The organism is Dysgonomonas mossii, assembly GCF_004569505.1.
Classification (GTDB): domain Bacteria; phylum Bacteroidota; class Bacteroidia; order Bacteroidales; family Dysgonomonadaceae; genus Dysgonomonas.
The window spans coordinates 57672-173014 of the sequence record NZ_SPPK01000003.1; the positions used below are offsets into that span (position 1 = coordinate 57672).

The following is a 115343-nucleotide window of genomic DNA, read 5'->3' on the forward strand; positions in this document are numbered from 1 at the left end:
GGTTCTTATCGGGTTGTTTTATATTGTTCTCACATCCACTTTAACACCCTGGACACGCTTCCCTTTGTCTTATCTGAGTCTTATACAGTTCCCGTGGAGGCTATACGAGTTTGTTGTTTTCTTTTTTTCTGTGGCAGGAGCTTATTACATATACTTGCTGTGTAAAAAAAAAAATATTCAGCTTGTGGCGTTTTCATTATTGGTCGTTTTAACTTCGGTTGTTATTGTAATTGATGCTTCAACGTATAAAGAAATAAAGATAGAGGCTCGTTTATCCAATAAAAATTATTTGAACGAAACCACTCATTATACAATGGCGGGAATGGAATATTATCCTTCAAGAATGCCCTATCCTGATCTATTTATCCTACAACGTGGAGATAGCGTGACGTCTCAGCTAAAGGAAATAGAAGTATATAACTTTGAACGGTTTGACTATATTACCCGGTTTGATATAAAAACCAATGTGAAAGACAGTATCGAATTACCTCTCATTTATTATAAAGGATATGCTGCGTATCTCGACGGAGTAAGTATTCCTGTTACAGAAAGTAGTCAAGGTCTTGTGCAGATCCCTATTGATAGTTCGGGTAGAGTAGAGGCTTATTATAAAGGAACTTTGCTACAAAAACTAAGTTTTTATATTACTATTCTAAGTATATTTGTGCTGTGTTCATATATTTTTCTTCAAAGAAGAAAGGACAAACATCTTAAATAATAACGAATATGCGTAATTTTATTTATCTAGATCTCTTATATCCTGTCTTTATGTTTATTTTCGGTATTATAATGATATCGAGTCCACGCTCTTTGATGCGTAAAGCAAAATACGACGAAGAAAGCCTCAAAACCGAGTCGTGGGTAAAGAAACTCGGGATAGGACTGTGTGTATTTGCTGTTGGTTTTGGAATATACATATTCTATAAGTTGAAATATGCTTGACGGATTTGTAGAGTATGGCTACATAGGTCTGTTTTTAGCATCCTTTCTTGCGGCTACTATATTACCTTTCGGTTCCGAAGTCGTTTTTGTCGGTCTTATTGCAGCCGGTCTTAACGGTTGGTCGTGCGTTCTTATCGCCTCTGTGGGAAATTGGTTAGGGGGAATGACTAATTACTATTTAGGACATCTCGGAAAGGTAGAATGGATAGAGAAATACCTCAAAGTAAAGAAAGATAAAATAGATAAAATGCAGCGATGGTTGGAAGGGAAAGGTGCAGCAATGGCATTTTTTAGTTTTCTGCCCGTTGTAGGTGATATTATAGCCCTTGCCTTAGGCTTTATGCGTGCCAATGTTTATATCGTAAATGCAACCATGTTTGCCGGTAAGTTTGTGCGCTATGTACTGATAATGTATGGCGTAAATTGGATTATCTAATTCTGTAGATTCCTATTTTTTCATGTTGAATAAAATGCCCCGTTAAGTAAAACAGAATTCCTCTCTATTTCTGTTTATTCTCAAAAATTATCTATTTATATCTATTCTCTTATCATGCTGAGGAAGAAAAGATCAATTATTATAAATTATATGAAGGAGAATATAAAGTGACAGAATAAAGTAGCCAAATAAGTGTCACTTTTGTCACCTTTTTATATTTAATATTCATTAAATCAGTATATTATGTATATTTCTGATTGTCACCTTTTGAAGTAAAATATTATTGTGCTTCGTTTCATGTGGAACAAAAAATGGAATTTGTTAATTTTTAGGTCTTTATTCTCGCTGTATATCTTATTTCTGTTAAAACTCCAAGATTGTAGAACTGAAAAATCAATATGTTTATATTGCAGAGAGTGATAAAGCAGTAACTTTGTATATTATTAAAAATTAGAGCTTAGAAATAAAATAATATGTCAACTATATTGTTTCATGAAATAGTGTTTGGTCCTATACACAGTCGTCGTTTAGGGTCATCTTTGGGTATGAATTTGCTTCCTTACGATGGCAAGTTGTGCTCGTTCGATTGTATCTATTGTGAATGTGGGTATAATGAAAATTTCAGGACAAAGACTAAATTGCCTAGTCGTGAAAATGTTAAAGCTGCTCTGGAAGACAAGCTGATGCATTTGCAAAAAGAAGGAACAGCATTGGACGTAATTACTTTTGCCGGAAATGGAGAACCGACGATACATCCTCAATTTGCTGAAATTATTGATGATACAATCGAACTTCGGGATAAGTATTACCCTCAAACTAAAATCAGTGTGCTTTCGAATGCTATGCATGCCGGAAAGGAGAAAGTGTTTAATGCACTGAAAAAGGTAGATAATAACATACTTAAGCTTGACTCGGCCTGTATTGATACTGTGCGGTTGATAGATCGTCCTAATTCGCCTGAGTATAGTATAGAAAAGCAGATAGAACTTTTTAAACGCTTCGAAGGCAATTTTATTATGCAAACAATGTTTGTAAGAGGTAGTCATAAGGGTAGGGTAGTGGATAATACAACAGAGGGTGAAGTTTCGGCTTGGTTAGAGGCTGTTAGAGCGACAAAACCCCGCGAGGTTATGATTTACACTATCGACAGAGAAACCCCTGAAAAAAACCTTGAAAAAGTGCCTGTGGAAGATTTAAGAAAGATAGGAGACCGTGTTGAAGGGCTTGGTCTTGGTATTGAAGTTTTGGTTACAGCATAAGTTTGAATTATATAAATAAAAAGATATGGTAACAATCGTTTTTGCTCATCCTTGGCATGGTAGTTTTAATAAAGCAATATTGGATGCAATTATTGACGAATATGATAATAATAATGTGGCTTATGAGGTATTAGATCTCCATAAAGATAACTTTAATCCGGTGTTTACAGAAGATGAATTGTCTGTATATAACAAAGGAAAAGTACTTGATCCATTAATTCTTAGATATCAGCAAGTGATAAAAAAATCTGACAAAATGATATTTATTTTCCCTAATTGGTGGAATACTATGCCTGCTATTTTGAAAGGTTTTTTTGACAAAGTGCTGTTGAAAGATTTTGCTTTTAATTACGAAGGAGGCTTCAATGCTCTTTTAGACATAGAGCAATCCCTTATTATTACTACGTCTGAGCATCCGAGCCCTAACTTTAAAAATACGATCGAAAATGGCCTTATTGGAGATATGCTCAACCCGGTTGGTATCCGTAACAGTGTTTGGTTGAGCTGTGAAGGAACATCAAAAGGAACTGACGAGATGCGAAAATCCTTTATTGATCGTGTAAGACAAGCGATTAGGTAATGCTTTGTCGGACTTTTATAGGCTACTATTTTTACTTTTGATAGTTGATTCTGACATTTTGATCTAATTATATGTTAAATTAAGTTTTTTTCAGATTTTTTGATTGATACAGTATCTATTTTTATTTTGTAAACAGTGCATTTGTATACCTTTTAAACGAAGAAAATATTCTTTAGTAATACTTACACAAAGTGGCTTTTTTTTTAACGCGGTTTAACCTGTGTTAATTCAAAAACCAGCATACATTTGTTGCGTATTTAAACAGTATAGTTTAACACTTTTAATTAAGTATTATTTATGAAAAAGATTATTCTTTCAGGTATCATGGCTATCGCATTAATCGCCTCTACCAGTGTAATGGCTCAAGATGTAAAAACAGCTAATCAAGCAAAAAAAGCCCCTAAAACAGAAGTTAAGGAAGCCAAACAAGCAGCTAAAACTGAAGTGAAAGAAGCTAAAGAAACTGCAAAAACAGAAAAGAAAGCAGCTAAGACAGAAGTGAAAGCAAAAAAGGAAGAAGCTAAAGGTAACGTGAAAGCAGCAAAAGCTGAACTGAAAAAGTAAATAGCTCACTGTGAACCTTTTCACAGTTATCAGAATCTTATTCTGAAAATAAAAGATCGGTACGATTTTCGTGCCGATCTTTTTTATGTGTCTGGCGATAGGTATGCCCTACTTAATACTTTCCAATAGGTTGTTAGCTAATCTGCTTGCTCCTATACGGAAATATTCTTTATTCAGATATTCATCGCCCAGGACTTCTTTTACTATCGTATAGTACTTTACGGCATCTTCTGTTGTAGAAATACCTCCTGAAGCTTTAAATCCGGCTTTATTCCCTGTTTTCTGGTTATACTCTTTAATTGCAGTACACATAACGTATGCTGCCTCGAGAGTAGCACCTTCATATACTTTTCCTGTTGAAGTTTTTATAAAATCAGCTCCTGAGTATAATGCAAGAATAGAGGCTTTCATAATATTCTTAGCGCTTTTTAGTGCTCCTGTTTCAAGTATTACCTTTAGTTTTGCTTCACGGCATGCGTTCTTTATTTCGTCTATTTCTTCACAAACGTCTTCGTAATTTTCTTCCAGGAAGTATCCTAGATTGAGTACAATATCTATTTCATCGGCTCCAGTTGCAACAGCAAGTCCTGTTTCTGCTATTTTAACTTCGGTAAATGTTTGAGATGAGGGGAATCCACCTGCTACTGAGGCTATATTTACATTTGCCGTTAAAGCTTCTTTTACTGTTTCTACAAAGTTGGGGAAAACGCATATCGCTGCTACATTGTCTACATCGCTTGATCCTTCGAAGTCGTTTACTGTTTCTGTAAAATTCCAGATTTCTTCGCGCGTATCTGTTGCATTCAATGATGTGAGATCTATGCAGGAATATATCCTCTTATATACCTCTTTGGTATTATTCTGATCGAATTTCTTACTGATTATCTCATTTACTTTCTGAGTGATATCAGCATCCTTGATGTCTGTTTTATATTTTTTTAGAGTATCTCTGTATTTATCTACTTCTGCCATTCTATTTCAATTTTTCGTTGTTTATATGCCTGTCTTTATCTCTGTTAGTCTTTTTTTCAATATTCTTTTTTAGGGCGTCTGTAAGATCTATCCCTGTTTGATTTGCGAGGCAGATAAGTACCCACAATACATCGGCCATTTCGTCACCAAGATCTTTGTTCAGATCAGACTTCTTGAAAGATTGATCTCCGTATGTACGCGCCATAATGCGGGCTAATTCGCCCACTTCTTCGGTGAGGATAGCCATGTTGGTTAGTTCGCTGAAATAGCGTACGCCCACGGTTTTTATCCATTGGTCTACTTCCTGTTGTGCTTCTTTTATTGTCATGTTATTCTTTTACTTTCGAGTCGATCCATATAGTTACAGGACCGTCATTTATGAGTTCTACCTTCATGTCTGCTCCAAATTCGCCTGTTTGTACCGATTTACCTAGCTTGTTCCCTAAAACGGCACAAAATTCTTCGTACAAAGGTACTGCAATTTCGGGTTTGGCTGCATATATATAAGATGGACGATTTCCTTTTTTAGTGGAAGCATGTAAGGTAAATTGCGATACTACAAGTATTTCGCCATTGATATCTTTTATTGATAAATTCATTACACCTTCCTTATCATCAAATATACGAAGATTTACAGCCTTGTTGCAGAGCCACTCTATGTCGTCTTTACTATCTGAATTTTCTATACCTACAAGGATAAGAAGCCCTTGATTTATTGCTGATTTTATACTGCCGTTGATTGTAACTGATGCTTTACTTACTCTTTGTATTAATATCCTCATGTTTGATAAAATAGAGTCGCATAATTAGATATGGACTTTAAAATTAGAGATTAATTTGCAAATATACCTAAGTTGCTTCATTTATTACTAACACAAGTTGAGGTTAATAATTATTTGTATAATCCACTGTATTACTATTGATATACTTTAGCAGCTTCCCACCCGATCATAGACGTCTTGCGGATATGTCCCCAATGATAGTCTCCCAGAGCCCCTGTAGACTGTATTATTCGATGGCAAGGAATGAGATATGCTACGGGGTTTTGCCCCACAGCATTTCCCACTGCCCGACTAGCTTTAGGGCTCTTTATGAGATTAGCAATATTCTGGTATGACGATAATTGCCCCATCGGGATATTTAGTAAGGCTTGCCACACTTTAATCTGAAAATCAGAACCTTTGATGTGTAATTTTATTTTATCAAGACTCTCCCAATCCAAATTGAATATCCGTATTGCATTCTTTTGAATTTCGTCTGCTGAATTTTGATAATTTGCTTTAGGAAAAATACTTGTGAGGTTCTTTATTGCTTCTTCATGGTCTTCTGCAAATGACATGTGGCAAATTCCTTTTGGGGTTGAAGCCACAATTATTTCTCCAAATGGACTGAGAGCAAAGCTATAGTTTATAGTAAGATAGCTTCCCTCATTTTTATATTCGGCAGGGGTCATTCCTTCTATATTTATGAATAGATCATGCAACCTGCTCGTGCCTGATAAGCCAACTTCGTATGCGGTATCGAATAGTGTTGCTTGTGTTTCTCTTAAGATCTGTTTTGCATGTTGTATGCTTATATATTGTAGGAAGCGTTTAGGGCTAACACCTGCCCATTCTTTGAATAATCGCTGAAAATGGAAGGGACTAAGATGGATATGTTCTGAAATCTTATCCAAACTAGGCTGATATTTGTAGTTTTCACTAATATATTCTATTGCCTTTTTGATGCGATTGAAATCTAATGATTCTTGATTAAGCATAGTTTTGGTTTTTTATTCTACAAAGCTACATAGTAGTTTACAATTATAGAATCCATTTCTTGCTGAATTTGTTCGCTTTTAGTCTAATTACTTTTCCTCTATAATAGCAAGAAATGGATTTTAGGTGACTCTATGACAGAATATATTTGTACTGTTTAATTAAATAGAACAAATATGAAAAAGTTAGAAGGAAAGGTAGCCCTTATAACAGGAGCTACAAGCGGTATAGGTAAGGCGACAGCTATCGATTTTATTGAGAACGGAGCAAAAGTCATTTTTACAGGACGCTATCAAGAGACAGTAGATAAAACAGTGGCTGAATTAGGAAATCAAGCTGTAGGTTTCGTTTCGGATAGTGGGAATATGTCTGATTTATTGGCTATTAATGAAAAGATCAAGTCGATTTCACCTCGGATAGATATCCTGTATGTAAATGCAGGTTTTGGGAAATATGCGCCTATTGAGGCAGTCACAGAAGAGCATTTCGATGAGATGTTTAATGTGTTGGTAAAAGGGACTTTGTTTACGGTACAACAAGTATTACCATTGATGGAAGAGGGGAGTTCCATAATATTGAATTCTTCGAACGTGACAAAGATGGGAATGCAGAATTCTGCTGTTTATTCTGCTGCCAAATCGGCGATTTTATCCTTTGTGAAGACATTTGCGGCAGAATTATCTTCGAGGAATATTCGTGTAAATGCAGTAAGTCCCGGGCCGGTAAGTACAAATTATTTCGATCGATCTAATCTTTCTAAAAATCAGATAGATAGCATTGTAGAATATGTGTTACCTCAAGTTGCACTAAAGAGGTTTGCGCAGCCTTCTGAAATTGCTAAAGTGGTAACATTCCTTGCCTCTGATGATGCTTCTTTCATACAGGGAGCAGAAATATCTGTCGATGGTGGTTTTCCGGAGGTTAGGATATAATCTATATATGATTAGAGGTGTCTTAAAAGTAGACACCTCTCAATCTTTTGTTCCAAAAAATTAAATGCTATCCCATTCTACTTACTCGTTATGTGTTTCTTTTTCAATATTTTCCATTTCCTTGTGAAGAGATTTTAATCTCATCCCAAGGTATATTCTGAAGAAACCATAAGAGATGAACGAAATACTAATGAGCGCTACTATAAATCCTGATGTTAGAACAGGACTCATTATGAAAATAAATGACAAAATCACACCCAAAACAGCTAATGTTAGCAACCATCCCCAGCCTTTAGCTCCATTTCTTTGTAATTCTACGGCTCCTCCTATTCCCCAGATAGACTGGAACATTACCCAGAACCCAACGAAATATGAGAGTACGATTGCGATTACTGCAGGAGACATTGATATAAGAATGATACCAAATAATAAGTCTATAATACCACTTACTAAAGTCCACCCCCAGCCCTTGAGTGTATTTCTATTTGACACAGCAAATATTATTTCGAAAACACCACTAACAAAGAAAGTTACAGAAAATACAATTGATAATGCTGTAATTGTAGTCCACGGAGATGTTAAGCACCAAATTCCCAGCATTATAGCTAGTAGTCCGATTAACAATGAAACCCACCAGTATTTGACGGCTTGTTTTACAGAATAAAATAAATCATTTCTCATGTGTACGTTATTTTTAATTAGTTTATGTGTTATAATATTATAACGTCTACCGACTTATTTAGTTTCGAGAAAGTTAAATGTTTAAATGTGATGAATGATTATACGCTATTTTAGAGCGAATCTTTTTAGGTATAATTTCTTACAAGTGTAAAGTTTTATAGTACAGATATTTAATTTTATAACTCTTTTTTTTCGGTAAAATATTTCCCAATTAATGTAGCTTTGTGTTTACCTACTACTTTTTCGATTTCCTCGTTAGACGCTGATTTTATTCTTTTTACACTTTTGAATTCTTTCAGTAGAAGTCGTTTAGTCTCTTCACCAATGCCTTTGATATTATCTAATTCAGATTTCACTTGTCCCTTACTTCTTTGGTTTCGGTGAAATGTAATTCCAAATCTATGTGCTTCATCTCTAAGGTGTTGTATAATCTTTAAAGATTCACTGTTTTTGTCCAAATAGAGTGGGATAGAGTCTTCCGGGTAGTAGATCTCTTCAAGCCTTTTCGCTATCCCGACAATGGCTACTTTGCCATAAATACCAAGTTCTTTTAACGATTCACAAGCTGCACTTAGCTGACCTTTGCCTCCGTCGATAACAATAAGCTGGGGTAGAGGACTTCCTTCTTCTATAAGTCTGTGGTATCTGCGATATACAACTTCTCGCATTGTTGAAAAATCGTCAGGCCCAACTACTGTTTTAACATTGAAGTGGCGATAGTCTTTTTTTGAAGGTTTTCCCATTTTGAAGACTACACATGCCGACACGGGGTTGGTTCCCTGTATGTTAGAGTTGTCGAAACATTCAATGTGTGATGGCAAGTCTTTGAGGCTCAGGTCTTTTTGCATTTCTTTCAGAATGCGAGTACCTCTTTGTTCCGGATTTAAGCTTTCTGCTCTTTTTAATTTGTCTAGTTTGTATTGTCTTACATTCTGAGTTGAAAGAAGCAATAGTTTTTTCTTATCGCCTCGTTGAGGAATATTAATTTCTACACCATCTAATTTCAGGTCGGGAAGAAATGGAACAACAATTTCTTTCGCTGTAGAGCCAAATCTTTTTCTTACCTCAATAATTCCCAAAGCAAGCAATTCTTCTTTTTCTTCTTCTATCCGTTTTCTATATTCGAATGTATATGCCTGTATAACAGCACCATTATACACATTCAAATAATTGATATATCCTGCATCTGCATCTTCGTCATAACTGAATACATCAATGTTATATTTGATTGAACTTACTACGGTTGATTTATTTTTGAAATTCTCAATTAATATAAATTTTTCTTTCAGTTTATTTGCCTCTTCAAATTCTTGCTTCTCGGCTAGCGCCTGCATTTCTGAATAGATAGATTCGCTTACAAGATTGGTATTCCCTTTTAAGATTTCCTGAATAGCATTTACATTTTTAATATATTCTTCAGAATTCTGTAAACCAACGCAAGGACCTTTACATCTTTTTATATGATACTCTAGACAGACTTTATATTTTCCTTCTGCAATTTTCTCCGGCGTAAGATTTAATGAGCATGTACGAATAGGATACAATTTGTGGATCAACTCCAGGAGAGTCTTTACACTCAGCACATTAGAGTATGGACCAAAATATTTAGAGCCATCTTTTAATATTTTTCTCGTTATTTCTATTCTAGGAAAATATTCATTCCTAATAACGATAGACGGATATGATTTGTCATCTTTCAGCATTACGTTGTATCGTGGCTGAAATTCTTTGATCAGGCTATTTTCAAGTAGGAGAGTGTCTTCTTCTGATTCAACAATGATATATTTGATATCTTTTATCTTGCTGACCAGTATTCTCGTCTTTGGACTATCCTCATGGTTTTTTGTAAAATATGAAGAAACCCGTTTTTTTAGATTTTTTGCTTTCCCTACATATATGATTACTCCCTTGTCGTCATAATATTGATAACAACCAGGCTTCTGGGGGATATTTCTAATGATATTTTTCAAATAATCATTAATCATCGTACTCTTTTCTTTACTTATTGTATTTTACGTGAAATTATTAATTTGTTTTCTATACTACAAATGAATATCTATTTATAATCAAAAAGAAAGGGAAGAATTCTTTTTTCTCCCCTCCTCCTAAATTTTTTATAGAATTTAAATCTCGTAATGAATCAAAGAATTAATATCAATCTCTGCAGGGAATAGCTTTCTACCTTCTAGTGCATCCAGCTCAATGATAAAGTTGACATATATTTTTTTCACTCCCATGTCCTTTACTAATTTGTATGCAGCATACATTGTACCTCCTGTAGCTAATAGGTCATCATGGATCAACACCACGTCGTCTTTTGATAGAGAGTCTTTATGTATTTGAATTTTATCTACTCCATATTCTTTTTCATATTCCTGTTCGAATACTTCTGCAGGTAATTTTCCGGGTTTTCGAATTGGGACGAAACCGGCTCCAAGTTCTAAGGCCATAATTGGCCCCATGATAAAACCTCTCGATTCTATACCAACAACTTTTGTTATTCCTTTATTCTTGTATTCGTCTAAAAGAACTTCTGTAAGATTTGATAGAGATTCTTTTGTTTTAAATAATGGAGTGACGTCCTTGAATTGAATTCCGGGTATCGGGAAGTCGGGTATGTTTCTTACCGTTTCTCGGAGAGTTAAAAGCTTTTCTTCCTTTTCTTTTTTGTCCATTTTTTTGTTTAGTATTAGTCGTGTTTCACGTGGAACAATTTTTATTTTAGCATACGTTCCACGTGAAACATCTTCATTTATCTGCCTAGTAGCACAAGAAGAATAGATATGTCGTTGGGTGAAACGCCGGGGATTCTGCTTGCTTGAGCAATTGTTTCTGGGTTTATTTTTGATAATTTTTGTCGTGCTTCTGTTGATAGGGAAGAGATATTTTCGTAGTCAAATTTGTCTTTGATTCGAATGTTTTCCAGTCGTGTTATCTTTTCGGCTATCGTTTGTTCACGTTTTATATAGCCGTCATATTTGATTATGATCTCCGCTGCTTCGATTATTTCTTCCTTTCTGTTCGGGATTTTATCAAGTTCTGCTTTGAAGGCAGGGATGTATTCTGCGATGCTTTTTATTGTGATTTGTGGACGTGTGATTACATCTTTTAGCTTCATGCCTTGCTTAAGAGGGTTGGTTCCCAGGTTGGATAATCCTTCGTTGATGTATTCCGGTTTCAGGGAGTAATTAGCCACGAAGTTTATTATCTTTTGAACCTCTTCTTTTTTCTCATTTAATAGAGCAATTCTTTCTTGTTTTGCCAAACCTATGTTGTATCCTTTTTCTGTTAGACGTACATCAGCATCGTCTTGACGAAGAAGAATTCTATACTCTGCCCTTGATGTAAACATCCTATAAGGTTCGTCTACGCCTTTTGTTACAAGATCATCTATCAGTACACCTATATATGCTTCATCTCTTTTTAAGACAAATTCGTTGCCTCCATGCGTATTGATATGCGCATTTATTCCGGCTATTAATCCTTGTCCTCCCGCTTCTTCGTAACCTGTAGTTCCGTTGATTTGACCGGCAAAAAACAAGTTCTTAACGAGCTTCGTTTCCAACGTATGTTTTAGTTGAGTAGGGTCGAAGAAATCGTATTCTATAGCATATCCGGGTCTATATATATGTATATTTCTGAATGCCGGTATTTTCTGTAAAGCCTCAATTTGAGTATGGAGTGGGAGAGAAGATGAGAACCCATTTAAATAGTATTCTTGTGTGCTTTCTCCTTCCGGTTCGAGAAATAGTTGGTGAGATGTTTTCTCTTCGAAAGTAACTATCTTTGTTTCTATACTTGGACAGTATCGTGGCCCAATACTTTTTATCTGCCCGTTGTATAGTGGAGAATCATCCAATCCATCGCGTAATGTGGAATGAGTATCATCGTTTGTATATGTTATCCAGCAGCTAAGTTGTTTCAGTGTGCGTGGCGCATAGTCAAGGTATGAGAACTTGTGGAAGTCATCATCTCCTTTTTGCTCGTCCATCAGGCTGAAATCAACGCTTCTTCCGTCTATACGGGCAGGGGTTCCTGTTTTCATCCTGTCGGTAGTGAACCCAAAATCCCTCAATTGTTCGGTGATTCCGAATGAAGCGGGTTCAGAAACACGCCCTCCGCCGAGTTGTGTTTTACCAATATGCATCAATCCATTCAAGAACGTTCCGTTGGTAAGAACTACCGCTTTGGCCGAGAATTCCACACCCATCGCCGTTTTTACTCCTGTTATTGTTTTGTCTTGAATAATGAGTGAAGTGACAGTGTCTTGCCAAATAAAAAGATTATCGGTGTTTTCAATAATCTCTCTCCACTTCATAATAAATCTTGCTCTGTCACTCTGAGCTCTCGGGCTCCACATTGCCGGCCCTTTTGATTTATTAAGCATGCGAAACTGTATTGCTGTCTTGTCTGTAACGATACCCATTTGCCCTCCAAGCGCATCGATCTCTCGAACGATTTGTCCTTTTGCTATTCCCCCTACTGCGGGGTTACAGCTCATTTGGGCAATCTTATTCATGTCCATTGTTATGAGCAAAGTCTTCGAGCCCATATTGGCTGCCGCTGCGGCTGCTTCGCAGCCTGCATGACCTGCCCCAACGACAATTATATCATATTTGAAATTCATCTTATTTAAAAGGGGATAATAATTATTTGCACTGCAAAGTTAGCACTTTTTGTTTTCTTTTTTATGTGCTAGTTTACAGTACAATATAAATTAACAATATTCTTTATGCTTTGTTGGCATTTTCTATTGCTAATTTTATTTTTTCGGCATCTGATAGTAATATCGAATACTCTTCGTTGAAGTTGTCGAAGATGGGGGATTGGTATTGCATTTCTCCTTTGTACCGACTCCTGAAAGAACCGTGAAACTCTTTCAATCCTGTTGCCTTTGCAAGATCTGCAATGTTATTTTCTGTAATTCCTCCACCCGGCATAATGATGATGCGGTTGTTTGCTTTTTCTATTAATTGCTTTAAAATCTCTTTTCCTTCAGGGGCTGTTTTCTTTCCGCCGGAGGTAAGTATTCTATCGCATCCCAGTCCGATAATATCTTCGAGAGATTTACTCAAATCAGAGCATCTGTCGAATGCTCGATGGAAAGTAGTGCTCATGCCATATTGGTGAGCAATCTCAACCAGTTCTTTATTTCTTACTTTGTCTATTGTTCCATCAGCATTCAAGATGCCAAAAACAACTCCGTCACATTTCGCTAGACCGCAATGATGGATGTCTCTTTTCATCATTTCAAACTCGAGATCATTATATAAAAAATCACCTCCGCGTGGACGTATAATTACATTCACCTGTATAATCAAATTTTTCCGTGTGAATTCTATTTGCGAAAGGGCAGGGGTTGTCCCTCCTTCTTCGAGATTATCACATAATTCTACCCGAACAGCTCCTCCTTTTTGAGCTTCGATTGCTGATTGTGCTGAATTTGCACAAACTTCGGCTACTATATTCATCGTAACTTTCTTATTATTAATTGATTATTATGTTTTTTATTTTTGAAGTTCCAAATATAAAGAATAATTTATTATTTAAACAAATATTCAGATGCTTTGGTTATGTGATGCTTAATTGTCTTAGTTATTATAATTTTTTGATTTTATAATTGTAATTATAATATAATCAGAATGTTAGTTTTGTTTCTTGCGTGGCGATATCGAAAATATGATAACAATGAAAATGAAATATTAACTTTGCTGACTTTCGCACTGAAAATATAATGAGTAAATCAAAAGGAATTGCATTAGCGTTGATATCATCCGGAACCTTCGGGTTGATAGCATTTTTCTCTATTCCCTTGTTAAAATCAGGGATGCATATTCCTTCTATATTGTTTTATCGGAGTTTGTTGGCGGCAGCTTTTCTGGGCATTGTATGTCTTATTCGGAAAAGAAACTTTAGAATCTCTCCTAAATTGGCTACTCAGCTGTTATTCTTGGGGTTGCTTTATACGATGACATCGATGGGTTTAATTTACTCTTATAATTTTATCTCCAGCGGAGTTGCTACTACTATCCATTTCCTTTATCCTGTGGTAGTTGCGTGCATGATGATCATGTTTTATAAAGAGAAATTATCTCGTAACTTATTGCTTGCAGCCGTCTTGGCTTTAGTTGGAGTTGCTTTGTTGTGTTGGAGCGATACAGGATTTATTAATACCAGGGGGCTTTTGTCTGTATTAATGACTGTTTTTACATATTCAGCTTATATTGTTAGCTTAAACAGAAATAGTATTAAAATCATTGATCCTGAGGTGTTTACATTTTATGTAATGCTTTTCGGAGCATTTATTTTCTCTGTGTTTTCATATTCTACCACAGGTATAGAAATAGTTCCGAATGCCATGTCGTGGTTTAATCTGATAGGATTGGCCTTATTTGCGACCGTTCTTTCGGGATTGGCTTTGGTTTCGGCAGTTAAGTATGCCGGATCTACCATTACCTCCATACTCGGATCGATGGAGCCTGTAGTGGCTACTTTAGTTGGCATATTACATTTTGGAGAACCATTCGGGTGGAATAGTTTCTTCGGGCTCGCTCTTGTAATAGGTGCTGTTACATTGGTAATAGTTACAAGCAAGGAAAAATCCTTAGAAGATTGATAATAAAAGGGCGTCTATTGCTTTTACTATCTCGCTGCGTGATCCCGTAAATTTATTTACCATAATTGTAAATGCATACTTTTCGTATCCGTTTATGTAATAACCTGCAAAGCATTGCACTCCTCCGATACTCCCGCTTTTCATCGATATTTTCCCTTCTAATGAGGTGCCTTTCAATCGATTTCTTACTGTTCCGTCTTTTCCTGCTTTTGGCAGAGATTCTAAGAAGGCATCAGCATATTTGCTTTTTGTCTGCATATAAACGAGAAGGTCACACATAAAGCTGGGGCTTACAGCATTAGCCGGAGATAATCCGCTTCCATCGTACATTATTAGTGCCTCTGTATCTAATCCTTTGCTTTTCCACAGATCGTTTACTCCTTCTATCCCTGCATCGAGAGCCGAATAATAAATATCTTTGTTTTTATCTCGTCCTATTGTGCGTATCAGGTGTTCGGCATAATGGTTATTACTTCTTACATTGGTATCCTTTATAATGTCTTTCATAGGAAATGAGAGGTGTGTATAGAATACCTTTTCATCGAAATATTTCTTTTCTTTCTGATACTTCTTACTAAAATATTTTTCATAGGTAGTATTCACCGTACCCACTTCATATTTGTTTTCCTGCAATAGTTTGCTTATTGCCTGACCTAAATAGAGCCCCGGATTCGGGATATCTCCCTTTATGCTGAATGATTCCTTTCCTGCGGGGATATCTCCTGTTAGAAGCCTTTTATTTGACATGGGAGACCCATGTATGTATCCGTTATCTGCATCATTATTATTCAGCTTGAGTCTATTTTGGAAATCGATGTTTATTTCCGGTTCAGTTTTTACAATCAGGGGACAAGTATCCGCATTTAGCGTATTGAAGTAAAGCTTATAGGTATTGTCAAAGATACTTATTCCGTATGACCCTGAAGCATAATAATTTCCGATATCCTGATATGTCCATTGCTCCGAAATACCGTCATATCCAAAATAATTATCTATAATGGTGATATCGATTTTGTCGTTGGAATGAAAGTTTTCTTTTATTTTGTGTATCCACTGAGAAAGAAATAAGGAAGGAGTATTATCCAGAAATTCTGTTCCTAGCGTGGGATCTCCATATCCATGAATGAGCAAACCATTTTTATTGTTTTTATCCTTTGCCAATGTTGTTTTATATCTATAGTCAGGTCCGAATACTTCGAGTGCGCTCGCTGTAGTTACTACTTTGAGTATCGATGCCGGAGTATAAGCTTTATCCGGATCGTTTGATATTATTTCTTTTCCCGAGAAATCTTTTACGCAAATTCCAACAGAGGCGTGTTTTAAACCTTTGTTATTTAAAAATTGTTGTAGGCTTTGTTCTCTTGTTTGGGCTGACAAAGTGTAATGCGCTAGAACAAAGAATATTAATAAATACCGGATTTTCAAATTCTTCATGAGCAAAATGCTGAAATTAAATTAGAAAAATAAATATCTTTGTAAAGATATATAAATAAAATAATTAAGAAGCTAAACAGATTATGAACCAGCCTTTTGAAAAACCTTTTACATTCGACAGGACTATCCGTATGCTCATTAGTGTTATTGCAATAGGGGGAGCTTTATATTTTCTGTATATTTTGAAGGATGTTTTGCTACCCTTTCTTATTGCATGGCTATTGGCGTATATGCTAAATCCTTTGGTTCGATTCTATCAAAAGAGATTGAGATTGGCTCACTCTCTGGCTGTTGTTCTAACGCTTCTCTCTGTGGCCGGTTTTATTACTCTATTAGGTTTTATATTAGTTCCGCTTATAGAGAATGAAATATGGCAAATAAATGGTCTGATCGCTACTTATGATTTGTCTTCTATCAGCCACGATGGCATTCCTATGAGTATTGCAGATATATTTTCGCGTTATGTAGATTTTAAAGAAATACAAGATAGTTTATCCAGAGACAACTTGATCGAAATTGTTCAATATCTGAGTCCTGCTGTTGAAGCGATATTCTCCAATACTATTTCTTTCTTAGTTGGTCTTACTGTCGTTTTTATCGTCCTTTTGTATTTAATATTTATTCTTCTCGATTATGATAAAATAAACGAATTGTGGAGATACCTCATTCCTCCCAAATATCGTCCTGTCGTAAATCGTATTACTTTGGATGTGGAGACCAGCATGAATAAATACTTCAGACATCAGGCTTTTATCTGTGTGATTCTTGCTATTCTGTATGCTACGGGATTTCAGCTTATCGGATTACCGTTGGCTATTATGTTCGGTATTATTGTAGGACTTGTGCACATGATTCCATATTTGCAGGTTATCACCTTCCCTCCCGCAATATTGCTTTGCTGGTTGCGAGCTTCACAGACAAACGATAGCTTTTGGATGATGCTCGGACTAGTCGCACTTATATATATTATTGTTCAGTGTATCATGGATTTATTTCTTGTGCCTCGTATAATGGGTAAGGCGATGGGGCTGAATCCTGCCATCATTCTCCTTTCACTTTCTGTGTGGGGATCATTGCTCGGCATCGTGGGAATGATTATCGCAATACCTCTTACAACTTTACTTTTGTCATACTATAAAGAATTTATAGCTTCCGCAGAAAGGATACAGGCAGAAGAAAATGCAAAGCACAATATCCCTACCAATGAAACTTGATAGGTGCGGATTTTTTTGTACTTTTATGCTCCAATTTGAAAAATATAAAAGAAACTAACTATAATGCAATTAACAGCGAAATTGATTCAAGTGATGCCTGTACAAACGGGTATGGGTAAGAACGGAGAGTGGAGAAAACAGAGTATAATACTGGAAACAGACGGAATGTACCCTAAAAAAGTATGTGTTACATTGTGGGGTGATAAAATTAACGAGTCTGTTTTGCAGGTTGGCAATATTCTCGATGTATCGTTCGATATAGAAAGCCGCGAATATAATGGTAACTGGTATACAGACCTGCGTGCATGGAAGGTTGATCCGGCAGGAGCAGGTGCTCCCGAAGCTCCCCAAGCGGGATACGGTGCTGCACCCCAACAATCGGCTCCTTCTACACCTGTAGATTTTAGTAGCGGTGGCGATGGTGACGATCTGCCATTCTAAGTAGAAATATAGAATATATATAATTTAAGTGTGTAAAAGCTTGTTATCCATTTTGGATAAGGCTTTTACACATTTTTTTGTGTATAAAAGTCATATTTTATTCTAATTTTAAAAGCTTAACTAATATACAATTAGATAAATACGGAATAGATAGGTAATATAAAGTCATATGTAGAATATTTAATTCACTTCTTTTCATTCTTATTTGTATTTTTGTCCGACAGCGTATATTATTGATATATAACAAACAAAGTTTATTCTTACTATGATATGAAGAAAATACTGATAGCTCTTTTATTGGTCTTTTTTAATCCCATTTACGGACAAGAGAAAATAAGCTTTACTCCTCCGGCAGAAATAGATTTCTTAAAGGAAGACCCTAATATGGTTCTTTTTATCGGGTTGATACAAAATGTGCAAACAGACTGGGGGAAACTTGGTGTGCGGGGAAAAGTAAAAAGATTGGTAGAAGAACAATATGCGAAGGATAATAAGACAAGGTTGTCTAAAATAATATATGATTTTGATGAAGAAGGGAAAGTAATGACTCTTAAAGTAGACTCTTTCTTTTCTAGGATTTACATATATTCTAACAAAGGGAAATTGGAACAAGAAATAACTTATCAAAAACCTGCAAGAGAATTAACTCATAAGTATGATTATAAAAACGGAAAATTAAAGAATGCTTTATATGAAAATAATATTGTTACTGCTTATGGAAATGATAAGGTGAATTTGTTTTATAACTCACAAGGTCAAGTCATAAAATCTGAAAATTTGCAGGATAGTGTATCTACAATTTATGGTTATAATGGTCAAGGACGACTTGTAGAAAAAAAAGTCAGGAGGAACAATCAATCGACTTCGGAGGTATATGCAAGTACACAGATAGATTATAATGATAAAAGTGATATTGAGAGAAAATTCACCCAATACCTTTCATCTAATCAAGGAGACACCTCTTTTATAATTGATCTGTATAAATATAAATACGACGACAATGATAATTGGATTGATTGTAAGCGTTTAGGTGGAGGTGATGTCCTATTTACCCATCGACGTATATATTATCATGATGGAACTTATTCGGGGGATACATTGAATTCCGAAGACCGTAAACGTATTTATTCTATGGAGGAAGTTGATATTCCGGCATGGCATTCTGATGGGAAATTACCTATTCTGGATTTTTTAACAAAAAATATAAGACTATCCAGAGCTGTTCGATCCGTGGGTAGAGGTAAGGTAAAAATAAGCATGATTGTATCGGACAAAGGAATTATATCTGATATTAAGATAGATGGTCTTACTGCGGATCATTTAACTGATATTTTACCTGTAATTCCTAAGAAATGTATACCCGCTAAGAAAAATGGTATAGACGTTACTACCTATTTAGAAATAAATATAACTTTTGAATTGGTAACATTACAATAAATCAAATGTTTTGATCTTAAAAAGGTTTGCTAATTCTTTGTCTGTCAAAAAATAAATCATATCTTTGCACCTCGTTTATAAACAATTAAATAATTACTATGTATTTAGATTCAGCTAAAAAGCAAGAACTCTTCGCAAAGTACGGAAAGTCTAACACTGATACTGGCTCACCAGAGGCTCAGATAGCATTGTTTTCATACCGTATTTCGCATTTGACTGAACACTTGAAGTCAAATAAGAAGGACTATAACACAGAAAGATCACTTAAACGCCTTGTAGGTAAACGTCGTCGTTTACTTGATTATCTTACTGCAAATGATATCGAAAGATATCGTGCGATAATCAAAGAACTAGGTATCAGAAAGTAATTCTTTCCAGCGAAATTTTAAAGAGATTGTTTCATCCGATTCAATCTCTTTTTATTTTTGTGTGCTCTGAGACGAATTTTCTCTATTATTTTGATGAAAAAATATCTAATATTGTAATACGTTCTGTAATCGGTATAAAAAGTAACACCTAAAATAAGGGACAAAAAGTGTCACTTTTGTCACCTTTTGGGAATAAAGGTTGAACAGCATAAATTATTTAATTGAAATGGATAAGCTTACGATTATAAAAGTTGGAGGTAAGATTGTAGAAGAAGAACAATCTTTACGTCAGTTATTGAAAGATTTTTCTCTGATAGAAGGTTACAAAGTACTTGTGCATGGGGGAGGGCGTTCTGCTACCAAACTGGCGGAGAAACTAGGTATAGAGAGCCGAATGGTAAATGGAAGGCGTGTAACTGATCGAGATACATTAGAGATTGTAACAATGGTATACGGAGGCCTTGTAAATAAAAATATTGTTGCCGGGTTGCAAGCTCTAGGAGTAAATGCCTTAGGCCTTACCGGTGCTGATATGAACATCATACGATCGGAAAAACGGCCGGTGAAAGAGGTTGACTATGGCTTTGTTGGTGATGTTAAAGAGGTAAATGCTGAAACATTGTCTTCGCTTATCCAACAAGGAATAGTGCCTATTCTTGCCCCGCTGACTCACGATAAAGAAGGAAATATACTAAATACCAATGCTGATACTATAGCCGGAGAAACAGCGAAGGCTTTGGCTCTTAAGTTTGATGTAACCCTTATTTATTGCTTCGAAAAGAAGGGTGTACTCATGAATGAAAATGATGATGAGAGTGTGATTCCTGATATAAATAAAGCTACGTTTGAGCAATTGGTTAAAGATGGAATTGTACAAGGAGGAATGATCCCCAAATTAGAAAATGCCTTTCAGGCGATAGAAAAAGGAGTGAAAGAAGTGATTATTACAAGTGCATCCGAATTTGGAGAAAATACGGGTACACGAATTTGCTAATACTCAGTAAAGCAGATATTTTTTATAGAATATCATTTTTTTTAAGAAAAATTAATTATATTTACATCTGTAATACTATATTAAACTAAAATAGAGTTAAATTATTTAGTCATTCTTAAACTTTCATTACTATGAAAAAATTATTACTAGTCGCCGTTTTGGCAGTATTCAGTGTGAGTATTAGTGCGCAAGGGCTTAAAGGGACTTGGTTTGCGGGTGGAGAAATCTCTTATTCAGATGTTAATGATGTTAAATCAACAATGATTCTACCTGTTATTGGAACCTTTGTTTCTCCTAGTGTAGCTGTTGGTATAGGAGCCGGCTACCTAAGTGTAAAAGAAGATGGAGAAACAAGTGATGCTTTTGTTGCAAAGCCATTGGTTCGTAAATATTGGAATATAACAGGTCCCGTTTATCTGTTTGGACAAGTTGCCGCCCCATTGATGTTTTCTGATGGTGTAAATAGTTATGGTTTGCAAGTTTCTCCAGGTATCGATATTGTAGTGACATCTTGGTTGACATTTGAAACATCATTTTCAATTTTTGGTCTTAATGTTATTGATTCTGATGGATCTACAGATTGGAATATAGGTGCAAATCCATTCAATTCTTTGACAGACAGGAAAGTCGGTGATTTACAGGTTGGTGTTAAATTCCTATTCTAAGGATTGGATAATCAAAAATAATTATACAATAAAAGTCTCACATAAAATGTGAGACTTTTATTTTTGTTACAATAGCAGGGTATATTAAAAAAGAGTATATTTGTTTTGATCTTATTTAATTTACAAACTTAACTTAATTAACTTATGAAAATGATCGCAAGAACGACCTTGATTGTGGCTGCAATTTTGCTTACTATCGGAGTAAGTGCTCAAGACAAACCCTTGACTTTTGGTGTAAAGGGCGGAATGAATATTTCTAACTTCAGCGGAGACTTTGAAGATACAAAAGCAAAGATTGGATTTAATGCCGGGGTAACACTGGACTTCCCTTTAACTAACGATCTTTATTTACTTACCGGCTTGGAGTTTACATCAAAGGGTGCGAAAGTAAATGAGGATACTAATCTAAAAATGAACTTGTCTTATCTACAATTGCCTGTTCATGCGGGATATAAACTAACTGTAGCAAACGGCACGCGTATTGTTTTTCATGCAGGACCATATATAGCTTATGCTGCAGATGGTAAATGGAAAGTGAAAGGAGTAGAAGATAGTGTAGGGGTTTTTGGTGATGAAGCAGAAGCGGCAGGTCTAAAAATGAAAAGATTTGATTTCGGATTAGGTTTTGGCGTTGGTGCTGAGTTTGGTAAGTTTAATGCGGGAGTTAATTGTGATTTCGGCTTAGTAAATATTGCTGATTTTGGAATGATTGATCTTGAAGATTTGGGTAAATTGGATGCTAGCAGTGTATCAGTAAAAAATATGAATGTAGGTATTTCTCTTGGATACAAGTTCTAATAAACTATACCCATTATATACACAAATAAGCCCGATAAAATCGGGCTTATTCTTTTTATTTCAATAGATATTCTTTAAATTCTTCAAATGTTTTTCCCATACTGATACTTTTCTTTTCACCTTTCATAAAGGCTTGCAATTTTTCCGGTATGGCAACCGATTTCTCGATAATGGCTTCTACCGTTTCCAGAAATTTTGCAGGATGAGCCGTTTCTAAAAAAACGCCCGTTTCGTCTGCTGCAAGTGAGTCTTCTAGTGCTGAATATCCACATGCCCCGTGGGGATCGAGGAGATAGCCTGTTTTTTCGTATGTATCTTTCACCACTTTCCTGATTGTATCATCATCATACCATTCTCCGGTAATTTCTTTTTTTATCATGTCCCAAGAGTGTTCGTAAAGATCGAGTACACGTACAAAATTACTGGGATCGCCTACATCCATTGCATTTGCGATAGTCTGTACAGATGGGCGAGGATTGTACTTTCCTGTTTGTAGATATTCATAGAAAATATCATTGCTGTTATTTGCTGCAATAAATCGCCTTACAGGCAATCCCATGCGTTTGGCTATAAGTCCTGCCGTAATATTGCCGAAATTGCCGCTAGGGACGCAAAAAACGACATTTTCAGCCTTTCCTTGCTTCTTCAGTTGAGCGTAAGCATTGAAGTAATAAAACGCTTGTGGAAGGAAGCGAGCAACATTGATCGAATTAGCAGACGTGAGATTTAGCTTTTTATTTAACTCATCGTCTAAAAAAGCTGTTTTAACCAGAGCCTGGCAGTCATCGAAAGTGCCATCTATCTCAATGGCTGTTATGTTTTGTCCCAGTGTGGTAAACTGACATTCTTGTATTGCACTTACTTTTCCTTTTGGGTAAAGTACATATACATGTATTCCGTCAACGCTTAAGAATCCGTTTGCAACCGCACTGCCCGTATCTCCCGATGTGGCAACAAGGACTTTTACATCCTTTTGTCCTTGTTTTTTGATAAAATATCCTAGCAGGCGAGCCATAAATCGACCTCCTACATCTTTGAAAGCGAGGGTAGGGCCATGAAATAGCTCGAGGCTGTATATATTATCATTTACATGTACAACTGGCGTATCGAAGCTTAGCGTGTCATATACTATTTCTTTCAACGTTTCGGACTCTATATCTTCGCCAAAAAACGCATCGGCTACGGTATACGCTATTTCCTGAAAGCTCATATTGCCAATATTATCGTAAAAAGATTGTGGCAATATTTTTATTTTTTCAGGCATATAGAGCCCTTTATCGGGGGCCAAACCTTTTACTACCGCTTCCTGTAAACTGACATCAGGAGCAAGTTTATTTGTACTATAATATTTCATATTCATCAGGTTAATGAAAGGCGAAAGTAATAAAATGAAAGGAAAGAATCAATTAAAAGATTTTTTTATTTGTAAAAGGACTATAAATAGGTTAATTTGTATTCATAAAAAAAGCAGTGACTAATCACTGCTTCTTCTTATTCTTTCTTTATCTATTTTCTTAAAAGGGTTAGTATAGAATAGCTCGAACCTGTCTTATAACGCACGTCCCTTAAATACATTCGAATCTTCTTCCTGATAAAGGCTTCCGCGGAAACTTATTCTATTACTGTTGAAATTAGGGGTTACTACCGCATCACATTTATTGTCTCCTTTATATATTCTGATGAAGACATTCGCTGACACTCCTATGCCCTGCACCATCATGCTGAATGTAACAACTCCTTTCTTATCGGTCTCCATCTTTACGCTCGAAACCCTTCCATCTACAGTAATTCCACCTATTCCATTTGGACCTGCATACGGTGAGTTGAATGCCATTTGGATAGTTGCTTTGTCTCCATTCATGGATATGAAATTGGTATTAGGTGTTACATAGGCAAAATTTCCATGTTTAAAATCAATTCTGTCTGCCTCTAATACAAATTTCCTCTCATTTAAAGCCTGGATTGCTTTTTCTCCCCAATAAGCTCTTTCACTGTCTGCTGCTGCCTTTTGTGCAGGATCCTGCTGTGTTTTACACCCTGTGAAAAACAACATGCTTGTAACTAAGATAAATACAATTTTTCTCATAGCATTTCTTTATAATAATTATATAACGCTATAGAATAAAATTAAGTTTTGTCTTTTTGAAATAATTACTCCCAATCTATATGAATTTAGGATTATTGCCTAAGTTATTAATATAGAATGATCTGTTTATTTCTGTCGATTTTTATTTGCAGTCTTCTCTCGACTTCTGACCTAAATACCCGCCATGATGACGTTTTGCATAGTCAACCTTCGTAAACCCTATTCTTTTCATGGTTCCCACTACAAGGATATCTCCTATAACGGTCATTACTGTCGTAGAGGTAGTTGGCGTTAAACCTAGGGTGCATACCTCCTCAGGGCGTCCTGTGTGAATAAATACGTCTGCCTTCTGAGCAAGCAGGCTTTCCGAATCACTGGTTATGACAATAAATTTTATGCCCGGAATCAGATCTTTTGCCAATGTAATAAGCTCAATTATTTCTCTTGTCTTCCCCGAGTTGGAGATAGCTAATACAATATCATTTTCTTGTAGGATACCTAAATCTCCATGTTGAGCCTCGCTTGGATGTAGAAATACAGCCGGTGTTCCGGTCGAACTGAATGTCGTGGCAATATTCTGCGCTATCTGTCCGGCTTTGCCCATGCCGCTTGTTACAAGCTTGCCTTTTTTCTGATTAACTTGTTCTACAATAAGGTCTATGGCTCTACTATATGCATCGCTGATAGGAATATTCAATATGGCAGAAGACTCATGTTCTAAAATAGAGCGTATTTCGTTTGTATCCATTTAAATTTTTTTTGCCAAAGATACAATATTTATCTAGATTTATACAATAAGGAGGGATAGTGGTTATGAGGCTGGTGAGACATCTGAAATGTTAAGGGAGATGTGATAAAAAGGGGAATTATTTGTAATTGATAGCTAATAAGTATTTTTTTTCTATTTTTGCATTGCTTTATACAATTACAAACTATTAAACAAAATTATGATGGGAAATTTAACAAAATCCTTAACCTTATTTCTATTTGTATTCCTTATGTTTTCATGTAGCAGCGACGATGATGAAAGAGTATCCCCTACAATGGCAGAAAAAGTAACAGAAGATGTTAAATGGATTGATAACAATGCTAATAGCAAATTTGCTTCATTTGAATTTAACAAAAGTGGGAATTATATTATTGTAGAAAATGTAATTAACAGATCCATTTCGAAACAAAAAACTTATTTTGGTACATACAAGATAACCGGGGATTCAACAATCGTTTTGTCTGATCTGGGCACTATCAAGGTGTTGAATGCAACAGAAGGTACTGTTGCTCTGGAGATAACTCTTACAGGTATATCAACATCTCTAGCCTTCAATGGCTCGAAGAAAGAAAATATGAAAGTAACAACAAAAACGGAGCTGTTTTGCCGGACATGGAAATTTGTAAAAAAGAATGGAGAAACAGTGAAAGGTACGGAATATGAAGATGGTATAGTGTTGTTTTCAAAAGCAGGTACATATTTTACTGAATTTCCTTATGGAGAAAGAGATGATATTGAGGGAATCTCTGCTTTCTGGAAATGGAAACCCGGAACGAATGAATCCCAGTTTTTTTATTCATGGGATGGTTCTTTTGAGGACAACGACGATTTTGTAACAATAGATGTATTGACCAATACCTCTTTAAAAATTACGGATGTGTTTGAAGATGATGGTAAAACATATACCGATGTGTGGGAACTTATTCCGGCAACCAATACAAAATCATCAATTAGCCAAGGGGTAAAAAAAGAAAATGGAGGTAAAGGTTTTCTAGGAAATCGGTAAGCGAATATTTATTATAAAAAATAAAACCATGTAGGATTCTACATGGTTTTATTGTAAAATTCTGAACTATAATAACTTTATAGTATCAGTTTGTCTTGAATTTAAACTGAATTTTTGACAAGTCTTCGTTTGCCTTTTCAATTTTTCCTTTCAGATTTTCTTTGTAAGCAACCAGCTTATTGTACAAGGCTTCGTCGCCTGTGGCAATCATCTGCAATGCAAGAATTCCCGCATTTAATGAGCCATTTATACCTACAGTAGCAACCGGTATTCCCGGAGGCATTTGTACGATAGCCAGCAACGCATCCATACCATCTAGCGAAGCATCGATGGGAACTCCGATTACGGGAATCGGTGTCATAGATGCAATCACCCCGGGTAAATGGGCAGCCATACCGGCAGCAGCGATAATTACTTTTATACCTCTCTCTTTTGCTCCCTTAGCGAAAGCTTCTACACGTTCGGGAGTACGGTGTGCAGACAAAGCGTTGATTTCGAATGGAACTTCCATCTCGTCAAAAAACTTTGCTGCTTTTTCCATTACGGGAAGGTCTGATGTACTTCCCATAATTATACTTATAACAGGTTTCATTTTTTATTATTTACCAATTAAGTTTTTGTAATCAGAAGCAGAAAGCAATGTATCTAATTCAGAAGCATCGCTTACCGCTATTTTAATAATCCATCCTTTTCCGTATGGATCTTCATTTATTAGTTCGGGTTTTTCTTCCAATTCAGCATTTACCTCCAAAACTTCTCCGGATACAGGCATCAAAAGGTCTGATACTGTTTTCACAGCTTCTACACTTCCGAATACACCGTTTTGTTCTATAGTTTCACCTTCGCTGGTTACATCAACATATACGATTTCGCCCAACTCACTCTGAGCAAATTCGGTGATACCTACAAGGGCAGTGTCGCCTTCTACTTTTATCCATTCGTGGTCTTTGGAATACTTCAAATTCTCAGGAAAGTTCATAATTCTTTTATTTTTAGTTTATATATTATAAGTTTCTCAGAAACAAAATCAAACTCCAGTATGTACCGATATATACCCAAAGATAGGAAACAACCGATCCGACCAGAAAACCCACATATACCTGTGCCGGAGTACTTCTGTTGAGCATCAGACGCGATACCCCTAAACACCCTGCTAAGATAAACAAAATCATGAATAAAACAGGTAGGTTGAGTCCTTTTATATTGTAGCAAACTGACAAGATGCAACCAATCATTCCTCCTATAGCCATCATATACGCGCTTATCTTCCAAAATCGTGAAATAATAGCATATATAACCAGCAATATTAAAGGAGTAAGGATAACGGCAAGGAACCAGATATACAATTTGGCAGAAAAGAAATAATAGAACAAAAGGGTATAAGAGAGGAAGAATACACTGAGAGGCAAAATCCACTCGCTCCTGTTGTCCAGATGATAATCCTTGATAACATGTGTCAATCGCAGGAAGTAAATACCCGAAACCGGAATAATGCACGAGAAAAAGATTACAGGAGTCATGAATCTTATAAACTGATTGGCAAAAAGGAATGTAAAATCAGTAGATAAAAAGATAATAGCCACACTGTATATAACCATGAAAACAGGATTTAGCACAAACGAAATTATTTGTGGTAGAATAGGCTCTTTCTCTTGTGGTGGATTGTATATAATAGATGCTCTCTGCTCTATATGGTTATTTTCTTCAACTAACGTGTACTCCTTTTCTTCTTTCATATTTCTTTTCTTAGTCGGGCGACAGGCAGATTCATCTGTTCCCTATATTTTGCTACAGTACGGCGTGCTATGATGTATCCTCGCTCGTTTAATATTTCTGATAGCTTATCGTCTGTCAAAGGTTTCTTCTTATCCTCATTTTCGATGCATTCCTTTAGAATTGCTTTTACCTCACGGGAAGAGATTTCCTCTCCTGTGTCGGTTTGCATAGACTCCGAAAAGAAATACTTCAGCGGGTATATTCCAAAGCTTGTTTGCACGTACTTGCTGTTACTAACCCGAGAGATTGTAGATATGTCATAGCCGGTTCGCTGCGCAACATCTTTTAGTATCATCGGTTTTAGCTGCGATTCATCTCCCGTAAGGAAGAAGTCATATTGCATATCCATGATTGCTTGCATAGTCCGTTGTAGAGTATCTTGCCGTTGTTTGATGGCATCGATGAACCAACGGGCTGAGTCTAGCTTTTGCTTTACAAACAATACCGTATTCTTACTGTCGAGAGACATACTCTCTTTGTTGTCCGAAAAACCTTTGAAAAGTTCAGAGTATTCGCGGCTGACTCTCAGATCGGGTATATTTCGGTTATTCAAACTCAGAAATAGTTCACCTCCATACGAGTCTATCGTAAAATCGGGTACAATCGTGCTGAGAGTAATAGATAACGAATCGCCCCAATTATTTCCCGGCTTGGGGTTCAGAGTTGTGATTTCCTGAATCACTTCTTTGAGTATCTCTTCGTCTATATTCAGTTGTCTGATTATCTTATCATAATGCCTTTTGGTAAATTCATCGAAAAGGTTGGTTATGATATTTATTGCATAATCTACAATCTCTGATTTTTCTTTTCTTCCCAGCTGTAGCAGTAAGCACTCTTGCAGATTGCGTGCAGCAATTCCGGCAGGTTCAAAGTCTTGAATCACTTTAAGTATCTCTTCCAGCCTTGAAACGGGGATATCTATATTTTGCTGAAAAATAAGGTCATCCGAAATTGCCGATAAAGAGCGGTCGAGATAGCCGCTTTCGTCAATGTTGCCGATAATATATTCTGCTACCTTTTGGTTTTCATCGTTCAATTCACATTCTCCGAGCTGTTCGATAAGATATTCATGTAGAGATGCTGCTACTGAAAACGGAATTTCCTCTTGTTTTCCTACTCCTTGCCTGTTGTTGTCGCGGAGTTGGTAATCAGGGATTTCGTCTTCATTCATGTAGTCGCCTAGCGTGAGGTCTTCCTGCGAGATATTTGTATCATCCTCCGAACCATATTCATCGTCATATTCGGAGTTATCGTTGGGTTCGAGCCCTTCCTCCAACGCCGGATTTTCTTCGAGCTCCTGTTTTATTCGTTCTTCCAATTCAAGTACAGGCAATTCGGTTAGTTTTATAACCTGCATCTGCATAGGCGAAAGCTTCTGCTGTTGTTTGAGCTGTAATTGTTGTTTTAGAGCCATAAATACTACTGAATTCTATTAAAACAAAGATAATAATAAAAACAATATTACATTATCGATAGTTTTCTATATAGTAAGAATTCACAATCTCTGCCAATATTTTCCATTCTTCTATTTTCTGGTCCAAAGTCATTCTTGCATTCGCCGAACTCGGAGAGGGCAGGGTGATAAATTTCTTTTTTGTATCGAAACCTACATATTTTTTATAAAATTCTTCTGCTTTTTTACTGGTGAAAAATATGTATTCGATCTGAGGATATTCTTTGAAAAACTTCTTGAAATTGTTAGGCTTTTCATTTTTGATGCTGCTGTCTAAGCTTCCCTTTCCTTCACACGATTCGAGGACATCCCATATTGCTATATTATTCTTTATCAGGAAATCGCTTTTTTCTTTGTAGCTATCCGGTAACTCTTCCCCGAAGAGGGTGAAAATTATTCTCCAAAACTGATTGCTCTTGTGCCCGTATCTTTCTTGTTTGCGTAAAGATTCCTCGCTCGGCATTGTTCCAAGAATCAATACCTTGCAATCTTTATTTACAATAGGGTCAAATGCAATTTTTCTCATATCTCACTATTTTATGCCATGCATCATTTTCAGCAATCTTCTGGAGAGGAAGAAAAGAATGACCGAAGCTGCTCCTGCCATGAATACGAATAACATAAAAAAATCGTAAAGATTTGATATCTGATAACCTATAAATGTTTTTGGATTTTCCAGTTGTTGCTTTTCCAAACTCTGTTGTACTTCAGTCTTCAGATTCTGATTTTCTATTTTAGAAAATGTTATTCGATCGAATGGAATAACCGCTGTCCCGTCTTTTTGAGTTACCAACTCCTTAAAATCTTCAGGTAATAAAGTTAATGAATTTTCTTTTTCTACCGATTGTACCAACGAAAGCTCGATAATTGGCTCAGGATAATAACTGCTTAATGTCCCTGCAAACTTATTCGCTGCAGCCGTACTCAAATACCAAACAGCCATAAGCAGCGATGCAAATCGGAGTGGAGCCAGCTTGTTTACCATTGATAATCCTATTGGCGATAAGCATAACTCTCCGAAGGTATGTATAACATAGAGGCTGATAAGCCATAGCATACTTACTTTTACTCCCGGAGCGAGCCCTTTTACTCCAAATGCGATAATCAAATATCCTAATGCTAATAAAAATAAGCCGATAGCTTGCTTAATAGGTGATGCCGGCTCTTTTCCTCGTTTGCCCAGCTTTGTCCATAAAAACACAAACACAGGAGCAAAAACAATGATGGAAAGAGCATTTATTGCCTGAAAGTAGGATGTAGGAACAGTCCAGTTGAATAGTTGAATATGTCTTTCGGTCTGTTCTTCGGCAAAATAGGTAAGAGATGCTCCTGCCTGTTCGAAGGCAGCCCAGAAGAAAATTACGAAAAAAGCGATGATATATATTACCCAGATACGTGACTGTTCTATTTTTGTAAGTGAAGAGTCTGAAATAATATATCCGGGTGCTGCGACAGCTATAGAGAAAATGATAGCTCCGATAATATCTGTTTCGAGAACAGAATAGAGCAGGAAGAATAATAAAATCCACACCATCCCCCAGATTATTATCTGTCTTGCATTCCCTTTTTTGTTTTTTGTTTCAGAGAAGTCAGATTCTTTTACCTTTGTCTTCAGTAGGTCTTTGTTGTTTGGAATCACCCCGATGGCTTGTCCTGATGGAGTTACCAGATATTTATTCTTGAAAAAGATGAAAACTACGATACCTAAAAGCATGCCTATACATCCTGCAAGAAAGCCCCATTTGAAGTCGGACGGATGTCCGGTATCACCGAAGAAACCGCAAACTAATGGTGCAAAGAACGAGCCTACATTTACTCCCATATAGAATATCGTATATGCCGAATCTTTGCGACTATCTCCCGGCTCGTATAGTTGGCCAACCATCGAAGACATATTTGGTTTAAAAAAGCCGTTGCCTAAGATGAGGAATCCCAATCCCGAGAACATTAACATGGTGGCTATGTCTATACTTTCGAGGAAGCTGCCCGATAGAAACAATAGAAATTGTCCGATAGCCATAAGCGAAGCCCCTACGATTATAGAGCGTCTGTTGCCCCAATAACGGTCGGCGATATAGCCTCCAATGAGGGGTGTGAGATAAACAAGCCCTGTATAACTTCCGTATATCTGCCCGCTATATGCTTTGTCAAACAATAATGCTTTGAGCATATATAGAGAAAACAATGCCCGCATGCCGTAATAGCTGAAGCGCTCCCACATTTCGGTGGCAAATATGAGATAGATACCTTTAGGATGCCCTTTGGCTGAAGCGGCTAATTCTGTCTCAGAATTCATGGATAGTCTAAAATTAAAAATGATTATTATTAAAATGAATAGACCCGGATTTTTGTTTATCCGGGTCTAATTCTTTATTTCTTTATGTTTGGTAATTCAAGCCCGTAGCCCTTTGCCTTATCCTCTCGTTTGAGTAATATGGCGACTATAAGTGCCAATATCCCAAAGGAGGTGAATATTATCATGGGTAGGGTATAGTCGTAGAGAGGGCTTACTATGCCTTCATTTGAAGTCTTCTCTCCAATGATACAATATTTGTTCAGTACCCAACCTATCAATAAGGGAACCCCACTAAGGCCTATATTCTGTACCCAGAAAATAAGTCCATAGGCTGTGCCTAGTTTGTTTTGTGGTATGATCTTCGGAACGGATGGCCACATCGCGGATGGAACCAAAGAGAAAGCAATACCTAAAACCACCATTAAAATAGCCGCAAACCACCAATAATTGATTGGTAAAGAAAGAAGGAAGTGTACTACTATCAACAGTATAGCTCCGATAGCCATAATAGTTGCACCTTTTCCTTTTTTATCGTAAATACCTCCAAATAATGGAGTTAAAAGAACTGTTCCAAAAGGTAAAATAAGGGGGATGAGTCCTGCAAGTTCAGGTTCAACATTGTACTTATTTATCATTAGGGAAGTCGCATATTTCAGAAATGGAAATACTGCTGAATAAAATAAAACACAAAGAAGAGCAATTAACCAAAATCCTTTGTTACTAATGATAAATAAAATGTCTTTAATCTTGAATGGTTCTTCAGGTTCTTCCTCAATATCTTTCAGTGAGGTATCCAGCTTTCTATCCATTACACAAAAAACTAAATATGAAATCAAACCTATACATAGGAATACTAGTCCTAAAAGGATAGGTGCAGAGAGGCTACCTAGCGTTTTTGATAAAGGTATTGCTGTTCCAATTGCTAATCCTGTACCTATACGTGCAACAGCAACTTGAATTCCCATTGCTAATGCCATTTCATGTCCTTTAAACCAACGAGCAATTACTTTAGTTACTGTTATCCCGGCTGTTTCAACCCCAACTCCAAATATTGCAAAACCAATACTGGCTGCAACTACCTGTGATTTTATTCCCAAAACTGTTCCTGTGAAAACATCAGGATTGGCAACAGCATAATATTTTAAAGTACAACCAATAATCATTAAAATGCAGGCAATGACTCCAGTGCGGCGTACTCCTAGTTTGTCTAATATCATACCACTAAAAATCAGCATGAAAAGAAGTACATTAAACCAACCATAAGCACTCGTAAAGATACCGTACTCGTTTGCGTCCCATTTAAGTTCGGACTGTAGCATATCCATTAACGGAGCCATAACGTCTGTTATATAATAGCCACAAAACATAGTGAGAGCAACAACTCCCAATACGGTCCATCGGGCTGCTTTGGAGTCACTCAATTTTTGCCTTAGTATTTCGGTCATAATTAATTGATTTTTGAGTAATAAATATTCGGTTTTTGATTTTTTTTGTGCAAAAGTATCGAAAAGAATTATAATAAAGTGGCAATCTGCTAAAAAACATAGGTTAAAACTAGTTAGCAAGTCAGCCTTTTAGTACTTACACAAGGTACGATATCTATTTTTATAAAGGAGGGAGGGTGCAACTTATCTTTCGTAATGGGTTACTTATTATTCAAAAAACGTATCTTTGTTTCTAAAAATAAAACGAAGGATATGACCTTAAAGGATAAACATATTGTATTGGGTATAACCGGTAGCATTGCAGCATATAAGGCTGCTTCGCTTGCTCGTTTGCTTATAAAAGCAGGAGCCGAAGTGCAAATAGTTATAACACCTGCAGGAAAAGAATTTATCACTCCTGTTACATTATCCGCGTTGACAGGTAAACCTGTCGTTAGCGAGTTTTTCACGGCAAATGATGGTACATGGCATAGTCATGTTGATCTGGGACAATGGGCCGATCTGATGCTTATTGCTCCGGCTACTGCTTCTACACTTGGCAAGATGGCAAATGGCGTTGCCGATAATATGCTTATCACCACCTATATGTCGATGAAAGCACCCGTAATGATAGCACCCGCTATGGACTTGGATATGTTTGCTCATCCTGCAACTACTCGCAATTTGGAGATTCTTCGCTCTTATGGCAATATTATTATTGAGCCTGCTGCCGGAGAGTTAGCAAGCCATTTGATAGGCAAGGGACGGATGGAAGAACCTGAGAAAATATTATCTGTTGTTGAGGACTTTTTCAATCAGCAAGAAACTCTTTCAAAAAAAAAAATACTGATAACGGCCGGACCGACTTATGAAAAAATAGATCCTGTACGTTTTATAGGGAACTATTCATCGGGTAAAATGGGTTTTGCCTTGGCTGAAGAATGTGCACGTCGTGGTGCAGAAGTCGTTTTGGTTGCAGGCCCTGTTTCACTAAAAGTAAATCACCCCAATATAAAAAGAATTGACGTGGAGTCGGCAGAGGAAATGTATAATGCCTCGATAAAAGAATTTCCGGGAATGGATGCCGCTATTCTTTGCGCTGCCGTGGCTGATTTTCGTCCATCGGAACAGTATTCTCAAAAAGTAAAGAGAGGAGAAGATTTATTGACGATCTCTCTTGTTCCTAACAAAGATATTGCCGCATCGCTTGGCAAGATGAAGAAGGCAAACCAATTGTTGATAGGCTTTGCCTTGGAGACAAACGACGAAGAGACAAATGCTCTGAAAAAAATGGCAAAGAAAAATCTCGATTATATCGTACTTAATTCGCTTAATGATGCAGAAGCCGGATTTAAGTATGATACGAATAAAGTTGCTATTTTGAAGAAAAATGGAGAGCGAAAAGATTTCGGGCTAAAATCTAAATACGAGGTTGCCTCTGATATTATTGATAACACTATGCAATAAACGATATTCCTCAAATTATTTTTTTGATATATAATTATCTAATATAAGAAGGCTTTACAGAGTATGTAAAGCCTTTGTTTTTAATTTTTTAAGTAGAAAGTGACAATGCGAAAATGTCTTTAAAAGTGTCGCTTTTGTCACTTTTTAGGAACAATCTATATTTATATGTGTTTCATAATTAATATCTTGGAGACAAGAAATGTTGATATAAAATGAATACATTTATACGGATATTGTCACTTTCTTATTTGCAACTTGTGTGAGATGGCTAAAAGTAGACACAAAATATTAAAATTTTCACTCTTTGCACTTGCTCTGCTTGTTGTGCTTGCCCTTTCTGTGAACTGGTATATGACTTATCGCCTTAAAGACAAGTTGAATAAAACGTTGGCGGAAGCAGTATCCAATGCAACGAATGGTTTTTATCGCTTTTCCTTCGAGAAGCTCTCTGTAGGGTTCCTTTCGGGAGAGCTTTCTATATACGGTCTACAACTTATTCCCGACTCTCTTGTATTTGATCAATGGGAACAAGGAGATAGCCTTCCCAAAGTATATTATAAAATTAATGTTGAAGAAATTCACTTCAAAGGAGTTAACCTGACTTGGCGCCGAGATTATAAAAAGTTGAAGTTTAATCTCTTTGAGGTAAATTCGCCGGATATAAAAGTTTTTGAACCTACATATTCAACAGATACTCTCGATGAGCAGCATAAAAATAGAAAGTCGCAAACACTATATCAAATTGTATCTCCTTATATAAACCGACTTGCAGTAAGTAGGATCAACCTCACCAATATGAATGTTTCATATACTGTGGTCGATTCTGTATCACCTGTTGTGTACGGATTGAAGGACGCTAACTTTTTTGCGTTTAATTTCTTGTTGGATGAAAATTCTTCAGAATCGGGAAAACTTCTATTGTGCGATAATTTTGAGTTCTCGGCAAGTACTCCGCAATCCCTTTTGTATAGTGACGAAATCATTCTTAATACGAAGAATATTCAACTGAGTACGATCGATTCCATTATTCAAATTGACGGTGTGGATATTCACCCTAAAGATGAATTTTGGGCACGTCGGCTTGAGAAAACGGGAGATTATCTAAAAGCTACAGTGGATGAGGTGAAGGTGAAGGGGGTTGGATTTGAAAGGAGAAAAGGATTAAATCACCTTCATGCCCGTACTTTCGATATCAGGTCTACAGACATACAGTATCATAGCGTACAGGGAGCATCGGACGACTCTATCCCTGTGGAAGAGAAGAAGCTGCAAGACGAGCCTTGGTCTTTATATACAATACTGTCTCCTATTCTTTATCGGACATCTATAGACAAGATAAGTGTAGAAGAAACCAAATTTAATTATGTACATACTCAAAATAACATTACGGATGTTTATACGCTGGGAAAGTTTGATTTTCATGCCAATGATTTTCTTGTAGATTCTCTTTCCGAAAAGTTGAGGAAATTCTGGTATGTGGATAACTTCACGATGATAGCAGATAATATTAATGGAACACAAAGAAGTAATAATTCTGAGTTAAATGTAAAACGCTTGTATTTAGATACGAATACTGAAAAGTTTGAAATATCAGATATAAAAATCAAACCTTTATCTACCAATACTAAGAAGGATTATTTGTTCGGAGATGTGAAGTCTATAAGTGTTGATGGACTCGAATATACCGCAGGAGTTTCTGCTGAGCTTCTTAATATTGAATCGCCTAATATTGAATATTTTAAATTAACGGAAAAAAATAAAGGTAAATCGAAAGATAAAAAGAAGGTTTCACCCGAGAATGTCCTTGATTTTTTTACTCCGTATTCCGATTTCTTATCTGTAAAAAGAATAAATCTGAAGAATGCAAATCTGATATATCATAATAAGGAAGACGATGAAACCTTTCGTCTGAAAGATTTGAATTTCCATGCATCCAAATTTCTTATCAGTAAAGATACTAGGGCGACTTCACCCTATTTATTCACAAGTGATGATATAAGTCTTTCCTTTAGGGATTTTGATAATCTCCTATTCGGGAAGAAATATCAATTGCAGATAGCTGCTGCTGATGTATCTACCAGTACGGGGGAAATGGTGTTGAAGGATATCAAGTTAACTCCGCAAGATAAATCTTGGGAAGAGGCTTCCGTAGTTTATGATATTGCTTCGCCCCTGATACAGATTACAGGATTTGACAATATTGACTACTTCAAAGATAAAACAATCGCTCTTAAAGACTTCTTTGTAGAAGCTCCTCAGATAAAGGTAATGAAAACAAAAATAGATGGAGGTGATAATAAGAAGAAAGCCCTGTCTCCGGGAAAGTCTTCTTTTTTAACGAAGCTTTCTGTCGATAATTTGTCTATAACTGACCCCAATTTTATTTATATCGGTAAAGATGAAGATAGTTTGAGTGCTGAATTGACTGCGTTTAAATTAGATTCTTTGAAATGGAATATTCATCATAACTTGGATATCGCAGAGTTAATGTTGCAGTCTCCACGAGTATATTATGCGAATAATAGTAAAAAAGAAAAATTAGACAAAGGGGCAAGTCATAAACTAAATCTTCAATTCCTCGGTAGAAACATCAATCTAGGTAAGCTTGTCGTTTCGAATGCAAGTGTTAATCTGAATCGGCCTTCAGATACGCTTGATTTCAAAATTGCACAGTTTGATTTTTCAGGTCTTAGCTGGATCATGAGGTCAGAAGGTTCTTCGTTGGGTTTGGCGGCTATCAATTTTTATAAACCGACTTTGGATATACGCAAGCATTCTATAGAAACTCAGAATATAGATTCACAAACTGTCTCTTCACGAAAGGATATTTACTCTTTTATTGCGCCCTATCTTCATAATCTGTCAGTGGGAGAGTTCAATCTTACGGATGCCAATCTCAATTACTCTAATTCTAAAACAGACAACAAAGAAGAAAGGCAAAAGCTGAACGAGACTAGCCTCTTTCTTCGTGGTCTGACTTTAGATACCCAAAAGAAGAAATTTGACCTCGCTGATATTCGTTTTAATACCAAAGACCTTTCTTTTCCAATCATGGATGGATTCTATACTCTTAGTTTTGGCAATATCAATATAGATAAGAGAGGGCAGATAGCAGAAGTCTCGGATGTGAAGATGAAATCTACTTATCCCAAATTTGAATTTGCATACAAACATCCGAAGCATAAAGACTGGTTTGATTTTACAATGGGTAAGTTTCAGCTTTCAGGGCTCGATTATTCGGCACTGACTGCCGATAATAAGATAAAGGCTAAGCATCTAAAGATAGAGGATGTCGTTCTGTTGAACCTTAAGAATCAGCAAATAAAGATAGAGCATAATATTATGCCGCTGATCTATGAGAAAATACAGAAACTGCCTGTTCAGCTAGATATAGATTCGGCGAATGTTAATAATTTTTCCGTGCTGTATGAAGAGCTGCCAAGAAACGGCAATATGTCTGGTAAGATTCACTTTGACAATATGAATGGTAAAATAAGCGGCTTGACAAATATAGCTTCTTACCCCGAGCAATTTATCCGTTTAGATGTAGATGGTAAATTTATGGGAGGTACTTTTACCGCCCGCTGGAATATTCCCGTAAGTGCTGATTATGATTCTTTTGTGTTAGAAGCAAATATGCAGCAGTTTGATATGACGAGATTGAATGGTGTATTTCTCCCTTTAGCAAAAGTTGAGTTGCAGAGTGGTATATTGCAGGATTTCTATTTCAGGACAGAGGCTTCCAGTATAGATGCCAGAGCCAATATGCTGTTTCGGTATAATGATCTTAAATTAACCATATTCAAAGATATAGAAATTGAAGAGCAAAATAAGCTTTTGTCAAGGATTGCCAATATTCTTGTAAGGTCTAATAATCCGAATAGTAAGCGGTCAAAACCTCGTGTGGCTGATGTAACGCTCGATCGTGACCCTTATCACTCCACATTCAATTACTTTTGGCAGATATTGCAGCCTGCTCTTGCGGAGTCGGTAGGTGTTTCGCAACAAAAGCAAAACATGGCGAAAAAAGTAACTCAGTTTTTCTCAAAAGTCAAGAATTTCTTTACCGGGAAAAAGGAGAGTAAAGAGAAAGAAGATAAAAAGTAATTATTTACGATACAACCGCCCCTGCCACGTCTTTCTTTCCTCAAACTTTTTCAATACTTTGGCGGTGAATTCGAAGTTTTTCAACCCCCAATCAGGTGCTATCAGTAGCTGTTTCGGCGATTGAGAAATAAAACGCTCTATGATAAAGTCAGGATTAAGTTTCTCGGCAAAGTCGATACATAGGTCAATGTAATCGTCTACCTCGAACAGATTGAACCATTCGGGATGTTCCCGATATTGCCTTGCCATTACTGTTCCTTTTATCAGTTGTAGCTGGTGTAGCTTTATAGTTGTCAGTGGAAGCTTGGCTACTACGTCGGCATGTGCCAGTACCTGCTCACGGCTTTCATGAGGTAGCCCAAGAATAAGATGTGCTCCTGTATATATCCCTTTTGCTGCTGTTTTAAGTATGGCCTCTTCACTTTCCTGATGCGTGTGTCCACGATTTATAAATTCAAGAGTGGAATCAAGCGTTGATTCCAAGCCGTATTCTATGATGAGGAAAGTTCTTTTATTTAGCTCAGCAAAATAATCGAGTAACTCGTCCGGCATGCAGTCGGGGCGTGTGCCGATAATCAATCCCACAACATTGGGATATGATAATGCTTCTTCATACAGTTCAATCAGTTTCTCGATACTATCATAGGTATTTGTGTATGACTGAAAGTATGCGAGGTATTTCATTTCAGGATACTTGTAAGAGAAGAAAGCAATGCCATCTCTGAGTTGGTCGCTAACACTGCGTTGCTTTCCTCCATACCCCGGGCTAAAGCTTTGGTTGTTGCAATATGTACATCCTCCTACGGCTTTCGACCCATCCCTGTTTGGACAAGTAAATCCCGCATTTATCGATATTTTTTGAACCTTATATGGGAAGTGTTTTGTAAGAAGCTCTCCAAATTCTTTATAGAATTTATTTTCCATTCGTCTTTTTTATTTTGGATGCAAAGGTAATGATATGCGAAATGAAATTATTATAAAGCTCATATTTTAACCACTTGGCGTATATCATTACCCTATTCCCTTAATCGCTTTTAATGGATTGCGTGATAAGCTTTCTTAGAAATTTACATGATCCGGATCTGGTCCTATACGCAAATTTTTATTTAGCGAATTGATGCTTTTGATTTCATCTTCGTTCAGACTAAAGTCAAATATATTCAGATTCTCGACCATGCGTTTCTCGTTTGATGACTTAGGTATGGTTACTACTCCACGTTGGTAATCCCAACGGAGTATTATCTGAGCCGGAGATTTCGAGTATTTGTCTGCGAGGTCAGTCAATATCTTTTCATTGAACAATCCCGTCTGATTCGCCGCAAAAGGACTCCATGCTTCTACACGGATACCTGCTTTCTTGCAATAGCTCAAATCATTTTCTTGTACAAGATATGGGTGCAATTCTATCTGATTTACGGCAGGAGTTATGGTCGATTCTTTTGCCAATGCCTCCAAGTGGTATTGCTTGAAATTGCTGACGCCAATTGCTTTCACTTTCCCAGTTTGATATATTTCCTCAAACTTTTTCCATGTTTCTATGAACTTCCCTTCTACAGGCCAGTGAACAAGATATAGATCGATGTAATCGAGATCAAGCTTTCTTAAGCTGGTCTCAAAGGCTTCTTTTACCTTGCCGCTTCGCTGGTCTGAGTTCCACATCTTTGTGGTTACGAATATTTCTTCCCGAGGAATACCCGAGTTTTTAATAGCTTTTCCTACAGCTTCTTCGTTGTGATAATACATGGCTGTGTCGATATGCCTGTATCCAACTGAGAATGCGGTTCCTATCACCTTTTCAGCTTCCTTGTTATCTTCCAAGCGGAATACGCCTAGTCCAACCCATGGTATATCTATACCATTATTCAATTTTACTTTTTCCATTTTCTGTGTAATTTATATTTGATATTTATACATTATTCGGGGAGTAACTAATTTAACAAATTAAGCAAGAGAATTGTTCCTTTTTAAAATTATGACTATTTGTTTCAAAAAAGAAATTAAAGCGAATAATTTTTGCTTATTAGCCACTTCCTTGCGTCTTTTTCATTTGTTTATCAGATATTTATTTATAAATTGCGAAATCTAATTTTTAGCATTACTATAAACTAATATCATGTCAGAAAACTCTTCTAAGATTAAATTTTACAGTGGAGAAAGTATTCCGCTGGAATTGCACAAGGTGCGTGTTGTACAAAAATTACATTTAGTCCCAATTGAACGTCGTTTGGAAGCTCTTTACGAAGCCGGATTCAATACATTCAGGCTCGACACAAAAGATGTTTTCCTGGATATGCTTACCGACAGCGGTACCAATGCGTTGAGTGATCGCCAGATGGGTGCTATGATGATAGCCGATGATGCTTACGCCGGATCGCAAAGTTTTGTCCGCTATCAGAAAGCTGTGGAGGAAGTACTCGGTAAAAAATATCTTCTTCCCGTACATCAGGGACGCGCGGCGGAGAATATCATATCCAACGCCTATATCCGTAAGGGAAGCATTGTGCCGATGAACTATCACTTCACTACAGCAATGGCACACATTACCCAATATGGCGGTAAAATCGAAGAATTGCTCTATGATGAAGCCTATGTAATAAATAGCAAGCACCCGTTTAAGGGGAATATGAACCTTGAAAAGTTGGAGAAATGCATCAACAAACATGGAGCTGCCAATATTCCTTATATCCGCATGGAAGCATCTACCAACCTTATTGGCGGACAGCCTTTCTCGATGGAAAACTTTCGGGGTGTGCGTGCTATTGCCGATAAATACAAAATACGCCTTGTCCTTGATGCTAGTTTGCTAGGAGAAAATGCATGGCTGATCAAGCAACGTGAGGAGGAGTTTAAGAATAGCTCGATGGCTGAGATTATCCTTGCAATGACCGATCTTGCTGACTTGGTTTACTTCTCGGCACGAAAGCTGAGCTCGTCTCGTGGCGGCGGTATCTGTACCAATGATTACGCCATCATGAAGGAGTTGGAACCGCTTGTTCCTCTGTTCGAAGGATTCCTTACCTATGGCGGTATGTCGGTTCGTGAGATAGAAGCTATTGCCATCGGACTGTATGAAACATTGGATGAGGGTATGATATGCCAAAGCCCGCAGTTTATTGAATATTTGGTTAATGCTTTCGAAAAGAAAGGCATTCCTGTAGTGACACCTCCCGGTGTATTAGGCGCACACGTCAATGCGATGGAAATTTGTTCTCATATCCCTCAGAAAGAATATCCGGCGGGTGCTTTAGCCGCTGCGTTTTTCCTTATCTCGGGAGTACGTGGTATGGAGAGAGGGTCGGTATCTAACCAGCGTGATGAATATGGCAACGAGACCTATGCAGATATGGAATTACTTCGCTTGGCTGTTCCTCGCCGTGTGTTTACCCTTTCACAAATCAAATATGTGGAAGATCGAATGACATGGCTGTATGAAAATCGCAACCTGATAGGAGGGCTGAAATTCGTATACGAACCGCCTGTTCTTCGCTTTTTTATGGGAGGGCTCGAACCGATAAATGATTGGCCGCAGCGATTGATGGCTAAATTCAGAGAAGATTTTGGCGATAGCTTATAGAAAATACGATATAATATCATCACGGCATGGGTCTTATGCCGTTTTTGTTTTCTATGCTTTTTATTCGGAGAGGAATTGTTAAAAGGTGACAAAAGTGACACTTTTACCCTATTTTTTAATGTCACTTTTTTTTATTGTGCAACTACCTAAAATATCCCATTATATCAAAGAGCTCTTTATAATGAGATAATTTTAATAAAATGAAATACGAGCTTTCTATAAGAAAATTTTGAGGAATATGTAGAGGCTATTAAGTCATATATTGAGAAATAAAACTCTTTTGCTAACTAATTAATTTACAATTATTTTTCTTAGTTTTGTATTCAAAGCAAACTATCAAAAAAAATAATAGCATGAAAAACATCTTTACGTATGGCATTCTATGTGCCCTTATTTTAACGGGTTTCTGTTCGTGTGGCAAGAAGTCAAAGACATCAGGTGAACCCTCACGCCCGGTTATTATCGCTTATGTGGGAGGATATAATGGTTTAGTGGATGTAGACAAAATCTCGCCTAACAAAATTACGCATATTAACTATGCCTTTGTCGATGTAAAGGATGGAAAAGCATTTCTTACGAATGAGGCGACCGATACGACCAATTTCAGGAAGCTAAACGAATTGAGGCAGCAAAACCCTGATCTCAAAATCTTGATATCTATCGGAGGCTGGTCTTGGAGCCGTAATTTTTCGGACGCCGTGCTGACTGCTGAAGGACAGAAAACATTTGCTAAATCTGCGGTGGAAATAATGAAAAAAAATAATCTTGACGGGGTAGACATCGATTGGGAATATCCTGCTCTTCCGGGTGATGTGGGGAATGTATACCGTCCCGAAGACAAGCACAATTATACGTTGATGTTTGCTGCTATCAGAGATGAACTTGATGCTTTGGAAAAAGAGACTGATAAGAAATATCTATTAACAACGGCTGTTGGTGGTTTTCAGCAGTTTGTAGATAGCACCGAAATGAATAAAGCACAGGAATATCTCGATTATGTAAATATCATGACCTACGATTCGCAAAGTAATGAACAAGCAATACACCATACCAATCTCTATCCTTCCGACAAATATCCTCAAAAGCAAGGGGCTGATGTTGCCGTAAAGGCTTATTTAGCCGCCGGTGTTCCGGCCGAAAAGCTAGTGATGGGCATTGCTTTTTATGGACGAGCTTTTAATCTGAAGAAAGGAGCGTCTAAAGGTATTGGCGATCCTGTTGCAGAACAGATAAGGGGTAGGGGCTATACCTACATCAAGGATAGCCTTGTAAATCAGAACGAGTACTATCGATATTGGGATCAGAGTGCACGTGCACCATACTTGTTCAATTTCTACAAAGGAGTATTTGTTACTTACGACGATGAGGAGTCAGTAAAAGAAAAATGTCAGTATGTATTGGATAATAAAATGGGAGGAGTGATGTTTTGGGAATATAGCTCCGATCCTAAAGAATATTTGTTGAACGAAATAAACAAGGTACTTAAATAATAAAGTTTAACAATCTCAAATTTTCATATTGAACTTCTGTTTGTACTTTTGAGAATAAAGTGCAACGAATGATATAGCAAGCCACTTTATATTCAAATAATGTGGTTTGCTTTATTTAATAGATTATAAATGAGGAAAAGACGGATACTTTGGGCTGACGATGAAATTTATATGCTACGATCGCATATCCTTTTTTTAGAAGAGAAGGGATATGAAGTCACTCCAGTAAATAGTGGTCAGGATGCTATTGATAGTATAAAAAGCGAATCTTTCGATATTGTTTTTCTTGACGAGAATATGCCCGGTGTTTCGGGGCTCGATGCATTAAGCATCATCAAAGAGATCAACCCCAATATTCCCGTTATTATGATTACAAAAAGCGAAGATGAGGGGATTATGACTCACGCTATTGGGAAAAAGATAGCAGACTATCTTATCAAGCCCGTCAATCCCAATCAAATCCTCCTTTCCATCAAGAAAAACCTGCACAAGGACGATATTGTTTCAGAGGTTACAGTTGAAGGTTATCGCGAAGAATTTAATAAAATCAGTGCACAGATAAATGATTCGAATACGTACGAGCAATGGGTGGATATCTACAAAAAGCTTGTTTACTGGGAGCTTGAGCTGGCAGCATCAGACAGCCCCTTGATGGACTTGCTTCGGATACAAAAGAATGAAGCCAATAATAGTTACTGTAAGTTCGTAAAGAAGAATTATGAGTCGTGGGTACAAAATCCGAATAAGAGACCTTTGATAAGCCCTGAGCTTTTTTCGCAGAAAGTATTTCCACTTTTGGATAATGGCGAAAAATTGTTCTTTATCCTTATTGATAATTTTAGGCTCGATCAGTGGTCTGATATAAAAGACCTTTTGGCAAATGATTTTACAATTTCCGAAGACGAATACTTAAGCATATTACCCACTGCGACTCAATATGCACGCAACGCCATTTTTTCGGGGTTGATGCCTTCCCAAATGGCCAAATTGTATCCCGACCTTTGGGTGGATGAAGATGAGGATGAAAGTAAAAACCTCAATGAAGAAGCTTTACTGCATACTCAGATTGAGCGATACAGAAAAAATTATACTTTCTCATATAATAAGTTATTATCCTCTTCATCGGGAGAAAAGCTGCTGCAAGGGATGGATCGGCTAAGCAATAAGCAACTGAATGTAGTTGTTATCAACTTTGTGGATATGCTTTCTCATGCCCGTACTGAATCGAGAATGATACGGGAACTTGCATCCGACGAAGCCGCCTATCGTTCTTTGACTCGGTCTTGGTTTAAACATTCGAGTACAATGGATATTCTGAAGAAGGCAAAAGCAATGGGATATAAAATTATTTTGACTACCGATCATGGAACGATACGGGTAAAAAATCCACTCAAGGTAATTGGCGATAAGACGGTGAATACGAATATTCGTTATAAGGTAGGGCGCAATCTGGATTATGACCGCAAAAAAGTATACGATATTCATTCTCCCGAAAAGATAGGCTTACCCGCATTGCATATCAGCTCTAAGTATATCTTTGCTACAGGCGACGATTTCTTTGCTTATCCGAATAATTATAATTACTACGTGTCTTATTACACAGATACATTTCAGCATGGGGGTATTTCGCTCGAAGAAATGATTGTTCCTTTTATTACTTTGATCGGGAAATAACAGAAAATTTGTTTTCCAAAATATATCTTTGCAATCAGAAGTTACATTGTAGAATAATTTTGAATATGAATATAAAGATAGAATCATTAGATAAAATAGACGAGGCGGCTCTCGAGTTTATCCGTGCTATGGGCGATAATACTGTATTTGCTTTTCATGGAGATATGGGAGCAGGCAAAACGACATTTATAAAAGCTATCTGCGAGAATCTCGGAGTATCTGATACCATCAACAGCCCTACGTTTGCTATCGTAAACGAATACCGTTCCGACAGTGGAGAATTGATCTATCATTTCGACTTTTATCGTATCAATAAAATTGAGGAGGTTTTTGATTTTGGCTACGAAGATTACTTTTATAGCGGCAGCCTTTGCTTTATTGAATGGCCTGAGAAAGTTGACACTTTACTGCCAAAAGATACGGTAAATGTTTATGTCAAAGTACAAGAGGATGGTAGCCGGGAGGTAAGTTTGAGTATTTAATTGTATTCTAGTTCATCTATATCGCCATCATTACTTTTCCCCTTACTCTTGATAATATTAAACTTATAGGAGAAGCTAAACATGAAGTATCGGTTGATACTATTTGTGCGCGAGTCTGACATGTAGTTACTGCTTACATAACGTGACAGATTATTTCTGTCGTTCAGTATATCATAGAATTCAACCTTCAGTGTACCTCTTTTCTTTTTTAGGAATAGTTTTGAGACAGAAGCATTCCAAAGTATTTCTTTCTTCTTAAAATCATTGCCATACCCTGCATAATATGTCATATTGAGGAAGTTCTGTATCGAAAAATCGTAGGGTAGTTTCCATAACACAGAATGTTGGATATTGTAGTTGGATGTGTTTCTATCTTGCACATTCGACAAATTATTCTTTGTTATGTTATATGTCATACCTAGTTCGAGGCGTGTTTCAAGTTTGTCAACCTTAAACTTTCCTGAAACTTTTTCACTAAGTACTATATTATGCGTTTTCGCTTCTTCACCGTTCGTGTAGCCAATATTCTTGTAATAGTTGGCATAGGTGCTGTTGTCGATCGTGAATTTCTTGTTTCGTAATGGGGTATTGAATATAAAATTGATATTTGCGCCCATATTACCACTTACATTTCTATATGTATTCGTACTATTCCCCAAATCATCTATCAGAGTATAGTCTACAATGTTGTTGAATGTATAATTGAATCCTCCCGAAAGCATCATATAACGATTTGAGGCGTAGTCAGATTTCCGATAATATACATTGAAGTTGTTGCTATAGCTTGGTTTCAAATTTGGGTTTCCATAATATTTAGATAATGCACTAACGATAACGGTATCGGCAGATAGTTGAGTGATCCCCGGTTGACTGGTCGATCCTGAGTAGCTTATATCTAGGTTGGTGTGATCGTTTGGTTGGTACGAAAAGTTTAGAGTTGGCGAAAAGTTTATGACATTCTGTTTAAGATTTTCGATGATAGAATCGGCAATGCTTACTTTACTTCGCGAATATGACGGATCGATGCTCAATCCTATCGTATAATTGTATTTTTCCTTAGTCGTCTGAAAGTTCAAACTTATATTTTGGTTCACATATCTATTCTCGGTATTTCGTGCATAAGCCGTATCCAGAAGAGTATAATTGCCTGCACCATCTTTTTTGCGGACATCACGCATCCGCTCCGAATTATTTACCCCATACGAGTATGCAAACTGTAGTCTATGGTCTTTTCCCAACGGCTCTACATACGATAGGGATAAAGTGTAGTTGCTGGTATTATTATCTGTCTTGTTTTGCTGGTCTATTATTTTATCATCTTTTCCTTCGCTATAGGTCGTTTGAGAATAATTAGTTCCTTTACTGTTATCCTTTCTAATCGAATTGTTGAAAGTAAAGCTTACTGTCCTCCCTTTATCATTCAATTTTCGGCCGATAGTTACAAAATTATTTATGTTGTAACCATCACCTTTCGATTGACTATTCGAATATCCCGACGTGGTATCCTTTTCGGCTACATAGGAAAGATTGGTCGAACTTTGAATATTCTTTGTGTTGTTAAGGCTGATATATGACCGTGCAAAAATGGTAGTGAGCGAATCGGGCTTCCATTGCAGGTTCATTCCTAAGTTTGCATTTTCTCTTTTGCTGCGGTACGATGCATCCTGTTTGGAGAAACGATCACCCGAAGATAAGAAAGTCTGAGTATTGGTTTTTGTTTCCATCAGGTTGTCGTTATTTGCATAGCGGATACTGCCGCCTACTCTGATTTTTTCTGAAGGCTGGAGAAAAATATTTGCGCCCAGATTTTTATTCTTCTCAATCCCGTTGTCCATACCCATCGGATACCCATTGTCATTGGTATTACTCATTTCTCCGACTAAAGACACCTGATTGTCGTTGCGCATGTAGTTTGTTATTGCTTTATTGGCGTATCTGTCGTCACTCCCATATCCGGCTTTTACTTCTCCAAAGATGCTCTGTTTCAGTTCTTCTTTTACAACCAGATTGAGTACCTGATCGGGATCTTTATCTTTAAATCCGGTTACTTTTGCTGCTTCAGACTCCTCTTTATAGAGTTGGAGCTTTTTTATCATGTTTGCGGGAAGGTTTGCCAATGCCATCGGAATATCATTTCCGAAAAACTCCTTTCCGTCTACCAGTATTTTTTTTACAGGCTTTCCATTTGCCGATATATTGCCCTGTGCGTCTATCTCTACTCCGGGCATATTTTTTATTATGTCTTGCAGCATATCACTCTCCTGAGATGTGTATGATGTGGCATTATACTCGATGGTGTCGCCTTTGACCAATATATCGGGTACCTTCGCTTCTACAATGGCATCTTTGAGCTGAATGGTATTTTCTACGAGATAGATATTCCCAAATGAATAGCCGGGATTTTGTGTAGAAATATTAAAGTTTTGTAAAAATCTTTTATATCCTAAAAAAGAAGCTTCCAAAATGTATTTTCCTGTCGTAACCGATAGCTTGAAATTACCTTTTTCGTTTGTTGCAACCCCTTTTATGTAGCTGCTATCTGCCTCATTAAGCAATCTGACGGTGACAAATGGGATAGGATCTTTTGTTATTGAGTCATATACAGAGCCTTGCACATATCCTGATGAGTTGCCTTCAACTGTTTGAGCCACAGTTGAAAGGGTTGTAAAGATGAATAGTAAAAGATATAAATATCTCATCAGAATACATTTGTTTTAGTGACAACGAAGATAAGTTTTTTTATATAGAGTGTAAAATCAATGGAATTCGTTAAACACCCTTCTGTTTTATATCAAAAAAAAATGCTTACTTTGTGCAACTTATTCATTTTAGGTCAGATCTGTTTATTGCCTGTTTAAGTATAATCTCTTTCAGAATGATTATAGCTTACAATATAAGGCATTAGATATGTTCTGTTTGTTTATTTATTAGATAACGTAAAAAAGAGTCATAGGAATATGTCAGAAGATGTTTTTAAGAAGATAGTTTCCCATTGCAAGGAGTATGGTTTTGTTTTTCAGTCTAGTGAAATATATGATGGGCTAAGTGCCGTATATGATTATGGGCAAATGGGTGTAGAATTAAAAAACAATATCAAAAAGTACTGGTGGGACAGTATGGTACTTTTGAATGAAAATGTTGTTGGTATTGATTCTGCTATCTTTATGCACCCTACTATCTGGAAAGCATCCGGACACGTTGATGCGTTCAACGATCCTTTGATTGACAATAAAGACAGTAAAAAGCGTTATCGTGCCGATGTTCTGATCGAAGATTATTTGGCTAAGATGGACGACAAAGTAAATAAAGAAGTAGAGAAAGCAGCAAAACGATTTGGTGAGAGTTTCGATGAAGCCATGTTTCGTCAAACCAATCCTCGTGTATTAGAAAATCAGGCTAAGCGTGATGAAGTGCATGCTCGTTTTGCAAAAGCATTGAATGATAGCAATCTGGAAGAACTACGTCAAATCATTCTCGATTGCGAAATAGTTGACCCTATCAGCGGGACACGTAACTGGACTGAAGTTCGTCAGTTCAATCTTATGTTTTCTACCGAGATGGGATCTACTGCTGATGGTGCAATGAAAGTATATCTTCGTCCTGAGACTGCACAGGGTATTTTCGTAAACTTCCTGAATGTGCAAAAAACAGGGCGTATGAAGATTCCTTTCGGTATTGCGCAGATTGGTAAAGCATTCCGTAACGAGATTGTAGCTCGTCAGTTTATCTTCCGTATGCGTGAGTTCGAACAGATGGAGATGCAGTTCTTCGTTCGTCCGGGAGAAGAGCTCGATTGGTTTGCAAAATGGAAAGAGTTTCGCATGAAATGGCATAAGTCGCTTGGATTCGGCGATAACAAGTATCGTTTCCACGACCATGACAAGCTAGCCCATTATGCAAATGCAGCAACTGATATCGAATTTGAAATGCCATTCGGATTTAAAGAAGTAGAAGGCATACACTCTCGTACCGATTTTGACTTGGCAAGCCATGAGAAGTTTTCTGGTAAAAAATTACAATATTTCGATCCTGAACTCAATAAATCATACACTCCTTACGTTATTGAAACGTCTATCGGTGTAGACCGTATGTTCTTATCTACACTTTCGGCTGCGTATGCAGAGGAAGTATTAGAAGACGGAGAAACTCGTGTAGTATTAAGATTGCCGGCAGCACTGGCTCCTATCAAGCTTGCTGTATTACCTTTGGTAAAAAAAGACGGCCTTCCGGAGAAAGCACGTGAAATTATTGATGCTCTGAAATTTGACTTTAAATGTCAATACGATGAGAAGGACAGTATCGGCAAGCGTTACCGCCGTCAGGATGCGATAGGAACTCCTTACTGTGTTACTGTAGATCACCAGTCATTGCAGGATAATACTGTAACAATTCGCTATCGTGATACAATGCAGCAGGAACGTGTGGCTATAGACAAATTATCGGATATTATTGCTGATAAAGTAAGTATGAAGAATTTATTGAAAACAATTGGCTAAACCCGATTGTAACCCATATAATGAATATATGAATAGAAGAATTTTAATATTAGCTGTTTTATTTGGTGTTCTCATCTCTTTCGGCTCATGCGTGAATGATGACGATGACAGCACTGTAAGTCAAGAATGGAAAACATATAATGAACAGCAGGTAAGAAATGCCTCTTCTTCAGGATATACACCCCGCCCTTCGCAAAGTGGTAATGGAAGTGTATATTGGAAATCGATAACTGATTTCGTTCCTGGGGATGAGCCTTCAATAGATCGATTTCCGATCTTTACGGATAGTGTTTCTGTAAGATATGAAGGTTGGTTTTTCCGCTTGGACGATACTAAATATACATTTGATAGTACCGAAGGTGACAAAAATGGTATGGTGCTTAGGACTAGAGTGAATGGTGGATTGATTGATGGGTTTGCTACCATGCTTCAGAATATGAAAATAGATGAACAAGCTGAGGTTTGTATTCCTTACCTACTTGGTTATGGAACTGTAGGGTCATATAGCAGTGGAGTGCAAATAATACCCGGATATACTACACTTTGGTTCAAGATTAAACTTCTGAATATCTATGATGAGAAGAAAAAAGAATGGGTGAAGAAATAAGGCGGCTATAGAGAAAATAATAGAAAAGGAGAAGGTTTAACCTTCTCCTTTTTTCATTTATCGCTAAATAATGTTTCCATAAATTCTTTCCCTCGTATCAATCCGTACGCTCCCTTCGGAGATTCGAACTCATCGTAAACTTGTACACTATCCGCTTCTCCATTCGAGCGGTATATAACGAACGGTATAGGCTTGTTTGTATGAGTTTTTATAGCACATGGGGTAGGGTGGTCAGGTAGAATAGCAATTGTTACAGGTTCGTCCCAGTCTTTTGTCGCTTCATATATTGTTTTTACAACCCGATTGTCAAGATATTCGATTGTTTTAGTTTTCAGTTCATAATCGCCTTCATGTCCTGCCTCGTCACTAGCTTCTATGTGTAGATATACGAAATCGTCTTTTTTAAGAGCTTCTATCGCAGCTTGCGCCTTTCCTTCATAGTTGGTGTCGTACAACCCCGTTGCTCCTTCTACGTGTATTAATTTAAGCCCTGCGTATACACCAATGCCCATGATTAAGTCTACAGCAGAAATTACCCAGCCACTTTTGATTCCGAATAGTTCTTGTAATGTTTGCATCTGCGGGCGGTAACCCGGAGACCATGGCCAAATACTATTTGCAGGATCTTTACCCTCTGTAATGCGCTTCTTGTTTACCGGATGGTCTTTGAGCAGTTCCTGTGATTTTAGAATGAGCTGATTCAGATAATCGGCTGTTTCTTGTGCTTCCGCTGTTTCCGCTTTTATTAAAACCTCCTTGTATGGTGTTCCTGTAACATCGTGGGGAGCAGTACAATCGAGATTCTTATTTCCGCCTTTTAGTTTTAAAAGGTGGCGGTATGAAACTCCCGGATAAAAGCTTACTTTCCCATCGTTTAGTTCTTTATCTAAGAAAAGAATCAATTCTTTAGCTTCTTCACTTGAAATATGCCCCGCTGAATGATTCTTTATTTTACCATCTTCTATACAGATCAGATTGCATCGCATAGCCATTTCTCCGGGAAGTATATCTACTCCCATGCTTGCTGCCTCTAGCGAACCTCTACCTTCAAATACTTTCGGAACATCGTATCCCAGTACCGATAGGTTGGCAATCTCACTTCCGGGTTTGAAGCCCGCAGGGATTGTATCCAGTTCTCCACTTTTTCCTTTAGCCGCGAGCATATCTATATATGGTTTTTTTGCGGCTTGTAACGGAGTTTTACCTCCGAGTTCGGCAATAGGCTCATCAGCAGCACCGTCTGCTAAAATTATAATTGTTTTCATTTAGGATCTCTTTTACTTCCCCTATTGTCGTAATGGGGGAGTTAGTTATGTTATAAGTTTAAATAAAATCTAGCTATTTGAGTTACCTCACATTTGCAATACTGATAATATCAGAGAATACGCCTGCTGCCGTGACACTTGCCCCTGCTCCATACCCTTTTATTATCATCGGATACTCGTTATATCTTTCGGTCGTAATTTGTATGATGTTGTTGCTGCCTTCCAAATCGTAGAATGGATGGTTTTGCCCAACTTCCTGGAGTCCGACTTCACAGTGTCCGTTCTCGTATTTGGCAACAAATCGCAAATGTTTGTGTTCGTTTTCGAGCTTTTTGCGCCTTTCTTCAAACTCGGCATCCTGATTTCTGATCGTAGCCCAAAATTCTTCTATCGTACCATCAAAATACTCTTGGGGTATGAATAGGTTCTTCTTAACTTCTGTTTGTTCTACTCGGTAACCAGCCTCTCGGGTTAAGATAACGAGTTTTCTTATAACATCCATACCACTGAGATCGATACGAGGATCCGGCTCTGAGAAGCCGCATTCCTTAGCCATATAGATCGCCTTGCTGAAAGGTATATCGGCTCTGATCGTGTTGAATATATAATTGAGTGTTCCCGAAAGTACAGCTTCTATTTTCACTATTTTATCTCCTGAGTTTACAAGAGAGTTCATCGTATTGATTACAGGAAGACCTGCACCGACATTTGTCTCAAATAAGAACTTAATGTTTCTTTCCCGTGCTGTATTTTTTAGCTTTATATAATTATCATAAGCCGAAGATGCAGCCACTTTGTTGGCTGTAACCACAGAAATACTATGTGAAAGAAGATCTCCGTATATCTGGGCAACGGTTTCGCTGGCAGTACAGTCTACAAATACAGCGTTGAATATATTCATGTTGAGGATCTCGTCCCTCAGAATTTCCGGAGAGCTTGGTATTCCCTTTTCGTCCAGTTCTTCTTTGTATCTGTTCAGGTTGATCCCTTCGCGACAGAATAAAGCTTTCTTTCCCCGGGCAATACCCACAACATTCAGCTTGAGGCTGTATTGTTCTATCAGCTTCGGTTGCTGTTGTCTGATTTGTTCAATCAAATTTCCTCCAACTGTACCAATGCCGACAATAAAGAGATTGAGTACCTTATAGTCGGACAAGAAAAACGAGTCGTGAATAGAGTTTAATGCCTTCCTAAGATATTTGTTTTTTATAACAAAAGATATATTTACCTCTGATGCACCCTGAGCACAAGCGATGACGCTAATACCGCTCTTCCCTAATGTTTCGAATAGTCGGCCGGCAATTCCCGGAGTATACTTCATATTTTCGCCAACAATAGCTACTGTAGCAAGGTCTGTCTCCAGTTGTACACGGTTGATACTCCCCAATGCTATTTCTTTTGCAAACTCTTCTTCGAGAACATGTACTGCCAGTTCGGAGTCGGCAGTGCGTACACCAATAGACGTGCTATTTTCGGATGATGCCTGAGATACTAAGAAAACACTGATACCGTTATTTGCCAAAGCCCTGAATATTCGGTAGTTTACACCGATAATACCTACCATTCCGAGTCCAAGAACTGTTATCAGGCATGTGTCGGATATGGATGATATACCTTTTATCATCGCCTTTCCTTTCTTTATATCCCCGTCGTGAGAGATATAAGTTCCGGGAGCTTCGGGCTTAAAAGTATTTTTTATGCGAATGGGTATATTCTTATGATAGACAGGGAAAATCGTTGGTGGATAGATTATTTTTGCTCCGAAATTACAAAGCTCGGTGGCTTCGGTAAATGTTAGGTTCTCTATCACATGAGCACCATTGATTACCTTCGGGTCGGCAGACATAAAGCCGTCAACATCAGACCATATCTCTAATATATTAGCATCGAGTGCTGAAGCAAATATGGCAGCAGTATAATCCGATCCTCCACGACCCAGATTGGTGATCTCTCCTGTTGTTTTGCATGTGGATATATATCCTGCAACAAGAATCCTTTTTGACGAATTTTCGAAAGCATCTCTTATCAATTTGCTTGACAATTCGATATCGGGTATATGTTTTCCGAAGGAGGAATCTGTTTTTATTAACTGTGTGACATCCAGAAAATCAAGATCGGAGAATGCAACGCTTATTATCAGCGACGACAGGCGTTCGCCATAGCTTACTATCTTATCCGATGTTTTTGCCGAAAGGTCGTTTATAAGAAATACTCCTTTGAATATATTACTGAGCTCTTCCAATAGTTTATTCACATCCGCCTGTAACGAGGGGCGAGCCTCTTCCGGAATATCCAGCTTACTGACTACTGTAATATGGTGCTCGATAATTTCACGAAACTCCCGTTCGTAAGAATAATCGCCGGCTGCAGCCAGATTGGAAATGAGCAACAATTTATCTGTGATTCCTTTAAAAGCAGAGACAACCACAACTATAGGCTCTTCTATTGTCCCTATTATCTTTTTTACATTCGCTATATTAGTAGCGGAACCTACGGATGTTCCGCCAAACTTCATTACTTTCATTCGCTATTATGGTCTTATTTACTTTTGTTTAGAGTTGAGAACTTATCTTGGTCTATTATAATTCGTTGAAGATGTTCATTATGGCTAAGTTTAGGAACTCTAATGGCTCCTTGACTCGACTTCACAGTTTTTGCTGCTTTCTTCACGCGAGAAGTTCCCGTTGTTATTTGTGCAATTGCCTCGGCAAGGAGTGGCTCTGAAGTATCTCCCAGTTCGGTTAATCCGCCTCGCCATTCTGATAGAAGAGGGCACTGAGTTTCAACTCTATTTCCGTTGTCGTCTACATAATAAGCAGATTGCATTGTATATCCTTCCTCCCACTCCGAAACCTCAGAATCAGGTGTTAAACCATTAATATAATCACCTTTCCCATTTGCATCAGTAAGTCTGGAAATTAGAGGCTGTAGTTGCCATTTAATTTTTGAATTATCTGATTTCACGGTCATTGATGCTTTATCTTTCCCTACAGTTGTTTTTCCAATTTGGAAAACTGTCATATAAGGTTTTAAGCCATGTATAACCAACTCGCTGGCGGATGCTGTATATTCAGTAGCAATCACATACAGACGGCTAAGTTTCAGTTGCGGAATAGATGTACTCGTTCCATATACTTTGTTCAGGAAATATTCATTAAGAGCATCATTGCCATATTCTTTTACAATAGAGTCTTGAAAATGAGTGTTGTATTTTTCTTTTGCAAATATATTACTGGTTTTTCTATTTGGAACCAAAGCACTAGCTAAATCCATAGCAGAGGTAAGGTATCCTCCGGGATTGTAGCGAAGATCAAGTACAAAATCTGTTATTCCTTCTTGGCTTTCGCTTAATGATCGAATGCTTTCAATTAGTTCGATGTCATATTCGTAGTTATTTTCGTCGCTTTCATCAGCACTTCTTTCAAATCCGTTATACATCAAATATCCTATTTTAGTTCCGGGTATAACTTTACTTATGAATATTGGTGATTTTTTAGACTCTGCTGCTTGAAATGTTTCTAGCTTCACTTTTTCACCTTTATTGTTATATATCCAGAGCGAAAGCGATGTGTTTTCTTTAAGAATAGTCGAATAATTATCGTAGTTTACGTCTGTATCATTCACTTTGTATATTACCTGGCCTCTTTTTAATCCTTTGTTTTCAGCTACAGACCCTTCATTTACATAGAGAACAAAAAGACCGATAGATGTGTTTTGAGAGCTGGAGGTCGCAAAGTAATTCATTGGTATATATTCAAATCCTAGATTTGCATCAGCATATAATGCCTTTGTTTTTTTAGAAGTGTCTTCCTCTATCCATGAAAAACGGTCGCCATCAACCTTTCCATAATTATAGAGTATACCATAAAAGAATTTTTCAGGATCTTGCGTGTAGTCGGGTGATGAAGGCAAATTTGTATTCCATAGGTACAAACTTTTCATCTTGTTGTAGGCCCACTGGTTTGTGAGTTCGTTGTCGGTTAATTCTTTGGGAGGAGTAATCGGATCGTCCTCTTCTTTATCTTTGCATCCATTGAAAGATAATAGAATTATTGCTAATAAAAATATGCTTTTTGCTTTCATAAATGACAAAATAGTTAGCCTTGGGTGGATTTTTGTCCTCGAAAGGCAGAATTTTACAAATGTATGTATTTAATGGTTTCTTACAAAATTAATTCACCTTTCCCCTGACGAATTATTTCCGGCTCATCACCTGTGCAATCTACAACTGTAGAGCCTTCTATACCCCCAAATCCGCCATCGATAACGATATCTATCTTGTCTTGATATTTCTCGTAGATGAGTTCGGGGTCAGTCGTATATTCAACCACTTCATCTTCGTCTTTTACCGAAGTGGTGAGTATCGGGTTTCCTAGGTTACGAACAAGCTCTCTTATTATGTTATTATCAGGAATACGTATCCCCACCGTTTTTTTGTTTTTATATATCTTCGGCAGAGATGATGTTGTATTAAGTATAAACGTAAAAGGTCCCGGTAAATTTTTCTTCATCAGTTTAAAAATTGCATTATCTACTTTTGCATATTCGCTGATGTTGCTTAAATCATAGCAAATGATGGAAAGATTACTCTTTGCCGGATTTATATCCTTCATCTTGCATATCTCTTCCACCGCGCGTACATTGAGCGCATCACAGCCGATAGCATAAACTGTGTCTGTTGGGTATATAATTAGTCCGCCATCTTGCAAAACAGATACAACCCTGTCAATTTCTTTCTGATTGGGGTTTTGTTCGTATAATTTTATAAGCATGTCATCCTTTATATTTTTTTATTAAAATCAAAAGTAATGATTAATATGAAAAAACGGCCCATAAATAATTATTTATGGGCCGCTCGTCTATTTTATTGTTTTATCTGCTTATTTCTTCTCGATATAATCTTCAACAATTGCCTGAGTTAGACCCATATTAGAAAATCCTCCGTCGTGGAACAAGTTTTGCATCGTTACCATACGCGTCAAATCAGAGAACATCACAATACAGTAGTCTGCACAAGATTCTGCACTGGCATTTCCAAGAGGAGACATTTTTTCTGCAAAGTCGAAAAATGCATCCATTCCGCCAATACCTTGTCCGGCAGTAGTTAAAGTAGGCGACTGTGAAATTGTATTCACACGTACCTTCTTATCACGACCATATATATAACCAAAGCTGCGACCGAATGACTCAAGCAATGCTTTTGCGTCTGCCATATCGTTGTATCCGGTAAATGTACGTTGTGCAGCAATGTGAGTAAGAGCTACAACGGAACCACCTTCTGCAATTGCATCCAGCTTTTTCGCTACCTGCATCATTTTGTGGAAAGAGATAGCTGAAATATCCAATGTTTTATCTAAAAATCCATAATCAAGGTCATCGTACTGTCTTCCTTTACGGAGGTTGAGCGACATACCAATTGAGTGAAGTACAAAATCAATTTTTCCGCCAAGGGCTTCCATAGACTGAACAAAGACTTGCTCAAGATCTTCTACGCTAGTTGCATCAGCAGCAATAACCTTAGCATTCAGCTTTTCGCTCAAAGCCTTGGTCTCACCCATTCTTACAGCTATAGGAGTGTTTGACAATGTTATGATTGCACCTTGTTCTACAGCTTTCTCAGCTACTTTCCAAGCAATAGACTTCTCGTTTAATGCGCCGAAGACAATTCCTCTTTTGCCTTTTAATAAATTGTTACTCATGTTTATATCTATTTATTGATTATTAGCTACTTATAAAAATACGACGATAGCTTATAATAGTTTATCGCACAAAAATAGTAAAAATGTGCAATAGTAAAGCCAGAATCCATCTAAATTTACATGTACGTCTTATTTATAATTCTTCAGATCGATTTCCATAAAGTCTGAAACCTCTGTTTCCCATCTTTCTTTTACAAATTTTACATGCTCAGGATTATCGTTATATGTTTTATATGCAGTAGAGTCGGCAAATTCCATATAAAAACAGAAGTTGAAATTTGTCTTTTTACTGACCTGACGGAATACCTGGAAATTTTTTACTTCGGGTATAGCTGTTAATATCTCTTTGCCTTCTTCCAGAAATTGAGCAGTTTTAGGATCATCCAACTCGTGTTTAAGATTAAAAACAACTACGTGTCTGATATTCGTATTCGTGCTTTCAGCTTCTTTCTTTTCTTGTTTACTCTTATCGGAGCAAGCATACAGAGGGAGGAATAGTAAAATGAGCAGAATTAAGTTTTTCATAAGCGAAGTGTTTAATAATTTAAGATATTACTAAAGTAAATAATTCTATGTAGGTCTTAATACAACCTTTTTAAAAGATCTTCTCTTTTCAATCTCTTTAATTCTTTTATGATTTGCGGACGGTAACCTTTATCATACCAAAAGAAGAATTGGCGTTGTGCCAATTTTTGTTCTTTTGTCCGTGCTGTATATACTTTTTCCAGCGTATACGGATGATAGCCTGTATAATATATTTCTGTAGCCACGGTCATAGGAGATGGGGTGAAATCCTGTATCTGTTCCAGTTTGAACCCCAAAGGCTTGGTCGCAACGGCCAACTCAGCCATATCTATCTCTGTACACCCGGGGTGTGAAGATATAAAATAAGGAATGAGCTGTTGCTTGAGTCCCGACTCTTTGTTTATTTTCTCAAATATTTTCTGAAAAGTGTAAAATTGCTCGAAGCTCGGCTTGCGCATATAGCTGAGCACTTTGTCGGATGTATGTTCCGGAGCAACTTTAAGACGTCCTGATACGTGATTTACAATCAGTTCTTTGGTGTACTCTTCAGATATCTTATTCAGCCTATCATCTTCATTCCGGTGCAGAAGCATATCGTAACGTACCCCGCTACCAATAAATGATTTCTTTATCTTAGGTATTTTATCTACAGCCTTGTATATTTCCAAGAGGTGAGAATGGTCCACATTCAAATTCTTACATATTTTGGGATGAATACATGACGGGCGTTTACATTTTGCACAGATGTTTTCATCTTTACCTTTCATCTTATACATGTTGGCAGAAGGGCCTCCAAGGTCACTTAGGTAGCCTTTGAAATCGGGCATGTCCGTTATTTCCTTTACCTCTTTCAGTATAGATTCTTTAGATCGTGAGGCGATAAATTTACCCTGATGGGCTGATATGGTGCAAAATGCACAGCCTCCAAAACATCCACGGTGCATATTGACCGAGAATTTTATCATCTCGAAAGCCGGAATTGTCTTTCCCTTATATTTGGGATGGGGTAGGCGTGTATATGGAAGATCAAACGAAGTGTCCACCTCTTTTTCCGACATCGGAGGGTAGGGTGGGTTGATAATGACAGACTGCTCACCACATTTTTGGATGATGCGGGAAGCATTTATCATATTCGATTGTTCTTCTACAATCTTGAAGTTTTTTGCTTGATTCAGCTTTTCTGACAAGCATTCTTCGTGTGAAAAAAGATAAATATCCTTTTCCTTCCCATCCGGCGTATTGTCCGACAGATATGCGGTTTGTGGAATATCTTTGAGGTCTTTTATCGATTTCCCGCTCTTTAGTTCCCCAATTATAGCTCTCAGAGGTAGTTCTCCCATTCCATATACCAACAGGTCGGCTTTGGAATCTACTAATATTGACTTATGAAGTTTATCGTCCCAATAGTCATAATGTGTTACCCGGCGTAGTGATGCTTCTATCCCTCCTAGAAGGACAGGGATATCGGGGAAAATCTCTTTTAGAATATTGGTGTATACAATCGAAGGTCTATCTGGTCGCATGTCAGCTCTGCCATCAGGTGTATAAGCATCATCAGACCGTAGCCGTTTGTTTGCAGTATAATGATTGATCATCGAATCCATTGCTCCGGCCGTTACTCCGAAGAAAAGGCGAGGCTTACCCAATTTTTTGAAATCACGTAAATCGTCCCGCCAGTTAGGTTGGGGTACGATTGCCACTTTTAGCCCCTCAGCTTCTAGAATGCGGCCGATCACAGCAGCTCCAAAAGAGGGGTGATCTATATATGCATCTCCCGAGAAAAGGATAACGTCAAGTTCATCCCATCCTCTGAGGTCAATCTCTTTTTTTGTTGTAGGTAACCAGTCAGTAAGACGATATTCTTTCATAATCAGATGCAAAGGTATTGTTTTTTTGTAGTTGAGGTATTTTTAGGAATGATTCTTAACATTTTATTTATTCATGCGAATCAGTATTAAAAAATTAGATAAATGAATGCAATGGCTATTTTGGCCATCGTATGTACGAGCTATTTTTATTATTTTACGATCCTGAAGTTTCTGTTTTGTAATATCTTTTGATGTTTGGATAATATCTTATAGTTTTTAATGAGAAAATACGTGTTTTAGTTATGCTTTAAATGATAACTGAGATATTTGAAAAAGGCTAGATCATTATTGTAGTATATAATAGAAATAAAGCAAGACTGACTTTCATTTCTAAAAGTCAGCCGTTTTAAAGAACCCTCTTGCTACTATTCTCAAACCAATTTATAGAAGATTTGAAAAATTGTATTAGTTAAAAGAATATGTTACTTTTTAATTGTTTCTTTAACTTCATAAATCCATTGAGCTGCATTTTCTACATATCTTTTTATTGGTACTAAGTAGTCTTCTCTACACTGAACTATTTTATTATCAACCTTAATTTGATTGCCTATTATAGTCTGAATAGCCTTCTTTATAAACTCTTCCAATTCAGTGTTCTGCGTTGAAATATTATTAATTTTTTCATTAAGTATTTCAACATTTTTCTTCAATGTTGATAATTCTTCTTTTAATGAATTTAACTCTTCTTTATTTGATAATATGCTCATATCCTAATCTATTACATTATTTTCTTGAATTGCTTCGACTTGTTCTCTTATCCAATCATAAGATTCTTTACAATACTCGACTTGGTAAGGATAGTTATTATATCCTTTAGTAATAATTGAAATTTTACAGCCACCATCCTCTTCTTTTTCAATTCTAAATATATGAGAAATATTCAATAATGACTTTTCTTTCCCATCTGAACTCGTAATTTCTATAAATTTATTTTCCATATTCTATAATGTTAAATTATTTGTATAATCTCAAAATTAGTAAAATAAGGGATATAAATATTCTATCATATAAATATGTTACAAACATCCCATTAAATATTTATACGAATCAGTTGTTGAAACTATTCGCTGATTTATTAAACATTATATCTTTGTTGTATGTTAATATTTGTAATGAAAAAAGTTTTATCCATATCATTTATCCTTGTTTTAATTCTTACGGCATGTTCTACTACCAAAAACATTCCGGACGGAAGCTATTTGTTGGATGATTTTACCATAAAGCATGATACAAAGAATGCAACCTCTGACTTGGAAGATTTTGTTCGCCAACAACCAAACACAACACTGCCCCTTCTGGGAAAGGTAACCCTAAAAATATACAATATAGCCGGAAGCGATTCTTCATGGATAAATAGGAATATCCGTAAACTAGGAGCACCGCCTGTAATATATAGCTCGGGACAAACTTGGCAATCAAGGAACCAACTTCTTAAACAGTTGAATAACCAAGGATATTTGAATGCCGAGGCAGATACTATATTGAAGATAAAAGGGAAGAAAATATCTGTAACGTACGACCTTAAAGGAGGTAAACCCTATACTGTGCGTGACTATAAATATACGCTTAGCGATACCACTATGACTCGCATTTTGACACGTATCCCGATGAAACCTTACATAACGTCTGGGGATATGTTTGATATGGAGCTCCTTGAGGAAGAAAGGCAAAGAGTGAATAGTATAATGCGAAATGTGGGTTACTATAACTTTTCGAAAGAATATCTCTATTTCAAAGTGGATTCTACACTCAACTCACATCAGGTAGATTTATTTCTGGATGTATACCCTGCAAAAGATAGTTTGCCTTACCCTCGTTATAAAATAAACAATGTAACGATAATATCCGGCTTGAATTCAACTGCTGATGCAAGAGGGCAAAATGATGGATTGGTGAGTGCAAACAGGTGGTTCTTTAGGAATGCAGATACTGTGGACTATAAAGGAATAAAAATTATCAGGGGACGAAATAATTTCTTACGAAGTTCTACCATTGTTCGAAATAATTATCTGCGTAAAGGAAGCTATTTCTCAGATATGGCTCTTAATGGTACATACGAGGCATATACCAAAATGGGAGCGATAAAGCAGGCAAATATATCTGTAGCCCCATCGACTCAAGATAGCACTCATTTGCTGGATGCAACGATAGTCTTGCTGCCGGCTAATGCCCATTGGTTTAAGGCTGGACTTGATGGGACTAATTCGGCAGGAGATATCGGTATTGCCCCAAGTATAACATATCAGCATCAGAATCTTTTTAATGGAGGGGAGCAATTCAATATAAAGCTGAAAGGGGCCTATGAGTTTATTGCCGGAAAGGAGAAGAATGACTTGTTGAATCAAAACTTCTATGAGTATGGGATAGAAACCGGACTTACCTTTCCGATGTTCTTGTTTCCTTGGCTGAAAAAAAGTTGGAGAGAACAGCCTTCCGCTTCTACCAGAGTCTCTGTTGGTCTTACCAATCAGCATCGTAAGGAATATACACGTCAGTTCTTCAATACTTCATTGAATTACGGTTGGTCTACATACAATAATAGATTGCGTCACACTCTTGATCTGTTTGATATTAACTTCATGCGGATGCCAAGTATGTCTGACGATTTTAAAAAATATCTTGACGATGACAAGAATGCCTTGCTACGAGAGAGCTATCGAGATCAACTCGTTTCGCGCATGGCATATACCATTACGCTAGTGAATGCACGGCGATTGAATGCACTCTATCCGACATATGCTATCCGAAGTTCTATTGAATTTGCGGGAGGGTTGCCTCGACTTGTTACCACTCTGAATGGAGCAAAAGTTGATCAGGAAACAGGGCAGAAAAAGATATTGGGTGTTGCCTATGCCGAATATATAAAAGGTAGTGTAGAATATTCCCGAACTTTTTATTTCTCAAAAATACATTCATTGGCTTATCGTGTCGGGCTCGGTTTAGCTCACCCTTATGGTAATTCGGATGTCTTGCCTTTCGAAAGGAGATTTTTTGCCGGAGGAGCAAACAGTATCAGGGGGTGGAGTACCCGATCTCTTGGTCCGGGATCTTATAGACGTGCCGAAAAAACAGAAAGTGATTTTGTAAACCAGACAGGGGATATGAAGCTCGAATTTAGTATAGAGAATAGATATAAGCTGACACCTCTTTTCGAATTTGCTCAGTTTATTGATGCCGGCAATGTTTGGACTTTAAAGAATTATGAAACTCAACCCGGAGGACAATTTGAATTCAAGAACTTTTATAAAGAAATTGGCGTTTCGTACGGATTGGGTATTCGCTTAGATTTGAGTTTTCTGTTATTACGTTTTGATGCAGGTATGAAAGCGTATGATCCGGGGCTTCTACAATCTGAACGATTTGTATTGTTCAAGCCGCGATTAAACCGCATGGCATGGCATTTTGGTATAGGATATCCATTCTAAGTAATATGTATAAAACAACAAAGCCAATCCGTTATGATTGGCTTTGTTGTTTATATTCAGTCTTATCGGTTAATTGTCTATTCCTTGGAATTTGAAAGGCTTGGCATCTATAAAGTCTTTGATTGTGTTTCCTGAATAGGAATTTCCGTTTACCAAATCAAGCATCTTTACCGGAGCTTTTTCCGAAAAATTTATGTCTTTGAAATCAACCCAAACTACATTCGGATATAGTGTCGATTCGAAATAATACACTTTGTTCTTCTGATCCGCAACTGTTCTCCATCTTGTAGAAGAAATATTCGGCTCATTTGGTGTAGTTATACCATAAGGAACAGAAGCATTGCGAATAACACTAAACACACTGGCTACAGCGATACGTGTATCGTCTGTTTGAGGAATGGTGTTAATATAATAAGATGCTCTTACAAAACGGTCTGCTGCACGGTTTGTGCCGGGAAGGAATGTTAGTCCTCCAATATTTTTCCAATAATCGTTTAATGCCAATTGCTGATCGAAAACAGGCGAATTGGTCATTACCTGATATGATCTGTCGTGGTGTATTTTCAATTCTCCGTTGATATACTCAAATATAGCATTATCGCCTGTGGCATCGGATATAGATAAGTGTAAAGTAGCCATACGGGAACCATCATGCATCATGTCGGATATGACTTCGAAATCTCTCTTCTCCATTGCTGTAACCGCTTCGCCTACTGTTCCAAAGTTGTCGAGCATATATTGCACCCAAGCGGCGATTGACAATGCGGGTTTCTTGCCATCCCAATTCGGATACGAAGATTCCGCTAACCAAAGAAGATTGGCTACCAGCCCTTTCTCATTCATACCATCGGTGCTACAGATATCATAGGCAGAGGCTATAACACTGCCGTACTTTGAAGTCCATTTCATAGGATTTTTGCCCACTTCGCCACTACGTTCCATTCCTCTTGGGAATATCCAAAGGTTGCTACGGCTGTCCTCTTTCCAGTCCATAGAACGGGCTGTGAGGATCGTGTTGTTTGGCCCTTGATAAACAACTCGTGTACAAGCATCTATTCTGCCAAACTGAAGCGCAAGAATGAAGCTAAGAACAATACCAAACTTTTTCATAATTAGATTGAAGTTTATGAGTGAATTACTCTCTATTTAACAATTTAACTTAAATGAAAGTTTCGCATTATCCCTATTTTATCCTAGTGATCTTATGCTTTCTCTTTTTTGAACGATTTTTTTTGAGTGAATAGAGGTTATCGATCAAACTTCAACATTTCTCCTCTTACTTCGTTTACGGCTCCGTTTTCGAATGCAATTTTTCCGTTCAAGAATGTTTTTTCTATCGTGGTAGACATTGTTTCACCCTCTAGTGGAGCCCATTTGCATTTATACAGAATATTATCTTTAGTAATCGTATATGGTTTATTGGGGTTTACGAGTACAAGGTCTGCAAAGTACCCTTTGCGGATGTATCCTCGTTTATGTATTTGGAACATTACAGCAGGAGCGTGGCACATCTTATTTACAACCTGCTCTTTTGATATTTTTCCTTTTTTAGATAGTTCCAGCATCATCTGCAATGAGTGTTGAACCAAAGGTCCTCCCGATGCTGCTTTCGAAGCTCCTCCTACTTTTTCTTCTATCAGATGCGGAGCGTGATCTGTTGCTATCACATCTAGTTTTCCTTTTAGCAGGCCTTGCATAAGAGCTCCTCTGTCTTGCCGTGTCTTTACCGAAGGATTCCACTTTATGCGCGTGCCATACTTTGAATAGTCTTCGTCCGAAAACCAAAGGTGATGCACACACACTTCTCCGGTTATTTTTTTCTCTGTAAGCGGTTTAATATCAAACAAGCTGATTTCTTTCTCGGTAGAAAGGTGAAGAATGTGCAGGCGGGTCTGATACTTATCCGCTAGTTCGACAGCTTCGGCAGAAGAGCGATAGCATGCCTCTGCGCTACGTATGAGCGGGTGGTACTGAATTGGTATATCTCCACCGAATTCTGCTTTATATTTTGCCAGATTTTCTCTGATGATCTCTTCTTTTTCGCAGTGTGTAGCAATGAGCATGTCTATTTCGGCAAAAATAGCTTGCAATACTTTCTTGTCATCTACAAGCATATTGCCGGTTGACGATCCCATAAAGACTTTTACTCCACATACTTCTTTTTGGTTTACCTTCTTTAGTTCGGCGAGGTTGTCGTTTGTAGCACCCATATAGAAGGAGTAGTTTGCGTAGGACTTTTGTGCGCCTATCTCAAACTTTTGTTCCAGTAATTCTATGGTTGTCGTTTGCGGGTTTGTGTTTGGCATTTCCATAAAGGACGTTACTCCACCTGCTATCGCAGCACGGCTTTCGCTCGCAATATCTCCCTTGTGAGTTAGTCCCGGCTCACGAAAGTGCACCTGATCGTCTATTACTCCCGGAAGCAACCATAAATCTTTGGCATCTATTACTGTTGCTTTGTTGAGAATTGTTTCAGGAACTTCTTCCGATCTATATATTTCAGATATAATGTCTTTTTCTATCAATACGGAGCCTACAAATGAAGTTCCTTCGTTGATAATGGTGGCTTTATGTATTAGTATCATATTGGAGATATTTCTTGCAAAGATAAGAAAAAGGAATATTATTGAAAGGAAGTTGCAAATTACTATCAGTGAAATCAATCGTAATAGAATTTAGGTTATGCGATAGTGGTAATAGGTGTGTGTATTTTATTAGCTATTGTGGTTTTTCATAGTTTGGAATATAGTATTTTGTAACTTGCGGAGTGTGATATTTATTCTTGTTCAAAAAGAGATTTGTTTCTTTATTGTATTAATTTTATAAGGATTTAAAGTTTTTCCAATCTAAATTATAAAGAATCTAATTGTAAAATTAGCCTATTAAATCCATAATTATGAACTGAACAGTCTTTGATATTTCTTTTTTTCTTTAATTTTTTAAGAATCTTCTGATATGTTTTTTGTGCATTAGGTGAGTTTTTATCTTTTTCAGGAATATGTCCATCGCCTTGTGCATGAAGTTTCTGATTTAGCTTATCAATACAACCTGTAGTTTTACATTTATCGTTATTAGTGCAATAAAGTGGTAATAACCAACATTCTATTTCTTCAATACAGATCGCAAAAATTATATTGTCCTTATATTTATTAAATTCACCCTCTGATAAAGATTTCAAGAGTCTATCTTTTACCTCATCGTAAATTTCACTCTGAAGTTTTGCAATATTTGCTCCTTTTGTCTTTTTTATATCATAACCACTTTCTTCACAAGCATCAGTATCTATTTGTATAACAATAAAATCATTAAATGACAGTATCTTTTCAAATTTTTCACTACAGCATACAGATAAAACATTCATCCATCCACCATATCCAACTTGTTTACCTTTATTGTTGATTTCAGGTTCTACCGGATTTACAACAACATCTCCCAAGTATCTTTCTAATAAATAACTTATTATTGTCTGTTCAGATACACCTTCTGCGATAACACCTATATTCATGATAACTATTTAAAAGTTTTTAGGTAATCCACCTAAATATCCCTTCAGCCAAGCCTCAGATAACGGTAAATCTTCTTTTTCCTTTGATTTATATTCAACACGATTAACTTGTGTATGCCCGTCTAAATTCCGTCTAATCACAAATAAACGTTCATCTTCATTGTTAATATCCAAACCGTCCAATATAGAAGGGTTATGTGTTGTTATTAATACCTGTTTATCATATTTTTTTGCCAACTCAATTAGACGCCGAGTTATTTCTCTACACATTTTTGGATTGAAAGAAGTTTCAAGATTATCTATAGCAAAAAATTTGGGAGTGTCTTCTGATATGAATAATGTAGTATAGAATAAAAGGAATAAAAATCCTTCATTTGTACTATTTTGGTCAAAATACTTTATCGTTTCTCCTATATATTGGTCTTTTATTTGTATTGTATAATCATTTGATATTTGGCTTTTTGGAATATTCATTCCTTCAAACCAATCAAGTATAGCAAGGTTATCTTTTAATGCTTTAAAGAATTTCTTAGCATCTTTCCTCTGAGACATTTCTTTCAGGTATCTAAATAAGCCTTCTCCCCTAATTCCTAAAGGATATGTCCTATAATCAGAAAAACTGCGTAACATTGATTCTTCAGGTGCATAAATTAGATAATCAGAAAGAATTGGTTTTTCTATAAATTCCTTTCTGACATACCTATATAAATTAGGGCATGCTTTTGATACCTCTTCGTAATTCTCAATTATTCTATCCAATGTTTGAGCAAAAAGATTCTTATCTTCAATTCTCTGTGTTTTAAACATAGTGTTTTCATAAACCGCAAATAAATCTTTATCAAATATCCTTTCAAACTCACAAATTTCTTTCCTTAACTCAGCTATTTTAGGGATAATCTGATAAACCTTCTTTTTATTTCTGAGTAAAGCCTTTATAATTCCCAATGTATGAATTTCATCTAAATAATCAATTCGATTATACCATCTTGGTGGCTTTGCAGAAGAATCATAACTTAAAAAGTAAAATGATTGATATTTATTCTCTTCTCGACATAATATTCTTATTGAATCATCTTTTGGATTGCTAAAAGCTGAAACCATAAGTTTAGGTTCGACAACACGCACTCCTCTATTCTGAAAATATTCAAAGTCGAGCCTATCACTACTTGCTGCTGCTGCTAATGCTATCCCTTCTAATATGTTAGATTTACCACAACCATTTTCACCAATTAAGACATTAAATCTGCCTAAATTTACTCCAATATCAACTATCGATTTATAATTAGCAATCTTTATCTCTTTAATCATAAAGGCACAAAATATTTATTTATACAAATGTAATCATTAATATCAATTGTAATAAACATTGATTTCTAAACAATTATTATATATGTTTTATCAGATGCTCAGATCTCATAAAATTATTATTTTTTTGTATAATTAGTCTTTCAGTTACATGTTGGACTGATTTCTTAGACTATATCGTTTAGGAAAATTTAAATATAGAAAAGTTGTAAAAACAAATAAGAAAGAGATTAGGGTAATTTGTAATTACCCTAATCTCTTTCTTATTTGTTTTTATAGCCTTTTACAACGTGTGGAGCTTAATACTCATCCTCGTTAAAAAAGAAATCTTCTTTGCTTGGATAATCAGGCCAGATGTCTTCGATGGTATCAAAGATTTCATCTTCATCCTCAATTTCCTGTAGATTTTCTATTACTTCAAGAGGTGCACCCGAACGTTGGGCATAGTCAATCAACTCCTCTTTTGTTGCAGGCCATGGTGCATCTTCTAGTTTAGATGCCAATTCTAGTGTCCAGTACATAATATTTTTATTTATTTTTATTTTTTGCCAGTTTGCTTATATTTTCCGCAAAAATATAACAATATTTCTTATATCAAAGCCTGATTCCAAAATATTTCATTTCCTTTCTTATTGCTCTCTTTTCTAGCGAGTAAGAAAAAGTAGTCGGAGAGCCTGTTTATGAACATTAAGACCAGATCATCCACCGGATATTCTTCCTTCACTTTGTATACGCAACGTTCAGCACGTCGGCAAACGGTACGGCAGATATGTGCCCGCGCAGCCGATTCGCTTCCTCCCGGTAAGACAAATTGCCTCAACTGAGGGAGCTCACTATCCATCTTGTCCATTTCATTCTCGAGGGTGGCTATATCTTTGTCTGTAATGATGCTGGCAGCTTTGGGTGGCATGGCTTCTGTCTCCGTTGCCAGATAAGAACCTACAGTAAACAACTTATGCTGAATAAAAGATAATATTTTCAAGTCGTGCTCATCTTCTATCTTTTCTGTAAGAAATCCGACAAACGAATTGAGCTCATCTGTTGTACCATATGCATCAAGCCTCACATGAGCCTTTATCACACGTTTGCCTCCTACAAGGGAAGTTGTTCCTTTGTCTCCGGTTTTGGTATATATGCCACTTTTCTTCATTTTCGTTTAGTTTAAAAACTGATTTTATATTCCCATCGGTAAAGAGTCTTGTCAAAAAATACAATACCAATGTTGAATAAGTCCAGTATTACTGTTCTGCTATCCATGCTTGCGATGCATTTCCATAACGTTTGGTTGCGTCTATTTGTTCTTATGCCTCTTACAATTATAAATGTTTTTTCGTGACAAATATTATCCAAGTATTTGCAAACATCTGATGATAAGAGACTATAGTTATTTAAATCGATAAGGATACAGTCTTGCTTTTCTTGTAGTTCGGGCAGCTGTGGATCAATCAATAACTCTATATTTCTGTTCCATTCACTGTATAAACGTTTGGCAATACTATATTTTCTCTCGCTTGTTTCTATACTTATACACTTTGTATTGCTCGATGCTGCTGTCATACAAATTGTATTCACTCCATATCCTGCACCTATTTCGAGTATTCTCTCTGCATTGAAATAATTAACCAATCGAAATAAAAGTAAGTTGTACTTCTTCAAGTGCAAAAAAACATAAGGATCTATAATGGTTCTTATATCATCATAGATATGATAAGGCGTTTTTTCTTCAATTACTTTATTTATCAGATTAAATACAAAGGGAGAATGTATGCCATGACCTCTATGATGGCGTATCTTATAAAGTATTTTTAATCCTGTTTTCGAGAGCTTGTATATGCGTGGCATATCAGAATAGCTTGACGTAATAGGTTAACTTACCGTAAATAACTCTGTTTGCCGATCTCGAAAAGTAGTCGGCTTTACTGCTTTTATAAATATCTCCTAACCCGAAAGAGTATCTTCCTTCTAAAGCAAAATTGCCGATACCCGTACGAAATTCTAGCCCAAGACCTGCCATTAAGGCATAATCGATTTTATTCTCAGCCATACGATAATATTGGTTGGTTTCGAATGACGGAGACACTCCGCTAGCCAAATAGTTTTCGAGTTTGTCGTTTATTTTCTCACTGTCACTTATCAGAAATCCAATTTTAGGTCCCAGATTGAAAAAGAAGCGTACTTTGTTTCCGAAGTAGATATGCGTGAGTACGGGTAATTCAAAATAGTTTAATTGGTGAGAATGTTCAAAACCTAAATTTGCAAATACGTCATTCTTGCTGAAATTTTGTTTCCACCCTTCCTGGCTATAGTTGAGCTCGGCAATGATACCGATGTTTTTTTCAGAGATGTATCGTATAGCTATACCTCCGTGATACTGCATCTGGTTTTTTGTCGAGATGCGCATCTTATTGGCATTTTCAGAGTTTGGGACGGATTGAAAATCCACAGATGAGAATGTGGGTCCGAATCCTACGCCTATGTTCCACTCAGGTTTGAAGTCTTTATTTTGTCCATACATTAATGAACCAAAAATAAAAGGTAGAAGCAATAATAATAAATATCTATTTACCATTTAATCAGTGATATCTATTTTTTCGAGACTGGAATTATCTTTATAGTGGATAAAGTATATACCGTTGTTTACATATCCTCCATTTTTTTCATTTGCTTTCTCGAAGTAAATGCAAGACTGTAATGTGGGTACATTTATTTTGGATATATTATCTTCGAAAGAACTTCCATACTGTTTTAATGCAGTTAAGAAGTAAAGTCCTGTGTCATATCCAAGATATCCCCATTTAGGGAACGAGTTAATCAGATTCTTATTGTACCACTGTTTGTAGTCATCCGCAAAGTTTTGCACAGCATTTTGCTGTTCGTTGAGGAAGAATATGCTGTAAATGTAAGCATCGTATTTATGGAGATTTTCTACCTGGCTGTTATATACCTGCCATTCGGGATAACCAAAGAGGCTGAACGAGGTATCATTCGAAACATTCAGCACTGCTGTTATTCTTCTTAATGTTGCTTCGGAAGACGATGTAGGTACGATTATATTGTTTGTAGTATTTGCTGCAGCTTTGAGGTCTTCGCCCAAATTGCTCGATTTTGTGATTGTCTTCGATTGAATTCCCGCCTTGCTGAGGCTTTTCTTTAGATCGTTTACAAAATCTATTTTATCATTATTTGAGCCATCTTCCGATACGAATATTATATTGTAATTTCTGAATCTTTTTACAAAAGCAGAAGTCACTTCAGGATACAATGATGAATGCGATGACGTCATTTGGAATAGCAGAGGTGTGCCTGTTATCTCGCTGGAAGAGCCAAAAGGTATCACATACTTTATGCCTGTTTTCTTAGAGAATTTCACTAAGGCATCTATCTGTTGTTTCGATACTCCTCCTATAATGAGGTGCATGTTTTTCATCTCATTGGTTTCCAAAAGGCTTTCAAGTCTTTTGGTGTTTTTTTCAGAGCCTGTATCGAATGTATATATCTCAGCATTCAGTCCCTTGCTTTTCAAGTCTTTCACTGCCAGTAAGAACCCTTCGTAGTATTCGGCAAGCTTGTCTTTCGATATACTTCCGCTGTTGTCTGTGAATGGCAACAGGATACCTACTCTTACGGTTTCGCCTTTCGTCGCACGAGGAGCTTCGCTTTTTCTGGTGTTGTTTGTTTGCGATAAGTTGTTTTTAGATGTGGCTTCACCGGCAGGTATGATTATTGTCATACCGTTTCTCAATCCCTCTGTTCTGAGTGATGGATTGGCATCCAATAAAGCTTCAACGCTTACATTGTTTGCTTTTCCAATGCTATATAGTGTTTCTTTCTTTTGTACTTTATATTCTTTGTTTGACCTGCTTGCAGCTTGTCCGGCATAGTTTGAAGTAGAAGAGCTTCCTCCAAACATCGGAATTCGGATGGTCTTACCTATACTGAAAGTACTTTCAGTAAGTCCCGGATTTGCATTTTTCAGGTCGTCTACCGATATTTTATAGAGGCGTGAAACCGAAAACAGCGTCTCTTTTGCTTCTATCAGGTGGTTGCTGTAACTTGCTACGGCTTTCGTTTTCGATAGTAGAAGTTTGTCTCCGGCCTTAATACCTTGCTCCGCTTTTGGGTTCAACTTATATATCTGCTGTACGGAAGTGTTATGTGCGGCAGCAATAGAATATACAGTTTCTCCTTTGGCTACAGTATAAGTGGTAATTTCATCCTTCGGTGTTTGAGTAACGGAAATTGATGTATTATATGCATACGAAAGGCTTGAATGACAAGCGATCAGTATGAATGATAAAAATAATATATGCTTCAATTTCATTTCTAAATATTGTTATATGGTTAATCGCAAAAGTACAAAAAAATGAATGTTATCTTGTTATTTACTGTTGTGATGTTTATTATGAATTAATTTTCTAACATTTATTAGGGTTCATATTCGTCTGTATAGGCCTATCTAAAACCGTTCTGTCTTTTGTATAGTTCTTTAAAGTTTAATTATTTATATTTTTCCCAAAGTCCCGAATATACAATTTCCCGACAGTTATCTATAAATTCAGACATGTTGTCTTCATTCAAATCTTTTGTCGAGATCGGCTCGTGTATTATCAGTTCTAGTTTACATGGGTTCAAGAAATATGTATTTATTTTCATCAGGTCGTAAGGCCCGTTTACGGTTACAGGAACAATCTCCAGATTCATTTCTTTGGCAATAATGAAAGCTCCCCTTTTAAATCGTCCCATCTTACCTGTTTTTGTACGTGCACCTTCGGGAAAGATCACCATCGATGACCCTTCTTTCAATTCAGCTTCGGCCTTTACTATCGTATCTTTCATCGATTTGAGGTTGGACTGGTCTACAAATACATGCCCTGCAATCTCGGATGCTTTTCCTACAAAAGGAAGTTTACGCAGTTCTTGTTTTTGAACCCACTTTATATTTTGATTCAGATACCCGTAAATCAGGAATATATCGAAAGCCCCTTGGTGGTTTGGTACGAATATATATGATTTGTTCGGATCTAGTTTCCCGTTTCTGACAACATTTATTTTGCACAGAGCAAGCCTGCATGCAAGTTTAGACCAATATTTGGGAGGGTAGTAGCCCCAGAAAGTCCTGTTGCCGACCATACATCCGATCATGACGGTTACGGCCGTGACAATAGTAGCTAAGATGAAGATAGGAGCAAAAATAAATAGCTCATAGAGGAATAGAACAATTTTTTTCATACTCAAAATATTCCGTTTGTAATACAAAAATACATTATTTAATTTGAATACATTTTTCATGATGAGTAGTTAATCCTATTTATTTAAGAATATAAATGCAAAATTCTTGTTATCTTTGATTTAGGAAAGAGGAAAATAACAGATGGATTTTAAATTAACTTCAAATTATAGCCCAACAGGAGACCAGCCGGCTGCGATAGCTGCTTTATCCGAAGGGGTTTTACAAGATATTCCGTTTCAAACATTGTTGGGAGTCACCGGCTCAGGAAAAACATTTACGGTAGCTAATGTTATTCAAAATGTAGACAAGCCCACCTTGGTGTTAAGCCATAATAAGACACTTGCCGCCCAGTTGTATAGTGAGTTTAAGACATTCTTTCCCGATAATGCGGTCGAATACTTTGTTTCATATTATGACTATTATCAGCCGGAAGCATATATTCCGTCTACGAATACCTACATAGAGAAAGATTTATCTATCAACGATGAGATAGAAAAGTTGCGACTGGCAACTACAACGTCTCTCTTATCGGGTCGTCGTGATATAATTGTTGTATCTTCTGTGTCTTGCCTGTATGGCATGGGAAACCCCGAAGACTTTGAAAGCTCTACAATTAGTTTAAAGGTGGGGCAGAAAATTGTACGTGATGTTTTTCTAAGATCATTGGTTAGTGCTCTGTATTCACGTAACGAAGTTGATCCCAAAGCCGGCAATTTTCGTGTAAAGGGCGATACAGTGGATGTTTTCCTTGCATATGGAGATCCTATTGTGAGGGTTGTTTTTTGGGGAGATGAGATAGAGAGTATAGAATGTCTCGATCCACTCACCGGAATAAAAATTGATAGCTATAATGATTTTAGGATTTACCCTGCAAATCTATTCGTAACCACCAAAGACCGTATGGATAGGGCAATTGGGGAAATTGAGATAGATCTGGGACGTCAAGTAGATTTCTTTCAATCGATAGGAAAACCGTTGGAAGCTAAACGCCTTTATGAACGAGTAACTTACGATCTGGAAATGATCCGTGAAGTAGGACACTGCTCCGGTATAGAGAACTATTCTCGCTATTTTGATAATCGCAAACCCGGTACACGTCCATTCTGCCTGTTGGATTTCTTCCCTGATGATTTTCTTTTAGTCGTTGACGAAAGTCACGTGACTATTCCCCAAATACGAGCTATGTATGGAGGAGACCACTCCCGAAAGGAGAACTTGGTTGAATATGGTTTTCGTCTTCCTGCAGCTTTAGATAACAGGCCATTGAAGTTTGAAGAGTTTGAATCTCTTGTACCACAAACCATTTATGTGAGCGCAACTCCTGCCGATTACGAGCTGTTAAAATCAGAAGGGGTAATTGTAGAACAATTGATTCGTCCCACTGGTCTTTTAGACCCTCCGATTGATGTGCGTCCGAGTTTAAATCAGATTGATGATCTGATGGAAGAAATACAAATGCGTGTTGAGCAGAACGAGCGTACACTTGTAACAACTCTTACAAAACGTATGGCTGAAGAGCTGACAAATTATTTGTCAAACAACGGAATAAGTTGTAGCTACATACATTCCGACGTGGATACTCTCGATCGTATTCAGATTATGGATAGCTTGCGAACGGGAGAATTTGATGTACTTGTAGGTGTCAACCTTCTGCGTGAAGGGCTTGACTTACCCGAAGTTTCGCTTGTTGCAATCTTGGATGCTGATAAAGAAGGTTTTTTACGTTCGCATAGGTCTCTCACTCAGACAGTAGGTCGTGCAGCCCGTAATGTAAATGGTAAGGTTATTTTCTATGCCGATAAGATTACGGATAGTATGGCAAAGACTATCAATGAAACCAATCGCCGACGAGAGAAGCAGATGGCGTATAACGAGGAGCATGGTATTGTACCTAAACAAATACAGAAAGCCCGTACGTCCGTGTTCACGCAGCGTAAAGGAGAAGATTCTGCTACTCCTCAGCCATATAATCAAGATAGCATACTTTCTATAGCCTCGGAAGACCAGATGCAGTATATGAGCGCAGAGGAACTGAAGAAAGCTATCGCAAAAGCAAAAAAGCAAATGTCTGCGGCTGCTAAAAAGCTCGAATTTCTTGAAGCTGCCCAATACCGTGATCAGGTAATTAAATTAGAAGATGAATTAAAAAGCAAAGGGAAGTGATCAGCTTCCTTTTTTCTTTTGTATTTCCGCCGCTTAATTATTTCTTTATTCCTCCCGATTTTATCTCATATAATCTCCGAAAAATAATAGAGTTTTGTTAAGCTTTTTATTTTCATCAACTTAGCATATGGCGGTGTTGGTAAAGTCTAAGATTTGTTATTTATCATGCTTTTGCCTCTTTATTTGTAAAGTTTCTATAAAATATTTGTAAATCTGCACTTTAAGTGTTATGTTTATCTATTTCACATAAATATGACAGTTTATCAAAACTACATGTGATGTGATTTTTGGTGAAGTAGAAGAATATTCTGCTTCTTTAAAAATTTGCATTAATCGCACAATTAAATTAAAAAATCAAATAAAATGAGTGTACAACAAACAACTCCTAAAGCAGGGAGAAGAACTGCTATGAAAAGGACTGAAAGACAGACTCCGGAAGATACGTTAAGAAGAATAATAGAAGAACACAAAAAAGATATGGGAGAGACTGTATGGCTGAAAATTGATGACAGAACCCATATCGAAGTGGCTGCCAGTCTGACCGAAGATGAGCGAAACAAAAGAGTAGAAAATTATCTCGAAAATATAGGTCGCAGATAGTAAAGGCGATAAAATATAAAAGGGAATTATTTTTTCAATAACATTATAAATCAATTGTATATATTATGAAAGTAGCATTAATTGGGGCAACCGGGTTTGTGGGTTCTCAACTATTAGAAGAATTGTTGTCGAGGGATCATGAAGTGACAGCGATTGCACGAAATGCTGATAAAATCACAGTGAAGAATGATAAACTAACCGCTGTGAGTGTTGATATCAAAGATACAGATGCCCTTACAGAGGTGTTAAGAAACAATCAGATGGTAATATCTGCATATAATGCCGGTTGGGACAATACGAATCTTTATAACGATTATATTGATGGTTATGAATCGATACAAAAAGCGGTTCGTGCTGCAAATATCAGACGCTATTTTGTAGTAGGCAATGCCGGGACTCTATATATAGGAGGAACTCAATTGGTAGATACTGATGATTTCCCTGCTAAAATGAAAGAAGGCGCAAAAGCGTCACGAGATCACTTTGATAAGCTGAGGCGAGAAACATATCTCGATTGGGTATACCTTTCTCCACCTACAGAAATGAATGAAAATATAACTACAGGGCGAACAGGACGATTCAGAATGGGAAAAGACGAGCCTGTAATGAGAGATGGTACGTCCTCTATTTCTGTTCAGGATTTGGCTATCGTTGTTGCTGATGAGGTTGAAAATAGAAAACACTCCCGCCAGCATTACACTGTAGGATATTAATTACTTCGTATACACAACTATACTATAAATGCAAAACGGGTACAATGTAACATTGACATTGTACCCGTTTTTATTCTATATGACGTTTTTATGATTTATAAAAGCCTTTAGGAGAGAGGTCATGCCTCCTTTTTATCATACTCTTTCTTTTCTTTTTTCTCTAAGGTTTTTTCTCGTTTATCCTCTTTCTCGTATGCTTCAACAATTCGTTGTACCAGTTTATGGCGGACAATATCTCCTTTGTCAAACTCAATATGACCAATGCCTTTCACGTCTTTGAGTACACGTAAAGCATGTTTAAGCCCTGATTGCTGAGAAGGTGGGAGATCTATTTGAGTAACATCTCCTGTTATAATCATCTTTGCATTCATACCAAGGCGTGTCAGAAACATTTTTATCTGAAGTACAGTTGTGTTCTGTGCTTCGTCAAGTATGATTACTGCATCGCTAAGAGTTCGCCCACGCATAAAGGCTAAAGGCGCAATCTGTATTGTTTTATTTTCAATATAGTCTTTTAGTTTTGCCGGAGCAATCATATCTTCTAGTGCATCATACAATGGCTGTAGATAGGGATCTATTTTTTCTTTCATATCTCCCGGCAAGAATCCAAGCTTTTCTCCGGCTTCAACAGCAGGACGACTCAGGATTATCTTTTTTACCTCTTTGTTTTTCAATGCTTTTACAGCCAAGGCGATTGCCGTATATGTCTTGCCCGAGCCCGCAGGACCGATACCAAATACCATATCATTTTTATAAAAGCTATTTACAAAATTCTGTTGGTTTGGTGTGCGTGCAGAGATAGGCTTGCCATTCACTCCGTATATAATCAGATTCTCTTGCTTTACTACATTGGGAGAGTTGCCTTTAACGATATCTATAATGTCTTCTTGAGTTAGCTTATTTCGGTCGACAGAGAATTTCTCCAACTCTCTGATCTTTTCTTCGAATAAAGGAACATCTTCTGCATTTCCTGTTACTTTGATAGCGTTTCCCCGTGCAACGATATGTAATTTAGAAAAGAGCGTTTTTATTAATTGTAAATTGGAATTATTTATGCCGAAAAAGACTACAGGGTCTACGTGTTCTAAAATAATTATTTGTTCTATCATTCAGTTTAATTATCAACAAAGTACCATAATGATTTTAACTTGGTTAGTCGGGTTCTATATAATGTAATGGTTCACAAATATAATTATAATCTTCAATATTTTAGGTTTTTCTTAATTTAAACAAAAATGTATTTTAGAAAGCGAATCATTCTTGTTTCAAAGAAAGGTTGAAGCAAAATATTATTGCTGTTATAGAAAACAAAAAATCGTGCAAATTTTACTTGCACGATTCCTTCATATTTTAATCTTAGTCTTATTTTATATCATTCAATAAGCCAACTTTACCTTCGTTTACCAGTTTGAGGATTAACTCTCCAAACAAAGTGTTTTGCCAAGCAAACCATTCACGAGTAAATTTGTTCGGATCATTTACATTAAATGATTCATGCATAAATCCTGTATTTGCATCGGTATCTATCAGCATCTTTATGCACCATTTTATTTCCTGATCATCCTTGCTTGTAAAGGCTTTCATCATAAGACTCATAGGCCATGCCATGTCGTAACCGATATGCGGTCCTCCGATACCTTCACCCGCTTTTCCACGGAAGAAATAAGGATTGTCTTCGCTCCACACATATTTGCGTGTGTTTTGGTAGATAGGGTCATTTGCATCTACATCTCCCAAGTATGGCATAGCCAAAAGGCTTGGAACATTTGCATCGTCCATCAATAGGTGATTACCAAAACCATCAACTTCGAATGCATAGATTTTACCATACTTCGGATGGTTGTAAACGGCATGTTCTTTTAATGCTGTTTCTACTTCCTGAGCAAGATCGCTACACTCCTTAGCCTGGGCAGGTTTTTTGTTTACTTCGGTCAATATTTCGGCTGCTTTTCTGAGAGAAGATACAGCAAAGAAGTTAGATGGTACAAGGAATTGCAGTGTGGTTGCATCATCCGACGGACGGAATGAAGAAACAATCAATCCTACCGGTTTCACCGGAGCACCCAATCCTCCATTGTTTAATGTATCCAATGCTCTGTCTGTTACACGAAGGAAAGAGTAAGGGCCTACACCATCTTTGCGCTGTTGTTCTTTAAATGTTTGTAAAACCAGCGTGATTGCCTGTAGCCATTCTTCATCGAAGATGCTTGTATCACCTGTGGTTTTCCAATAGTGATATGCTAAGCGGATAGGGTAGCATAGCGAGTCGATTTCCCATTTGCGTTCGTGCAATTCCGGCTTCATCGCTGTACCGTCCGACATCCACTGATGATCGGGATTCGGATCATACGGATCAAGAAACGCATTTGCATATGGGTCGATGATAATGCACTTAAACTGACGGCGGATAACTCCCGCCAACATTGCTTTTAATTCAGGGTCGCTATTTGCTAACTGTACATAAGGCCAAACCTGAGCGCCTGAATCACGTAGCCACATAGCATGGATATCACCTGTATATACGACAGTGTCATCTTTTCCGTTGCTCTTTCTGTGTCTTACAGTTGTGTCAAGTGTATTCGGAAAACAGTTTTCAAACATCCATGCCAGTTTTTGATTTTTCAGCATTTTTTTGATGCGTACTATTTCGCTTTCTACAGCTTTGGATTGGAATAGACGTTTGTCTACCGCAGGACGGTTGCTTTTGTAAGGATCATCCTTTTTGATAGCAGTGTTATCCTGAGATAAAACTGTATTGTTTTCTAATTTGATCAAGGTACTAGCTTCGGCCGACATTGCTGTCATACTGGCTAGGCATAGTCCTATGATTCCTTTTTTTATGTAGTTATTTTTCATAATTAGTACATGTTTCTAAAAAACATTTAATCAATAATCTATTTTCGGGTACCAAATTTAATCAAAAATGAGAAGATAATAATAGTCGGTTTCATCTCTAATAAGGCAGATAGATTTTCTTTTTTGTATAGAAATCTAAACTGACTCATTATCAGATTGTTTTTTCTTAATGCATTTATCTCTCCAAATGCTTTTCTGAGAGGAAATAGCAGGATGGCTTGACGAGAGGCACTATAAAATGAACGAACTACATTTTTGAATAGGAAAGCATTGCATTTGCTTTCACTAATCCCTTTACTTTTCAGAAACTTATGCAATTCTTCAAAAAATGCAATTCTATTTTTGATAGATCGATAAGCGTATACTTTCCCTGTATTGTTAGAATGAAAGACATGATAATATAAAAAGTCCGGAACAAGCCCGATCTTATCTATTTTATCATATACATTTATGAAAAAAATGCTGTCTTCGGAACAAATATTTCTTGAGTCTAAGAAAGATAGTGCATTTTGTTTCAGAAAATCAGCTTTATACAGATGGTTCCATATAACGCACGAAATTTTATCGCTGCATACATTTTCATAAAACCATTCTTTATCCGTTGCATTGGTAGAATTATCAGGATATTTATATCCTTCTTCTACATATTCGGATTTCACTTTATAAACACACAGAAAGTTACACCTTACAACATCTAAACGTTCTTCTTCTGCTTTTTGATATAACAACTCATACATATCAGGCTCGCAATAATCGTCGTGATCGAAGAAGCCGATGTATTTTCCTTTGGCTGCTTCTATTCCTTTATTCCTGCTGATTCCTGTATGCAGATTTTCGTCGTTATAAATCAGTACTATTCTCTTATCTTTTGCAGCAAAACCTTCAGCAATATCATTGCTCCCGTCGGTAGGGCAGTCGAGAACCAAAATGATCTCAATCTCTTTCAATGTTTGGCTAACAATAGAAGTCAAACATTTTTCAAGATATTTACCCGCATTATGAACAGGAACAATAATACTGACTTTAGGCTGCTCCATTTCTTATTTTTTCTTTTTTGTATTCGTTACCTTATATTCTTTCGAGAACGAATATGGCAAGTCGCTGTCGCTTGTACCTCTGTTTTGGTTGGCAGTAGGAGACATTTTATAGCTGATGTTTGCCCCGCCAAGAAGATCTCCGTGTGTCACGTAGTTCTTTGTATATGGCTGTCCATTTACTGTCATGCTCTCTACATAGCGGTTTGCTTTGCTGTTGTTATCTGCTTTAATCGTTACTTTCTTTCCGTTCTCTAGGTTTAGAGTTACAGATTTGAATAGTGGCGATCCTAAGATATATTCATCCGATCCCGGGCATACAGGGTAGAATCCTAATGCAGAGAATACATACCAGGCAGATGTCTGACCGTTATCTTCGTCTCCGCAATATCCGTCAGGATTAGGTGTATACAATTTATCCATCACTTCACGTACCCAGTATTGGGCTTTCCATGGTTCGGCTGAATAGTTGTACATATATATCATGTGTTGTATCGGCTGGTTACCATGTGCATAGTTACCCATGTTCATAATCTGCATTTCGCGGATTTCATGAATTACACCTCCGTAATAACTGTCATCAAATAATGGCGGTACATTGAATACCGAGTCCATCATGCGGTTGAAGCCGGCTTTGCCTCCCATCAGATCGATCAATCCTTGAGGATCGTGGAATACCGACCATGTGTAGTGCCAGCTGTTACCTTCGGTGAAAGCATCACCCCATTTCAATGGATTGAAAGGAGATTGGAACTTACCGTCTGCATTCTTTCCTCTCATCAACTTATGTTCAGGATCGAAAAGGTTTTTATAGTTCATCGCACGCTTAGCGTAGATTTCGATTTCTTTTTCAGGTTTACCCAGCTTCTTACCGAACTGATAGATACACCAATCGTCGTATGCATATTCGAGGGTACGTGCTGCACTCTCATTGATTTTTACATCGTAAGGTACATAACCCAGTTTGTTATAGTGTTCCCAGCCTAAACGTCCGGTAGAACTTACAGTAGGGTGTACAGCGTTTGCTCCGTGAACGACTGCTTGCCATAGAGTTTCTGCATCGTATCCACGAAGTCCTTTCAGGTAAGCATCAGCTACTACAGAAGCAGAATTGTTACCCACCATGCAACCACGGTGACCGGGACTTGCCCATTCCGGTAAGAATCCGCTTTCTTTGTAGGTGTTCACTAATCCTTCCTGCATCTTGGTGTTCATTTCCGGATACATCAAGTTTAGGAATGGGAACAAGCAGCGGAAGGTATCCCAGAAGCCTGTGTCTGTAAACATATAGCCCGGAAGAACTTCTCCGTTGTAAGGGCTGTAGTGCACCACCTCGTTCTTTGCATTTATCTCATAGAAAGAACGTGGAAATAATACTGAGCGGTATAAACAAGAATAGAATGTACGAAGATTATCGATGTTATTGTCTTCTACTTGGATACGTCCCAATGTTTTGTTCCATTCTGCACGTCCTTGAGCAGTTACCTGGTCGAATGATTTTCCGTCCAATTCTTTCAGATTTTGTTCTGCTTGTTCAGGGCTGATGAATGAAGAAGCAATGCGGGCATGTACTTTTTCTCCTCTCTTGGTAGAGAAACCGATAATGCCACCAGCGTGGCTGTCTTTAACTTCCAGGCTTTTGGTAGAAAGAACTCCTCCCGCAACAGAAGCTGTATATGTAAATGGTTTGTCGAAAACGATTACAAAGTAATTTTTGAAGTTTTCAGGTACACCACCACTGTTACGTGTTGTGTAACCTATAATCTTGTTTTCGGCAGGAATAATTTTTACATAAGACCCACGGTCGAAAGCATCAACTACAACGTATGAGTTTTGCTCTTCGGGGAATGTAAAACGAAACATAACCGCACGAGATGTAGGAGCCATTTCGGTAACTACATCGTGATCGGCAAGATAAACCGAATAATAGTACGGTTTAGCTATCTCCGCCTTGTGTGAAAACCAACTGGCACGTCTTTCCTGATCAAATACAGGTTTGCCTGTTACCGGCATGATAGAAAATTGACCATAATCGTTGATCCATGGACTTGGCTGGTGTGTTTGTTTGAAGCCGCGAATTTTGTCGGCATCGTAGGTATATGCCCAGCCATCGCCCATCTTACCGGTCTGAGGCATCCAGAAATTCATTCCCCAAGGCATCGCGATAGCCGGATAGGTGTTACCCGTAGATAACGAATACTTCGATTGGGTGCCGACTAAAGGACTAACATAGTCGACCGGCTCATAATTCTGAGATTGAATAGTCCCCAGAAAGCCAATTAATGCTAGGAATAGAATTCCTATTTTCTTTTTTTTCATTGTTGATTGAGGTTTTTAAGTTGCTTTTATGATTTTGTGATATTTAGATGTTTTGTTTTGAAACTTGAACTGCATTGTTTAGATAATAACATTTATACTCACTTAGAGAAGCGAGAGAAACTCATGCTAAAAAGGTTGTTGAAGTATATTAAAAATAAACTTGCAGTTAAAATTTCTATTCTCATCGGGCATTGAAAAATAATCATTTCAAAAATACATTAACAAAGGGAATTAGTACTTAGCTTTAAATTAATATTAACAAAAAAGACTATTCGTTCATGTTAATTAACAACTTCGTTTTATCTATCTTTTCTTTCATCGGTAATTCTGCGTTTATCCAATGGATATGTATTCCTCTTTTCTCCATTCCTCTAAACCATGTCATTTGTCTTTTTGCAAACTGGTGGATAGCAATTTCCAATTGCGAATACATATCTTCGTAGCTCAACTGCCCGAGGACATATAGAGTAACATATTTATATTCCAATCCGTAATAAATTAGGTCGTCAGGTTTTACTCCTTGAGAGAGAATGTCTTTTATTTCTTCTATCATTCCAACCTCAAGTCGGGCTTTAAGACGTTTTGATATTTTTTTTCGACGTAATTCACGGTCAATATCTACACCTATAACTAAACTGTTGAGGGGAGGAAATTCATTCTGCTCCAACGGGTGAGTCTTTTTGTACTCTTCTATTTCTATTGCTCTTATTGCCCTTTGAGCTGTATCGACATCAGTTTTGTTATGTAACGTTTTATAGCTCTCTAGTATTTCTGTGAGTGCCTGTAAACTATAGTCTGCATATTTTGACCTGAGTTCCTTGTTTTCGGGAACGTTTACTAATGAATATCCTCTAAGTACCGATTCTACATAGAGCCCCGATCCTCCACATAGGATAGGGAGTTTATCCCTATTTTTTATGTCTGTATATACATTGTGAAAATCGTGCTGATATTCGAAGATATTATATTTATCGCCGGCTTCCCGAATATCAATAAGATGATAAGGTATATTTTCTCCGTTTATTATATAATCTGACAGATCTTTTCCTGTTCCAATATCCATCGAGCGATATACCTGCCGCGAGTCTCCGCTTATGATCTCAGTGTGGAGTGTATGTGCCAGATGGCAGGCAAATGCTGTTTTGCCAGATGCCGTTGGTCCTATAATGGTGATTAGATCATAATTCTTCATAAGTACAAAGTTAGAATGAAATTTATATTTTCACTTATAATAGGATATCTGATTCCTTCTTGTGTCTCAAAAAATGACAATACTGACAGGCATTTATATTTTATTTCTCATATAAAAGCTATTTCTATGTAAATAAAAGATAAAAATCCTTATTAAAGTAGGTATTAAGGTTTCTAAACCCGAAAGAAATTTAAGAACTTAGTTATCTTTACACAATTAATTATTTGTACTTCTATAAGATATGAGTGGTAAGTTAAAAAAATCACTTTATATTTGTAGGCTAAAACAAAAAAAGAGACTCTATAAATTAACGAATGAAAGAAGGAAAAAGCTTAGTAAACAATATTGTGGCTGCATGCCAAGAGAAGAAAGCTAAAAATATCGTCATTGTCGATATGACAGAATTACCGGGTACTATTTGTCAATATTTTGTGATTTGCGAAGGAAACACTCCTATACAAGTATCTGCTATATCAGAAGAAATTGTTGATTACCTCAAGAAAAAGAAAAAAGAACGTCCTTTACTGATCGACGGATTACGTGAAAGCCGTTGGGTTGGTATAGATTATGGTACGGTTATTGTTCATGTATTTGTGCCCGAATTGCGTGAGTTTTATAATATCGAACATTTGTGGGCGGATGCAAAACTAGAATCAATCCCTGATATTGATTGAGATAAAGCATATTTAAACAAATCTTATTTACGCTTGTTATAGTTTTGAAAACAAACTAAATCACACATTGTGAGGAAAAAATATGGATAATTATAATAAAGGAGAGAATAGCCCCAAAAAACCAAATCTGAAAGGACCTAAAATTCCATTCAATCTCTATTGGGTATACCTCATTGTATTTGCTGCCATTATAGGTATGTATTTCTTTTCGGATAACACCGTAACGAAAGAAGTTCCCTGGTCTGACTTTCAGGGGTATGTAAAAAATAATAGTGTCAACAAAATAATAGTAGACAGAAAGAACAGTACCTTAAAAGCTTTTGTAAGACCTGACTCTGTAAAGAGCGTGTTTAAAGGCGAAGCCGACAGGGCAGGTACTAATCCGGCTATTATTGTGCGTATTCCTTCGGCAGACAAGTTTGCAGACTTCTATGAAACAGTGAGAGCCGAATATAAATATGATATTGATGTCAGCTACGAAGATAGTACCAACCCTTTAGAAATCCTTGTCGGGTTTTTGCCTGTGATTCTTATCTTCGGTTTGTTTATCTATATGATGCGTCGTATGTCGGGCGGTGGTTCCGGCGGAGGCGGAGGCGTATTCAGTGTTGGAAAATCGAAAGCTCAATTATATGATAAAGGTTCAGACCTTCGTGTTACGTTCAAAGATGTTGCCGGATTGTCTGAAGCTAAAGAAGAAATAGAGGAAATCGTTGAATTCCTAAAAAATCCTTCTCGTTATACCGAAATTGGTGGTAAAATACCAAAAGGAGCGTTACTTGTTGGCCCTCCCGGAACAGGTAAAACATTGCTTGCAAAGGCTGTTGCCGGAGAAGCTGATGTTCCGTTCTTCTCATTGTCAGGTTCTGATTTTGTGGAAATGTTTGTCGGAGTTGGAGCCTCTCGTGTAAGAGACCTATTTAAGCAGGCAAAAGAAAAATCGCCTTGTATTATATTTATCGATGAAATAGATGCGATTGGACGTGCTCGTGGTCGTAACCTGAATATGGGTTCGAATGATGAGCGTGAGAATACATTAAATCAGTTGTTGACTGAAATGGATGGCTTTGGTACAAACAGTGGCGTTATTATTCTTGCAGCAACAAACCGTGCTGACATTCTGGATAAAGCCTTACTTCGTGCCGGACGTTTCGACCGTCAGATAACAGTTGACTTACCCGATTTGAACGATCGTAAGGAAATATTTAAAGTACATCTCCGCCCTGTTAAGATTGACGACACGGTTGATGTAGAATTCTTGTCAAGACAGACTCCGGGATTTTCCGGTGCTGATATAGCTAACGTTTGTAACGAAGCTGCACTGATTGCTGCCCGTAAAGGGAAGAAGGTTGTGCAGAAGGAAGATTTTACGAATGCTGTAGACCGTATTATTGGTGGGTTGGAGAAAAAGAATAAGGTAACAACTTTAGATGAACGCAAGACAATTGCAATCCATGAGGCGGGACATGCTACCTTAAGCTGGTTTTTGCAATACGCAAATCCATTGGTAAAGGTTACTATTGTTCCTCGAGGTAAAGCCTTGGGTGCTGCGTGGTATCTGCCGGAGGAAAGACAAATCACTACCAAAGAGCAAATGTTGGACGAAATGTGTGCTTTGCTTGGAGGTCGTGCTGCCGAAGAGGTGTTTATCGGTCATATATCGTCGGGTGCTGCTAACGACTTGGAGCGTGTAACGAAGCAGGCTTATGCAATGATTTCATATCTTGGTATGAGCGAAAAGATGCCTAATTTAAGTTATTATGATTCGTCGGGTGAGGCTTACGGCTTTACAAAACCATATAGTGAAGAAACTGCTCTGTTGATAGATACAGAAGTTCGGAATATGATCAGTGAGCAATACGAGCGTGCGAAGAAACTGCTCCTTCAACATGCTGACGGACATGGAAAACTAGCAAACTTGTTGATTACAGAAGAGGTTATTTTTGCTGATGATCTTAAGAAAGTATTTGGTGAACGTCAATGGGTTTCTCGTTCGGAAGAATTATACAAAGAAGCCGAAGAGTTGCCTGATAATATAGAAATAGAGATAAAGAAGAACGAAGATGTCCCCGGAATTATTTCGGAAGAGGATCAGTCTGAATAATTCATTGTCTTAATTTATAAATGTTTACAAGTATATCAATTTAAAAATATACTTTAGTAAAAGAAAGGATGTTGGATTTAACAACATCCTTTCTTTTTAATATTTACGCCTTAAGGTACATAACTTACACAACTACAAAAACTGACAACACTTGTTATTGCGAGTGTATTTGCAATAATAAGCCGACCATTACTGATTTATTTACCTGAGAATGACGAATTAGCTGAATATCCTCAGTAATAGGGAAACATGATATTCTTATTTTTACTACTTTTGCCTCAAACTAATAAAACTTTATTATTTTGAGATTACCTAACATTGCCGTTCGTATTATTGCCGGAGCCGTATTTGTAGGGCTGTTACTAGGTGGTATCCTTATAAATGAATATACATTTTGTATTATATTCTCTCTCATAACTGTATTGTCGTTATATGAGTTTTATGGATTGATCGAAAAAGGAGCAAAGGTTCCCCTTACCCGGGTGTGGAATGTGCTTGGAGGTTTTTCCCTTTTTATCGGTAGTTTTTATTATTATACAGTCGATGCTTCTGTTGTAACTTTTGTACCTTATTGTATCTACATATTAGTTTTATTTGTTGGTGAATTGTATCTTAAGCGTCCCGACCCTATACGCTCTATAGCATATTCTCTGTTGGGGCAATTTTATATAGCCGTGCCTTTTGCGATCACTAATTATCTGGTTTTTGCCTACACTCCGGGAAGCTATCACTATGTATATGTCTTAGCTTTATTGGTGTTTATTTGGGTAAATGATTCATTTGCTTATCTCACAGGAATGGCTTTTGGTAAACATCGCTTATTTGAACGTATATCTCCTAAAAAATCGTGGGAAGGTTTTATCGGAGGTGCTGTAGTCTCTATCGGCTCTTCATTCATTTTTGCTCATTATTATCAAAATCTGTCTACTTTGGGCTGGATAGGATTTGCAGCTATAACAATCATATTCGGAACATGGGGAGACCTTTTCGAATCGCTTATTAAACGCACCTTAGGTATAAAAGATTCGGGAGGAATGATACCCGGACATGGCGGTATACTCGATCGATTCGATAGCACAATATTGGCTATACCTGCTGTTTTCTTATACCTGATTTTGATTAACTATTCTAAAAGTTGTTTCTAAAAAATATTGATTTCAGATTTTTTGTTGCTAACTTTACTATGCTTTAACTAGTCCTTAAATAAAACGTAATGATATGACAAAGAAAGTATTAGCCATAACTCTAGTTGCTGCGGTCTCAAGTGTTGCGGTATATGCCTATATTCAGAAAAAGAAAAAAGACAGACGTAAAAACCTATCAGTCAACTTTATTTAAAAAGCTCTGGTTTAAGGCTCGCTATTATTAACTAGACAGCTACAATTAAACGAATTGTAACAGTAGAGGTATTACCTCATACGAGTCCATTATAAAGGCAGCATATCCATGTTTTAAATAAAACCGTGATGATTGATGAACTTTACAATTTCTATTTGGATAAAGATGAGCCTCAAAAAAGCTGCTTGCTGGCATTGCGAAGTATCATATTAACCCAAGACGAGTGTATTTCCGAAACACAGAAGTGGGGAATGCCTTGCTTCTATTATAAGACGAAAATTCTGTGTTATCTTTGGGTTGATAAAAAGACAGATGAACCATATATCCTCTTCGTTGAAGGAAAATACTTGAACCATCCCCAATTGGAAGCGGGTAGCAGATCTCGGATGAAAATATTTAGAGTTGATCCAAATCAAGATTTACCTCTTGAGGTAATAAAAGAGCTTTTGAATGACGCTTTGGTGCTTTATACAAGTGATAAGATAAAGTGAAGGATCAATTCAGCTCGCTTACATCATTTATTCCGTTGCGGTCAAATAATACCCTGTATTTTTTATAATATTCATCCTCGTCGGATTTACATTGTATAATAAAGTACAATGAATATACCTTATTCCCTTCTATCGTTTCATATCCTTTCTCTGCATCTGATAAGTAGAGTGGGATAAATGGATTATCCATTTTATGAGTGAAATTTATCAAGTGGAAACGCGTAATATCATTAATTCCCGAGAGGCGATACTCTTTGTATTTTTCTATCTCATCCTTCGATAGGTTTACCCATTTTCGGTATAAGATTATTTTCTCATCATACACCTGGTTTTCTGCTTCTACCAGTGGGGTTCTCGCTCTGATATTTCGTACTTCATCCGGCAACTTATTTTCCTCTATAAAATCGAATGCCTCCTTTATCCAGCCAATCTCTTGCTTACGTATACTCAGCTTTAGTTTAGAATCAAAGTATTTTTTACCCAGCTTAGACGAAAAATAGTAGCGCATCATATCTTTGATCCTATCTTTGAACATATAACTAAAGACAAGGATTACGAAAAGGTCGGTAGTGAAATTTCCAAAACGCAGTGTGGCGAAGAAAGATACCATCGTAGCAAATATCATAGCGATTCCCGCTGCAACACTGTAGTATAGCTGCTGGGCAAAAAGCCCGTCTTTTTTTCTGATAATCTGTAAGAACAGGTCACTTTCAACGAATTTTTTCAGAATATTCCGTTGCGTGATTACCAAACTATTGTGTTTTTCCTGCCCTTTCTCAAGTAGCATAAACCCTCTTTTCTTTTTATGGGCTTTTTCCCTTTCAATTAAGGTGTATAGCCTTTCTTTGATTGTTTCGAATATCGGTTTGCCTTTTAGTATTTTCATAATCTGAAAGGCATATTGCTCTATGATATTACCCAGAAAGTCATCTCCGAATAGAAACAACTCCCGCTGTTGCTTTGTCATCTCGGGATTAGAAAGTTCTTCCCACTTTTCCCTGTATTGTAATGCTATTTCCTTCACGTTGGCAATATAAGCCTCTACATGAGAAACTATTTTTTCGTCTGTTGCTGTACTTCCGATAATCTGTACATGCCGCCTTAATGCACTCTTTACGATGCAGACGAACATTTTTATTTGGTAAGAAAAACTTTCTGTAAGATCTTCATTGTTTGGGTCTACAGCCAGATCATCCAATGCTTTCTGTAAGCGGGGAAGAGGGCCACGTCCTGCCTTTAGTATTTCTTCGAGAGAATAAACGGGGGTAATCAGGCGAAGGTTATTTTTTACATCTCTGTAAAAGTCATCTTTTTTATATGTAGACCGATTGATGTCAAGGCTGTTAGGGAGGAATATCCACGTATTAATCCTGAACTCATTTATATCCTTTTGATGTTGGTCTGTTATAAAACCAATTTTGAATTCTAAGGCGAAATTATCGTGAACTTTTACTTCTGTATCTATCATATTTTGTCCTCCTGTTACTAAATATAATCCGAATTTAAGAAGAAAAGCTTATAATTACCATTTAGAATAAGGAAGTTTTGTTAGAGAAGAATTATAATAGCGGAGATCGCCTGTCACTTCTTCTCCCAGCCAGTCGGGCTTTTCAAACTGTTCGTCTTCTGAAGAGAGCTCAATCTCGGCCATAACAAGACCTTGGTTTTCACCGTTGAATTCGTCTATTTCGAAGGTATGTTTGTCGCTCTTTATATAATACCGGATTTTATCTATAATTCCCGGTTCGCACAATTTTAGTAATTCCCGGGCATCGTTTATCGAAATTTCTTTTTCCCATTCAAAACGCGTAATACCTGATTCGTTGCTTATCCCTTTGATTGTGATGTATGCTTTTTCTCCTTTTATCCGCACCCTTACCGTGCGTTCCTTCAACGAAGAAAGATATCCTTGCACGATTTCTTCGTGCGCATAGGCATATTCTTTGTAGTTTCCTTTAACCAGAAACTTACGTTCAATCTCCCAAGCCATATTACTGGATAATTTGTTTTACAGCTCCCAGCTCAGGATAGAAAATCACTTTGATTGGTAATTTATTGTTATCAAACATTTTCGGTGTTAGCACATCCTGAATTCCATATTGAACGATGTCGCATTCTTTTTTGACATAATCCTTGTTGTTGTATGTTATTTGCAAGCTGGCCTTGTTAGGGATATTGTATATGATTCCGGCAGAGAATTTTTTCTCTAATTCTTTTTGTTCTTTAGGTGTCAGTATTTGTTCTTCTCTCGGGTCTTTGTTTTTGAGAGATAAATATACAGGTGCTCCTGCCAGATCGTTGGCATCCACGACTCCCAGCTTAGATGAAAACCTGAAAATGATTCGATTCTCTATGTTTTTCGTATCGGGGATTATCGTAAATTCTTTTGTGCCTGTTTCTTTTGTTTCAGTTCCTGCAAACATTGCGGTGAGTGCCTTTTCTTGTTCATCAAGTTGAGTCATTACCAGTTTGTAAGCATTGCCATCGGGAGGCATATTGTCTGCTTCGCCTGTAATTATATTTGTGCGGCTTTCACGCAATCGGTAGATTTGTTTTGCGATCAGTTCGGCTTGTTTTGCTGTAGAACCTGCACGTAGAATCTCTTCGGAGAGGAAGCTGCGTGGGTTTAATGTCGTTTCACTCACTTTAGCCGGAGCTTGTATTGCTTCTTCTTTGGGGAAAGTGTAGTCGTCGTTGATCGCACATATCACGCCATCCTTTGTCAGTGTGACAAAAGGTGCAGTTGTATTCGATCGAAATTCTACCAGATAAGACTTGTCTTTATCTACTATTCCTTTTGTGGTAGCATCTATATTGTCGATAGTATAGGTTACGCTATTTTCGGTTATGGGATTGGTTATGCTCAGGTATCGCTCGGCATATTGATAGAATTCACCGGCTTTTTTCGTGGTCTTTGTATAGTTTAGGGTAACTATAACAGAGGTTTTGGGTAATGAGTACGCCACACCATAATCATTTCCTTTCACTGCACTCATTTTAACTGTGTTCTGTGCAGGTAATGTGAGAGCTCCTATTGCAAGCAAAAGAAATAAGCTTAGAGACTTCATTCGTTCTTTATTTTATAATATTAGTCTCACAAAGCTAATTATTTTTTATGGATTTCTGACCTACAACTATCTAAACCTTAAAGCTTCTATTGGAGAGTAATGATTAAGGGTAAGCAGGTGGGCGTTACAAGCAGTCTGTTTTTATCTGAAATTTATTTATCACTTTTCTAATTAAGTAACTGGTAAAAAAATAGAGAGATGCTTTTTTATTGCGAAAAAACTCTGTGTAACTCTTTTTACTCTGTGGTTTAAAAAAATGAATAAGAGTAATGCTGCAACAATTCCTTTTTAATTATGAAAAAAAATAAAAGTACGGAGGTATTTGAATTATTATTGAATGCTTAATTCTTAAATTTATCATTTTCTTGAAAAATAATTCTTTTTTTTGTAACACTTCTATTTTCGATCCGTAGATGTTATTAGAAGGGTAACCTAAAACATTAAATGATAAGCTTCGATTCTAATATTATAGATCAGTGTAGGAAGGGTCAACATTTGGCTCAGATGCAGATTTACTCTACTTTTTATAAGAGAGTTTATAATGCATGCTATAGGGTTCTGTATGATAGTCTCGAGGCAGAGGATGCAATGCAAGAGAGCTTTCTGAAAGCATTCTCGAGTTTGGACAACTATAAAAATTCAGTCCCTTTCGAGGCATGGCTTGTAAGGATAGGCATTAATACATCTATTGACAAGCTGAGGAAAAGAAACTTGGAAACTGTCGATTTCAACGAGAATATCAAATATGATATAGTAGACTCGGATGATAGCGAAGAGTGGGAGCAGATATTGGATCGTGTAGAGCAGGTGAAAACTGCAATAACGAAGCTGCCGGAGTCGAGCCGGTTGATTGTAAATCTTTACCTTATAGAGGGGTATGATCACGAAGAGATTAGTGAGATTCTGAATATAGCGCCCGGAACGGTGCGTATACAATATATGAGGGCAAAACAAAAATTATTGGAACTCGTCTAAAAAAGGAGGGAAGGTATGAATGACATAAGAAAAAAAATAGACAGAAACAGAGATTTGTTTGACGATCAAGAGCCATCATTCGGACACATGGAGCGATTCGAAGCTCTATTGAAAAGTAAGAATGAAGAAAGCTTGAAGAACGAAAAACGAGTGAAACGGGTACGGTTTATAAGTGCCATATCTGTGGCGGCATCCATTGCCATACTAATAGCCGTTGTTGTTAGATTCTCTACACCAGACAATACAGGAGGCAATATTCCTGCACCGGAGGTCATTGGAGCAACAGATGAATTTAAAACAACAAATGATTATTATAATCAGAAAATGGAAGCAAAGATTGCTGATATAATGTGTAAACTCGCATATACAGATACCGAAAATCAGGCGCGACTGACCAAGGATATACAGAAAATAATAGATGGTAATAATAATTTTATCAACGAAATCTCTAAAAATGAAGATAAGGATATGGCTATTCATTTTTTGGTGAAACATTATAGAACGAATATCCATGTACTCGAGAATATAGATCAAAAATTAGGAAAATATACCAAATGCTAATATAATTAAGGGATGAAAAAGTATATATTGTTTATCGGTTTGTGCAGCCTTGCTCTAATTCAATTAGGAGCATCGGAAAAGATAAAGGGTGATCTGCCTCAAGACTCTATTAATGGTAAAGGAAGATTTAATATAGAAATTCCGAACATAGAGATTCCGGATATGGATTTGGACTTCGATGCCCTTAATTTTGATTCTAAGTTTGACTTTAACTTTGATACTACCCAGTGGCTGGCATGGAAGGAAGATTTTGAAAAATCCGGAGTCAAAAACCTCAAGGAATTGGAGAGAAACTTGAAAGTGAATAAAGAAAGATTGTCGGAATTGGGTAAAAATCTGAAGTCCAGATCCAATAATGATAACTTGAAAGTCTTTTCAAATAATCAGAAAGGCAAAACTCCCGATCGAGTTGAGACTAAAACGTACTCCAACATTTCAGAAATCGATATCTCTCATAAATATGGAAATATATTTGTAAGGGAATCCCGATCCAAGAATGTAGAGTTAGAGATTCAATATTTTAACAAACTTAATCAGAGAAATCCTGTTAGAATTTCAGAGGATAAAGGAGTGTTGGCTATAGCTAGTCTTGGTTCCAGTGTAAATCAAATCGACTTAGTGATAAGTATTCCACGCAATGTTAAACTTAATGTAGATCTAAAATATGGCAGATTAAAAATGAATGAGTTTAATGCACCTTTTTCAGCCAATTTGTCTTATAGCACCTTCGATGCAGAAAGCTTTTCGGGAGCCAGACCAACCATTAAGGATAAGTATGGAAAAGTAACGATAAGCAAATTGCAGGATGCCGTTTTGTCGACTTCTTATTCGAAAGTAAAGATAGATAAGGCGAATAGATTAGACTTGTCGGGAGCTTATAGTGACTTTGTATTGAATGATGTGCAAGCTATTTCGGCTCAGTTGTCTTCTACCTCGGGCGATTTTAAAATAGGCTCGTTGGGAGAGATGGATGGTAAGTTTAATTATGCCGACATATCGATTGATAATCTCCGCTCCAGAATGAATGTAATTTGCAACTATTCTGATGTAAAGGTTAATTCAATATCTCCAAATACAAATATCAATGTAAAAGGTAATTACTCTGATGTGGTATTAAGTGTTCCCGATAATGTAGGAGCTTCATTTAATGTTGTACTGGTGCAAGGAGATTTGACTGTGTCGAAAAAATATACGGTGAAATACACAGAGCAAACCGAAACCTCGACTACAGTTATTAAAAAAGGGCAGATAGGAACTAAAAGACCAACAGCTACCATTACCGTATCGAGCAATTATGCAGATGTAAAAATAAAATAAAACTAAACTAGAAATGAATATTATGAAATTTATCGGTATCTCTATATTAAGTATCATCGTATTGTTTGTCTCGTGCGGATCGTCTAAAACCTCACATGTTGAAAAAATAAATCTGAGTTCTTATAGTGGTATTGAGGTCAGGTCGGGTATTGAGGTTTATTTCTCTTATGGGAAAAGCCATACTGCACAAATAGATAGCCCCGAGCCCATAGATGTATATGTAGAAAAAGGTATTTTGAAAGTGAATAGAAAAGGTAAAAGCAATAAGAGAGTGAAAGTATATCTTACGGCAAACAATATACAATCTATAGCACTTTCGGGAGGATCAAAGTTTTCTACCGACGAACTCAAAAATAATAGGGGAATATCTATAGCAGCATCAGGTGGCTCTAGTTTCGATATAAAGAAACTTGAATCGAGAGAATCTAGTATTGCTGTTTCGGGTGGCTCTCGTTATAATATAGATGAAGTGAGGTCAGAAACGTTAAATATTGCCTCCTCCGGTGGAAGTACTTCCTCTTTGGATATAAAGAGTGCGAGGGCTGTAAGTGTGGCGGTAAGCGGAGGCTCTAATGTTGTCTTGACAGGATCGGTTGAAAGTCTTTCGGTTGTCAGCTCAGGAAATGCTAATGTGGATATTATAAATCTTAAGTATAAAGATATTCAAACAAACACTTCAGGCAGAGGACGTATTCAAAAAAGATAATCGTAATTTAGTGAATATATAGCGCCGGAAATTAGATTTCCGGCTTTTTTATTTTCATCTCTGGCATTGTTTTTATTTCTTCTGTCACTATTCTTACTATATTGCAATATTTTGTATAATTTTGTAGCCTCTTTAAAAAAATAAAGTATGTCTCAAAAAGTTAGGGTGCGTTTTGCACCGAGCCCGACCGGACCACTTCACATTGGCGGGGTACGTACGGCATTATATAATTATCTCTTTGCAAAAAAAAATAACGGCGATTTTATCCTTCGTATAGAAGATACCGATTCGCAACGTTTTGTGCCGGGTGCAGAAGAATATATCATCGAAGCTCTCACATGGTTGGGATTAAAGTTTGATGAAGGTACACATATTGGAGGTACTCATGCTCCATATAGGCAATCGGAGAGAAAAGAGATTTATAAAAAATATGTAGATATACTTATCCAAAAAGGAGCAGCTTATATTGCGTTTGATACTCCCGAAGAACTGACGGCTAAGCGTGAGGCTGTGAGTAACTTTCAGTACGATGCTTCTACACGGGTAGAGATGCGAAACTCGTTGACCCTCTCTCAAGAAGAAGTACAGTCACTCATAGATGCCGGCAATCAGTACGTAGTCCGATTCAAGATTGAAGCAGGGCAAGAAGTATTGGTGAATGACGTTATTCGTGGCGAAGTAAAATATAACTCATCGGTACTCGACGATAAGGTTCTTTATAAATCGGCAGATCATTTGCCTACATATCATTTGGCGAATATCGTAGATGATCACCTGATGGAGATAACACACGTTATCCGTGGCGAAGAATGGTTGCCTTCAGCTCCTTTGCATGTATTATTGTATAAGGCTTTTGGCTGGGAAGATTCTATGCCTCAATTTGCACACCTTCCGCTTTTGCTGAAGCCCGAAGGAAATGGAAAATTGAGCAAGCGTGATGGCGACCGTCTAGGCTTTCCTGTTTTTCCATTAGAATGGAAAGACCCGCAGAGTGGTGAGATTTCGTCAGGCTACCGTGAAAGTGGCTACCTGCCCGAAGCTGTAATCAATTTCCTTGCTCTTCTGGGATGGAATCCGGGTAATGATCAGGAAATAATGTCGATGGAAGAACTTATTCAACTTTTTGCATTGGAAAAATGTAGTAAGAGCGGAGCCAAATTTGATTACGAAAAAGGAAAATGGTTCAACCACCAATATATCCAATTAAGACCAAATAGCGAGATAGCCGCAATTTTTTACCCTATATTGCAAGATAAAGGGATAGAATGTCCGTTACAATATATAGAAACAGTTGTCGGTCTGGTAAAAGAACGAGTAAGTTTCGTAAAAGAATTGTGGGATCAGGCTTCTTTCTTCTTTGTGGCTCCAACTGCCTATGATGAGAAGGTTGTGAAGAAACGTTGGAAAGAAGAGTCGCCGTCTCAATTGAGCGAGCTGGCAGAAGTTCTGAAAGGAATTGGAGACTTCTCTTCTCACAATCAGGAAGAAATAGTGAAAGGCTGGATTGAATCGAAAGGCTATCATCTCGGCAATATAATGAATGCATTCCGTCTGGCTGTTGTAGGGGAGTCGAAAGGCCCTCATATGTTTGATATTACGGCAACTATTGGAAAAGAAGAAACAATAGCCCGACTTGAAAAGGCAATCTTAAATATTAAATAACAAGAAGATGTTGTTTTTTTACAATTTTGCTATATATCTATATGCGTTGATTGTCCGTCTTATTTCTCCTTTCCACAAGAAAGCCAGAAAGATGATTATAGGGCACAAGCAAACTTATCGGATATTGAGGCAGAACATAGATGCAAATGCTGAATATATTTGGTTTCATGCTGCTTCTTTAGGCGAGTTTGAGCAAGGTCGTCCGATTATGGAAGAGTTGAAAAGAACACACCCTGAATATAAGATATTGCTTACATTTTTTTCTCCTTCGGGCTACGAAGTAAGGAAAGATTATCCGCTGGCAGATGTGGTTTGCTATTTGCCTTTTGATAAGAAACGGAATGTAAAGCGTTTCTTGAAGATTGTTCAGCCAAAGATGGCGATATTTATAAAATATGAATTCTGGTACAATTTTGTAAATCAGCTTTATAAAAGGAATATTCCGGTGTACATGGTTTCAGCGATCTTTCGTCCCAATCAGATATTCTTCCGTTGGTATGGAAGCGATATGCGCAAGTTGCTGAAAAAATATACATGTATATGCGTGCAGGATGAAAACTCCCGGAAACTGTTATCAAATATAGGTATCACAAATGTTGAAGTTTGTGGCGATACCCGTTTCGATAGAGTATTGGATATTCAAAAACAGGCCAAGCAACTTCCTATAGCCGAGGCTTTCGAGAAGAAAGCCAAGTCTGAGAATGAGAAGATATTTGTTGCCGGAAGTACCTGGCCAAAGGATGAGGATATACTGATCCCATACTTTAATATGACTACAGACCTTAAATTGATAATAGCTCCGCACGAGATTGATGAAGCCCACTTGAAGTACATCGAAAGCAACCTGCAACGTCCTCATATCCGCTATTCGAAGGCAACGCCCGGAATGATGGCAGACTATGACTGTTTGATTATTGATAATTTCGGACTCCTTTCGTCTATATATAGCTACGGACAAGTAGCATACGTAGGAGGAGGGTTTGGTGTTGGTATACATAACATATTAGAAGCTGCGGTTTACGATTTACCTGTGATATTTGGCCCGAATTTTAAAAAGTTTCGTGAAGCTCAGCAAATGATAGAATGTGGAGGAGGTTACTCGATTTCTGATTATCAGGCATTCCGTGGTTTGATGGATGAGTTCCTTCAGTATGACGGAACACTGAATGCTGCCGGGTTACATGCCGGTAATTATGTACGCTCCAATGCCGGGGTTGTGAAACGTGTAATGGCGGTAATCAATCTTTAGAGGCTTCGATTTTGGCCTGTATCTTTTCTTAGAATAAAAATAATCTTGTAGATTTGTAATTTAAACCATAGTTTTTATGGCAAAAATCGACTATTATATCAGCAAGATAAAGATACCTACATCTGTCTTGTTCATCGCTGCAATCATTATTATTGTATATTTTTTACCGCGCGAGGGTAAATATAAATACAGTTATGAAGATAATCGGCCATGGCAATACGGCTTGCTTACAGCACCCTTTAAGTTTCATATACATAAGTCTGATGCACAGATACAAGAAGAGAAAGATAGCATCATGCAGACTTATCAGCCCTATTATCTGGCAGATGCGACAATCGAGAAAAAAGCAATATCTCAGGTTGTTCAGGATGCCAGGGCAAGAAGTATTCCGGAGGATTATATAACCTATATAAACAGGAAGTTTACAGAAATATACAAAGCCGGAGTGATCTCTGCCGAAGATTATGAGCGTATTCAGCAACTGAATAAAAAGCAATTAATACTTCGCAGCGAAACAGCAAACAAAATTGCTGCAACCAGGCATATTGCATCGTTTTATACACCACGCCAAGCATACGAAAAGATCATTGATGACGCTCCTGCCCATATTGATATAGGACGTCTTAAAACTTTTAATCTCAACAATTATCTGATAGCTAATATTATATACGATGAGAGAATGTCGTTGGGTATCAAGAATGATATGCTGCAACAGGTTTCTTTGTATGACGGAGAAGTACAATATGGCGAAAAGATTATAGATAGGGGAGAGATCGTAGATGCGCGCCTCAAAAATATTCTCGATTCTTACATTAAAGAAGCAGAAGGAAAGGTAGGAACAAAGTCTAAACCGGGATGGCTTATCATGGGAGAGTTGGTTATGATCACACTCTTTGTAATGGCTCTGATGATTTATCTCCGTTTCTATCGTATTGAGGAGTACAGAAATAAAAAGAATGTCATCTTTATGTTGCTTATGGTTGTTATTTTCCCGGTGATAACGGGAATAATGGGCGACTCGAAGATGTTTACTCTGATGTATGTCATTCCTTTTGCGATACCTACCATTCTCATACGTACATTTATAGACTCGCGTACAGCTATTACCACACATACCATTACAATATTGATCTGTGCCATTATGTTTCCTCTGGCTCAGATGGCTCAGTTTATCACAGTTCAGATGTTGGTCGGGTATATGTGTATCTTTAGCTTGCGGAATCTTTCTGAACGTTCCCAGCTGGTTGTATGCGCCCTTCTGATACTCCTTACATATATTGTGTCGTTTACGGGCTGGATTTTATGTACCGAAGGAGATATAGCATTGATAAAAGAAAATTCGAGGGTGTATATTTATTTCTGTATCAACTTTGTATTTGTCACCTTCGCTTATCTGCTAGTTTATGTTTGCGAAAGAGTCTTTGGCTTTATGTCGGAGGTGAGTATGATAGAACTCTCAAATACAAACAGACCTCTTCTACAGCAACTTTCGGAGGTTGCTCCGGGTACATTCCAACATTCTATGCAGGTATCTACATTGGTGGTTGCCGCTGCGCATCGTATCGGGGCTAATGCTACGCTGGTGCGTACAGGAGCTTTGTATCATGATATAGGTAAAATGGTAAATCCGATTTTCTTTACCGAGAATCAGGTTGAAGGGATCGATCCACATGCCGGACTGACAGAAAAAGAGAGTGCCCGCATTATAATAGATCATGTGGCTGAAGGGGTAAGAATAGCTAAAAAGAATAACTTGCCGCAACAGATAATAGATTTCATAGAAACTCACCACGGTAAAGGGAAAGCAAAATACTTCTATAATTCGTATGTAAATAATCATCCAGACGAAATCGTTGATGAGGAAGATTTTACTTATCCTGGACCAAATCCGTTTACGCGCGAAACCGCTATTCTTATGATGGCTGATACGGTGGAAGCTGCATCGAGAAGCCTTAAGGAGAATACGAAAGAAGCTATTACCGAATTGGTAAACCGTCTTATAGATTCTCAGCTGAGTGATGGTTTGTTCAAGAATGCCCCGATTACCTTTAAGGATATAGAACAGGTGAAAGAAGTGTTTTGCGACAAGTTGGTCAGCATGCGTCACTTACGTGTTGCCTATCCCGAGCTGAAGAGGGATGAGAATAAAGTAACCCGAGAAATAGAACAATAATGTGCTCAATTTTAAATAAATTTTTAATCCATTCACTTGTTATGAGAAAATTACTTATTTTGCCTTTATTCCTGCTTATCAATCTGATTGTTTTTGCTCAGGAAGAAAACACAGCGTATCAGTTCACTGTGGTGAAACAAAACCCGATAACATCGATCAAAAATCAAGGGAATAGCGGAACTTGCTGGAGTTTTTCGGGAGTAGCTTTTCTTGAATCTGAGCTTCTTAAAATGAACAAAGGAGATCACGATCTTTCTGAGATGTATATTGTTCGTCGTAATTATGCCGATAAAGCGGATAAGTATGTAAGAGTAGGAGGTAATCTAAACTTTGCACAAGGTGGTGCATTTGCCGATGTTGTAGAAACTTTAGATGAATACGGCGTAGTTCCTAATGAAGTGTATGCCGGTCTTAACTATGGTGAGACTATTCATAATCATGGTGAATTGGAAGCTGCATTGAGTGGCTATGTAAAAGGAATTGCCGACAAGAAATCAAGCCGCATTTCTCCGGTATGGGGTGTTGGTTTCAACAGTGTTTTGGATGCTTATCTGGGTGCTGTACCAAAAGAATTCCAATACAAAGGCAAAACATATACTCCGCAGTCTTTAGCTCAATCTTTAGGGCTTACAAGCAAAAATTATGTGTCTATCACTTCATTCACACATCATCCGTTCTATGCTCCGTTTGCTATAGAAATACCTGACAACTGGCGCTGGGCTCTGTCGTATAATGTACCTATGGATGAAATGATACAAGTAATAGACAATGCAATAAATAACGGTTACACTGTGGCATGGGCTTCGGATGTAAGCGAAATCGGATTTACCCGCAATGGTATCGCTGTTATCCCCGATGATGAGGCTCCTGAAAACATTGGTTCAGATCAGGCTCATTGGTTAGGATTGTCAAAAAGCGAAAAAACTACCCGTTTGAAAGCAAAAGTAGATCAAGGTCCGGTAAAAGAAAAGGTGGTTACACAAGAAATGCGTCAGGCTGCATTTGATAGCCAAGAAACTACCGACGATCATGGTATGCAAATATTCGGGATTGTAAAAGATCAGAATGGTACAAAATATTATCTTGTGAAAAACTCATGGGGTGAAGCAGGGAAATATAAAGGAATATGGTATGCTTCAGAAACATTTGTGAAGTACAAAACAACAAATATAATGGTTAACAAGACTGCTGTTCCAGCTGCTCTTGCCAAAAAACTAAATCTGAACTAATAGATTTCTATTATATAGTATATAGCCGTGGGAGGTTTTCTCCTGCGGCTATTTATTTTTAGGTGGAGTAATTCTAAATTTCTTTTAGTATTTGCTTAATAGCTACAAAGAGAATAATATAAAATTGTCTTATATTGTATTCTCTTTTTTAGTGTGTAGAAAGTGACAGGTACAAAACATATCAAAAAGTGTCACTTTTGTCACCTTTTTATTGTTTATTTGGTGTTATATTTTTAGTTATCAGATATTTGTGTGCATTTTTGTGATTTGTTTTATTGTCACCTTTTGTGTAGGAAAATATAGAGATAAAGGTTAAAATAACGATTTCAGAAAAATATTACATAAAATCTGTAACCACATGAGACTATGTGTAGTCATATATTCGAAAACAGATTATTAACAACAAAAAATAGAAATATCATGGGTGAATTAGTACCAATAATTGCAATTTTATGTGCAGTAGGATTGCCGGTCGTTTTAGGTGGAATGGTTCTTTTAAAACTTTTATCATCAGATAAGAAAGTTCGTATGGAATTGGCGAAACAAGGGATTATACCTCCGCCCGAAGTAAAAACAGCTCCGAACAAATACAGATCTCTTCGCAATGGTTTTCTGTGTGTCGGAATCGCTATCGGGTTGGCTTTAGGGGTTTTCATCGCACCAAGCTTTGCTCTTTCTTTAGATTTTCAATATCTTGTAATAAGTAGTAGCGTGCTGTTGTTCCTTGGTCTTGCTTACGTTGTGTTTTACTTGGTGGTGAAAGACAAAAAAGAATTTGAAGACGCTGAATAAGGATGGATGAAAAGCAACTTATACACAAAGTCCTGAAGGGAGATACGTCTGCCTTCGGGTATTTTGTAGACACATATCAGGATATGGCTATAACTATAGCCTATCGTGTGTGTGGTAACAGGCAGGATGCAGAAGATATTGTGCAGAATGCTTTTGTTAAGGCTTTTCATAATTTGCATACATTTAGAGCTGACAGTAAGTTTTCGACTTGGTTCTACAGAATTGTTTATAATACGGCAATTACAGAAACCCGTAATACGGTTTACAATACAGAGTTTGTTGATTATAAACAGATTGATTTGGATAATTCTTTCTCGGATTGGGATACAATGTCTCAGGTAGAGGATAACGAGAGGAAGGCTATTGTAAATGAGGCTATGGATAAGATGCCTAGAGATGAAGGGCTTTTGCTCACATTATACTATCTGGAAGATAACTCGGTGAAAGAAATAGCACAAATAACCGGGCTGACGGATGTAAATGTGAAAGTGAAGATGCATAGGGCACGAAAGCGTTTCGCAGATATTCTGGAACAGATGATGCGGTACGAAACCTCTTAGAGATATTAAAATATGGAATTGATGAATAATAATAAAAAATATAAATACAACGATATGAATATGCAGGATGATAAAATAAGAGAGCTTCTTTCGGGCACTAGAATGAAAGCAAGCGACAATCTTAAATACAGGATCATGCATCAGATAGAAGCCGAAAGAGCATTAATGCATGAGAAGTCTAAAGTGCAAAGCTCAAGCCCTTTCATCGGGAATATGTTTGCCATTTTTGGTGTGATGTATGCCCTGATTGCGATAGTTGCTTTAGTAGTCTATTTTGCAGCAGGGAAAGATGCTTTGCAGTCTGCCATGTTTTTTGCTCCTATATTGCTAATCGCTTCTGCTTGTGGCATGTTCGGATTTATTTCGGTATATGACGATCGGCGCAGGAGTAAGCATAAAGCTGTGAGCTGATAGTAGTGAAGGTGTGAGATAAAAAATGGGCTTAAAGCATTTGCTCTAAGCCCTATATATATTTAAATAGAGGAGGAAGTCGGCGTAACTAATCGTGATTAAAGTTCTATAATTTCTTCTTCCAATATTGTCAACTTCTCAAGGCCATCTTGAGTTACCAAGTATGTGTTTTCAATACCTACAGCTCCTACTTCAGGGATTACGAATTTAGGTTCGAGGGCAAAAACAATGTTTGGTTCCAGCAATTCTTTCGAACGAGGGGTTAGTACGGGAGGCTCATTGATCTCCAATCCTACACCGTGACCAACAAATTTAGCTTGCTGTTTTGTTCCCATAAAGTAAGGTTCCAGATTGTTCTTAACCACTGCTTCCATCGCGATATTGTATAACTCGGCACAGCTTACGCCGGGCTTTGCGATGTCCATTACCTTATTGCTGATTTCTATAGAGACCTGATGTGCGCGGTAAGCCAAATCAAGAGTCTTACCTACAGAGAACACACGCGTCATATCTGTCATCCATGGGGTGTAGTTTCCGGCCATATCTACCATAATGGTATTCCCTTTCTTTATCTTTTGACCCGACGCACCTAAAGGTAAAATGGGGCTTGTTCCGGCTCCGCCAAGAGCAAAGTCGAAAGGAGATGGGGCTTCTGCATTTTCTCCTGTAAGAAGGCTGCCCATGTAGATATCCATGTTTTCACCGTAGCTACGGAAAAGTCCTAATGATCCGTGCAAGCGCATCAGACGTTCTATTTCTATCTGAAACCCTATGTCCGTCATGCCGTCTTTATAAACAGAAGGGATCATCTTGTAAACGGCTTCATGCTTGCGGGCGCAAAGTCTTACTTGCTCCAACTCGAATTCGGTTTTTACACTGCGTACTTTACGCATCAGGGTAGATGCATTGGCAGCTTCCTTTAGACTGAATGTATTCAGTAAACGGCTGCATTCACCGAAGGAAATCACATCTGTTTCAATCAAGACGGATTGAGGAATAGAGCGTCCGAGATTCTTTAGCTCATCAGTTATCTGTTCGGGTTTGCGGATATAGATCGTATTATCGAAACTGACATCTTCGGGGCGCTTTACGAAATGTACCGGTTGTCCTTCTATCGGTAAATAGTAGTAACCATTATATACCATTCCGGTCATGTAGAATACATTTACGGCAGTAGTCAATATACAGCCTTCAATATTCATCGACTGCATGGTACTTTGCAAGCGTTGTTGACGAATCAGTAAGTCTTTCGATAAATCTTCCTTATAGCTCATTTTTATAGTGTTTATATAGTCCTTTTTCTATAATATAGTCATATACGTTTTCTGTAAGAAAAGGACGCATGTTCTTACCAGCCTCTATACCCTCACGTATGAAGGTAGATGATACTTCTATGATTGGCGAGTCTAACGCTTCTACCTTTTGCTTTAGCCTATCGGGTATTTTTATCCGGAAGCCTAAGCGAGGATATATCTTAAGCTTATAATTCTCCAGAATCTTATCCGTTTCATGCCAGCTTTCGAAAATAGCCCAATTGTCGGCTCCAATAACGAGCGTGAAGTCATGCTCGGGATACTTTCCTTTCAAAGCATCCAGTGTATTGATTGTATATGATGGTTTGGGCAGATCGAACTCGAAGTCACTCGCCTTTATTTTGGGATATCCTTCTAAAGCCAGCTTCGTCATTTCTAAGCGTACATATTTATCCGAGAGATCATCCTCCGATTTTAAAGGATTAAGAGGGCTTACTAGCAGCCAGACTTCTTCTATATCGGTATATTCTACAATGTAGTTTGCCAGAATAAGATGCCCTACGTGAATAGGGTTGAATGAGCCGGAGAATATGCCTATCTTCATGTTGCAAGAAATTCTTTTACTACTTTTAATGCTTTTGCCTTTGCCTCTTCCAGATTGTCATTCTTGATAATGACATCAAAGTGAGAAGCGAAGGTCATTTCATATTCTGCTTTTGCTACCCGTGCCTCTATTATCTCGGGAGAATCGGTTCCTCTGCTTATCAGTCGGTTGCGTAATTCACTGATAGATGGCGGTTCTACAAATATAGACAGCGCCTTCTCTCCGTAGTATTTCTTTATGTTACATCCTCCTACCACATCGACATCGAAGATTACATTGCCGCCATTATCAAAGATTCTTTGGACTTCGGCTTTTAGCGTTCCATAGAATTTATCTTTGTATACTTCTTCGTATTCAAGGAATTCGTTATTCTCAATTTTCTGACGAAACTCTTCGGGTGTATGAAAGTAATATTCTACTCCATGTTTTTCTTCTCCGCGAGGCAAACGGCTTGTGGCCGAGATAGAAAACCGGAGGTTTAAATTTTGCGAAAGCAAGTAGTTTACAATAGTTGATTTGCCTGCACCCGAAGGAGCCGAAAAGATGATTAATTTGCCCATTCTATCGCTTATTCCTTACAATACGTTCAACACCTGCTCTTTTATTTGCTCGAGCTCATCTTTCATTTTCACAACAACCTGCTGCATCTCGGCATGGTTCGATTTTGAGCCCATCGTGTTTACTTCACGTCCTATTTCCTGAGCGATAAAACCAAGCTTTTTACCTTGTCCTGATCCTGATGTCATTGTTTCCAGAAAATATTTAAGGTGGTTGTTCAAACGATTCTTTTCTTCGTTTATATCAAGCTTTTCGATATAATAAATCATCTCCTGTTCGAAACGGTTTTTATCATAATCGAAATCCTCTATTTTTTGTAGGGCTTCTGATATACGACCTTTTATTTTGTCTACACGTTCTGCTTCGAACGGTTCTATATCGGTCAGAAGGGTTTTTATGTTAGATATTTTTTCTTCGAATAGCTTCTGAAGCATTGCGCCTTCCTGCTTACGGAATGCATGCAACTGATCAATTGCTTCGCTGATAACATTCGATACCATAAGCCATTCTTCTTCATCTACTTCCTGTGCTTCATACTTCAACACGTCAGGTAAACGTAGCAAGACCTGAAACCAATCTTGAGGAACAGCAACTCCCAATTTCTCGCAAGATTCTTTGATCTGATTATAATATCCTTCTATGATACTTTGATTGATCTGTGTAGCAGTTTCGCTGCCTATGTTTTCTATATATATGAGAAAATCTACCTTTCCTCGCTCTAGTTGGCGAGATAGTAGATTGCGGATTTCCATTTCGTGCTCTTTATACAGATTTGGTAAACGTACCGATAAATCGAGTTGTTTACTATTTAAGGATTTTACTTCAACAGTAATTTTCCTTTTATGAAGTTCAGCAGTTGATTTGCCAAAACCAGTCATTGATTGTATCATGCTGTAATTTTTAATTTTAGGTACAAAAATACACAAATTATTACGTGAGAAGTCAACTTTAGCTAATTAAACTACGTTATTCATCCGTAAACTTTTATTTTTGTATATTGTTCAAATATAAAATGACATATACAATGACAACAACACTCTTTTTACAATACCCTAAATGCAGTACTTGCCAAAAAGCCGCTAAATGGCTTAAAGAAAATAATGTAGAAGTAAATAGCAGAGACATTACCAAAGAAAACCCGTCGAAGGCAGAATTGTCTGAATGGATAAAGAAAAGCGGACTTCCTATTTCCAGATTTTTCAATACTTCAGGGAGGATCTATAAAGAGAATAATCTCAAAGATAAGGTGAAATCAGCATCGCAAGAAGAATTAATAGACATACTATCTTCTGACGGAATGGTAGTAAAACGTCCGATTGTAGTAGGAAAAGATTTTGTTTTGGTCGGATTTAATGAGGAAGAATGGATTCAGAAGCTGAAATAAAATAAGTATGGAGGAAATAGACCAGAATACTCATATAAAGGAAGAATTACCGAAGAAGAAAAGCTTGATAAAGAAGTTTTTTAAAATTCTGATGTATATAGTTCTATCGCTGATAGGACTTAATATTCTTCTTTATGTACTTCTTTCTATTCCTTTTGTTCAGCAGAAAGTTGCTAACTATGCGGTAGATATTCTAAAAAATACACTCAAAACAGAAGTTTCCATCGATGAAGTTCGCCTTAGCCTGTTCAATCATGCAACCCTAAATGGCATATATATAGAAGATCAGGCAAAAGACACATTGCTCTATGCCAAACACTTGGATGTAAAGCTAAGTCCGTGGCAATTAATTAAGAGCAATACACTAGCCATTACAAGTATAAGCCTCGATGATTTTCTTATCAACGTTAATAAAAAGGATAGTGTTAGCGATTTCAATTTTCAGTTTATTATAGATGCTTTTTCGGGAGATACGGTTAAGGCAGATACAACAAAAAGTACACTGAAGATTGTCATCACGGATGTTGATATAAAAAATGGCAGGCTGAATTATGATGTTCTTTCCGACTCGGTAACGCCCCACCTATTCAATGCTTCTCATATCTCATTATACGATCTGAATATTAATCTCGATCTGAATTCTATTGACCCTGATAGATTGGATATTGCATTAAATAATCTTTCGGCGAAAGAAATGACCGGTCTTGAAATTAAAACGCTGGAGGGACAGCTCTATTCGGATAAATCGCAACTTTGGGTAGATAATTTATCTTTAAACCTACCTAATTCGCATCTCAGAGCCGATAAAGTGAGGTATAACTTATCCACGTCCGAATTTGAAGTTCAAACAGAGAGTGCTGAGATATCTCCGATTGACTTATTGTCTTTTCTTCCTCAGTTGAAGTTTCTAAAGAATAATATTATTCTCTCTACGACTATTAAAGGAACATTACCTGCCGTAAATGTTGAAAATATAAATATTGCTTATGGCAATGATGCATTATTAGAAGCAAAGGCTTCAATCTCAAATTATGAGAGATATGGAAGTGCCGATATTTTCCTTTCGATCGATAAATTCAAGGCTTCTACCTCGGCTGTCACTTCTTTTGCGAGAGTTGGAGATTCTACTTTTATAGCTCCTGACATATTCAGGGAGCTTGGAGATCTTTACCTGAAAGGAAATGTAAAGGGACAATTGAGCAAGTTTAAGCTAGATGCTGAGGCTTGGTGTCGTCAGGGAGCTATCACGGCGAAGGCAAGCGGAGGAGCAGATAGTATATTTTCACGCTTCAATGTTGCTGCAACATTAAATACCCAGAACTTCAATCTAGGCAAATTGCTGGGAGATACTTTGGGGTTGAAGCGTTTATCTGCTAAGATAGATGTGAGAGCAAGACAGGCAGAAAAAGGGCCACTGGTAGCACAGCTGCAAGGTGAAATTGCATCTATACAGTATGGAAAAGATACTTATCGAAATATTCCTTTCGATGCTTATTATAATGCTTCAGAAATGGGAGCATCGGCAAATATAAATTCTCCCGTAGGGAAAGTATATGCAAAGGCAAGTATGACCCAAGCACGAGTGCCCGACATTAATCTGAGACTGAAAGTAGACACCCTGCATATCGATCGCTTCTATAAAGATGAAAACTGGGTTAATCCACGTTTATCCCTTGTGCTGGAAGGAAGTATGAAAGGGTTGGATATAGATCAGATGGAGGGAAAAGCTGTAATTGACAGTCTTAATCTGTACGATGCTAATTTTAATTTCAAGCCTGGAAAGTTTACATTGGAAATGGGTAAAAGGACAGAGAATGATAAATTTATAAAACTGACATCTTCTCTTCTTACCGCTAATATTGATGGACAATATAAATTCACGTCTCTTTCGGACGAGTTTTCTGAATTGATGAATAAGTACCTTCCGGCAGTTTTCCCAAAAGTAAGAAGGGTAAAAAAAGATCAGAATAATTTCACTTTCAATCTAACGGCGAATAACACCGAAGAACTGGGTCGGATATTATCACTGCCTGTTGATGTTATTGAACCTGCAAGCATAAGCGGGAGGATAAATACAATAGATAATGTAATCACCGCCAAAGGAAATATTCCATATGTCAAATTTGGAGAATATGATATAAAAAGTACGACCATTGATGTAATTAATCTTGACTCTGCTTTTAATATTTCCGCCGGAAGTGACATTCTTATGCAAAAAGGTATGTATTCATTGGCCTTAAATGTCAGGGGGGCAAATAATGTAATGCGTTCTGTGGTCAATGTAATGAGTGATAAAACGAATATAGATATTGGCGGGAAAGTAGATGTATTAGCACAGTTTAGCAGAGATGACAAGAATGAATTACTCTCTTATCTGAAGGTCAGCCCGTCTGATATAATGATAGATAAGCTGGCTCTAAATCTACTTCCGGCAGAAGTCTGGAATAAAGGAGAGCGTACCGAAGTTCACAATTTGGGAATAGGTGTCAACAAGAAAAAATACATCGGATTGAACGGAGTTATTTCCAAAGAAGTAGGGGATAGCTTGAATATTGATTTCAACCATGCTGAGATAGGGGAATTGTTAGAAGCATTTGACATAAAAAATATCCGAGGATGTATACATGGAAATGTACTGATGACAAAAATGCTTGATCAACCTGAACTCTATACACGTAATCTGGAAATAGGAGATATTGTAATATTCGCAGATACCTTGGGAACAATGACTGTAGATAGCCATTGGAGTGATAGCTACGGAGGGGTAAGGTTAGATGCTATATTGGCAAAAGGAGATAAAACTTTTGCCGAGGTAGATGGTACAGTATATACCAATCAGGATTCTCTCGATTTGCAAGTCAGAATGCAGCAAATGCCACTCAGATGGATGCAGCCATTTGTTGCCGATATGCTAAACAAGATAGATGGAAGTATCAGCACCAATCTGATGATAGAAGGATCGACTAAAGCTCCTAAAGTTCGGGGATTTCTCGGGTTTAACGATACTCAGATAGGAGTGGATTATACGAATGTAGTTTATACCATATCCGATACTATACGTGTTAGTCCCGATAAGATAGGGTTTGATAATCTTACCTTAAAAGATAGTCGAGGAAATACGGCTAATGTAAATGCTACGTTAACTCACAAGAATTTTGGAGATATGAAGTATCAGCTTGATATGCGGATGGATAAGCTGATGGTACTAGATACCGAGCATCGCACAGACAGCTTGTTTTATGGGCGGGTTTTTGCATCCGGGCAGGTGAAAATAACTGGTGATGAAAAGAATATAAATTTGGATATGCAGATAAAGAATGATAAAAATTCAACTCTGAATATTCTATTGCCTCAGCGATCAGAAGCTTCTGATTACAAGAGTATTGTTTATATAAATGTTCCCGAAGAAAGATTGAAAAACACGATTGGTAATATCGTGAAAGACGCCCCTCTTCCTATTAAGTTGAGAGTCAGGCTCGATGTGACGCCGGATATTAATCTGGGGATAGTTATTGATCCGCTTACAGGAGATCAAATGCATGCCAAAGGAGCAGGACGAATAGATTTTACATATGATATGCAGAGTGAAAATATGTTTGCGTATGGAGACTATACACTGAGTGACGGCTCTGTTCGGCTAAATCTGCAAGGAATAAAAAAGCTTGACTTTAAGATACAGGATGGTAGTAAGCTCAACTTTACAGGAGATCCTTTGAAGACGAAGTTTAATATAACCGCTTATCGGAGAGTAAGAGCCAACTTGAATACTTTGGACAATAGCTTTGCCCTTAATGGAAGCACAACCAAGGTAGATGTTGATTGTATTCTTAAAATAACGGGCAATATAGATAAGATGGATGTGTCTTATAATATTAGCCTTCCGGGTGCTGATGACGACACAAGACAGAGGATAAACAGCTTGATTAGTACCGATGAGCAAAGGGTGCGACAGTTTGCGTCCTTAGTTGCCACGGGATCATTCTATTCAAGTATGGGAAATAGTGGTGTTAACTTCACAAATAGCTTGTGGTCGTCACTTGCTTCCAGTACCCTTTCGGCAGGATTGACGGCATTGGTGGGTAACATGCTGGGCGATAAGTGGCAAATAGGGGCCAATGTAGAATCTGATGACGGCTCATTATCGAATATGGACATGAGTGTGAATCTTTCTCGTAAATTCTTGGACGATAGATTGACCTTTAATACAAACTTGGGAATGCGTACAGATCATGCAACATCTGCTGACAATTCTTTTATTGGCGACTTTGATTTAGAATATCAATTAAGCTCTTTGTGGACTCTCAAGGCGTATAGCCATATGAATAATCAGTTTTATCGTCAAGCACCTACTACGCAAGGGGTAGGGATAGAGTACAGTAAAGAGGCTGCAACATTGAAGCGCTTGTTCCAATCTTTCAAGCCGAGAAGGCGTAGGGTACAGCAGCAACAGATAGAAAATGGAGCCGCACAAACACCATTGCCCAGCGATTCGACACAGGTAAAAGTAGAACAGCAACCTATTATAAATGAACAAAAAAAGAAACAGTAAATAAACTATTTACTGTTTCTTTTTTATGATATATATGTTTTATTATTGGTTCAATTTTTCTTTCAAGAAGCGACCTGTATAAGATTCTTTGCATTCAACCACTTGTTCGGGTGTGCCTTCGCAAACAATGTTTCCACCGTCTTTTCCTCCTTCAGGGCCAATATCAATGATATGATCGGCATATTTAATTACATCCATGTTGTGTTCTATAATCACTATTGTATGCCCTCTTTTAATCATAGAATCGAAGGCTTTCAGTAATGTTTTTATATCATGGAAGTGAAGACCTGTGGTTGGCTCGTCAAAAATAAAGAAAGTCGGTTCCGGCTTCTCATCGGCTAAATGGAACGCAAGCTTTACCCGCTGATTTTCTCCTCCCGACAGAGAGGAAGAAGACTGACCTAGTTTGACATAACCTAGACCCACGTCTTGTAGCGGTTTCAGGCGTTTCACTATTTTCTTTTCGGTATTGCCTTTTCCCCCTTCAAAGAATTCGATCGCCTGATCGATTGTCATTTCCAATACCTCATAGATATTTACGCCTCTGTATTGTACATCGAGTATATCCTGTTTAAATCTTCGTCCTTTACATACTTCACATTCGAGCATGACATCTGCCATGAATTGCATCTCTACCAGAATCTTGCCTTCACCGGCACACTCTTCGCACCTTCCCCCCTCTACATTGAAAGAGAAATAAGCGGGAGTAAAATGCATCTGTTTGGCAAGCGGTTGCTCGGCAAAGAGTTTTCGTATTTCATCGTAAGCCTTGATATATGTAACCGGATTTGAACGAGACGAACGGCCAATCGGGTTTTGATCGACCATTTCGATTTCTTTTATCAAGTTGAGATCACCTTCCAGTCCATTGTATTGTACGATTTGGTCTCCTTTTCCTTTATAATGACGCTCTAATGCTGTATAGAGCACATCCGTAACCAGCGATGATTTTCCTGAGCCACTCACCCCTGTTATTACGGTCATTACATTCAAAGGAAACTTTACATTGATATTTTTAAGGTTGTTTTGTCGTGCCCCTTTCACTTCAATGTAATTGTTCCATTTACGGCGAATTTTCGGAACTTCTATTTTCTCTTCTCCATTCAGATAGCGTACCGTATAGCTGTCGGTATGCTTGCGAAGTCCATCGACATCTCCTTGATATACGACTTCTCCTCCCAGGCGTCCTGCCTTAGGGCCTATGTCTATTATATAGTCTGCTGCACGTATTATTTCTTCATCATGCTCCACTACTACCACTGTATTGCCGATGGCTTTTAGTTCTTGCAGGACGTTAATCAACAGGTCTGTATCTCTGGAATGCAAGCCGATACTTGGCTCATCTAATATATATAACGAGCCCACAAGGCTGCTGCCGAGAGATGTTGCTAAATTGATACGTTGGCTCTCTCCGCCTGACAATGAATTCGAAAGACGGTTCAAGGTAAGATAGCCCAGTCCTACATTAACGAGGTACTGAACTCGTACATTTATATCAGTCAATAGGCGTTTGGCAATTGCAGCGTCTGTTTCGTCCAATTCTAAGTTCTGGAAAAACTCTTGTAATTCTGTAATAGGCATCAGAACCAAATCAGCGATTGTCTTTCCTGCCACTTTTACATACAGAGCTTGAGGTTTTAGCCGTGCTCCTTTACACGAAGGGCATGTAGTTTTTCCACGATAGCGAGCCAGCATAACACGATATTGAATCTTGTACTGGTTTTCTTCAACCATCTGAAAAAATGCGTCAATCCCATGTAGTCCTATAGTACCGTGCCACAATAGGTCTTTTTCTTTATCCGATAGTTCAAAGTAAGGTCTGTGTATGGGAAAATCATAGCGGGCTGCAGATTGGATGAACTCCTTTTTCCATTCGCTCATTTTTTCACCTTTCCAGCATACGACAGCATCTTCATAAACAGACAAGCCTTTGTTGGGGATAACCAGATCTTCGTCAATACCCATTACTTTTCCAAATCCTTCGCATACAGGACAAGCACCTACAGGACTGTTGAAGCTAAACATCAGATCGCTGGGTTCTTCAAATTGAATTCCATCAGCTTCGAAATGTTTAGAAAAATTGAACATTTGGATTTTATCACCCGTATAAAAGCGGACGATACAATCCCCTTCTCCTTCGTAAAAAGCTGTTTCTATGGATTCCGAAAAACGACTGATATTGGCAGAATCTTTATCACATGTAAGGCGGTCGATCAGAAGAAGCAGATTATCCGGGTTTAATTCTTTCTTTGAGGCTATTAAATCTTCTATCCGCTCAAATTGACCTGAGATTTCAACTCTGGAGAATCCTTCTTTGAGTAATATCTCCAACTGTTCGGTCAGTGTTCTGTCGTTCCGAAGGATTATCTTAGTCAATATGGCTAAACGGGTATCTTCGGGGAAGGAGAGCATCTTTTCTACAATGTCGCTTACCTGATGCTTTTTCACCACTTCGCCTGATACCGGAGATACGGTCTTTCCGATGCGGGCAAATAGTAATCGCAGGTATTCGTATATTTCTGTAGATGTCCCTACTGTTGAGCGGGGATTGCGTGCACTCACTCGTTGTTCGATGGCTATCGCAGGTGGAATCCCTTTAATATAGTCACTTTCGGGTTTGTTCATCCTGCCAAGAAACTGACGGGCGTATGACGATAGGCTCTCTACATAACGGCGTTGTCCCTCCGCATAGAGTGTATCAAATGCCAAAGAAGATTTTCCTGAACCCGAAACACCTGTGATAACAATAAATTTATTTCGAGGGATTTCGACATCTATATTTTTTAGGTTGTTAACCCTTGCTCCTTTTATGAAAATATTTTTTTCTGCTGCCATAGTTCTAAAAAATGGATACAAAAATACGAAAAATTAAGCGCATATTTATACTCATTACAAACTTTGACATAAAAGGAAAAAGCCATCCTTTTTTAGAGAATGGCTTTTTACAATATTGACAAACAGCTTTTTATTTTGTTATCTTGCTGAATGTATCAACTCGTATGGCTTTCTTGATATCGGCTTTGTCTATTTCCAGTTTTTCCGCAACCTTTTCTTTTACATCTTCCGAAGCAATAATATCAGTGTTTTTATAAGATAATGCTTGTAAACTTTGCTCATGCTTCAGTGTTAGGATATTATCTTTCAATGTGTATTTACCTTCTATTTCTACCATTTCCTTGTTGATAGCTA

101 protein-coding genes (2 of these 101 cut by a window edge) are annotated in these 115343 nt (G+C 37.4%); 45 read left to right on the top strand and 56 right to left on the bottom strand.

What is annotated here, in order from left to right; genetic code table 11:
- The 6 genes from E4T88_RS10190 to E4T88_RS10215 form a co-directional block, all read left to right on the top strand.
- Positions 1 to 718: the end of a putative glycosyltransferase family protein gene (locus E4T88_RS10190; RefSeq protein WP_135105344.1), read on the top strand. Its footprint begins 968 nt before the window's first position; 718 of the gene's 1686 nt are visible here — the last part of the coding sequence; its start codon lies off the left edge, out of view; the stop codon is at positions 716 to 718.
- An 8-nt stretch (positions 719 to 726) separates the two neighbouring features.
- Positions 727 to 942 carry a hypothetical protein gene (locus E4T88_RS10195; protein ID WP_135105345.1) on the top strand — a complete coding sequence of 72 codons (216 nt, stop codon included), beginning with the start codon at positions 727 to 729 and terminating at the stop codon, positions 940 to 942.
- Complete coding sequence (locus E4T88_RS10200; RefSeq protein WP_135105346.1) at positions 935 to 1378, top strand: YqaA family protein; 444 nt, start codon at positions 935 to 937, stop codon at positions 1376 to 1378. Before E4T88_RS10195 ends, E4T88_RS10200 begins: the two co-directional genes overlap by 8 nt.
- 473 nt (positions 1379 to 1851) lie before the next feature.
- On the top strand, positions 1852 to 2637 hold the full coding sequence (locus E4T88_RS10205) for a radical SAM protein (RefSeq protein ID WP_135105347.1): 786 nt from the start codon (positions 1852 to 1854) through the stop codon (positions 2635 to 2637).
- 25 nt (positions 2638 to 2662) lie between these two features.
- Positions 2663 to 3217, top strand: a complete 555-nt coding sequence (locus E4T88_RS10210) for an NAD(P)H-dependent oxidoreductase (protein WP_135105348.1) — start codon at positions 2663 to 2665, stop codon at positions 3215 to 3217.
- A gap of 297 nt (positions 3218 to 3514) precedes the next feature.
- On the top strand, positions 3515 to 3781 hold the full coding sequence (locus E4T88_RS10215) for a hypothetical protein (RefSeq protein ID WP_006841609.1): 267 nt from the start codon (positions 3515 to 3517) through the stop codon (positions 3779 to 3781).
- Positions 3782 to 3889: 108 nt separating this feature from the next.
- Here E4T88_RS10215 and deoC read toward each other — a convergent pair whose 3' ends face one another.
- The 4 genes from deoC to E4T88_RS10235 form a co-directional block, all read right to left on the bottom strand.
- The gene (gene deoC / locus E4T88_RS10220; protein WP_135105349.1) at positions 3890 to 4753 is read right to left on the bottom strand and encodes a deoxyribose-phosphate aldolase; all 864 of its coding nucleotides are present in this window, start codon (positions 4751 to 4753) and stop codon (positions 3890 to 3892) included.
- A gap of 1 nt (position 4754) precedes the next feature.
- Entirely contained in the window at positions 4755 to 5081 is a 327-nt protein-coding gene (locus tag E4T88_RS10225; RefSeq protein WP_006841611.1) for a nucleotide pyrophosphohydrolase, read from the bottom strand.
- A 1-nt stretch (position 5082) separates the two neighbouring features.
- Positions 5083 to 5535 carry a D-aminoacyl-tRNA deacylase gene (gene dtd / locus E4T88_RS10230; RefSeq protein ID WP_135105350.1) on the bottom strand — a complete coding sequence of 151 codons (453 nt, stop codon included), beginning with the start codon at positions 5533 to 5535 and terminating at the stop codon, positions 5083 to 5085.
- A gap of 134 nt (positions 5536 to 5669) precedes the next feature.
- Positions 5670 to 6512 carry a methylated-DNA--[protein]-cysteine S-methyltransferase gene (locus tag E4T88_RS10235; RefSeq protein ID WP_135105351.1) on the bottom strand — a complete coding sequence of 281 codons (843 nt, stop codon included), beginning with the start codon at positions 6510 to 6512 and terminating at the stop codon, positions 5670 to 5672.
- Positions 6513 to 6686: 174 nt separating this feature from the next.
- Here E4T88_RS10235 and E4T88_RS10240 point away from each other — a divergent pair, with 174 nt between their 5' ends.
- The gene (locus E4T88_RS10240; protein WP_135105352.1) at positions 6687 to 7442 is read left to right on the top strand and encodes an SDR family oxidoreductase; all 756 of its coding nucleotides are present in this window, start codon (positions 6687 to 6689) and stop codon (positions 7440 to 7442) included.
- 81 nt (positions 7443 to 7523) lie between these two features.
- Here E4T88_RS10240 and E4T88_RS10245 read toward each other — a convergent pair whose 3' ends face one another.
- The 5 genes from E4T88_RS10245 to E4T88_RS10265 form a co-directional block, all read right to left on the bottom strand.
- Positions 7524 to 8123: an HdeD family acid-resistance protein gene (locus E4T88_RS10245; RefSeq protein ID WP_135105353.1), complete on the bottom strand. Its 600-nt coding sequence runs from the start codon at positions 8121 to 8123 to the stop codon at positions 7524 to 7526.
- A 176-nt stretch (positions 8124 to 8299) separates the two neighbouring features.
- Positions 8300 to 10108, bottom strand: a complete 1809-nt coding sequence (uvrC, locus tag E4T88_RS10250; protein WP_135105354.1) for an excinuclease ABC subunit UvrC — start codon at positions 10106 to 10108, stop codon at positions 8300 to 8302.
- A 138-nt stretch (positions 10109 to 10246) separates the two neighbouring features.
- Complete coding sequence (locus E4T88_RS10255; RefSeq protein ID WP_135105355.1) at positions 10247 to 10798, bottom strand: adenine phosphoribosyltransferase; 552 nt, start codon at positions 10796 to 10798, stop codon at positions 10247 to 10249.
- A 77-nt stretch (positions 10799 to 10875) separates the two neighbouring features.
- Positions 10876 to 12750, bottom strand: a complete 1875-nt coding sequence (gene mnmG / locus E4T88_RS10260) for a tRNA uridine-5-carboxymethylaminomethyl(34) synthesis enzyme MnmG (RefSeq protein WP_135105356.1) — start codon at positions 12748 to 12750, stop codon at positions 10876 to 10878.
- 103 nt (positions 12751 to 12853) lie between these two features.
- Positions 12854 to 13594, bottom strand: coding sequence for a copper homeostasis protein CutC (locus E4T88_RS10265; RefSeq protein WP_135105357.1), 741 nt, complete (start codon positions 13592 to 13594; stop codon positions 12854 to 12856).
- A gap of 263 nt (positions 13595 to 13857) precedes the next feature.
- On the opposite strand from E4T88_RS10265, the gene E4T88_RS10270 reads away from it, so the two are divergent.
- Positions 13858 to 14739, top strand: a complete 882-nt coding sequence (locus tag E4T88_RS10270) for a DMT family transporter (RefSeq protein ID WP_135105358.1) — start codon at positions 13858 to 13860, stop codon at positions 14737 to 14739.
- Here the strand turns inward: E4T88_RS10270 and dacB are convergent.
- Positions 14728 to 16173 carry a D-alanyl-D-alanine carboxypeptidase/D-alanyl-D-alanine endopeptidase gene (dacB, locus tag E4T88_RS10275; RefSeq protein WP_135105359.1) on the bottom strand — a complete coding sequence of 482 codons (1446 nt, stop codon included), beginning with the start codon at positions 16171 to 16173 and terminating at the stop codon, positions 14728 to 14730. The two genes, E4T88_RS10270 and dacB, sit on opposite strands and share 12 nt — an antisense overlap.
- An 83-nt stretch (positions 16174 to 16256) precedes the next feature.
- Here dacB and E4T88_RS10280 point away from each other — a divergent pair, with 83 nt between their 5' ends.
- From E4T88_RS10280 to E4T88_RS10310, 7 genes are all read left to right on the top strand, one after another.
- On the top strand, positions 16257 to 17387 hold the full coding sequence (locus E4T88_RS10280) for an AI-2E family transporter (protein ID WP_135105360.1): 1131 nt from the start codon (positions 16257 to 16259) through the stop codon (positions 17385 to 17387).
- A gap of 63 nt (positions 17388 to 17450) precedes the next feature.
- Complete coding sequence (locus E4T88_RS10285; protein ID WP_135105361.1) at positions 17451 to 17828, top strand: DUF3127 domain-containing protein; 378 nt, start codon at positions 17451 to 17453, stop codon at positions 17826 to 17828.
- A 270-nt stretch (positions 17829 to 18098) separates the two neighbouring features.
- A complete protein-coding gene (locus E4T88_RS10290) occupies positions 18099 to 19265 on the top strand; it encodes a hypothetical protein (protein ID WP_135105362.1) in 1167 nt (388 codons plus the stop codon).
- 98 nt (positions 19266 to 19363) lie between these two features.
- On the top strand, positions 19364 to 19633 hold the full coding sequence (gene rpsO, locus E4T88_RS10295) for a 30S ribosomal protein S15 (RefSeq protein ID WP_006841625.1): 270 nt from the start codon (positions 19364 to 19366) through the stop codon (positions 19631 to 19633).
- Positions 19634 to 19859: 226 nt separating this feature from the next.
- On the top strand, positions 19860 to 20627 hold the full coding sequence (gene argB / locus E4T88_RS10300; RefSeq protein WP_135105363.1) for an acetylglutamate kinase: 768 nt from the start codon (positions 19860 to 19862) through the stop codon (positions 20625 to 20627).
- Between the two features lie 131 nt (positions 20628 to 20758).
- A complete protein-coding gene (locus E4T88_RS10305; protein ID WP_135105364.1) occupies positions 20759 to 21292 on the top strand; it encodes a hypothetical protein in 534 nt (177 codons plus the stop codon).
- Positions 21293 to 21436: 144 nt separating this feature from the next.
- On the top strand, positions 21437 to 22090 hold the full coding sequence (locus E4T88_RS10310) for a porin family protein (RefSeq protein WP_135105365.1): 654 nt from the start codon (positions 21437 to 21439) through the stop codon (positions 22088 to 22090).
- A gap of 55 nt (positions 22091 to 22145) precedes the next feature.
- Here the strand turns inward: E4T88_RS10310 and thrC are convergent, their stop codons facing one another.
- From thrC to E4T88_RS10325, 3 genes are all read right to left on the bottom strand, one after another.
- Complete coding sequence (thrC, locus tag E4T88_RS10315) at positions 22146 to 23444, bottom strand: threonine synthase (RefSeq protein ID WP_135105366.1); 1299 nt, start codon at positions 23442 to 23444, stop codon at positions 22146 to 22148.
- A 195-nt stretch (positions 23445 to 23639) separates the two neighbouring features.
- Entirely contained in the window at positions 23640 to 24176 is a 537-nt protein-coding gene (locus E4T88_RS10320; protein ID WP_135105367.1) for a DUF4251 domain-containing protein, read from the bottom strand.
- A 142-nt stretch (positions 24177 to 24318) separates the two neighbouring features.
- The gene (locus E4T88_RS10325; RefSeq protein ID WP_006841631.1) at positions 24319 to 24924 is read right to left on the bottom strand and encodes an SIS domain-containing protein; all 606 of its coding nucleotides are present in this window, start codon (positions 24922 to 24924) and stop codon (positions 24319 to 24321) included.
- A gap of 199 nt (positions 24925 to 25123) precedes the next feature.
- On the opposite strand from E4T88_RS10325, the gene E4T88_RS10330 reads away from it, so the two are divergent.
- Positions 25124 to 25951 carry a hypothetical protein gene (locus tag E4T88_RS10330; protein ID WP_135105368.1) on the top strand — a complete coding sequence of 276 codons (828 nt, stop codon included), beginning with the start codon at positions 25124 to 25126 and terminating at the stop codon, positions 25949 to 25951.
- An 85-nt stretch (positions 25952 to 26036) separates the two neighbouring features.
- Here E4T88_RS10330 and purE read toward each other — a convergent pair whose 3' ends face one another.
- The 7 genes from purE to E4T88_RS10365 form a co-directional block, all read right to left on the bottom strand.
- The gene (gene purE, locus E4T88_RS10335; RefSeq protein ID WP_006841632.1) at positions 26037 to 26543 is read right to left on the bottom strand and encodes a 5-(carboxyamino)imidazole ribonucleotide mutase; all 507 of its coding nucleotides are present in this window, start codon (positions 26541 to 26543) and stop codon (positions 26037 to 26039) included.
- Between the two features lie 6 nt (positions 26544 to 26549).
- Positions 26550 to 26930, bottom strand: a complete 381-nt coding sequence (gcvH, locus tag E4T88_RS10340) for a glycine cleavage system protein GcvH (RefSeq protein WP_135105369.1) — start codon at positions 26928 to 26930, stop codon at positions 26550 to 26552.
- A 25-nt stretch (positions 26931 to 26955) separates the two neighbouring features.
- Positions 26956 to 27687, bottom strand: coding sequence for a hypothetical protein (locus tag E4T88_RS10345; RefSeq protein WP_135105370.1), 732 nt, complete (start codon positions 27685 to 27687; stop codon positions 26956 to 26958).
- On the bottom strand, positions 27684 to 29141 hold the full coding sequence (gene rpoN / locus E4T88_RS10350) for an RNA polymerase factor sigma-54 (protein WP_135105371.1): 1458 nt from the start codon (positions 29139 to 29141) through the stop codon (positions 27684 to 27686). The genes E4T88_RS10345 and rpoN overlap by 4 nt, the downstream gene beginning before the upstream one ends.
- A gap of 52 nt (positions 29142 to 29193) precedes the next feature.
- Entirely contained in the window at positions 29194 to 29706 is a 513-nt protein-coding gene (locus tag E4T88_RS10355) for a DNA-deoxyinosine glycosylase (RefSeq protein ID WP_135105372.1), read from the bottom strand.
- Positions 29707 to 29712: 6 nt separating this feature from the next.
- Positions 29713 to 31476, bottom strand: coding sequence for a peptide MFS transporter (locus E4T88_RS10360; protein ID WP_135105373.1), 1764 nt, complete (start codon positions 31474 to 31476; stop codon positions 29713 to 29715).
- Positions 31477 to 31550: 74 nt separating this feature from the next.
- Positions 31551 to 32921 carry an MFS transporter gene (locus E4T88_RS10365; RefSeq protein WP_135105374.1) on the bottom strand — a complete coding sequence of 457 codons (1371 nt, stop codon included), beginning with the start codon at positions 32919 to 32921 and terminating at the stop codon, positions 31551 to 31553.
- A gap of 252 nt (positions 32922 to 33173) precedes the next feature.
- Between E4T88_RS10365 and coaBC the strand changes: the two genes are divergently transcribed.
- Both coaBC and E4T88_RS10375 read left to right on the top strand, forming a co-directional pair.
- Positions 33174 to 34367, top strand: a complete 1194-nt coding sequence (gene coaBC, locus E4T88_RS10370) for a bifunctional phosphopantothenoylcysteine decarboxylase/phosphopantothenate--cysteine ligase CoaBC (protein ID WP_135105375.1) — start codon at positions 33174 to 33176, stop codon at positions 34365 to 34367.
- Between the two features lie 264 nt (positions 34368 to 34631).
- Entirely contained in the window at positions 34632 to 38474 is a 3843-nt protein-coding gene (locus E4T88_RS10375; protein WP_135105376.1) for a hypothetical protein, read from the top strand.
- Here E4T88_RS10375 and mnmL read toward each other — a convergent pair whose 3' ends face one another.
- On the bottom strand, positions 38475 to 39398 hold the full coding sequence (mnmL, locus tag E4T88_RS10380; protein WP_135105377.1) for a tRNA modification radical SAM protein MnmL/YtqA: 924 nt from the start codon (positions 39396 to 39398) through the stop codon (positions 38475 to 38477).
- 135 nt (positions 39399 to 39533) lie between these two features.
- Complete coding sequence (locus E4T88_RS10385; protein WP_135105378.1) at positions 39534 to 40355, bottom strand: aldo/keto reductase; 822 nt, start codon at positions 40353 to 40355, stop codon at positions 39534 to 39536.
- A gap of 232 nt (positions 40356 to 40587) precedes the next feature.
- On the opposite strand from E4T88_RS10385, the gene E4T88_RS10390 reads away from it, so the two are divergent.
- The 4 genes from E4T88_RS10390 (at position 40588) to tsaE (ending at position 45694) form a co-directional block, all read left to right on the top strand.
- On the top strand, positions 40588 to 42048 hold the full coding sequence (locus E4T88_RS10390) for a tryptophanase (protein WP_006841644.1): 1461 nt from the start codon (positions 40588 to 40590) through the stop codon (positions 42046 to 42048).
- Positions 42049 to 42401: 353 nt separating this feature from the next.
- A complete protein-coding gene (locus E4T88_RS10395; RefSeq protein ID WP_135105379.1) occupies positions 42402 to 43538 on the top strand; it encodes a glycoside hydrolase family 18 protein in 1137 nt (378 codons plus the stop codon).
- Positions 43539 to 43667: 129 nt separating this feature from the next.
- Positions 43668 to 45212 carry a T9SS response regulator signal transducer PorX gene (gene porX / locus E4T88_RS10400; protein ID WP_135105380.1) on the top strand — a complete coding sequence of 515 codons (1545 nt, stop codon included), beginning with the start codon at positions 43668 to 43670 and terminating at the stop codon, positions 45210 to 45212.
- 65 nt (positions 45213 to 45277) lie between these two features.
- A complete protein-coding gene (gene tsaE, locus E4T88_RS10405; protein ID WP_135105381.1) occupies positions 45278 to 45694 on the top strand; it encodes a tRNA (adenosine(37)-N6)-threonylcarbamoyltransferase complex ATPase subunit type 1 TsaE in 417 nt (138 codons plus the stop codon).
- Here the strand turns inward: tsaE and E4T88_RS10410 are convergent.
- The gene (locus E4T88_RS10410; protein ID WP_135105382.1) at positions 45691 to 48393 is read right to left on the bottom strand and encodes a TonB-dependent receptor domain-containing protein; all 2703 of its coding nucleotides are present in this window, start codon (positions 48391 to 48393) and stop codon (positions 45691 to 45693) included. The genes tsaE and E4T88_RS10410 overlap by 4 nt on opposite strands.
- A gap of 258 nt (positions 48394 to 48651) precedes the next feature.
- On the opposite strand from E4T88_RS10410, the gene E4T88_RS10415 reads away from it, so the two are divergent.
- Together E4T88_RS10415 and E4T88_RS10420 are read left to right on the top strand one after the other, a co-directional pair.
- Positions 48652 to 50190 (top strand): glycine--tRNA ligase, encoded by a 1539-nt coding sequence (locus E4T88_RS10415; RefSeq protein WP_135105383.1) that lies wholly within the window; start codon positions 48652 to 48654, stop codon positions 50188 to 50190.
- A 28-nt stretch (positions 50191 to 50218) separates the two neighbouring features.
- Positions 50219 to 50797, top strand: a complete 579-nt coding sequence (locus tag E4T88_RS10420; RefSeq protein WP_135105384.1) for an FKBP-type peptidyl-prolyl cis-trans isomerase — start codon at positions 50219 to 50221, stop codon at positions 50795 to 50797.
- 53 nt (positions 50798 to 50850) lie between these two features.
- Here the strand turns inward: E4T88_RS10420 and E4T88_RS10425 are convergent, their stop codons facing one another.
- The 9 genes from E4T88_RS10425 to E4T88_RS10465 form a co-directional block, all read right to left on the bottom strand.
- Positions 50851 to 52062 (bottom strand): cofactor-independent phosphoglycerate mutase, encoded by a 1212-nt coding sequence (locus tag E4T88_RS10425; protein WP_135105385.1) that lies wholly within the window; start codon positions 52060 to 52062, stop codon positions 50851 to 50853.
- A gap of 82 nt (positions 52063 to 52144) precedes the next feature.
- Positions 52145 to 54586 carry a bifunctional aspartate kinase/homoserine dehydrogenase I gene (gene thrA, locus E4T88_RS10430; RefSeq protein ID WP_135105386.1) on the bottom strand — a complete coding sequence of 814 codons (2442 nt, stop codon included), beginning with the start codon at positions 54584 to 54586 and terminating at the stop codon, positions 52145 to 52147.
- Between the two features lie 14 nt (positions 54587 to 54600).
- Positions 54601 to 56145 carry a S41 family peptidase gene (locus tag E4T88_RS10435; protein WP_135105387.1) on the bottom strand — a complete coding sequence of 515 codons (1545 nt, stop codon included), beginning with the start codon at positions 56143 to 56145 and terminating at the stop codon, positions 54601 to 54603.
- Positions 56146 to 56225: 80 nt separating this feature from the next.
- Positions 56226 to 56834, bottom strand: coding sequence for an L-threonylcarbamoyladenylate synthase (locus E4T88_RS10440; protein ID WP_135105388.1), 609 nt, complete (start codon positions 56832 to 56834; stop codon positions 56226 to 56228).
- Positions 56835 to 56942: 108 nt separating this feature from the next.
- Complete coding sequence (locus E4T88_RS10445; RefSeq protein ID WP_006841656.1) at positions 56943 to 57761, bottom strand: enoyl-ACP reductase FabI; 819 nt, start codon at positions 57759 to 57761, stop codon at positions 56943 to 56945.
- 129 nt (positions 57762 to 57890) lie between these two features.
- Complete coding sequence (locus E4T88_RS10450) at positions 57891 to 58286, bottom strand: Dabb family protein (RefSeq protein WP_135105389.1); 396 nt, start codon at positions 58284 to 58286, stop codon at positions 57891 to 57893.
- A gap of 56 nt (positions 58287 to 58342) precedes the next feature.
- On the bottom strand, positions 58343 to 60154 hold the full coding sequence (locus E4T88_RS10455; protein ID WP_135105390.1) for a YgiQ family radical SAM protein: 1812 nt from the start codon (positions 60152 to 60154) through the stop codon (positions 58343 to 58345).
- Between the two features lie 422 nt (positions 60155 to 60576).
- On the bottom strand, positions 60577 to 60861 hold the full coding sequence (locus E4T88_RS10460) for a hypothetical protein (RefSeq protein ID WP_135105391.1): 285 nt from the start codon (positions 60859 to 60861) through the stop codon (positions 60577 to 60579).
- A gap of 3 nt (positions 60862 to 60864) precedes the next feature.
- A complete protein-coding gene (locus E4T88_RS10465) occupies positions 60865 to 61092 on the bottom strand; it encodes a hypothetical protein (protein ID WP_135105392.1) in 228 nt (75 codons plus the stop codon).
- Between the two features lie 174 nt (positions 61093 to 61266).
- Between E4T88_RS10465 and tamL the strand changes: the two genes are divergently transcribed.
- Positions 61267 to 63579, top strand: a complete 2313-nt coding sequence (gene tamL / locus E4T88_RS10470) for a translocation and assembly module lipoprotein TamL (protein WP_135105393.1) — start codon at positions 61267 to 61269, stop codon at positions 63577 to 63579.
- Between the two features lie 69 nt (positions 63580 to 63648).
- Here the strand turns inward: tamL and E4T88_RS10475 are convergent, their stop codons facing one another.
- The 10 genes from E4T88_RS10475 to E4T88_RS10520 form a co-directional block, all read right to left on the bottom strand.
- On the bottom strand, positions 63649 to 64689 hold the full coding sequence (locus tag E4T88_RS10475; protein ID WP_135105394.1) for a linear amide C-N hydrolase: 1041 nt from the start codon (positions 64687 to 64689) through the stop codon (positions 63649 to 63651).
- Positions 64690 to 64826: 137 nt separating this feature from the next.
- A complete protein-coding gene (locus tag E4T88_RS10480; protein ID WP_135105395.1) occupies positions 64827 to 66164 on the bottom strand; it encodes a dihydroorotase in 1338 nt (445 codons plus the stop codon).
- Between the two features lie 266 nt (positions 66165 to 66430).
- On the bottom strand, positions 66431 to 67084 hold the full coding sequence (locus E4T88_RS10485; protein ID WP_135105396.1) for a hypothetical protein: 654 nt from the start codon (positions 67082 to 67084) through the stop codon (positions 66431 to 66433).
- A 9-nt stretch (positions 67085 to 67093) separates the two neighbouring features.
- Positions 67094 to 68392, bottom strand: a complete 1299-nt coding sequence (locus E4T88_RS10490; RefSeq protein ID WP_135105397.1) for an AAA family ATPase — start codon at positions 68390 to 68392, stop codon at positions 67094 to 67096.
- A 296-nt stretch (positions 68393 to 68688) separates the two neighbouring features.
- Entirely contained in the window at positions 68689 to 68910 is a 222-nt protein-coding gene (locus E4T88_RS10495; RefSeq protein WP_006800744.1) for a DUF2795 domain-containing protein, read from the bottom strand.
- A gap of 68 nt (positions 68911 to 68978) precedes the next feature.
- Complete coding sequence (locus E4T88_RS10500) at positions 68979 to 69539, bottom strand: cob(I)yrinic acid a,c-diamide adenosyltransferase (RefSeq protein ID WP_135105398.1); 561 nt, start codon at positions 69537 to 69539, stop codon at positions 68979 to 68981.
- Positions 69540 to 69550: 11 nt separating this feature from the next.
- Complete coding sequence (locus E4T88_RS10505) at positions 69551 to 70231, bottom strand: O-methyltransferase (RefSeq protein WP_135105399.1); 681 nt, start codon at positions 70229 to 70231, stop codon at positions 69551 to 69553.
- A gap of 1 nt (position 70232) precedes the next feature.
- On the bottom strand, positions 70233 to 70958 hold the full coding sequence (locus tag E4T88_RS10510; RefSeq protein WP_135105400.1) for a porin family protein: 726 nt from the start codon (positions 70956 to 70958) through the stop codon (positions 70233 to 70235).
- Positions 70959 to 72710, bottom strand: coding sequence for an amino acid ABC transporter substrate-binding protein (locus tag E4T88_RS10515; RefSeq protein WP_135105401.1), 1752 nt, complete (start codon positions 72708 to 72710; stop codon positions 70959 to 70961).
- A gap of 176 nt (positions 72711 to 72886) precedes the next feature.
- Positions 72887 to 73618: a lysophospholipid acyltransferase family protein gene (locus E4T88_RS10520; protein WP_228093878.1), complete on the bottom strand. Its 732-nt coding sequence runs from the start codon at positions 73616 to 73618 to the stop codon at positions 72887 to 72889.
- Positions 73619 to 73760: 142 nt separating this feature from the next.
- On the opposite strand from E4T88_RS10520, the gene uvrB reads away from it, so the two are divergent.
- The 3 genes from uvrB (at position 73761) to E4T88_RS10535 (ending at position 77095) form a co-directional block, all read left to right on the top strand.
- Positions 73761 to 75782: an excinuclease ABC subunit UvrB gene (uvrB, locus tag E4T88_RS10525; RefSeq protein ID WP_135105403.1), complete on the top strand. Its 2022-nt coding sequence runs from the start codon at positions 73761 to 73763 to the stop codon at positions 75780 to 75782.
- Between the two features lie 363 nt (positions 75783 to 76145).
- Entirely contained in the window at positions 76146 to 76382 is a 237-nt protein-coding gene (locus tag E4T88_RS10530) for a hypothetical protein (RefSeq protein ID WP_135105404.1), read from the top strand.
- Positions 76383 to 76447: 65 nt separating this feature from the next.
- The gene (locus tag E4T88_RS10535; protein ID WP_135105405.1) at positions 76448 to 77095 is read left to right on the top strand and encodes an NAD(P)-dependent oxidoreductase; all 648 of its coding nucleotides are present in this window, start codon (positions 76448 to 76450) and stop codon (positions 77093 to 77095) included.
- Positions 77096 to 77214: 119 nt separating this feature from the next.
- On the opposite strand, the gene E4T88_RS10540 is transcribed toward E4T88_RS10535, so the two are convergent.
- The 5 genes from E4T88_RS10540 to miaA all read right to left on the bottom strand — a co-directional run bounded on the left by E4T88_RS10540 (position 77215) and on the right by miaA (position 84496).
- Entirely contained in the window at positions 77215 to 78204 is a 990-nt protein-coding gene (locus E4T88_RS10540) for a PhoH family protein (protein ID WP_135105406.1), read from the bottom strand.
- 253 nt (positions 78205 to 78457) lie between these two features.
- Entirely contained in the window at positions 78458 to 79951 is a 1494-nt protein-coding gene (locus tag E4T88_RS10545) for a glycoside hydrolase family 125 protein (protein ID WP_135105407.1), read from the bottom strand.
- A 38-nt stretch (positions 79952 to 79989) separates the two neighbouring features.
- On the bottom strand, positions 79990 to 80988 hold the full coding sequence (locus tag E4T88_RS10550; RefSeq protein ID WP_135105408.1) for a glycosyltransferase: 999 nt from the start codon (positions 80986 to 80988) through the stop codon (positions 79990 to 79992).
- Positions 80989 to 80991: 3 nt separating this feature from the next.
- Entirely contained in the window at positions 80992 to 83304 is a 2313-nt protein-coding gene (locus E4T88_RS10555; RefSeq protein ID WP_135105409.1) for a GH92 family glycosyl hydrolase, read from the bottom strand.
- A 268-nt stretch (positions 83305 to 83572) separates the two neighbouring features.
- The gene (gene miaA / locus E4T88_RS10560) at positions 83573 to 84496 is read right to left on the bottom strand and encodes a tRNA (adenosine(37)-N6)-dimethylallyltransferase MiaA (RefSeq protein WP_135105410.1); all 924 of its coding nucleotides are present in this window, start codon (positions 84494 to 84496) and stop codon (positions 83573 to 83575) included.
- Between the two features lie 314 nt (positions 84497 to 84810).
- Between miaA and rsfS the strand changes: the two genes are divergently transcribed.
- From rsfS to E4T88_RS10580, 4 genes are all read left to right on the top strand, one after another.
- Positions 84811 to 85170: a ribosome silencing factor gene (rsfS, locus tag E4T88_RS10565; protein WP_135105411.1), complete on the top strand. Its 360-nt coding sequence runs from the start codon at positions 84811 to 84813 to the stop codon at positions 85168 to 85170.
- 82 nt (positions 85171 to 85252) lie between these two features.
- Complete coding sequence (gene ftsH, locus E4T88_RS10570) at positions 85253 to 87274, top strand: ATP-dependent zinc metalloprotease FtsH (RefSeq protein WP_135105412.1); 2022 nt, start codon at positions 85253 to 85255, stop codon at positions 87272 to 87274.
- 302 nt (positions 87275 to 87576) lie between these two features.
- Positions 87577 to 88419: a phosphatidate cytidylyltransferase gene (locus E4T88_RS10575; RefSeq protein ID WP_135105413.1), complete on the top strand. Its 843-nt coding sequence runs from the start codon at positions 87577 to 87579 to the stop codon at positions 88417 to 88419.
- Between the two features lie 321 nt (positions 88420 to 88740).
- On the top strand, positions 88741 to 89103 hold the full coding sequence (locus tag E4T88_RS10580) for a DUF1801 domain-containing protein (RefSeq protein ID WP_135105414.1): 363 nt from the start codon (positions 88741 to 88743) through the stop codon (positions 89101 to 89103).
- A gap of 4 nt (positions 89104 to 89107) precedes the next feature.
- Here the strand turns inward: E4T88_RS10580 and E4T88_RS10585 are convergent, their stop codons facing one another.
- Genes E4T88_RS10585 through E4T88_RS10595 form a run of 3 tightly spaced genes read right to left on the bottom strand, consistent with a single transcriptional unit; the run spans position 89108 to position 92171 of the window.
- The gene (locus E4T88_RS10585) at positions 89108 to 90571 is read right to left on the bottom strand and encodes a hypothetical protein (protein ID WP_135105415.1); all 1464 of its coding nucleotides are present in this window, start codon (positions 90569 to 90571) and stop codon (positions 89108 to 89110) included.
- A 54-nt stretch (positions 90572 to 90625) separates the two neighbouring features.
- On the bottom strand, positions 90626 to 91093 hold the full coding sequence (locus E4T88_RS10590; RefSeq protein ID WP_135105416.1) for a CYTH domain-containing protein: 468 nt from the start codon (positions 91091 to 91093) through the stop codon (positions 90626 to 90628).
- Position 91094: 1 nt separating this feature from the next.
- A complete protein-coding gene (locus tag E4T88_RS10595) occupies positions 91095 to 92171 on the bottom strand; it encodes a DUF4831 family protein (protein WP_135105417.1) in 1077 nt (358 codons plus the stop codon).
- A 444-nt stretch (positions 92172 to 92615) separates the two neighbouring features.
- On the opposite strand from E4T88_RS10595, the gene E4T88_RS10600 reads away from it, so the two are divergent.
- The 11 genes from E4T88_RS10600 to E4T88_RS10650 all read left to right on the top strand — a co-directional run bounded on the left by E4T88_RS10600 (position 92616) and on the right by E4T88_RS10650 (position 103806).
- Positions 92616 to 93146 carry an RNA polymerase sigma factor gene (locus tag E4T88_RS10600; RefSeq protein ID WP_135105418.1) on the top strand — a complete coding sequence of 177 codons (531 nt, stop codon included), beginning with the start codon at positions 92616 to 92618 and terminating at the stop codon, positions 93144 to 93146.
- A 15-nt stretch (positions 93147 to 93161) separates the two neighbouring features.
- On the top strand, positions 93162 to 93707 hold the full coding sequence (locus E4T88_RS10605) for a hypothetical protein (RefSeq protein ID WP_135105419.1): 546 nt from the start codon (positions 93162 to 93164) through the stop codon (positions 93705 to 93707).
- Between the two features lie 12 nt (positions 93708 to 93719).
- Positions 93720 to 95024 carry a DUF4097 family beta strand repeat-containing protein gene (locus E4T88_RS10610; protein ID WP_135105420.1) on the top strand — a complete coding sequence of 435 codons (1305 nt, stop codon included), beginning with the start codon at positions 93720 to 93722 and terminating at the stop codon, positions 95022 to 95024.
- Between the two features lie 13 nt (positions 95025 to 95037).
- Entirely contained in the window at positions 95038 to 95730 is a 693-nt protein-coding gene (locus tag E4T88_RS10615; protein ID WP_135105421.1) for a GIN domain-containing protein, read from the top strand.
- Between the two features lie 147 nt (positions 95731 to 95877).
- A complete protein-coding gene (gltX, locus tag E4T88_RS10620; protein WP_135105422.1) occupies positions 95878 to 97392 on the top strand; it encodes a glutamate--tRNA ligase in 1515 nt (504 codons plus the stop codon).
- Positions 97393 to 97399: 7 nt separating this feature from the next.
- A complete protein-coding gene (locus E4T88_RS10625; protein WP_135105423.1) occupies positions 97400 to 98641 on the top strand; it encodes a 3-deoxy-D-manno-octulosonic acid transferase in 1242 nt (413 codons plus the stop codon).
- A gap of 76 nt (positions 98642 to 98717) precedes the next feature.
- Entirely contained in the window at positions 98718 to 100814 is a 2097-nt protein-coding gene (locus E4T88_RS10630; protein ID WP_135105424.1) for an HD family phosphohydrolase, read from the top strand.
- 41 nt (positions 100815 to 100855) lie between these two features.
- Positions 100856 to 102043, top strand: a complete 1188-nt coding sequence (locus tag E4T88_RS10635) for a C1 family peptidase (protein WP_135105425.1) — start codon at positions 100856 to 100858, stop codon at positions 102041 to 102043.
- Between the two features lie 420 nt (positions 102044 to 102463).
- A complete protein-coding gene (locus E4T88_RS10640) occupies positions 102464 to 102835 on the top strand; it encodes a DUF6249 domain-containing protein (protein ID WP_228093879.1) in 372 nt (123 codons plus the stop codon).
- Between the two features lie 2 nt (positions 102836 to 102837).
- Entirely contained in the window at positions 102838 to 103395 is a 558-nt protein-coding gene (locus tag E4T88_RS10645; protein WP_135105427.1) for an RNA polymerase sigma factor, read from the top strand.
- A 21-nt stretch (positions 103396 to 103416) separates the two neighbouring features.
- Positions 103417 to 103806: a hypothetical protein gene (locus E4T88_RS10650; protein ID WP_228093880.1), complete on the top strand. Its 390-nt coding sequence runs from the start codon at positions 103417 to 103419 to the stop codon at positions 103804 to 103806.
- A gap of 98 nt (positions 103807 to 103904) precedes the next feature.
- Here E4T88_RS10650 and E4T88_RS10655 read toward each other — a convergent pair whose 3' ends face one another.
- Genes E4T88_RS10655 through E4T88_RS10670 form a run of 4 tightly spaced genes read right to left on the bottom strand, consistent with a single transcriptional unit; the run spans position 103905 to position 107111 of the window.
- On the bottom strand, positions 103905 to 105080 hold the full coding sequence (locus E4T88_RS10655) for a M24 family metallopeptidase (RefSeq protein WP_135105429.1): 1176 nt from the start codon (positions 105078 to 105080) through the stop codon (positions 103905 to 103907).
- Positions 105070 to 105663 carry a nicotinate (nicotinamide) nucleotide adenylyltransferase gene (gene nadD, locus E4T88_RS10660; RefSeq protein WP_135105430.1) on the bottom strand — a complete coding sequence of 198 codons (594 nt, stop codon included), beginning with the start codon at positions 105661 to 105663 and terminating at the stop codon, positions 105070 to 105072. The genes E4T88_RS10655 and nadD overlap by 11 nt, the downstream gene beginning before the upstream one ends.
- Positions 105660 to 106223: a guanylate kinase gene (gene gmk / locus E4T88_RS10665; protein WP_135105431.1), complete on the bottom strand. Its 564-nt coding sequence runs from the start codon at positions 106221 to 106223 to the stop codon at positions 105660 to 105662. The genes nadD and gmk overlap by 4 nt, the downstream gene beginning before the upstream one ends.
- Positions 106224 to 106238: 15 nt before the next feature.
- The gene (locus E4T88_RS10670; protein ID WP_135105432.1) at positions 106239 to 107111 is read right to left on the bottom strand and encodes a YicC/YloC family endoribonuclease; all 873 of its coding nucleotides are present in this window, start codon (positions 107109 to 107111) and stop codon (positions 106239 to 106241) included.
- A 134-nt stretch (positions 107112 to 107245) separates the two neighbouring features.
- Here E4T88_RS10670 and E4T88_RS10675 point away from each other — a divergent pair, with 134 nt between their 5' ends.
- Both E4T88_RS10675 and E4T88_RS10680 read left to right on the top strand, forming a co-directional pair.
- Positions 107246 to 107605, top strand: a complete 360-nt coding sequence (locus tag E4T88_RS10675; protein WP_135105433.1) for an arsenate reductase family protein — start codon at positions 107246 to 107248, stop codon at positions 107603 to 107605.
- A gap of 7 nt (positions 107606 to 107612) precedes the next feature.
- Positions 107613 to 112154 carry a translocation/assembly module TamB domain-containing protein gene (locus E4T88_RS10680; protein ID WP_135105434.1) on the top strand — a complete coding sequence of 1514 codons (4542 nt, stop codon included), beginning with the start codon at positions 107613 to 107615 and terminating at the stop codon, positions 112152 to 112154.
- A gap of 42 nt (positions 112155 to 112196) precedes the next feature.
- Here the strand turns inward: E4T88_RS10680 and uvrA are convergent, their stop codons facing one another.
- A complete protein-coding gene (gene uvrA / locus E4T88_RS10685) occupies positions 112197 to 114989 on the bottom strand; it encodes an excinuclease ABC subunit UvrA (RefSeq protein ID WP_135105435.1) in 2793 nt (930 codons plus the stop codon).
- A 130-nt stretch (positions 114990 to 115119) separates the two neighbouring features.
- Positions 115120 to 115343: the 3' portion of a DUF5004 domain-containing protein gene (locus E4T88_RS10690; protein ID WP_135105436.1), read on the bottom strand. It continues 265 nt past the right edge of the window; 224 of the gene's 489 nt are visible here — the last part of the coding sequence; its start codon lies beyond the right edge, outside the window; it ends in the stop codon at positions 115120 to 115122.

Bases quoted from the DNA above. Each gene is read 5' to 3' on its own strand.
- E4T88_RS10195 (WP_135105345.1), top strand. From the start codon at position 727: ATGCGTAATTTTATTTATCTAGATCTCTTATATCCTGTCTTTATGTTT.
- E4T88_RS10200 (WP_135105346.1), top strand. From the start codon at position 935: ATGCTTGACGGATTTGTAGAGTATGGCTACATAGGTCTGTTTTTAGCA.
- E4T88_RS10205 (WP_135105347.1), top strand. From the start codon at position 1,852: ATGTCAACTATATTGTTTCATGAAATAGTGTTTGGTCCTATACACAGT.
- E4T88_RS10210 (WP_135105348.1), top strand. From the start codon at position 2,663: ATGGTAACAATCGTTTTTGCTCATCCTTGGCATGGTAGTTTTAATAAA.
- E4T88_RS10215 (WP_006841609.1), top strand. From the start codon at position 3,515: ATGAAAAAGATTATTCTTTCAGGTATCATGGCTATCGCATTAATCGCC.
- deoC (WP_135105349.1), bottom strand. From the start codon at position 4,753: ATGGCAGAAGTAGATAAATACAGAGATACTCTAAAAAAATATAAAACA.
- E4T88_RS10225 (WP_006841611.1), bottom strand. From the start codon at position 5,081: ATGACAATAAAAGAAGCACAACAGGAAGTAGACCAATGGATAAAAACC.
- dtd (WP_135105350.1), bottom strand. From the start codon at position 5,535: ATGAGGATATTAATACAAAGAGTAAGTAAAGCATCAGTTACAATCAAC.
- E4T88_RS10235 (WP_135105351.1), bottom strand. From the start codon at position 6,512: ATGCTTAATCAAGAATCATTAGATTTCAATCGCATCAAAAAGGCAATA.
- E4T88_RS10240 (WP_135105352.1), top strand. From the start codon at position 6,687: ATGAAAAAGTTAGAAGGAAAGGTAGCCCTTATAACAGGAGCTACAAGC.
- E4T88_RS10245 (WP_135105353.1), bottom strand. From the start codon at position 8,123: ATGAGAAATGATTTATTTTATTCTGTAAAACAAGCCGTCAAATACTGG.
- uvrC (WP_135105354.1), bottom strand. From the start codon at position 10,108: ATGATTAATGATTATTTGAAAAATATCATTAGAAATATCCCCCAGAAG.
- E4T88_RS10255 (WP_135105355.1), bottom strand. From the start codon at position 10,798: ATGGACAAAAAAGAAAAGGAAGAAAAGCTTTTAACTCTCCGAGAAACG.
- mnmG (WP_135105356.1), bottom strand. From the start codon at position 12,750: ATGAATTTCAAATATGATATAATTGTCGTTGGGGCAGGTCATGCAGGC.
- E4T88_RS10265 (WP_135105357.1), bottom strand. From the start codon at position 13,594: ATGAATATAGTAGCCGAAGTTTGTGCAAATTCAGCACAATCAGCAATC.
- E4T88_RS10270 (WP_135105358.1), top strand. From the start codon at position 13,858: ATGAGTAAATCAAAAGGAATTGCATTAGCGTTGATATCATCCGGAACC.
- dacB (WP_135105359.1), bottom strand. From the start codon at position 16,173: ATGAAGAATTTGAAAATCCGGTATTTATTAATATTCTTTGTTCTAGCG.
- E4T88_RS10280 (WP_135105360.1), top strand. From the start codon at position 16,257: ATGAACCAGCCTTTTGAAAAACCTTTTACATTCGACAGGACTATCCGT.
- E4T88_RS10285 (WP_135105361.1), top strand. From the start codon at position 17,451: ATGCAATTAACAGCGAAATTGATTCAAGTGATGCCTGTACAAACGGGT.
- E4T88_RS10290 (WP_135105362.1), top strand. From the start codon at position 18,099: ATGAAGAAAATACTGATAGCTCTTTTATTGGTCTTTTTTAATCCCATT.
- rpsO (WP_006841625.1), top strand. From the start codon at position 19,364: ATGTATTTAGATTCAGCTAAAAAGCAAGAACTCTTCGCAAAGTACGGA.
- argB (WP_135105363.1), top strand. From the start codon at position 19,860: ATGGATAAGCTTACGATTATAAAAGTTGGAGGTAAGATTGTAGAAGAA.
- E4T88_RS10305 (WP_135105364.1), top strand. From the start codon at position 20,759: ATGAAAAAATTATTACTAGTCGCCGTTTTGGCAGTATTCAGTGTGAGT.
- E4T88_RS10310 (WP_135105365.1), top strand. From the start codon at position 21,437: ATGAAAATGATCGCAAGAACGACCTTGATTGTGGCTGCAATTTTGCTT.
- thrC (WP_135105366.1), bottom strand. From the start codon at position 23,444: ATGAAATATTATAGTACAAATAAACTTGCTCCTGATGTCAGTTTACAG.
- E4T88_RS10320 (WP_135105367.1), bottom strand. From the start codon at position 24,176: ATGAGAAAAATTGTATTTATCTTAGTTACAAGCATGTTGTTTTTCACA.
- E4T88_RS10325 (WP_006841631.1), bottom strand. From the start codon at position 24,924: ATGGATACAAACGAAATACGCTCTATTTTAGAACATGAGTCTTCTGCC.
- E4T88_RS10330 (WP_135105368.1), top strand. From the start codon at position 25,124: ATGATGGGAAATTTAACAAAATCCTTAACCTTATTTCTATTTGTATTC.
- purE (WP_006841632.1), bottom strand. From the start codon at position 26,543: ATGAAACCTGTTATAAGTATAATTATGGGAAGTACATCAGACCTTCCC.
- gcvH (WP_135105369.1), bottom strand. From the start codon at position 26,930: ATGAACTTTCCTGAGAATTTGAAGTATTCCAAAGACCACGAATGGATA.
- E4T88_RS10345 (WP_135105370.1), bottom strand. From the start codon at position 27,687: ATGAAAGAAGAAAAGGAGTACACGTTAGTTGAAGAAAATAACCATATA.
- rpoN (WP_135105371.1), bottom strand. From the start codon at position 29,141: ATGGCTCTAAAACAACAATTACAGCTCAAACAACAGCAGAAGCTTTCG.
- E4T88_RS10355 (WP_135105372.1), bottom strand. From the start codon at position 29,706: ATGAGAAAAATTGCATTTGACCCTATTGTAAATAAAGATTGCAAGGTA.
- E4T88_RS10360 (WP_135105373.1), bottom strand. From the start codon at position 31,476: ATGAATTCTGAGACAGAATTAGCCGCTTCAGCCAAAGGGCATCCTAAA.
- E4T88_RS10365 (WP_135105374.1), bottom strand. From the start codon at position 32,921: ATGACCGAAATACTAAGGCAAAAATTGAGTGACTCCAAAGCAGCCCGA.
- coaBC (WP_135105375.1), top strand. From the start codon at position 33,174: ATGACCTTAAAGGATAAACATATTGTATTGGGTATAACCGGTAGCATT.
- E4T88_RS10375 (WP_135105376.1), top strand. From the start codon at position 34,632: ATGGCTAAAAGTAGACACAAAATATTAAAATTTTCACTCTTTGCACTT.
- mnmL (WP_135105377.1), bottom strand. From the start codon at position 39,398: ATGGAAAATAAATTCTATAAAGAATTTGGAGAGCTTCTTACAAAACAC.
- E4T88_RS10385 (WP_135105378.1), bottom strand. From the start codon at position 40,355: ATGGAAAAAGTAAAATTGAATAATGGTATAGATATACCATGGGTTGGA.
- E4T88_RS10390 (WP_006841644.1), top strand. From the start codon at position 40,588: ATGTCAGAAAACTCTTCTAAGATTAAATTTTACAGTGGAGAAAGTATT.
- E4T88_RS10395 (WP_135105379.1), top strand. From the start codon at position 42,402: ATGAAAAACATCTTTACGTATGGCATTCTATGTGCCCTTATTTTAACG.
- porX (WP_135105380.1), top strand. From the start codon at position 43,668: ATGAGGAAAAGACGGATACTTTGGGCTGACGATGAAATTTATATGCTA.
- tsaE (WP_135105381.1), top strand. From the start codon at position 45,278: ATGAATATAAAGATAGAATCATTAGATAAAATAGACGAGGCGGCTCTC.
- E4T88_RS10410 (WP_135105382.1), bottom strand. From the start codon at position 48,393: ATGAGATATTTATATCTTTTACTATTCATCTTTACAACCCTTTCAACT.
- E4T88_RS10415 (WP_135105383.1), top strand. From the start codon at position 48,652: ATGTCAGAAGATGTTTTTAAGAAGATAGTTTCCCATTGCAAGGAGTAT.
- E4T88_RS10420 (WP_135105384.1), top strand. From the start codon at position 50,219: ATGAATAGAAGAATTTTAATATTAGCTGTTTTATTTGGTGTTCTCATC.
- E4T88_RS10425 (WP_135105385.1), bottom strand. From the start codon at position 52,062: ATGAAAACAATTATAATTTTAGCAGACGGTGCTGCTGATGAGCCTATT.
- thrA (WP_135105386.1), bottom strand. From the start codon at position 54,586: ATGAAAGTAATGAAGTTTGGCGGAACATCCGTAGGTTCCGCTACTAAT.
- E4T88_RS10435 (WP_135105387.1), bottom strand. From the start codon at position 56,145: ATGAAAGCAAAAAGCATATTTTTATTAGCAATAATTCTATTATCTTTC.
- E4T88_RS10440 (WP_135105388.1), bottom strand. From the start codon at position 56,834: ATGCTTATAAAATTATACGAACAAAACCCCAATCAGAAAGAAATTGAC.
- E4T88_RS10445 (WP_006841656.1), bottom strand. From the start codon at position 57,761: ATGAGTAACAATTTATTAAAAGGCAAAAGAGGAATTGTCTTCGGCGCA.
- E4T88_RS10450 (WP_135105389.1), bottom strand. From the start codon at position 58,286: ATGAAAAACTTAATTCTGCTCATTTTACTATTCCTCCCTCTGTATGCT.
- E4T88_RS10455 (WP_135105390.1), bottom strand. From the start codon at position 60,154: ATGAAAGAATATCGTCTTACTGACTGGTTACCTACAACAAAAAAAGAG.
- E4T88_RS10460 (WP_135105391.1), bottom strand. From the start codon at position 60,861: ATGAGCATATTATCAAATAAAGAAGAGTTAAATTCATTAAAAGAAGAA.
- E4T88_RS10465 (WP_135105392.1), bottom strand. From the start codon at position 61,092: ATGGAAAATAAATTTATAGAAATTACGAGTTCAGATGGGAAAGAAAAG.
- tamL (WP_135105393.1), top strand. From the start codon at position 61,267: ATGAAAAAAGTTTTATCCATATCATTTATCCTTGTTTTAATTCTTACG.
- E4T88_RS10475 (WP_135105394.1), bottom strand. From the start codon at position 64,689: ATGAAAAAGTTTGGTATTGTTCTTAGCTTCATTCTTGCGCTTCAGTTT.
- E4T88_RS10480 (WP_135105395.1), bottom strand. From the start codon at position 66,164: ATGATACTAATACATAAAGCCACCATTATCAACGAAGGAACTTCATTT.
- E4T88_RS10485 (WP_135105396.1), bottom strand. From the start codon at position 67,084: ATGAATATAGGTGTTATCGCAGAAGGTGTATCTGAACAGACAATAATA.
- E4T88_RS10490 (WP_135105397.1), bottom strand. From the start codon at position 68,392: ATGATTAAAGAGATAAAGATTGCTAATTATAAATCGATAGTTGATATT.
- E4T88_RS10495 (WP_006800744.1), bottom strand. From the start codon at position 68,910: ATGTACTGGACACTAGAATTGGCATCTAAACTAGAAGATGCACCATGG.
- E4T88_RS10500 (WP_135105398.1), bottom strand. From the start codon at position 69,539: ATGAAGAAAAGTGGCATATATACCAAAACCGGAGACAAAGGAACAACT.
- E4T88_RS10505 (WP_135105399.1), bottom strand. From the start codon at position 70,231: ATGCCACGCATATACAAGCTCTCGAAAACAGGATTAAAAATACTTTAT.
- E4T88_RS10510 (WP_135105400.1), bottom strand. From the start codon at position 70,958: ATGGTAAATAGATATTTATTATTATTGCTTCTACCTTTTATTTTTGGT.
- E4T88_RS10515 (WP_135105401.1), bottom strand. From the start codon at position 72,710: ATGAAATTGAAGCATATATTATTTTTATCATTCATACTGATCGCTTGT.
- E4T88_RS10520 (WP_228093878.1), bottom strand. From the start codon at position 73,618: ATGAAAAAAATTGTTCTATTCCTCTATGAGCTATTTATTTTTGCTCCT.
- uvrB (WP_135105403.1), top strand. From the start codon at position 73,761: ATGGATTTTAAATTAACTTCAAATTATAGCCCAACAGGAGACCAGCCG.
- E4T88_RS10530 (WP_135105404.1), top strand. From the start codon at position 76,146: ATGAGTGTACAACAAACAACTCCTAAAGCAGGGAGAAGAACTGCTATG.
- E4T88_RS10535 (WP_135105405.1), top strand. From the start codon at position 76,448: ATGAAAGTAGCATTAATTGGGGCAACCGGGTTTGTGGGTTCTCAACTA.
- E4T88_RS10540 (WP_135105406.1), bottom strand. From the start codon at position 78,204: ATGATAGAACAAATAATTATTTTAGAACACGTAGACCCTGTAGTCTTT.
- E4T88_RS10545 (WP_135105407.1), bottom strand. From the start codon at position 79,951: ATGAAAAATAACTACATAAAAAAAGGAATCATAGGACTATGCCTAGCC.
- E4T88_RS10550 (WP_135105408.1), bottom strand. From the start codon at position 80,988: ATGGAGCAGCCTAAAGTCAGTATTATTGTTCCTGTTCATAATGCGGGT.
- E4T88_RS10555 (WP_135105409.1), bottom strand. From the start codon at position 83,304: ATGAAAAAAAAGAAAATAGGAATTCTATTCCTAGCATTAATTGGCTTT.
- miaA (WP_135105410.1), bottom strand. From the start codon at position 84,496: ATGAAGAATTATGATCTAATCACCATTATAGGACCAACGGCATCTGGC.
- rsfS (WP_135105411.1), top strand. From the start codon at position 84,811: ATGAAAGAAGGAAAAAGCTTAGTAAACAATATTGTGGCTGCATGCCAA.
- ftsH (WP_135105412.1), top strand. From the start codon at position 85,253: ATGGATAATTATAATAAAGGAGAGAATAGCCCCAAAAAACCAAATCTG.
- E4T88_RS10580 (WP_135105414.1), top strand. From the start codon at position 88,741: ATGATTGATGAACTTTACAATTTCTATTTGGATAAAGATGAGCCTCAA.
- E4T88_RS10585 (WP_135105415.1), bottom strand. From the start codon at position 90,571: ATGATAGATACAGAAGTAAAAGTTCACGATAATTTCGCCTTAGAATTC.
- E4T88_RS10590 (WP_135105416.1), bottom strand. From the start codon at position 91,093: ATGGCTTGGGAGATTGAACGTAAGTTTCTGGTTAAAGGAAACTACAAA.
- E4T88_RS10595 (WP_135105417.1), bottom strand. From the start codon at position 92,171: ATGAAGTCTCTAAGCTTATTTCTTTTGCTTGCAATAGGAGCTCTCACA.
- E4T88_RS10600 (WP_135105418.1), top strand. From the start codon at position 92,616: ATGATAAGCTTCGATTCTAATATTATAGATCAGTGTAGGAAGGGTCAA.
- E4T88_RS10605 (WP_135105419.1), top strand. From the start codon at position 93,162: ATGAATGACATAAGAAAAAAAATAGACAGAAACAGAGATTTGTTTGAC.
- E4T88_RS10610 (WP_135105420.1), top strand. From the start codon at position 93,720: ATGAAAAAGTATATATTGTTTATCGGTTTGTGCAGCCTTGCTCTAATT.
- E4T88_RS10615 (WP_135105421.1), top strand. From the start codon at position 95,038: ATGAATATTATGAAATTTATCGGTATCTCTATATTAAGTATCATCGTA.
- gltX (WP_135105422.1), top strand. From the start codon at position 95,878: ATGTCTCAAAAAGTTAGGGTGCGTTTTGCACCGAGCCCGACCGGACCA.
- E4T88_RS10625 (WP_135105423.1), top strand. From the start codon at position 97,400: ATGTTGTTTTTTTACAATTTTGCTATATATCTATATGCGTTGATTGTC.
- E4T88_RS10630 (WP_135105424.1), top strand. From the start codon at position 98,718: ATGGCAAAAATCGACTATTATATCAGCAAGATAAAGATACCTACATCT.
- E4T88_RS10635 (WP_135105425.1), top strand. From the start codon at position 100,856: ATGAGAAAATTACTTATTTTGCCTTTATTCCTGCTTATCAATCTGATT.
- E4T88_RS10640 (WP_228093879.1), top strand. From the start codon at position 102,464: ATGGGTGAATTAGTACCAATAATTGCAATTTTATGTGCAGTAGGATTG.
- E4T88_RS10645 (WP_135105427.1), top strand. From the start codon at position 102,838: ATGGATGAAAAGCAACTTATACACAAAGTCCTGAAGGGAGATACGTCT.
- E4T88_RS10650 (WP_228093880.1), top strand. From the start codon at position 103,417: ATGAATAATAATAAAAAATATAAATACAACGATATGAATATGCAGGAT.
- E4T88_RS10655 (WP_135105429.1), bottom strand. From the start codon at position 105,080: ATGAGCTATAAGGAAGATTTATCGAAAGACTTACTGATTCGTCAACAA.
- nadD (WP_135105430.1), bottom strand. From the start codon at position 105,663: ATGAAGATAGGCATATTCTCCGGCTCATTCAACCCTATTCACGTAGGG.
- gmk (WP_135105431.1), bottom strand. From the start codon at position 106,223: ATGGGCAAATTAATCATCTTTTCGGCTCCTTCGGGTGCAGGCAAATCA.
- E4T88_RS10670 (WP_135105432.1), bottom strand. From the start codon at position 107,111: ATGATACAATCAATGACTGGTTTTGGCAAATCAACTGCTGAACTTCAT.
- E4T88_RS10675 (WP_135105433.1), top strand. From the start codon at position 107,246: ATGACAACAACACTCTTTTTACAATACCCTAAATGCAGTACTTGCCAA.
- E4T88_RS10680 (WP_135105434.1), top strand. From the start codon at position 107,613: ATGGAGGAAATAGACCAGAATACTCATATAAAGGAAGAATTACCGAAG.
- uvrA (WP_135105435.1), bottom strand. From the start codon at position 114,989: ATGGCAGCAGAAAAAAATATTTTCATAAAAGGAGCAAGGGTTAACAAC.